The 115343-nt window shown below is 60.3% G+C and carries 86 protein-coding genes, 1 tRNA gene, 1 pseudogene and 2 riboswitches; of the genes and pseudogenes, 42 read left to right on the forward strand and 46 right to left on the reverse strand.

Translation table 11 applies throughout. From position 1 onward, the window contains the following. Positions 1-257 precede the first annotated feature (257 nt). Positions 258-383, reverse strand: a complete 126-nt coding sequence (gene ykgO / locus AAF358_14825; GenBank protein MEM7706830.1) for a type B 50S ribosomal protein L36 — start codon at positions 381-383, stop codon at positions 258-260. A gap of 147 nt (positions 384-530) precedes the next feature. On the opposite strand from ykgO, the gene AAF358_14830 reads away from it, so the two are divergent. Then, complete coding sequence (locus AAF358_14830) at positions 531-1259, forward strand: glycosyltransferase family 2 protein (GenBank protein ID MEM7706831.1); 729 nt, start codon at positions 531-533, stop codon at positions 1257-1259. After that, the gene (locus AAF358_14835) at positions 1252-1602 is read left to right on the forward strand and encodes a lipid-A-disaccharide synthase N-terminal domain-containing protein (protein ID MEM7706832.1); all 351 of its coding nucleotides are present in this window, start codon (positions 1252-1254) and stop codon (positions 1600-1602) included. Before AAF358_14830 ends, AAF358_14835 begins: the two co-directional genes overlap by 8 nt. Here the strand turns inward: AAF358_14835 and AAF358_14840 are convergent. Next, positions 1534-3222, reverse strand: coding sequence for a glycosyltransferase family 39 protein (locus tag AAF358_14840; GenBank protein ID MEM7706833.1), 1689 nt, complete (start codon positions 3220-3222; stop codon positions 1534-1536). The genes AAF358_14835 and AAF358_14840 overlap by 69 nt on opposite strands. Further along, on the reverse strand, positions 3222-3413 hold the full coding sequence (locus tag AAF358_14845; GenBank protein MEM7706834.1) for a hypothetical protein: 192 nt from the start codon (positions 3411-3413) through the stop codon (positions 3222-3224). Before AAF358_14845 ends, AAF358_14840 begins: the two co-directional genes overlap by 1 nt. A gap of 112 nt (positions 3414-3525) precedes the next feature. Here AAF358_14845 and AAF358_14850 point away from each other — a divergent pair, with 112 nt between their 5' ends. Further along, the gene (locus tag AAF358_14850; protein ID MEM7706835.1) at positions 3526-6276 is read left to right on the forward strand and encodes an ATP-binding protein; all 2751 of its coding nucleotides are present in this window, start codon (positions 3526-3528) and stop codon (positions 6274-6276) included. Here AAF358_14850 and AAF358_14855 read toward each other — a convergent pair. Beyond that, positions 6269-7999: a wax ester/triacylglycerol synthase family O-acyltransferase gene (locus AAF358_14855; GenBank protein ID MEM7706836.1), complete on the reverse strand. Its 1731-nt coding sequence runs from the start codon at positions 7997-7999 to the stop codon at positions 6269-6271. The two genes, AAF358_14850 and AAF358_14855, sit on opposite strands and share 8 nt — an antisense overlap. A gap of 97 nt (positions 8000-8096) precedes the next feature. Continuing rightward, positions 8097-9905, reverse strand: coding sequence for a DNA helicase RecQ (gene recQ / locus AAF358_14860; GenBank protein MEM7706837.1), 1809 nt, complete (start codon positions 9903-9905; stop codon positions 8097-8099). Between the two features lie 157 nt (positions 9906-10062). Between recQ and AAF358_14865 the strand changes: the two genes are divergently transcribed. Both AAF358_14865 and AAF358_14870 read left to right on the forward strand, forming a co-directional pair. Beyond that, positions 10063-11832, forward strand: a complete 1770-nt coding sequence (locus AAF358_14865; protein ID MEM7706838.1) for a monovalent cation:proton antiporter-2 (CPA2) family protein — start codon at positions 10063-10065, stop codon at positions 11830-11832. Positions 11833-11895: 63 nt separating this feature from the next. After that, a complete protein-coding gene (locus tag AAF358_14870) occupies positions 11896-15204 on the forward strand; it encodes a hypothetical protein (GenBank protein ID MEM7706839.1) in 3309 nt (1102 codons plus the stop codon). A 34-nt stretch (positions 15205-15238) separates the two neighbouring features. Here the strand turns inward: AAF358_14870 and AAF358_14875 are convergent, their stop codons facing one another. After that, positions 15239-16573 carry a glycoside-pentoside-hexuronide (GPH):cation symporter gene (locus AAF358_14875; GenBank protein ID MEM7706840.1) on the reverse strand — a complete coding sequence of 445 codons (1335 nt, stop codon included), beginning with the start codon at positions 16571-16573 and terminating at the stop codon, positions 15239-15241. A 121-nt stretch (positions 16574-16694) separates the two neighbouring features. Here AAF358_14875 and AAF358_14880 point away from each other — a divergent pair, with 121 nt between their 5' ends. From AAF358_14880 to AAF358_14900, 5 genes are read left to right on the forward strand one after another with little or no spacing between them, the layout of a single operon-like run. After that, the gene (locus tag AAF358_14880) at positions 16695-18239 is read left to right on the forward strand and encodes an aldehyde dehydrogenase family protein (GenBank protein MEM7706841.1); all 1545 of its coding nucleotides are present in this window, start codon (positions 16695-16697) and stop codon (positions 18237-18239) included. Positions 18240-18243: 4 nt separating this feature from the next. Further along, a complete protein-coding gene (locus tag AAF358_14885) occupies positions 18244-19371 on the forward strand; it encodes a methyltransferase domain-containing protein (protein MEM7706842.1) in 1128 nt (375 codons plus the stop codon). Beyond that, positions 19368-19658, forward strand: a complete 291-nt coding sequence (locus AAF358_14890) for a hypothetical protein (GenBank protein ID MEM7706843.1) — start codon at positions 19368-19370, stop codon at positions 19656-19658. Before AAF358_14885 ends, AAF358_14890 begins: the two co-directional genes overlap by 4 nt. 10 nt (positions 19659-19668) lie before the next feature. Next, positions 19669-20511 (forward strand): alpha/beta hydrolase, encoded by an 843-nt coding sequence (locus AAF358_14895; protein ID MEM7706844.1) that lies wholly within the window; start codon positions 19669-19671, stop codon positions 20509-20511. A gap of 30 nt (positions 20512-20541) precedes the next feature. Next, positions 20542-21486, forward strand: coding sequence for a 3-hydroxyacyl-CoA dehydrogenase (locus tag AAF358_14900; GenBank protein MEM7706845.1), 945 nt, complete (start codon positions 20542-20544; stop codon positions 21484-21486). An 80-nt stretch (positions 21487-21566) separates the two neighbouring features. On the opposite strand, the gene AAF358_14905 is transcribed toward AAF358_14900, so the two are convergent. Next, positions 21567-22988 carry a S41 family peptidase gene (locus tag AAF358_14905; protein ID MEM7706846.1) on the reverse strand — a complete coding sequence of 474 codons (1422 nt, stop codon included), beginning with the start codon at positions 22986-22988 and terminating at the stop codon, positions 21567-21569. Between the two features lie 222 nt (positions 22989-23210). On the opposite strand from AAF358_14905, the gene AAF358_14910 reads away from it, so the two are divergent. Continuing rightward, on the forward strand, positions 23211-24404 hold the full coding sequence (locus AAF358_14910) for a hypothetical protein (protein MEM7706847.1): 1194 nt from the start codon (positions 23211-23213) through the stop codon (positions 24402-24404). A gap of 49 nt (positions 24405-24453) precedes the next feature. Further along, a complete protein-coding gene (locus AAF358_14915) occupies positions 24454-25326 on the forward strand; it encodes a hypothetical protein (protein ID MEM7706848.1) in 873 nt (290 codons plus the stop codon). A gap of 116 nt (positions 25327-25442) precedes the next feature. Here AAF358_14915 and AAF358_14920 read toward each other — a convergent pair whose 3' ends face one another. From AAF358_14920 to AAF358_14930, 3 genes are all read right to left on the reverse strand, one after another. Then, positions 25443-26849, reverse strand: coding sequence for a serine hydrolase (locus tag AAF358_14920; protein MEM7706849.1), 1407 nt, complete (start codon positions 26847-26849; stop codon positions 25443-25445). After that, on the reverse strand, positions 26849-27028 hold the full coding sequence (locus AAF358_14925) for a glutathione S-transferase (protein MEM7706850.1): 180 nt from the start codon (positions 27026-27028) through the stop codon (positions 26849-26851). Before AAF358_14925 ends, AAF358_14920 begins: the two co-directional genes overlap by 1 nt. 104 nt (positions 27029-27132) lie before the next feature. Then, complete coding sequence (locus AAF358_14930; GenBank protein MEM7706851.1) at positions 27133-28098, reverse strand: GNAT family N-acetyltransferase; 966 nt, start codon at positions 28096-28098, stop codon at positions 27133-27135. Between the two features lie 118 nt (positions 28099-28216). On the opposite strand from AAF358_14930, the gene AAF358_14935 reads away from it, so the two are divergent. Next, positions 28217-29017: a class I SAM-dependent methyltransferase gene (locus tag AAF358_14935; GenBank protein MEM7706852.1), complete on the forward strand. Its 801-nt coding sequence runs from the start codon at positions 28217-28219 to the stop codon at positions 29015-29017. 32 nt (positions 29018-29049) lie between these two features. Here AAF358_14935 and AAF358_14940 read toward each other — a convergent pair whose 3' ends face one another. Both AAF358_14940 and AAF358_14945 read right to left on the reverse strand, forming a co-directional pair. Beyond that, positions 29050-30036, reverse strand: coding sequence for a zinc-dependent alcohol dehydrogenase family protein (locus tag AAF358_14940; protein MEM7706853.1), 987 nt, complete (start codon positions 30034-30036; stop codon positions 29050-29052). A 117-nt stretch (positions 30037-30153) separates the two neighbouring features. After that, on the reverse strand, positions 30154-31068 hold the full coding sequence (locus AAF358_14945) for a LysR family transcriptional regulator (GenBank protein ID MEM7706854.1): 915 nt from the start codon (positions 31066-31068) through the stop codon (positions 30154-30156). A 190-nt stretch (positions 31069-31258) separates the two neighbouring features. On the opposite strand from AAF358_14945, the gene AAF358_14950 reads away from it, so the two are divergent. Next, positions 31259-31699, forward strand: a complete 441-nt coding sequence (locus AAF358_14950) for a VOC family protein (GenBank protein ID MEM7706855.1) — start codon at positions 31259-31261, stop codon at positions 31697-31699. Here the strand turns inward: AAF358_14950 and AAF358_14955 are convergent. Beyond that, positions 31690-33381, reverse strand: a complete 1692-nt coding sequence (locus tag AAF358_14955; protein MEM7706856.1) for an acyl-CoA dehydrogenase family protein — start codon at positions 33379-33381, stop codon at positions 31690-31692. The genes AAF358_14950 and AAF358_14955 overlap by 10 nt on opposite strands. Positions 33382-33523: 142 nt before the next feature. Here AAF358_14955 and AAF358_14960 point away from each other — a divergent pair, with 142 nt between their 5' ends. Both AAF358_14960 and AAF358_14965 read left to right on the forward strand, forming a co-directional pair. Next, a complete protein-coding gene (locus AAF358_14960; protein MEM7706857.1) occupies positions 33524-34225 on the forward strand; it encodes a response regulator transcription factor in 702 nt (233 codons plus the stop codon). A gap of 260 nt (positions 34226-34485) precedes the next feature. After that, positions 34486-34830 carry an Hpt domain-containing protein gene (locus AAF358_14965; protein ID MEM7706858.1) on the forward strand — a complete coding sequence of 115 codons (345 nt, stop codon included), beginning with the start codon at positions 34486-34488 and terminating at the stop codon, positions 34828-34830. On the opposite strand, the gene AAF358_14970 is transcribed toward AAF358_14965, so the two are convergent. Continuing rightward, the gene (locus AAF358_14970) at positions 34815-35207 is read right to left on the reverse strand and encodes a response regulator (GenBank protein MEM7706859.1); all 393 of its coding nucleotides are present in this window, start codon (positions 35205-35207) and stop codon (positions 34815-34817) included. The genes AAF358_14965 and AAF358_14970 overlap by 16 nt on opposite strands. 229 nt (positions 35208-35436) lie before the next feature. Between AAF358_14970 and AAF358_14975 the strand changes: the two genes are divergently transcribed. Both AAF358_14975 and rocF read left to right on the forward strand, forming a co-directional pair. Next, positions 35437-36786 (forward strand): sigma-54 dependent transcriptional regulator, encoded by a 1350-nt coding sequence (locus AAF358_14975; protein MEM7706860.1) that lies wholly within the window; start codon positions 35437-35439, stop codon positions 36784-36786. A gap of 148 nt (positions 36787-36934) precedes the next feature. Then, a complete protein-coding gene (rocF, locus tag AAF358_14980; protein ID MEM7706861.1) occupies positions 36935-37858 on the forward strand; it encodes an arginase in 924 nt (307 codons plus the stop codon). 327 nt (positions 37859-38185) lie between these two features. On the opposite strand, the gene AAF358_14985 is transcribed toward rocF, so the two are convergent. Beyond that, positions 38186-38743, reverse strand: coding sequence for a DUF3299 domain-containing protein (locus tag AAF358_14985; GenBank protein MEM7706862.1), 558 nt, complete (start codon positions 38741-38743; stop codon positions 38186-38188). Positions 38744-38875: 132 nt separating this feature from the next. Here AAF358_14985 and AAF358_14990 point away from each other — a divergent pair, with 132 nt between their 5' ends. Continuing rightward, the gene (locus AAF358_14990; protein ID MEM7706863.1) at positions 38876-42136 is read left to right on the forward strand and encodes a S41 family peptidase; all 3261 of its coding nucleotides are present in this window, start codon (positions 38876-38878) and stop codon (positions 42134-42136) included. Positions 42137-42183: 47 nt separating this feature from the next. On the opposite strand, the gene AAF358_14995 is transcribed toward AAF358_14990, so the two are convergent. Both AAF358_14995 and AAF358_15000 read right to left on the reverse strand, forming a co-directional pair. Further along, positions 42184-42813 (reverse strand): M28 family peptidase, encoded by a 630-nt coding sequence (locus tag AAF358_14995; GenBank protein ID MEM7706864.1) that lies wholly within the window; start codon positions 42811-42813, stop codon positions 42184-42186. After that, a complete protein-coding gene (locus AAF358_15000) occupies positions 42813-43952 on the reverse strand; it encodes a hypothetical protein (GenBank protein MEM7706865.1) in 1140 nt (379 codons plus the stop codon). Before AAF358_15000 ends, AAF358_14995 begins: the two co-directional genes overlap by 1 nt. 152 nt (positions 43953-44104) lie before the next feature. On the opposite strand from AAF358_15000, the gene AAF358_15005 reads away from it, so the two are divergent. Beyond that, a tRNA-Leu gene (locus tag AAF358_15005) sits at positions 44105-44191 on the forward strand. Positions 44192-44222: 31 nt separating this feature from the next. On the opposite strand, the gene AAF358_15010 is transcribed toward AAF358_15005, so the two are convergent. The 3 genes from AAF358_15010 to AAF358_15020 form a co-directional block, all read right to left on the reverse strand. After that, positions 44223-44612 carry a hypothetical protein gene (locus AAF358_15010; GenBank protein ID MEM7706866.1) on the reverse strand — a complete coding sequence of 130 codons (390 nt, stop codon included), beginning with the start codon at positions 44610-44612 and terminating at the stop codon, positions 44223-44225. A gap of 77 nt (positions 44613-44689) precedes the next feature. Continuing rightward, positions 44690-45031 (reverse strand): glycerophosphodiester phosphodiesterase family protein, encoded by a 342-nt coding sequence (locus tag AAF358_15015; protein ID MEM7706867.1) that lies wholly within the window; start codon positions 45029-45031, stop codon positions 44690-44692. Positions 45032-45270: 239 nt separating this feature from the next. Then, positions 45271-45813: an AAA family ATPase gene (locus tag AAF358_15020; protein ID MEM7706868.1), complete on the reverse strand. Its 543-nt coding sequence runs from the start codon at positions 45811-45813 to the stop codon at positions 45271-45273. A gap of 134 nt (positions 45814-45947) precedes the next feature. On the opposite strand from AAF358_15020, the gene AAF358_15025 reads away from it, so the two are divergent. Next, positions 45948-46631 carry an energy-coupling factor ABC transporter permease gene (locus tag AAF358_15025; protein MEM7706869.1) on the forward strand — a complete coding sequence of 228 codons (684 nt, stop codon included), beginning with the start codon at positions 45948-45950 and terminating at the stop codon, positions 46629-46631. A gap of 735 nt (positions 46632-47366) precedes the next feature. On the opposite strand, the gene AAF358_15030 is transcribed toward AAF358_15025, so the two are convergent. The 13 genes from AAF358_15030 to AAF358_15090 form a co-directional block, all read right to left on the reverse strand. Continuing rightward, on the reverse strand, positions 47367-48530 hold the full coding sequence (locus tag AAF358_15030; protein MEM7706870.1) for an ATP-binding protein: 1164 nt from the start codon (positions 48528-48530) through the stop codon (positions 47367-47369). Positions 48531-48572: 42 nt separating this feature from the next. Further along, positions 48573-52391 carry a cobaltochelatase subunit CobN gene (gene cobN / locus AAF358_15035; GenBank protein ID MEM7706871.1) on the reverse strand — a complete coding sequence of 1273 codons (3819 nt, stop codon included), beginning with the start codon at positions 52389-52391 and terminating at the stop codon, positions 48573-48575. A gap of 3 nt (positions 52392-52394) precedes the next feature. After that, positions 52395-53522, reverse strand: coding sequence for a cobalamin biosynthesis protein CobW (gene cobW, locus AAF358_15040; GenBank protein ID MEM7706872.1), 1128 nt, complete (start codon positions 53520-53522; stop codon positions 52395-52397). After that, on the reverse strand, positions 53519-54016 hold the full coding sequence (locus AAF358_15045) for a DUF1636 domain-containing protein (GenBank protein ID MEM7706873.1): 498 nt from the start codon (positions 54014-54016) through the stop codon (positions 53519-53521). Before AAF358_15045 ends, cobW begins: the two co-directional genes overlap by 4 nt. A 3-nt stretch (positions 54017-54019) precedes the next feature. Then, entirely contained in the window at positions 54020-54952 is a 933-nt protein-coding gene (locus tag AAF358_15050) for an ABC transporter ATP-binding protein (GenBank protein MEM7706874.1), read from the reverse strand. Continuing rightward, a complete protein-coding gene (locus tag AAF358_15055) occupies positions 54949-55989 on the reverse strand; it encodes an iron ABC transporter permease (GenBank protein ID MEM7706875.1) in 1041 nt (346 codons plus the stop codon). The genes AAF358_15050 and AAF358_15055 overlap by 4 nt, the downstream gene beginning before the upstream one ends. Beyond that, positions 55986-56837 carry an ABC transporter substrate-binding protein gene (locus AAF358_15060; protein ID MEM7706876.1) on the reverse strand — a complete coding sequence of 284 codons (852 nt, stop codon included), beginning with the start codon at positions 56835-56837 and terminating at the stop codon, positions 55986-55988. Before AAF358_15060 ends, AAF358_15055 begins: the two co-directional genes overlap by 4 nt. A 65-nt stretch (positions 56838-56902) precedes the next feature. Beyond that, positions 56903-57508, reverse strand: a complete 606-nt coding sequence (gene cobO / locus AAF358_15065; protein ID MEM7706877.1) for a cob(I)yrinic acid a,c-diamide adenosyltransferase — start codon at positions 57506-57508, stop codon at positions 56903-56905. A gap of 28 nt (positions 57509-57536) precedes the next feature. Then, positions 57537-58103, reverse strand: a complete 567-nt coding sequence (locus AAF358_15070; protein MEM7706878.1) for a hypothetical protein — start codon at positions 58101-58103, stop codon at positions 57537-57539. An 8-nt stretch (positions 58104-58111) separates the two neighbouring features. Continuing rightward, entirely contained in the window at positions 58112-58981 is an 870-nt protein-coding gene (locus AAF358_15075; GenBank protein MEM7706879.1) for an ABC transporter ATP-binding protein, read from the reverse strand. Beyond that, positions 58978-60039 carry a hypothetical protein gene (locus AAF358_15080; protein MEM7706880.1) on the reverse strand — a complete coding sequence of 354 codons (1062 nt, stop codon included), beginning with the start codon at positions 60037-60039 and terminating at the stop codon, positions 58978-58980. The genes AAF358_15075 and AAF358_15080 overlap by 4 nt, the downstream gene beginning before the upstream one ends. Beyond that, positions 60036-61115: an iron ABC transporter permease gene (locus AAF358_15085; GenBank protein MEM7706881.1), complete on the reverse strand. Its 1080-nt coding sequence runs from the start codon at positions 61113-61115 to the stop codon at positions 60036-60038. Before AAF358_15085 ends, AAF358_15080 begins: the two co-directional genes overlap by 4 nt. Continuing rightward, on the reverse strand, positions 61112-62116 hold the full coding sequence (locus tag AAF358_15090; protein MEM7706882.1) for an ABC transporter substrate-binding protein: 1005 nt from the start codon (positions 62114-62116) through the stop codon (positions 61112-61114). The genes AAF358_15085 and AAF358_15090 overlap by 4 nt, the downstream gene beginning before the upstream one ends. Positions 62117-62348: 232 nt before the next feature. Next, positions 62349-62571, reverse strand: a riboswitch (cobalamin riboswitch). Between the two features lie 138 nt (positions 62572-62709). Then, positions 62710-62903, forward strand: a riboswitch (cobalamin riboswitch). A 170-nt stretch (positions 62904-63073) separates the two neighbouring features. On the opposite strand from AAF358_15090, the gene AAF358_15095 reads away from it, so the two are divergent. The 4 genes from AAF358_15095 (at position 63074) to cobD (ending at position 68459) form a co-directional block, all read left to right on the forward strand. Next, positions 63074-64936, forward strand: a complete 1863-nt coding sequence (locus AAF358_15095) for a TonB-dependent receptor (GenBank protein MEM7706883.1) — start codon at positions 63074-63076, stop codon at positions 64934-64936. A gap of 114 nt (positions 64937-65050) precedes the next feature. Continuing rightward, a complete protein-coding gene (locus AAF358_15100; protein MEM7706884.1) occupies positions 65051-66520 on the forward strand; it encodes a cobyric acid synthase in 1470 nt (489 codons plus the stop codon). Beyond that, positions 66517-67467 carry an adenosylcobinamide-phosphate synthase CbiB gene (cbiB, locus tag AAF358_15105; protein MEM7706885.1) on the forward strand — a complete coding sequence of 317 codons (951 nt, stop codon included), beginning with the start codon at positions 66517-66519 and terminating at the stop codon, positions 67465-67467. The genes AAF358_15100 and cbiB overlap by 4 nt, the downstream gene beginning before the upstream one ends. Beyond that, positions 67464-68459, forward strand: a complete 996-nt coding sequence (cobD, locus tag AAF358_15110) for a threonine-phosphate decarboxylase CobD (GenBank protein MEM7706886.1) — start codon at positions 67464-67466, stop codon at positions 68457-68459. Before cbiB ends, cobD begins: the two co-directional genes overlap by 4 nt. On the opposite strand, the gene cobU is transcribed toward cobD, so the two are convergent. Both cobU and AAF358_15120 read right to left on the reverse strand, forming a co-directional pair. Beyond that, a complete protein-coding gene (cobU, locus tag AAF358_15115) occupies positions 68445-68948 on the reverse strand; it encodes a bifunctional adenosylcobinamide kinase/adenosylcobinamide-phosphate guanylyltransferase (GenBank protein MEM7706887.1) in 504 nt (167 codons plus the stop codon). The genes cobD and cobU overlap by 15 nt on opposite strands. A 477-nt stretch (positions 68949-69425) precedes the next feature. Next, a pseudogene (locus tag AAF358_15120) lies at positions 69426-69572 on the reverse strand (epoxyalkane--coenzyme M transferase). A 391-nt stretch (positions 69573-69963) separates the two neighbouring features. On the opposite strand from AAF358_15120, the gene AAF358_15125 reads away from it, so the two are divergent. The 6 genes from AAF358_15125 to AAF358_15150 all read left to right on the forward strand — a co-directional run bounded on the left by AAF358_15125 (position 69964) and on the right by AAF358_15150 (position 87272). Then, positions 69964-72657 (forward strand): Ig-like domain-containing protein, encoded by a 2694-nt coding sequence (locus tag AAF358_15125; GenBank protein MEM7706888.1) that lies wholly within the window; start codon positions 69964-69966, stop codon positions 72655-72657. 494 nt (positions 72658-73151) lie between these two features. Beyond that, entirely contained in the window at positions 73152-76367 is a 3216-nt protein-coding gene (locus AAF358_15130; GenBank protein ID MEM7706889.1) for a tetratricopeptide repeat protein, read from the forward strand. Positions 76368-76548: 181 nt separating this feature from the next. Beyond that, positions 76549-82446 (forward strand): RHS repeat-associated core domain-containing protein, encoded by a 5898-nt coding sequence (locus AAF358_15135; protein ID MEM7706890.1) that lies wholly within the window; start codon positions 76549-76551, stop codon positions 82444-82446. A 397-nt stretch (positions 82447-82843) separates the two neighbouring features. Next, on the forward strand, positions 82844-83392 hold the full coding sequence (locus AAF358_15140; protein MEM7706891.1) for a sigma-70 family RNA polymerase sigma factor: 549 nt from the start codon (positions 82844-82846) through the stop codon (positions 83390-83392). Next, positions 83392-84468: a FecR domain-containing protein gene (locus AAF358_15145; protein ID MEM7706892.1), complete on the forward strand. Its 1077-nt coding sequence runs from the start codon at positions 83392-83394 to the stop codon at positions 84466-84468. Before AAF358_15140 ends, AAF358_15145 begins: the two co-directional genes overlap by 1 nt. A 392-nt stretch (positions 84469-84860) precedes the next feature. Further along, positions 84861-87272, forward strand: a complete 2412-nt coding sequence (locus tag AAF358_15150; protein ID MEM7706893.1) for a TonB-dependent receptor — start codon at positions 84861-84863, stop codon at positions 87270-87272. A gap of 52 nt (positions 87273-87324) precedes the next feature. Here the strand turns inward: AAF358_15150 and AAF358_15155 are convergent, their stop codons facing one another. Next, the gene (locus AAF358_15155) at positions 87325-88620 is read right to left on the reverse strand and encodes an aminotransferase class I/II-fold pyridoxal phosphate-dependent enzyme (protein ID MEM7706894.1); all 1296 of its coding nucleotides are present in this window, start codon (positions 88618-88620) and stop codon (positions 87325-87327) included. Between the two features lie 21 nt (positions 88621-88641). Here AAF358_15155 and AAF358_15160 point away from each other — a divergent pair, with 21 nt between their 5' ends. Continuing rightward, complete coding sequence (locus AAF358_15160; protein MEM7706895.1) at positions 88642-89973, forward strand: FAD-binding oxidoreductase; 1332 nt, start codon at positions 88642-88644, stop codon at positions 89971-89973. A gap of 47 nt (positions 89974-90020) precedes the next feature. Here the strand turns inward: AAF358_15160 and AAF358_15165 are convergent, their stop codons facing one another. Together AAF358_15165 and AAF358_15170 are read right to left on the reverse strand one after the other, a co-directional pair. Continuing rightward, complete coding sequence (locus AAF358_15165; protein ID MEM7706896.1) at positions 90021-90929, reverse strand: hypothetical protein; 909 nt, start codon at positions 90927-90929, stop codon at positions 90021-90023. 236 nt (positions 90930-91165) lie between these two features. Next, positions 91166-91456 (reverse strand): DUF4156 domain-containing protein, encoded by a 291-nt coding sequence (locus tag AAF358_15170; GenBank protein ID MEM7706897.1) that lies wholly within the window; start codon positions 91454-91456, stop codon positions 91166-91168. 212 nt (positions 91457-91668) lie between these two features. Here AAF358_15170 and AAF358_15175 point away from each other — a divergent pair, with 212 nt between their 5' ends. Further along, positions 91669-92421 carry a helix-turn-helix transcriptional regulator gene (locus AAF358_15175; protein ID MEM7706898.1) on the forward strand — a complete coding sequence of 251 codons (753 nt, stop codon included), beginning with the start codon at positions 91669-91671 and terminating at the stop codon, positions 92419-92421. Here AAF358_15175 and AAF358_15180 read toward each other — a convergent pair whose 3' ends face one another. After that, positions 92422-92928, reverse strand: a complete 507-nt coding sequence (locus AAF358_15180) for a hypothetical protein (protein MEM7706899.1) — start codon at positions 92926-92928, stop codon at positions 92422-92424. A gap of 314 nt (positions 92929-93242) precedes the next feature. Here AAF358_15180 and AAF358_15185 point away from each other — a divergent pair, with 314 nt between their 5' ends. From AAF358_15185 to cobC, 6 genes are all read left to right on the forward strand, one after another. Further along, positions 93243-94805 (forward strand): amidase, encoded by a 1563-nt coding sequence (locus tag AAF358_15185; GenBank protein ID MEM7706900.1) that lies wholly within the window; start codon positions 93243-93245, stop codon positions 94803-94805. A 158-nt stretch (positions 94806-94963) separates the two neighbouring features. Then, a complete protein-coding gene (locus AAF358_15190; protein ID MEM7706901.1) occupies positions 94964-96190 on the forward strand; it encodes a sialidase family protein in 1227 nt (408 codons plus the stop codon). A gap of 141 nt (positions 96191-96331) precedes the next feature. Continuing rightward, positions 96332-100171, forward strand: coding sequence for a 6-bladed beta-propeller (locus tag AAF358_15195; GenBank protein ID MEM7706902.1), 3840 nt, complete (start codon positions 96332-96334; stop codon positions 100169-100171). 84 nt (positions 100172-100255) lie between these two features. Continuing rightward, a complete protein-coding gene (cobT, locus tag AAF358_15200) occupies positions 100256-101260 on the forward strand; it encodes a nicotinate-nucleotide--dimethylbenzimidazole phosphoribosyltransferase (protein MEM7706903.1) in 1005 nt (334 codons plus the stop codon). After that, positions 101257-102024 (forward strand): adenosylcobinamide-GDP ribazoletransferase, encoded by a 768-nt coding sequence (cobS, locus tag AAF358_15205; GenBank protein ID MEM7706904.1) that lies wholly within the window; start codon positions 101257-101259, stop codon positions 102022-102024. The genes cobT and cobS overlap by 4 nt, the downstream gene beginning before the upstream one ends. Then, positions 102015-102551 (forward strand): alpha-ribazole phosphatase family protein, encoded by a 537-nt coding sequence (cobC, locus tag AAF358_15210; protein ID MEM7706905.1) that lies wholly within the window; start codon positions 102015-102017, stop codon positions 102549-102551. Before cobS ends, cobC begins: the two co-directional genes overlap by 10 nt. Positions 102552-102573: 22 nt before the next feature. On the opposite strand, the gene AAF358_15215 is transcribed toward cobC, so the two are convergent. Then, positions 102574-102801, reverse strand: coding sequence for a cysteine-rich CWC family protein (locus tag AAF358_15215; protein ID MEM7706906.1), 228 nt, complete (start codon positions 102799-102801; stop codon positions 102574-102576). A gap of 5 nt (positions 102802-102806) precedes the next feature. Continuing rightward, positions 102807-104054 carry a P1 family peptidase gene (locus AAF358_15220; GenBank protein MEM7706907.1) on the reverse strand — a complete coding sequence of 416 codons (1248 nt, stop codon included), beginning with the start codon at positions 104052-104054 and terminating at the stop codon, positions 102807-102809. A gap of 251 nt (positions 104055-104305) precedes the next feature. On the opposite strand from AAF358_15220, the gene AAF358_15225 reads away from it, so the two are divergent. After that, positions 104306-104755: a hypothetical protein gene (locus tag AAF358_15225; protein ID MEM7706908.1), complete on the forward strand. Its 450-nt coding sequence runs from the start codon at positions 104306-104308 to the stop codon at positions 104753-104755. Further along, entirely contained in the window at positions 104748-106775 is a 2028-nt protein-coding gene (locus AAF358_15230) for a choice-of-anchor tandem repeat NxxGxxAF-containing protein (protein ID MEM7706909.1), read from the forward strand. Before AAF358_15225 ends, AAF358_15230 begins: the two co-directional genes overlap by 8 nt. Before the next feature lie 22 nt (positions 106776-106797). Here the strand turns inward: AAF358_15230 and AAF358_15235 are convergent, their stop codons facing one another. From AAF358_15235 to AAF358_15250, 4 genes are all read right to left on the reverse strand, one after another. Continuing rightward, the gene (locus AAF358_15235) at positions 106798-107382 is read right to left on the reverse strand and encodes a hypothetical protein (GenBank protein MEM7706910.1); all 585 of its coding nucleotides are present in this window, start codon (positions 107380-107382) and stop codon (positions 106798-106800) included. Between the two features lie 147 nt (positions 107383-107529). After that, a complete protein-coding gene (gene paaK / locus AAF358_15240; protein MEM7706911.1) occupies positions 107530-108828 on the reverse strand; it encodes a phenylacetate--CoA ligase PaaK in 1299 nt (432 codons plus the stop codon). A 111-nt stretch (positions 108829-108939) separates the two neighbouring features. Further along, on the reverse strand, positions 108940-110460 hold the full coding sequence (locus AAF358_15245) for a gamma-glutamyltransferase (GenBank protein ID MEM7706912.1): 1521 nt from the start codon (positions 110458-110460) through the stop codon (positions 108940-108942). Positions 110461-110592: 132 nt separating this feature from the next. Then, positions 110593-111816, reverse strand: coding sequence for a GNAT family N-acetyltransferase (locus AAF358_15250; protein MEM7706913.1), 1224 nt, complete (start codon positions 111814-111816; stop codon positions 110593-110595). 310 nt (positions 111817-112126) lie between these two features. Here AAF358_15250 and AAF358_15255 point away from each other — a divergent pair, with 310 nt between their 5' ends. Continuing rightward, the gene (locus tag AAF358_15255) at positions 112127-114334 is read left to right on the forward strand and encodes a TonB-dependent receptor (protein ID MEM7706914.1); all 2208 of its coding nucleotides are present in this window, start codon (positions 112127-112129) and stop codon (positions 114332-114334) included. A gap of 103 nt (positions 114335-114437) precedes the next feature. Here AAF358_15255 and AAF358_15260 read toward each other — a convergent pair whose 3' ends face one another. Continuing rightward, the gene (locus tag AAF358_15260; protein ID MEM7706915.1) at positions 114438-115313 is read right to left on the reverse strand and encodes a putative capsular polysaccharide synthesis family protein; all 876 of its coding nucleotides are present in this window, start codon (positions 115311-115313) and stop codon (positions 114438-114440) included. Between the last annotated feature and the right edge of the window lie 30 nt (positions 115314-115343).

Here is a 115343-nt window from a genome sequence, read left to right on the forward strand (position 1 = left end):
CAGGCCTTGTGGGACGCGCCCGAAGGGAGCCCCCTTGGGCGCCAATAACGGCGTTGCATCGCTAGCCAAGGGCTACGGCCATGGTTGGCGCGATGCGCCTTGTTCTTGGCGCCCAACGGGGCTCTGAAACGCAACGAACTTTTCAAACAGGACACTGGCACCGCACGGTCCACAAAACCTCAGGCCAAAAAAAATCCTGCCGAGGCAGGATTTCCTACGAACATCTAAGGGCTCTTCACACAGAGCCCGCCGCTGGGTTAGCGCTGGCGCGCCTTAAACCGCGGATTGGATTTGCAGATGACAAACAGCTTGCCGCGACGGCGGACCACCTTGCAGTCGCGGTGGCGCTGTTTGGCTGACTTGAGCGATGACAAGACTTTCATGGCGGCGTTCCGTTAACCAACAAAGCCCACTATTGTAGCAAAAAAATCTCCCGTAAACACTCCCTGTGGACATGTTCGGACATCCAGCGTACTTTGCGCCTCCGAAGGGATCGGGTTGCGCCCGATACATACAGGGTGGAGCAAGACATGGACCTTTCGGTAGTTATTCCGGTCTATAACGAAAGCGATAACCTCGAGCCTCTGGTCAAGCAGGTTTTTTCCGCTTTGCAGGAGCGGGTTGAATTCGAGCTGGTGCTGGTCGACGACGGGAGCAGCGACGACTCCGGGCCCGTCCTGAGTCAGCTCCGTGATGAGTTCGGGATTGTGGTTGTGACCCATCCAAGAAACGCTGGGCAGTCTGCGGCGCTTTGCACCGGGATTGCGGCCGCCAGCGGTTCGCTGATTGCGACCCTCGACGGTGATCTGCAAAACGATCCGGCAGATATTCCGACCCTGCTGGAGGCAGTGCAAGCCGCCAAAGAGCCGGTGCTGGTCGCGGGGAACCGGGTCAACCGAAAAGACACCTTTATTCGTCGCCTTTCTTCGCGGGTCGCCAACGGGATCCGCCAGTGGGCGCTAGGGGACAACTGTCCGGATACCGGTTGCTCGCTGAAACTCTTTCGTCGACAAGACTTCCTGCTGCTGCCGCAGTTCAATCATATGCACCGCTTCCTCCCGGCGCTGTTTGCTGCCCAGGGGGTTGGCATTATCAATTTGCCGGTGAACCACCGACCCCGCCAGGCGGGGATCTCCAAATACGGCGTAGGAAACCGGCTGTGGGTCGGTATCGTCGACATGCTGGGGGTTCGCTGGCTCCGCCGCCGGCGATTTCCTCTTTCGGCAACGCAGCGTGCGGAGATGGCCAGTGATGAATGAGTGTGAGCAGGGAGGGCAGGGCTTTCTCCAGCCGCTGTTGGATCCGCTGGTCGGTAACTGGCTTTATGCGGACTCATTGTGGTGGACGGTCCTGGGGTTTGCCGGCGCAGCCGTTTTCGGGTCCCGCTTTTTACTGCAGTGGCTGAGCTCGGAGAAAGAGAAGTCGCTGGTGGTACCCTGGTATTTCTGGCACCTCAGCTTCTGGGGCAGCACCCTGAATCTGATCTACGCGATGCATCTCGACAAAGCGCCCCTGATTGCCGGTACGATCGCACTACCTATCTTGTATGGCCGTAATCTGGTGCTGCTCAATCGCGGTGGCCGACGCCACCTCAGACAGTGAGCAGCTGACGTTCTCAGGCCCCACCAAGCGCCATTCGCGTCGATGTGCGATGCCTAGATCGACCGATAAACCCTCTTCAAAACAATAAACTATATCTTTTTCCTGAAGCAAAACCTTACCACTGGGATTGGCCGCGAGCCAGTTGACGGCGGCTTTAGCTTGATCCTCAACGGGCACAAGAAAGCCAAAATTGGTGGTTGGCCGGCGCGACTGCAGGATCGTTTGCTCTTTCCAGTCCACCAGCGCCAGTGGCGTATTAGGCCCAAGCGCCTGTTCCACCCTCAGCAGCAGGTCGCGGCCCGACTTCACGTCGTCCAGGCGCGGATAGACCCACAGCCCCATGGTGAGCCACAGCGCGCCCATCATCCCCAGGAACGGGCCGCCGGCGAAACGCCGCAGGAGCCCCACGGCAACGACAACGCTTCCGCCGGCAAGCGCGAGCGTGGCCGGCAGGCTGATGCCATAGCGATCGGCGAGCTCCGCGGCTCGTTCCGGGTCACCGAAGCTAAGCCAGGAGGCCGCAGCGACCAGCAGCACGCCGAGCGCTAAAGGAACCAGCCAAGCGCCGGTTTTCGCCCATCCTTTTTGCAGCAGAGCAGGCAGTACTGGTGCCGCCGCGAGGCAGACCCAGGGCAGGGCGGGGAGGATGTAAACGCCTCGCTTGGCGGGGCTTAAGGAAAAGAACAGCAGCACCAGCGCCGCCCAGCCGAGGAGCAGCACCGTCACAGGCTCGGGCCTGCGCAGCTGTTTCCACCAATAGGGAACCAGGCCAGGGAGCAGCAAGAAAACCGGCAACCACAGGGCAGGAATGACGTTGGTAAGAAAGTACCACGGCGGCTTGAAATGGTGGCTGGGCCGGGCGTAACGCTCGGCCGTCTGCTGCATCAAGATGTTGTCCCGGTAGGCGTCGTAGGCGGGATCAGCCGCACTGTTCACGAGCCAGAGCATCGGCAGCAGCCAGCAGCACGCCGCCAGCAGCATTACGCCGAACCCCGCCAGGCCATAGCCGCCAACCCGTCCGGGCAGCGATTGGCGCCGCAGCGGGAGCAGCAGTAGCAACATCAGCAGCGGCAGGAACCCAACACCTTTTGTGATGGTGCCAAAGCCGCAGGCCGCAAAGCCGACCAGGAGCCAGCCGGGCGCCGGCCCGAGCAGGATATGGCGAAGAAACCCGTAGACGCCTAGCGCGATCCATGCGGTCACCATGGCGTCGACCTGACCGGCCCGTGCCTCGAGCACAAACTGCGGTGACGCCAGCAGGAGCAGAGCCGCGGCCGTTGCCGTTTTCCCGTCCCAGATGCGTCGACCCAGATCGAACACCAGCAGCAGCGTGATCAGCCCATAGAGCAGGCTGGGCAGGGTGTGGGACAGGCGAAGCGAGCCGGTAAGCTTCAGGACAACCGCCTGGCTCCACATATACATTGGTGGTTTGTCGGGATACAGCTCTCCGCCGCGGCGTGGAAAGAACCATTCCCCGCTCTCAACCATCTCCCAGGCAACCAGCGCAAAGCGAGGCTCGTCGGACGGCCAGGGGTCCTTGAGCCCGATGCCGCTGCCGATCAGCACAACCGCCAGCGCCAGCAGCGCCGCGAGCCGCTGGCCGTCGGTGAGGCTAGGCACTAACGCTGGAGCGCGTCGAGCTGGCGCCGAATAGCCTTCAGCTGGCGCTGCTGTTCCTTGAAATCGGCTTCGATGGCGACGGTCAGCTGGTAGACGGCTTTGCTCAGGTTCTGCACCGCCGGGTCACACTTGGCATTGAGGTAAAGCTCGAGGTTCTTGTTGAGTTCCTCAACCGCTGCCTGATAGCTCATGAGAGGTGTCGCCTGCTGTGGTTTCATTGACTGGTATGTAGCTCGCCTGTCTGGGGATTGCAAGACCCAACGCCGAGGCGCATACTTCGGCTAGGGGGAGTGTGGAAATAATGTGATCAAAAACAGCGCGTTAAGCTTTCTGGCGACGTCGCTTGTGCTCCTTTGGCTGCAGCCGGTCATGGCGGCAACCAGCTGGCGCCAGCTCGACCAGCTCACCGCTGAGCAGCTGTTGGTGACCCAGCGGCCGTTTACAGACATCGACGCGGCCAGGGCTAATCTGCTCCTGGCTCACAAGCTTGCGCCGACCCGAGGCAAGGCAGCGCTCGGTCATTTGGAGACCGCGCGGGAGGCGTTTGCCTGGAGCCGCGGATCGGATGAGGCGGTCTTCGCTGAGGCGGTACAGTGCTACAACTGGCTGGTGTGGGGCGATATGGGGCGCGCCCTCAAACACTGCGCCGTAGCGGAGGATCCCGCCAAGATCAGCCCCTTCGTTGCTTCCCATCTTATGAGGGCCCGCGCCATCGCGGCATTTCGCGACGGGCGGCCCGTCGAGGCGATGGAAAATATTGCGCTAGCGATCGGTCATGCACGGCGCAGCGGAAGCGCCGCTCAACTGGGCAACGCGCTGATGAATCGGGGCCTGATGCTTTATGAGCGAGGCTTGATCGACGAAGCGCTGGTGGCCTACGACGAGGCGAGCGAGCTGACGTCGATTGTTGCGCCGGATGATCCCCTGGCCACGCTGCTGTTTTTTAATCTTGGGCTGGTGCATATCGCCGCCGGACAATACCGGCAGGCAACGGTGAACCTGCAGGCAGGGTTGGACTGGGCGATCGAAACCGAGCAGCACCAGCGACAGCTGATTGCACAAACCTATCTAGGGCTGGCTCGACTCGGCCTCGACCAACCGGACAAAGCCATCGAAGGCCTATCCCCGCTGCTCGATAGCCCTCCTGAAACGTTTTCCCCCGATGCGGTGAGCAACGGTCTGCTGGTCCGGGCCAAAGCAAGGCTCGCTACCGGGCAGCTCGATGAGACCCGCCAGGATTTGGAGCGGGGGCTGGCGCTCATCGAGGCGACCGATAGAAACAACCTGCGCCATTGCCAGCTTGAGCTGGTTCAGGCTGACCTCGAAATCCTTGAGGGTCAGGACGTGGTTGCCCAGCAGTTGCTCTTCCGCGTTTTGGAGCACACCTCCGGCGCGGGCGTTTCGGAACATCTCGAAGCGCTGGAAAAACTTCAGGCGATCTACGAAAGGGCTGGCGACTTTCCTCGTGCACTGGAGCTGAGTCGGCGTCTGTTTGAGCGCCGGCAGGAGCAGATCGGCGAGAACTACGAGAGCCGACTCTCCATGCTCCAGGTGGCAACTGATGTTGCCAATCGGGAAAACGAGCTGAGTTTGCTGGAGCAGCGCGGGATCGCCGCGAGCGCGGCTGCCCGCACCGATCGCTACGTGCGCAACGGCGTCCTATTTGGCAGCCTGCTGGTTTGTGCGCTGATCTTCGTGCTCGTCAGCCATCGAAGCTCGCGACTGGTTTCCGACGCGCGTCTGAAGGCGAATCAGGAATTGGAACGGCAGGTGGTCGAGCGCACCGCGGAACTCTCGGCGCAAGCGGAGCAGACCGCCAAACTGCAGTCTCAGCGGGCCAAGCTGGCGCGTGAGTTGGCGCTCGTAGAAAAAGAGCGTGCGGTCGGGCAGTTGACCCAGGGGATCACCCACGACTTTAACAACGTGCTCATGGTGCTGGCGCGCTCCGCTGAAGAGCTGCGCCGCGGGGCGACAGCGCAGCAGTGCGCCTTGCTTGATGAGATTGAGGCTGCCATCGACTCCGGCTCTGGTCTGACGCGCAGCCTGCTGTCTTATGCCCGCATGCAGCCTCTCAATCCGCAGTACCTGCGGCTGGACTTTTTCATCGAGGAGGTTGAGTCTCTGCTTCAGAGAACGCTGGGGCCCAGCATTACCCTGTCGTCGCGACTCTGCCCGGCCGCCGCGGTGGTTGACGCCAGTGCGCTCAGTACAGCGCTGCTGAATCTTGTGATCAACGCGCGCGACGCGATGAACGAGCAGGGTGAGGTGGCGATCGCCGTTTTCCCGGTCGCCGGCGCCAGCCCGCCGCTGGTCAATATTCAGGTCACCGACTCGGGCAGGGGAATGTCCAAAGAAGTGCTGAACCGTGGGACCGAACCGTATTTCACGACGCGCGGCGACTCGGGCGGCACGGGTCTCGGGCTCAGCATGGTGGCGGGTTTCGCCCAGCAGTCGGGTGGCAAGCTGCTGCTCGGCAATGCGCCGAAAGCCGGAGCCAGGATCACGCTTCAGCTCCCCGCGGCTCCAATCAGGGAGCAAAACGTGATCGGCCATAATCCGGCGAGTCAAGCGCTGCCGGAACGACGTTCCGACGCCGCCATGATTCCCGGTTCAGCCGAGGGCCCGAAACTCGATGGTGAAGCAAACTGGTCGATGTCCGAGGACGCTTCGGCTCTTCTGGTCGAAGATCATCCCGGTGTCGCCGCTGTGCTGACCACCGGCCTGGAGCAGTTGGGTTATGACGTCACCCACGTTGAGAGTGCGGAGGCCGCGCTGGAAAACCTGCGAAGCTCAGGTTCGCCTGCACTGCTTGTTGCTGATATCGGCCTTTCGGGGTCGATGGATGGCCTGACCCTGGTTCGTCAGGTTCGCGGGGACCACCCTCACTTGGCCGTCATGGTAACCACAGGTCGAACGCAGTCATGCACCGATGAGTTTGTGGTGCTGACCAAACCGTTTCGGATGGCTCAGCTCAAAACGGCGGTCGAAGAGGCGACCCACGGTGCTGAACTCAAGCGCCTGGCCGGGCCGGCCGATCGAGGCAGCGCTAGCTAGCCCCGCGTCGCTGGCGGAGGCTTTTGAGCGGTCGACCGTCGGCCGTTTGCGCGCTGGGCGTCGGTGCGGCCCGCTTGCGGCTCGCTTTCTTCCGACGTTTCTTTTTGGTGCCGGTACCGTTCACCGATCCAGCTGTCCTGGCCGCCTTACTGTCGGCGCCAGGCTTTGATCCCGCCGAAGCTTTTTTGCGGGCTGCGTTCGACGTCTTTCGAGCGGCCTTTGCCTGGGTCTTCTTGCTGGCTTTCTTGCTGGCCTTCTTGGCGACCTTCTTGGCAGTGCGCGAAGTGGCTTTTCGTTTTCGCCGGGGCTTGGTCTCGCTGGCCTCTGTCGCTGGGTCCTCCGCCACGGGGTTGGCGGCGGCCGCCGCCTTCAGCTCGAGAAACGCCTTTTGCAGCAGTCGGCTGAGCACATCGACGTCCGGCACCGCATCCCGGCAGGCCATCACGCCAAAATCGACGGAGTCGACGTAGCTAAGCACGGTGATATTGAGCGCCTGGCCGTCCACGAGCACCGACAGCGGATACCCGGCTTTGAGCTGGGCGCCGGCAAAGTAGAGAAGCTGTCTGGGGCCGGGCACGTTTGAGATCACCACGTTGGCCGGGGGCGGGACGAGGTCGGTGGCCCCGAGTCGATTGAGCACCGCTACCAGGCCCTGGGCCATCACCGCAAAATTGATTGACGCTGAGGGGAGAACGTTGGCCACCTCTTTCTTGGCCGCCCGGGTTGAACGGCCGATATCGGCGAGCCGGCCCAGCGGCGTTTTGCGGTGGGTGGCTAGCCTGGCGCTGACGTAGGTGATCTGGTTACCGCTGCGATTGATCTGGCGAATCGACACCGGAACGCTGGCGACCAAAGACCTTTTGGGCAGCGCCTTGTGCTCCCTTAGGTACTCGCGAATGGCACCGCTGCAGATGGCCAGCACGATATCGTTGACGGTGGCGCCGGTTGCCTTACCGAGCGCTTTGAGCTCGTGCAGCGGCATGCTGGTAGCGCCAAATTTTCTGGCCCCGGAAACCGGAACGTTGAAGATGGTTTTGGGTGCGGTGAACGGCGCCGGCGAATCATCCGGCTGAAGGCCGACGGCTTTCATGCCGTGACCGACCAGGAGCTTCCCGAGATCGATCCCCATCTGGGCCTGTCCCAGGAGACGGCGGCGAAGCCGAGCCGGAAGTCCCAGCAGGCTGCCGCTGCTGCGCCGGCCACGGCTCTTCGTAGCGAGGCCCGCCCAGGGGGCTTTGAGGGGGGCGTCAGGCTCGGTGCTGAGACAGGCCTCGAGCAGCGCAATGCCGCCCATGCCGTCGATCGCCGCGTGGTGCATCTTCATGTAGATGGCAAAGCGGCCGCCCTCCAGGCCCTCGATGATGTGGAATTCCCACAGCGGTCGTTCACGGTCCATCACCCGGCTGTGCAGCCGCGACACGAGTGAGAGCAGGTCCGCCATCGAGCCGGGCTGCGGGAGCGCCGAATGGCGAACGTGATAGTTGAGATCAAAGTGGTCGTCTTCGACCCAGGATGGGGCGGTGAGGACGCTCGTGCTGCTCAGCCTCAGATTGAACGGCGGTCCTGGTGGCAAAGTCTGAAGATTGGCCAGCAGATCGCGAACGAAATGCCCCGCGTAGTCAGCCGGTGGCTCGAAGATCTGGAGCGAGGCGACGTTCACCGGCGTTTTCTGTGTTTCCAGGCCCAGGAACGCCAGATCCAGGGCATTGAGTCGAGTTGCCATCACGCCAGCATACCTCGACTGGCCGAGTGTGAAAAAACGTGAGAAAGATTCTGTGGTTGGAAGCTCGCGGCAAAAGCGAGTCCGGCCGGCGTTTCCGCTACTCGGCGTACGACTCCAGGACGGCAAGGAACTCGCGACCGTAGCGCTCCAGCTTGGTCTCACCGACCCCGTTGATCTCAAGAAGCGACGCGGCGTCGGTCGGTTTGCTGGTGGCCATCTGACGCAGCGTGGAATCGTGGAAGATCACGTAGGGCGGCAGCTTGAGCTCCTCGGCCAGCCGTCGTCGACAGTCGCGTAGCGCTTCCCACAGCGGTGCGCTGGCAGGATCCAGCACAACTTTTGCGCTGGCTCGGCTGCGGCCGCCAACGCTGGCAACCGGCTTTGGATCCTGGCGCAGCTCAAGCGTGGCCTCGCCCTTCAGCAGATCGCGGCATTGCTCGGTAAGCCTGAGTGCGCCGAACAGTTCGGCGTCAGCCACCAGATAGCCGTGGACGATGAGCTGACGGGCAACCGATCGCCAACGCGCCGTCGAAAGCTCTTGGCCGATGCCGTAGGTGCTCAGCCGATCGTGTCCGTACTGACGAATTTTGGCGGTGTCGCCACCGCGCAGCACATCGATGATGTGGCCCGCGCCAAAGCGCTGGCCGCAACGGTAAACGCAAGAAAGGAATTTCCGCGCAGCGTCGGTCCCGTCAAACGTTGTGGTCGGGTTCAAGCAGTTGTCGCAGTTGCCGCAGCGCTCCATCACGTTCGGATCGTCGAAGTAAGCGAGCAGCGGGGCCCGCCGGCAGCTGCTTACCTCACACCATCCGAGCAGGGCATCGAGCTTGCGCTTCTCCAGCGCTTTGATGTGGTCCGCGGCCTCACTCGCGTCCATCATCTGCTTCAGTCGAACCACGTCCTGCAGACCGTAGACCATCCACGCGGTGGCCGGCTCCCCGTCGCGCCCAGCGCGCCCGGTTTCCTGGTAATACGCTTCCATGCTCTTTGGGAGATCCAGGTGGGCGACAAACCGCACGTCGGGTTTGTCGATGCCCATGCCGAACGCGATCGTGGCCACGATCACGATGCCGTCTTCCGTGGCAAATCGCTGCTGGTGTCGTTCGCGCTGCTCGCCGTCCATCCCTGCGTGGTAGGGCAGGGCGGGCCAGCCTTTCGACGCCAACCACTCGGCGATTGCGTCGACCTTCTTGCGGGCCAGACAGTAGACGATGCCGGACTGGCCGCGAAACGGTTCCAGGAATGCGGCCAGCTGACGACGCTCGTCGGTGCGTGGCTGGACGTGGTACGAAATATTGGGTCGATCAAAGCCGCTGACGAACCGTTGCGGGGTCTGCAGCTTCAGACGTTGGACGATATCTTCGCGAGTCTCGCGATCCGCTGTGGCGGTCAACGCCATCATAGGAACCCCTGGGAAAGTTTCGCGGAGCTCGCCAAGCTGCAGGTAGTCCGGTCGAAAATCATGCCCCCACTGCGATACGCAGTGCGCTTCGTCGATGGCGATCAACGCCAGCGGACAGTTGGCCAGACGTGCTCGGGTGCCTGATTGGTTGAGCCGCTCCGGAGCGACGTAAAGCAGGTCGAGTTTGCCCGTCTGGACAGCCCCCCAGACGGACGCCTGGTCCTCGCTGGTCATCGACGAGTTGAGGCAGGCCGCCGCAATACCCAGTTCTCGCAGCGCTGCCACCTGATCAGCCATCAGCGCAATCAGCGGTGACACCACCAGCGCAACACCCGGACGGATCAGCGCCGGAAGCTGATAACAAAGGGATTTCCCGCCGCCTGTCGGCATGAGCACCAGGACGTCGGAGCCCCCGATCACCGCCTCGATGATGCGCTGCTGCTCGCCGCGAAACGTGTCGAAGCCAAACTTCTGCTGCAGCAGATCTTGAGCGGATTGGGGCATCGGCGGTGAGGGCTCTGGATAGAATCGTGACTGTATACGCGTGTTGCCCGGCCAAGGGCAACCGCCTGGCCGCTTTTTCTACAGGCTCGGGCTTCCCACAAGCCGGCCAGGCCATGACAATAGCAATCGATCGAACCGTTCTAAACAGGATCCGATAGTGGATGAGTCCCATTTTCTGCTGAAGCCGCTGGCGTATCTGGGCGCGGCGATTGTCTTTGTGCCGCTGTTCCGCCGCTCCGGGCTGGGTGCGGTACTCGGCTATCTGGCTGCCGGTGTTTCGCTCGGGCCGTCGGGCTTTGCGCTCGTGGAAAACCCGAGCGACGTGCTGCACTTCGCCGAGGTGGGCGTAATCATGCTGCTCTTTGTCATCGGCCTAGAGCTGGAGCCGGCAAAGCTATGGCAGCTTCGTCGAAACATTGTGTTCACCGGGCTCAGCCAGCTGCTGATCAGCGGCGCGCTGCTGGGCTTGCTCCTCATGCTGCTCGGCCTGGCGTGGGGGCTGGCGTTGTTGCTCGGCTTTGTTTTGGCGCTGTCGTCCACCGCGTTTGCCCTGCAGCTGATGGAAGAGCGCAAGATACTCGGCAGTCAGCTCGGTCGGCGGGGTTTCTCGATCCTGCTGCTGCAGGATATTGCGGTGATACCGCTGGTGCTGGTGGTTGGCGCGACGGCCAAGTCCACCGCGGCGCTGGAGCACCAGCCCAACACGCTGGTCGGTGTCGCTGCGGTGGTCGGTCTGCTGCTGGCGGGTCGGTTCTTGCTCAAACCCCTGCTGAAATTGATTGCTGCCTACGCAAGCCGCGAAATCATGGCCGCCACCGCGCTCTTCATTGTGCTGGGGTACGCCGGCGTCATGCAGATGGTGGGCTTGTCAGCCGGCTTAGGGGCATTCATGGCCGGTATTGTGCTGGCGACGTCCGACTATCGGCACCAGCTTGAGGCCGACATCAATTCATTTAAGGGGCTGCTGCTGGGACTGTTCTTCATGGCCATCGGCATGACGCTCGACCTGAGTCTGCTGGCCCAGCAGCCGGTGCTGATCCTGGGCTTTGCACTGGCACTGATGGCGGTTAAGACCGCGGTCATCGCCGTGGCGCTCAAGGTCCGTGGCGCCACTCTCAGAGAAGGATTGACCATGGGCCTGCTGCTTTCACAGGGTGGTGAATTTGCTTTTGTGCTGCTTACCCAGATGGTGACCGGTGACCACCTCAGCCAGGAGACGGCCAGCCTGGTGACCCTGGTGGTCGGCATGTCGATGGCGCTGACGGCGCCGCTGTTGGTGCTCTTTGAGCGCCTGAGCGGCGGCAAGGATGGCGCCATGGCTGACCCGGATGATCGCTCCGGCATGGAACGCGAGCCGGAGGTGATCATCGCGGGTTTTGGCCGCTACGGCCAGATTGTCGGGCGCATTCTGCAGGCTGGGAATATCCCGTTTACGGCACTCGATAAAGATCCTCGGCAGATCGAATTTGTTAAACGTTTCGGCAATCAGGTCTCTTTTGGTGACGCTTCCCAGCTGGAGCTGCTTTACGCCGCGGGCATCGCGCATGCCCGAGTGTTTGTGGTCGCCATCGACGACCCGGATACGACGCTGCATATCGTTGAGCTGTGCCGAGAGCACTTTCCGAAGCTTCAGGTGCTGGCGCGGGCGCGCAACCGGGTTAACGCACTGCAGCTTCGGGGTGCTGGCTGCTCGCAGGTGGTGCGCGAAACCTGGCACAGCAGCCTCAACACCGCCACCAGCACGCTGGTTGCCCTGGGCTACAGCGAAGGGGCGGCGATGCGCCGTGCCCAGCTGTTTGCGAACCACGACGAGGCTGTCCTGGAGCAAGCGGTTGGGAAAGAGGAAGACATGGAAGCACTGATTGAAATCGGTAAGCGAGGGCGCGCTGAGCTGGAGCAGCTGTTCGAACAGGACCAGTCGATCTAAGCGCATCTGCCGGCCTCAAAAGCCGCTATGATGTACGGCATCTGCCGTAGAAAATGGTGGCCCATGATGCTTGTCCGCACGACGGCGCTGCTGACGTTGCTTGGTCTCTGCTGGCTCTGGTGGCGGCCTGAGCCGTCGGCGCCTGGTCCCAGGATCCCTCGCGAGGCACTCGAACTGCCGAAAGCCCACGCCTATGAGCGCGCCCACTTTCACGTACTGAGGCGCCTTCCGGCGGGCGGTGCGGAACTGCCGGCACAGGGTCTAGACCGCGCTCGGGCGGCAGCGGCAAGGCTGCCGAGCGCCAACGCGGCAAAACGCTACGGTCAGCGGTTCAGCGAGAAGGCGGCCGCGGCCTGGGAGTCGCTGGGGCCTGATCGAAAGGGTGGCCGCACGCGACGGATCGTTTTTGACGATCAGCGGCGCATGTATGCCGCCGGCGTATCGGGTGGGGTCTGGCGTTTCGATAACGGTCGCTGGCGCCCGCTTGGAGACCGGCTGAGTAACACGAATGTTGGGGCTTTGGCGGTCGCGTCAACGCCAGGCGCAGATCCGGGGCTGGTGATGTATGCCGGCACCGGTGAGCTGTACCGACGCACCAACCGGCCTTACGCCAGCATGACCGGTTCGGGCATCTTTAAGTCCACCAACGGCGGCGAAGACTGGGTGCAGCTGTCGGCCACCGTCAACGACAACTTTCTCTACGTCAGCGACCTGGTGATTTCACCCGGCAACCCAAACCGGATCTATGCTGCCACCAACACCGGCGTCTGGCGATCGGATAACGGCGGCGCCACGTTTTCGGTATCCCTGTCAACGATGGATGGCGACACCAATCGCTTTGAGGGGTGCACGGACCTGGAGCTGCTCGACTTCGGCGGTGGTGACCGTCTGCTCGCCACCTGTGCGTCCCGTTCAACAGACGATCGCTATTTTCTACCGGGGCTCCTCCCGGACGGCTGCATGGGTCCGTGTGACGCCCGCATTCTCCTGAACGCGGCGGCCGAACAGTCCGACGCCTGGGACGTGGTGCTCACGGAGCCCGGCATGGGAAGAACCTCACTGGCGGCTTTTGCCGGTGACCCCAACGTCGTCTACGCCCTCAGTGCCAGCACGCAGCCGGGTCCGGACAAAACCGGTGACGGCGTCGGCGACTACGACAACGGCCTGCACGGCGTCTTTCGCAGCAACGACGCCGGCGCTACCTGGGAGGCCACCCTGCGAAACACCAGCAGCGACCCGGTGAGTACGTGGATGCTGTCGTTTGCGTGGCAGGCGCGGACCGATGGCAATACGCCATACGGAGCGGGCTGGTACAACCAGGCGATCGCCGTTGACCCGTTCGACCCCGAGGTGGTGTGGGTTGGCGGCATGCAGCTGTATCGATCGGACGACGGCGGACGAGAGTTTGGGCTGACCTCCAACTATTTCGCCGACCGTGACGTGCCCGCGTCGCAGGGGCCTGAGATGCATCCTGATATCCATGCGCTGGTGTTCGACGAGTCCGGTCAACTTTGGGTGGGGAACGACGGCGGTGTCTGGCGCGCTCGCAATCAATCGGCGCCAACCAACCGAACTCGTGATGGCTACCGGACGGTGCTCACCTCGGGCGTGAACTTCGATGCCGAGGTGCGCGACTACACCACCACGCAGTTCTATCACGGCAGCGTGTCCCCGGATGGCCAGCTGGTGCTTGGTGGTATGCAAGACAACGGAACCGATGTTTTCAATCATCCGGAGTTTCCCGACCAGTGGGTGAATTTTTTTGGCGGAGACGGCAGCTACACGGCCTTTAATCCGATTGATGAGTTTCTCTACGTATCCGCTCAGAATGGGTACATCGCGCGGATCGATCGGAGTCTTCAGTACACCGTCCTGGCGGACCGGCTCCGGGAAGAAGCGCTAGACCGCGATGAGTTCATGTTTATCACGCCGTTTGTGCTGAACCCCGACAACCCCTCGACCGTGTTTGTCGGCGGCAAGCGCCTGTTTCGCGGAAATTTTGACGGTCAGATCTGGAACCGTGCCTCATCAACTTTTGGGAACACGTTTTACGATAAGACCAATGCGCTGGCTGCCGCGAGTGGGGGAACAGCGGTCCTGGTTGGCACGGGCAACGCCATTTATCGCATTGCCTCCGGTGACGCGGCCACGCAGGCAACCGTTCCGAATGAGACGGCGCCCCGGCAGGGCTGGGTGTCGTCGCTGACCTTTGACCCAGGTAATCCCGACGTTGCCTACGCTACCTATTCGAATTTCGGCGGCGACCACGTCTTTCGATCGATCGATGGTGGACTGAGTTTCCAGCCGATCGACGGCAGCGGGGCAGGGCGTCTGCCCGACGTACCGGTCCACTCGCTGGCGGTGCATCCCGAGGAGCCCGATTCCCTGTACGTCGGCACCGATCTGGGGGTCTTCTTCACGGCTGACGGCGGTCAGAACTGGCAGGTCGAAGAGACCGGCTTCGGCGGGGCGATTGTTGAGCGGGTGGTGATCAACGAACCGCAGGCGGCCGGTACCGCCTATCTCTTTGCCTTCACCTACGGCCGAGGAGTCTGGCGAGTGCCGCTGAGCGAGGTGGACGGCGCGCCCGGATATACGCTGACCTCTGCGGTGAACGGCCTGTGGTTTGACCCAACGCAGCCGGGCCACGGCATCCAGGTGCAGCTGATCGACGGCGAGGCCGCGCCCCAGCTGCTGGTGACCTGGTACGTTTACGACAACGGTGAGCCGCGCTGGCTCATCGGGACTGGTGAGATCAATCGCGATCGGGCGGTGGTCGACATGACGGTCACCCGGGGCGGCGAATTTGGTGCTGCCTTTGATCCGGCCAACATCGTAAGAGAGCCGTGGGGACAGCTAGAGCTGGTGTTCCGCGATGAGGACTCGCTCTCGCTGCGTTGGCAGTCAGCCTTTGAGCGCGGCCAAAACGGGACGCTGGCCATGGCGCGCCTGAGTCAGCCGAAAGATATCGCGGTGCCCGGCATGCCGGTGTCGCTCTGTTCCACGTCAGTCTATTTCAACGCGGCACAGGACGGGCACGGCATGGTGCTCGAAACGGTGGAGACCAGCGGCGAGCCTGGCATTGCCTGGTCGTGGTTCCACTATCGCAACGGCCGTCAGCTCTGGCTCGTTGGCAGCGGCACTTTTGCCGATGGGATGGTGGAATCCGAAGCGTTTGCCGGCCGGGCGGGGCAGTTTCCGCCGGCCTTCACGGCGGACGCGGCGCTTGTCGAGCGTTGGGGGACCCTGACCTTCGACTTTACCGATGAGCGCGAGTTTGTGGCGAGCTGGAGTCCCGACGACCCGACGCTAGCCCCGGATTCGCTCCGCTTCAGCCAGCTGACCACCCTGGCGCAAAGCGGCTGCAACTGACGGTCGGCGCCGGGAGCGTCCCCTGACCAGTCGATCAGCGCTCGGCTGCCAGCCTGAGCTCCGCCAGCCGTTCTTTGCTGAGGTTGTACTTGAGCAGTATCGGGATGGTTGCGAGGTTTAGGACCGCTGGCAGCAATGATGCACACCACAGGACCGCGGTAATGGCGGACTCGGGCTGCGCCTCTGCGCCCACATTCCCCTTGATCAGCCCGGCGGCGCTCAGCGCCACCCCTACCACCAGCGGCCCGAGAGCGCCTGCGAGCTTTTCGGTGGTAGTAAAGATACCGCTGTAGGCACCGGCGTTGTCTTTACCGCTGGCCAGTCGTCCGTACTCCATGGTGTCAGGCAGCAGGGCCTGGCCGCAAAGCAGGCCGCCCGTGGAACCGACGCCGATCAGCACGGCCCGCGCATAGATCAGCCAGCCGGGCTCCGTCGCGGTCCAAAGCACCCAGGTGGCGATGGCCAGCGCATACAGCGTGACGCAAATGATGTAGGTGTTTCGTTTGCCGATCCGGTCGATCACCGGGCGCCAGAGTGGAATGGAGACCAGTCCTGCGAGCGTAAAAACCAGCAGGTAGTTGCCGATATCGGCGGTGCTGAGCTGCAGCACGAAGCGAAACAGATAGGGGGCGCTGGCGAGCACGCTGGCCAGCGCAGCGAGCTGCAGCAGCTTGACGCCCACCAGCAGGAGGAAAGGGCGATTGCGGAGCAGCAGCTTTAGCCCGTCCGCAAAGCCCGCGGTCTGTTCAGCCGCCGTTGTACCGCCCACGGTGAGCCGGGTGTGGCTGGCCGTTGAGAAAAAAGCGAGGCATCCGGCACCGGCGGCAACCGCCGCGAACACCAGCGCCATGAGCTGATAGCCGGCCTGGCCCTCCCCGCCGAGCGCTACGAGCTTCGGCCCGCCGACCGAGCCGAGCATCACGCCCAGCATCAGAAACAGGACCCGGTACGACATCATTTTTGTTCGCTCGTCGTAATCGCGGGTCATCTCCGCGGGAATCGCCAGGTAGGGCACCGAAAACACGGTGTAGGCGGTGGCGTGAAACAGGAGCGCCAGCACGACAATCGTGACCGTCACGGCTGTGGTGGACAAGGGTTCAATCAGAAAAATCAGCCAAAAGGACAAACCTAGCAAGACACCGCCCGCGAGCAGGTAGGGGCGACGTTTGCCGAGCCGGTGCCGGGTTCGGTCGCTGATCATGCCCATCAGCGGGTCCGAGACCGCGTCGTACAGTTTGGTGATAAAAAACAGCGATCCGGCCAGCGCGGGCTCGAGCCCGACAACCGTGGTGAGATAGAACAGGCCGAACAAGGCCAGCGCGTTGTACACGGTGCCGGTCCCAAAAGATCCCGCACCCCATCCGATCATGCCCCAGTTCAAGCGCGTTTCCCGTCAACCAAGTGGGCGGAACATAGCAGATTTTCACCTCACCTGTATGTGGGTGGATTAAACTATTAACTTATTCAGGAAGCGCGTTCGGGAGTAAGTCATGAATCGGGCACCCGGGAAGCAGGTTCGGTCCGTCGAAGCGGTCAAACAGGAGTACAAGCTGACGTTGCCGAAAGTTGTCACAGGGTTCGTTGACGGCGAGAGCCTGCCTGCCCATGGCGACTTTCAACTGACGGCCATTTGCCCGGCGACCGAAACCCCGCTCTACGAGCTGGATGAGAGCAGCGCAGCGGATGTCGACAGGGCCGTTCGGGCTGCCCGAGCGGCCTTTGATGGCACCGCCTGGCCGACGCTCCCGCACAGCCAGCGCAAGGGAGTGCTGCGGCGGATCTGTGACGTCATCGAAAAGCACCAGGAAGAGCTTGCCGTGATCCAGGCCCTGGAAGTCGGCCTGCCGCTGAGCGGTATCCACGCCATGCACATGCCCCGCACGATCGAAAACTTCGATTTTTTCTCCGAGGTGGCGGGAACTCTGGCCGGGGAAAGCTTCACACAGACCGGCAACTATCTCTCGGTCGTCACTCACGAACCGGCGGGCGTGGCTGCGCTGCTGACGCCCTGGAATGCCCCGCTGGTCCTGGTGTCGATGAAGCTGGCGGCGGCACTCAGCCTCGGTAATACCGTGGTGCTCAAACCTTCCGAATACTGCCCGTACTCACTCCGTCGGTTTGTCGAGGTGCTGCACGAGGCCGACCTGCCGCCCGGCGTTGTCAACCTGGTGAACGGCCGAGGGCCCGTCACTGGCGATGCGCTGGTACGCCACCCCGGCGTCGACGTCGTCGGTTTTGTGGGCGGCACCGAAACAGGCAAGGTCATCATGGCCAGTGCTGCACAAAGCCTCAAAAAGGTCGGCATGGAGCTGGGCGGAAAGTCCGCCAACATCGTGACCGACTCGGCAAACCTCGAGACGGCCATCGACGGCTCGCTGCTGGCGATCCTGGCCGGCAACGGATCACAGTGTCTGGCCGGTTCCCGAATCCTACTCCAGCGAGGGATCGCTAATGAGTTTGTCGAAAAATTCACCGGCCGCCTGGCTAATATCCGCGTCGGCGACCCGTTTGATCCGCAGACCGAAGTCGGAGCGATGGCGTTTGCCGCGCACTACCAGCGTGTCCTGTCGTACGTCGACGTGGCGCGGGAGGAAGGTGGCGAAGTGCTGGTCGGCGGTAAACCCGCCCCCGGCTTCGAAGCCGGGTATTTTATGGAGCCCACCGCGGTCATGGCGAGCAGCAATCAGACCCGGGTTTGTCAGGAAGAGATCTTTGGCCCCTTTGCGTCACTGCTGACATTCGACACGTTGGATGAGGCGGTGGCGATGGCTAATGAGTCAGACTTCGGGCTTGTCAGCTACCTGTGGTCAGACGACCTGCCGACAGTGATGCGCGCAAGCCGGCAGATTAAGGCCGGGACCGTATGGGTCAACACGCCGCTGACTCGAGATCTGCGCGCCCCCTTCGGCGGCTACAAGCAGTCGGGTGTCGGTCGCGACGGCCTTCGCGCTTCCGTGGAGCTGCTGACGGAAGAAAAAACCATGATGATCCCCAACGAGCCGCTGTCGCTGCCGAAGCTGGGGCAGGGAGATTGAGTACATGAGCGACAACTTCACGCAAATCTACCAACCGAATCAGGATGAGGCCGCACGGCAGGCGTTCGTTGGCGCGCTAAAGCGGCAGATCAACGCCAATCTTGAGCGGCGGCTTACCCAGCGCTACGACGAGGTGTGCGCGCCAAGCTTCGAGCAGCACCATGGGCATACACCCACGAACCGCGACGAGGCGACGCAGGCATTGAAGAGCGACCCGCTTTTTCAGATGTGGGGTTCGTTGACCTATACCTCGCAGGACCTGATGTGGGAGACCGTCGGCGATACCGTCGATCGGACGGTCGCCCGCCTGGAAACCCGGGCTGCGGAGCTGGAGCAGGGTGAGTCAGTCGGCACGCTGGCACTAAACCCCGAACTGGAAATGCCCGAGCCGATCGGCAGTACGGAAATCCATCGCCAGCCCGGGGGCTACTTTTTCGCTGGCGGCAATCTGACGGCCGCCGCTCTCTATGCCGGCACGCTGATGCTTTACACGTCAGCGAAGGGCTTCTCCAGCAGCGCCGACTCACCGTTTTCTTTTGTCGGTCAGGGCGTGGCCAAAATGGTTGAGCCGATGCTGGAGGGCAAGAAGCCGCTCCGTATTCTCGACATGGGGTGCGGGCCTGGGACGGTGACGTTTGGCCTGAAGCAGTACTTCCCCGAGGCGGAAGTTTACGGCGTCGACCTTTCTGCGTCGTTCGTGCGGTTTGCCCATCTCTGGGCTGAGGAAGCTCGCGTGCCGATTCACTACCGGCAGGCGGACGCCGCCGAAACGGGCCTGGAAGCAGGGACGTTCGACCTGATTGTTTCCCAGATCATGTTTCATGAAACGTGGCACGACAAGGCGCCCGCGATCTTTGCTGAAGCCAAGCGACTTTTGGCGCCTGGCGGCATGATGGTCAATATCGATGTTCCCTACCAGCCCGAGCGTATCAGCCTGGTCGAGCAGGTGACCAACAGCTGGCAGGTCGAAAATAACGGCGAGCCCTTCTGGACCGGTTTTGCAGACAGCAGCGTCATAAAGATGATGCAAAAAGGCGGTTTTGCGGAGGAGGAGTGTTTCGCCCGCTATGTCGCTGCGGGTCCATCGCGCGACTACTACGTGTTTGGCGCACGCCCGGGGGCAGCGGCATGAGCGACTCGGCTTCCGTCAGCGAGCTTTTGCTGAAACCCCAGCGCGGCAAACCTGGCTTTGTCAGCGAGGTCGGCGCTGATCAACTCGTCGATGTGGTGATGCGCCTGGCCATGGAAATCTCCGCGCTTCGCGATCGGCTAGACGTTCATGAGGCGCTGGCGGAAAAGCACGGCTTTGGCGGACCGCAAGTCATCGACAGCTTTGAGCTCGATGACGCCACCCGTGACCGCCAGGCGGCCCGTCGAGAACGGTGGGTTCAGCGCGTTATCCATGACCTGACCACCTGAGCACGTCGACGTGACCACGCATTCCCCCTCAAACCCCGGCCGGCGCCAGGCCCTGGCGGTCGGTAGTGCAGCGCTGGCCGGCGCGGGCCTGCCGGCGGTCCATGCGACGGGTAAGTCCTACACCTTTGTTCTGGTGCCGGGGACGTGGCACGGCGGCTGGGTCTGGCAGCCGACAGCACGCGAGCTGCGGCGCCGTGGCCATCGAGCCTATGCGGTCACATGCACCGGGGTTGGCGAGCGAAGCCATCTGATGAGCCCCGATATCGGTCTCGAAACGCATGTGCAGGACGTCGCCAACGTTCTGCGTTTTGAGGAGCTCGAGAACGTGGTTCTCGTCGGCCATTCGTTTGCCGGCCTTACCGTGACTGGCGTGGCAGACGCCATGGGTGATCGTATCGCCCGAATCGTTTTCTACGACGCGTTTGTGCCGACTCGAGAGCGTCCGGCCTGGGTCATGCGGGACGAGGCGGGCAACTGGCCGGAATGGTGGGTCGACCGCCAGTCGCGTTTTGTCGACGGTTATCAAATGGCCTTCGACAAAGAATATCCCATCGAAATGCTGCTGGATCCCAAGACTCACCCGCAGCTGGCTCAAAGCGTCGCGTCGCGACTGACCAACCATCCCTCGCGCCAGTGGACCGAGCCGGTGTCGTTCAGCAACGGAGGCTGGGAGTCGTTCCCATGCGCCTACATCCACTGCGTCGGCCAGAAGTACCGGCAGTCGAGTGCCGCCATGTGGCAGCCCGCGAGAGATCAGCAGTGGCCGTTTATTGAGCTGGACGGTCCGCGACTCGCCATGCTGACCCAGTCTGCGCAGGTTTCTGACGTACTCGAAAACCTTGCGGCAGGCTGATCCTTCACTCTTGAGGCTGACGACAAGGCCATGACTGACTCCGCCTCCACCCGTTTTGCGTGCGTTGGTGGCGGCAATGTCGGGCGCGCCTGGGCCATTGTGTTTGCCCGCGCGGGCTTCCAGGTGTCGCTCTACGATGCTGACGAGGAAGGGCTATCGGTCCGATCCATGCCGGCGATTCAACGCAGCCTTCGGGACCTCGAGGAAGCAGGCCTCCTGTCAGACGCCGAGGCGGTTCTGACGCGGATTCACGTTGAGCCGTCCCTCGCCGAGGCGGTGGCCAACGCCAGCTACGTTCAGGAAAGCATCTCGGAAAACCTGACGGCCAAGCGGGCGCTGTTTCGCGAGCTCGGTGAGCTTGCGCCATGGGACGCAATCCTGGCGAGCTCCACCTCAGCGATTCCCGGATCCCGGTTCATGGAGACGTTGCGCGAACCGGGGCGCTGTCTAATTGTTCACCCGGTCAATCCGCCGTACCTGATTCCGCTGGTCGAGCTTTGTCCGACACCGTGGACCGATCCTGAGATTCTTGATCGGTGCCGCGAGCTCATGACCACCCTGGGCCAGCGGCCCATTACAGTTCAGCGAGAGATTCCCGGCTTTGTGCTCAATCGACTCCAGTTTACGCTGCTCACCGAAGCGCTCCACCTGGTGGGGGAGGGGTATTGCACCCCCGAAGACCTGGACCACGTGCTCACCGACGGCCTCGCCATGCGGTGGGCGTTTCTCGGGCCTTTTGGGGTAGGGCACCTCAACGCAACCCAGGGCTTTCAAGGCTACATGGACAACCTGGGCCCCATGATGCGCGAGCTGGCGGCAGACGCTCGAATGGACTATCCGTGGGACGAAACGCTGGTGGCTAAGATCCACGACTCGCTGGGTGACCATTGCCCGGTGGATGAAGTGCCAGAGCGTCAGGCGTGGCGCGACCGAGAGATTATGGCGTTGCGTCGACATCGCAAATCACGCGAGTAGAGTGAGGGAGTCGGTCAGCGTTACCCAGACTTTGTCTGCGGACTTTGCGTGAAAATGATTTTGCGGAAATTAGCGCTCCGTCACTCTGACTGGTCCGCGGCAAGTTTGGCGATTGCGTCCCGATAGCTGCCAAACAGATCCTGATCAGAGAAAAGCTCAACGGAGCGCTGCGGCGGAACGCCGATGCCCTCGTAGAGCTGTCCTTCAGCATCCTTTACGGTCTGGTAGGAGATTGTCACGCGAAAACCTCGCGGCAAAGGTTTGGGTAGCAGTCCAGACAGGGCGCCGCGGGTTGAGCTGCCAACGTGCTCGACCTTGGGTAGAGCTCTCATCATCAACACAAATGCTTCCGCCGCGCTCGCGGTGATTTCGCTTGTCACAAGAACAATCTTCTGCTGGTCAAACACACTGGCCGGAGAGAGTCGTATGATCCGGGGTTTCGATCCGGGCGCGCTGTATTCCATCACGTCGCGGGGATCGTTCATGAAGGCGGCGACTGCGGTCATAGCCGCCGCATCATTGCCGCCGCCGTTGTGGGACACATCGACAATCATCCGGCGAGTGCTCTGCAGACTGTCGCCTGCCCGCGTGAGCGCGCCGCGGAACGTCGCGAGCTGGTTTTGACGAGACTCTGGGTCTACCGTAAAGCTCGAGAACCGATTGATGCGAACGTAGCCCATGTCTTTTCCGATGATGCCCCATTCAAGGGCACCGTTGGCGCCGCTGGCATAGGTGCCAGGGTCAATCAGCTCGACAATGGACCGCTGGACCGAGCTGGCCCAATTCCCCACAAACGCACCCTCCGAGAGCTGCTGGTCGCCGCGCTCCCAGATCTGCCGTAGCCGTGTCCTGAGTCGCGGGCGGCCGGCGTTAAAGTGTTTATCGCGCCACGTCAGATTGACGTGGCTATCATTGAGCTCGCCGAGCATCTCAACAAGAAGATCAAAAAGCTCGCTGTCGGTCTTAAGCTGGGCCGCCCGCGGACGGTAGCGTGCTCGGGCGGCCGCCCAGTCGACTCCGCGCTCGTCAAAGAAGCCGTAGTACCGGTCGAACAGCAACCAGGCGGTATCGAAAACGTCTAGCAACTCTGCGCTTTCTACCTCCGACAAACGCTGGCAGGGCTCGGGGAGATCGGCTAAGCGAACGTATTCGAGGTGGTTCTGTAGCAGCGCCGGATGATTGCGGTAGTCGTAGTAAGAAAACTGTGTTTTGTCAGCTGCAGCGGCGTGCCGGTAGATCGAGAATGGCGGGATCACGCCGGTATCTGCGATGCAATACTGATCAAGCTGGTGGAAAAGCGTTACCTCATCATTGGCGAATACGGCAACGTGACCCAGCACGTTATTGCGCCAAATTCCGGTAAGGTGCTGCTTTGCCTCCTTTGAGGTAACGCTCTGCCATTCTCGAAACTGCTCGAGATTTTCTTCGCCGCTGCAGCTCACGAGGAGGCCTAGAGTGAACGTTAGGGCGGCCTGGCTGACTTTCTGCTTCGTTGCTAGCACTTTGGTGGATCTCTCCATGTAACCCGTATTTGAGATTTTGAGTCGAAATATCTCGAGCCTTACTGCTAATTCCATGCTCTTTTGATGTAACGACGTGCGAGAAGAGGTTTTGTCACTCGCTGATTATCGAGCCCGAGTTTTTCTTCTTGACCGGCGACGAAAGGCTTTGCACGGCATGGCGGTATGATATCGAGGGTACCGCGCTAACGAGGAACCGACGGAATGAATGCTTTTCAGCGCTGCTCGCAGCTCGCACTGTTCGGCGTCTTAGCGGTGGTTGGAGGTTGCGGAACGGGTTTCGGTGACAATTCAGAGGCCACCATCAACCTGCTGCGACAACACTTTGGCGCGGACACGGCGCTTGAGGAAACCGGCTGGAAGCTGCGGGACATCAGCGGCGCTGGTGACCGCTTCGTGGTGGTGCTGGACTTCCCGCCGGCCGGCAGCGGGTCGCGAAGCGCCCCCGTGTTCACCGAACTGGTTGCGCTGTGCCCGGTCACTTCCTCGGACGCCTACTGGACGAACAAGCATGCTCAACCCTTTTCGCTCTTTATCTCGAGATCTGGGAAGAAGGGCGCCGAGGCGATGGCGTTTTGCACACGAAGTTTCGACTATGACGCCTACCGGCGATTGACCGACCCCCGTTCAATCGCCCGGGAACCGCTGACGAATCTCCCGCCCGCTGACGCCGACCCTGAATCACTGAATCGAATGGTCGAGCAGGGCAGCCCAAGCTTTGCTGAAGCTCAGCGTGCGCTAATGGACGACGATACGGGCCGCCTGCAGGACATCCTTTTTGCGCGGCAGGAGCTGGTTGAGGCGTATACGGGAGGAGGGCGGACGCTCCTGTTCGACGCGGACTCGGCGTCTGAGGTTAAGGTGCTGATCGCCTTCGGCGCGAACCCGAATGTTGCCGACAGCGACGGTGTCCCGCTGCTCGAATGGCATGCCCAGCTCGGCGAGAATCGGCTGGCCGTCCTGCGCCAGCTGATTGAGATGGGTGCTGCGGCCAGGCACGTCAGGCCGGAATATGCGGGTACACCTGAGGTTGCGCTGCTGTTGCTGGACAATGGCGCGGAAGCCACGGGGGATTCGTTACTCGAAGCCATTCGCGCCGGTATGCCGGGTGTGCCGCAGGTGCTTTATGATCGCGGTGCCCGCCTCGACCAGGCACCCAATCAGGCAGACGTGCTCCATTCGCTGGTGCGTTCGTCCAATCTTTACACCGAGGCGCAGCTGCCCGGATGGTTGAATCGGCTTGAACGTTTTGTCGCGTTAGGGGGTGATATCAATCTGCCGGATGGGAGTGGTGTGGGCGTGCTTTCGGTTGCCACGCAAACGGAACCCTGGCACGGAAAGGATGCCTTGATCGAGCGTCTGGTTGAGCTCGGCGCCGAAGCGCAGCTTGAACGATGAAGACCGGCCAGCGAGAAATGATCAAGCTGACTTTTCCAAAGGACACCCTATGATTCGTCGCGGCGTTATCGTGGCATCGCTGCTGGGTGCAGCGATAGCTGCCGCTTGGGGGTTACCAGACTTTGCTGAAGCGGCGGACCGCCCAAAGACGGTCCTGGGCCAAAAACCCCCTGGGTTGATACCCGTTCAGTTTGCCCCGGGCCATGTTGGGACGGACCACCTGGAGGTGATGGGCGCGTTGCATCCGGACATGACGGAATTTTTCTTCGTCAGGCAGGTGCTGGGCGAACCGTCCAAACACTGGTCGATTCGTCTCAAGGAAGGCCGTTGGCAGGATCCCGTGGAGCAAACACATGATGAGGCTGTCTTTGTTTCGCGTGACGGTCAGACAATGTTCCTGGGCAATCGGGTTCGACAGCAAACGGCCAACGGCTGGTCTGCACCCAAAAGCCTGGGGCCGATGTTTGAGCCATATTCCATCATGCGGCTGACGTCGTCGGCGTCCCAAACCTACGTGTTTGATGAGGCTGACGACGTGGGCACCATCAGGTTCTCGCGGATTGTGAACGGCCAGCGGCAAAGACCGGAAGTTTTTGGATCGCACATCAACAGCGGTAGGTTCACGGCGCACCCATTTATTGCGCCCGATGAGAGCTACCTGATCTGGGACAGCGAACGCGCTGTTGGCTACGGCGGTTCGGATCTTTACGTGAGCTTTCGTGAACCTGACGGCTCCTGGGGTGATGCCATCAATCTTGGCGGTGACGTCAACTCGTCGGATGAAGACGCCTTTGGAAGCGTCACGTCTGATGGGCGGTTCTTCTTTTTCCATCGGGTAAAGCTTGATCGTGAAAACCCCGAGAACAGCACTGCCAATATCTTTTGGGTCGACGCACGGGTGATTCACGCGCTGAGGCCTTAACAGGTCTATCACTCTGTTACCCTCCAATGTACAGATCTATGCGCATAATGTATATTATGTTAAATAGCGTAACTGCCGGTTAGAGCGGGACCCGAGAAAAACCCAGAAAACATGACTTAGTGAGCGCCCTCTGCTCCTGCAGGCGTGGCTTGGATCTTCTCAATCATGGCGGTGGCATGAACGTTGCCCGGGTCGAGCTCCAGGACTTTACGGTATTGCGCCAATGCTCCAGCGACGTCTCCCGAGGCCAGCAGCGCCTCGCCCAGGCTATCGTGAGTGTTTGGCGAGCTCGGAAACAGCTCCACGTTCAGTGAAAACACCGCAATCGCATCGCTCATGTCGTCGCGCTCTGTGAGCGCATAGCCAATCGTGTTCAGGAGCACTTCGCTTTCCGACAGGTCGAAGCGTTCTCCTTGCCTTGCTGCATAACGATAGTTGGCCACCACCTCAGCGCCGGTAGCCGTCTCATAATCGGCCAGCGCCACCAGAAGCGGTGTTTTGGGCGTTTTACCCGTATAAATCTCCTCAATGAGCATGCGGGCGAGCGTAATCGTCAGCTCGTTATTCTGCGTATCGTCGGTGCACACCATCACCCCAATCTTCTGATCGGGCGCATAGCGGATATTCGCGCGAGCGCCGCCGCCACGATGACCCAATGTCAGCACACCGTTTCGGCGATCGATGATATTCCCCAGGCTGTAGTTGCCAAATGCGTGGCGCTCATCGAGCAGCAACATCTTCCAATAGCCTGCACCGATAACGGTCGCGCTGTTGATTCCCAAGAATAAGCGGGCCATATCGTCGGCGGTGGTTTGATAGCCGCCTGCGCTGAGGATCAGCCTTGGCTGGGATTCATCAGACAGTGCAGGGTGGGTGGTCTTTGTCATGCCAGCTGGATCGGTCACGTAGCGTTTAATGAGGACATCAAATCCCTCCCCTAGCCGCTGGCTCAAAATCCATTCGCCCACCGCATAACCCGATTGTCGGTAACGAGAAAACTCGCCCGGCTGATAGTCCAGCGGCGCACCTTTGACCAGCCGATAGATCGTTTCATTGCTGGCGTTCGGGTCAGAAAGGAGATCCCCAAAGGCTGGCTTGTTAACCACCATCGTGATGCCAGAGGTATGGTTCAACAGTCTATAGAACGGTATGTCGCTCCAGTCGGCAGGGGCATCTTCCAGCAGGTCGTCCAGCGGGGCATCCAGATCGAGACGCCCTGCCCTGGCAAGGTTGGCATAAGTGAGCGAAGCCAGCACTTTGGTGGCGGAGTAAAGGCCGCAGGAAGAACTAGACGTGTATGGGTCACCATTGGACATTTCGCCGAAGCCTCTGGCGACGAGGATGTGGTCCCTGGACACTGCCGACACGGCCAGGCCGTCCACCCGGAAGGATTCCATGAGGCTGGGTATCTGCTTGACCGTCGCCAGCTCCGACGCGACGGATTCACCGCTGAGGAGGATGGCAATCGTCAGCCAGAGGCCCGCCAAGACGGCCGCGTGCGGTCTTGTTCCGATCGGCGACATCACGACTCTTCGCGGCACTGCTCGAAGTGTTTGATGGCTTTCTCGAACTTGTCGCGACAGCCGGGATTGCAAAAGCCCACCACGTCGCCGTGGAGTAGTGTCAGCGAATCCGCTGAGACGGGATCGCCAGACCAGGGGCAAACCTGATTAACGCAGTCTTTGAGCTTGAGCTTTTCCATTCAGAGACTCCTTTGAAGCCGGGGTGGTTGGCCTCGGTTAAAACGGCACTGCCGTCGTTCCATGAGGTGAGCGACGCAGATTGAGGCCTTTTGTTACGTTGTTCTTATTTCGACTGGTGTCCGCGATACCTCATCGCGACGTTACAGCGCTCATAGCGCGATCCAAATTGCTGCATGATGTGGGCGTCGTGTTCAAAGCCGAGCTTTTCGTAAAGTTTGACCGCGGCGCTATTTTTTTTGTTGCTGACGAGAAACAGTCTGTCTTGCCAGCCCATCTCGCGTACACGCTCCAGCACGAAACGCAGCAAAAACTCACCGGCACCCTTACCTCTCGCCGCTGAGCGAACGCCCATTTTGGTCACTTCCACAAATCCCTCGTCGGCTTGCTCCAGTGCACACGTTCCGACGATTCCGTCCTCGTCGCTGCGCACAAAATAGATCGCCCCGCCTTGATCGATAATGTTCTCCCTGGGGTTCATCAAGACATTCTGGTCATGGGGTTCGATCGTAAACATGTCTTTGATCCACTCCACGTTGATGTCGTGAAAATCCCGCGCGTGGTGGTCAGCGTATGGCTCGATGGTCAGCGTGTTGGCTTGCACCCGATCGAGCATCGAATTCTCGTCAAGGCGCCGTTCGATCTCCGCCACGCTGTTTAGAAAGTCTCCGGACAATCCGGTGGTCAGACTCCGCGCGGCGGCGTCCACGCGCAGCCACATCGACTGTTTCATCCGCGAAACGCTGCCCCGCCCCAGCTCGGTGAGCGAGAGCTGGCGGAATCGTTTGTCATGCTCTCCGGGAGCGGAGGCCACCAGGCCGCTTTTGGTCGCTTCAGCGACGGCGCGGGTGGTGGCGGGTTGGCTGATGCCGAGCACCTCAGCGGCGTCATTGACACTCATGGGCCCATAGCGATCCAGGGCCGCAACCAGCGGAAACTGGCCGGGCTGAAGGGGCTCCCCGCTGGCTGAGTGGATCTTGGCTGCGTCCGCCAATAGCGTATCGGCTAAACGTTTGAGACGACTCGCCAGCGCCAGCGGCCCGAGATCACGAAGGATGTCATGCTTTCTCATATAACCAGATATATAGCGGACTATATTTAATCTTGCAACCCGAAAAAATAAGTTCCCACTAGACTCGTGGCCCTGGCTCGGCCCCATTTTGCGCGCTAAGGTCCCGCCGGAACTCGCCATGGAGACCGATATTTCCAGCTCAAACCCCAACCCATCAGAAACGCAGCGCGAGAACCCTTTTGAGTCTGGGGGTAAACGTTATGCCAGCTACCGCCCGTCATACCCGCCAGCGCTGGCGGACGCCCTGGCAGGATGTCTTCAGAATCGGCGGCTGGCGTTAGACGTCGGCTGCGGCAGCGGGCAGCTGACCCAACTGCTGTCTCCGCTGTTTGATCAGGTGCTGGGCATTGACCCTAGCGAGGACCAGCTGGCGCAGGCCCGACTGAAGGCGCAGCACCTATCCAATCTGACGTTTAGGCAGAGCCCCGCCGAGCACACCGGGGTTGCCGACGGATCGGTGGATCTGGTAGTTGCGGCTCAGGCGGCGCATTGGTTTGACCTGCCTGCCTTTTATGAAGAATCGCGTCGTATCGCGTCACCGCGGGCAGCGATTGCGCTGGTCACCTACGGTGTGCCCTACATCAATCACTGGGTGAACACGATCTTCCAGCAGGGATACTGGCAGCGCGTCCACGAGTTCTGGCCCCCGGAACGCGCGCAGGTGGAGTCGGGCTATGCTGACCTCGACTTCCCCTTTGCCGCCATCGACTTTCCATCGTTCCAGGAGAGCCAAGCCATGACCTGCGATGAGTTCACTGGCTATATCACCACTTGGTCAGCGTATAAGAACGCCGTTGCACGCGGTTGCCGTGACCGGTTCGACGACTTTTTTGCGCGTTTGGAGCGTGCCTGGCCAGGTTCAGCAACCTGCGAGGTGGTGTGGCCGATTGTCGTCCGGGCAGGCCACGTGCGGGCCTGACCCGGTATGCTGATCGCTGTCTGCTCGTAGTTTTACGATTCGATCACCACCTTCCCGACGGCCTGACCGCTTGCCAAACGGCCATAAGCTTCACCCGCCTGAGCCAGGCGAAACTGCGGCCCGTCTAACAGCGGCTTGAGCTCTCCGGCGTCAGCGATGGCAGCCAGCTTCTCCAGAATGGATCCATGCTCGGCACGGCCAACGTTGTGCAGCATCGGAATCAGCATAAAGACAACGTGCAGCGACAGGCCCTTAAAGTGAGCCTCGGTCAGATCGATTTCGACCAGCGATACCGTGGAGACTACGTGGGCGTTCAAGGCCGCTGCGGAAAAGGAGTTCAGCATGTTCATGCCGCCCACCGAGTCGTACACCACGTCAAAACCCGCGCCGCCCGTATGCGTCTGGACGTAGTCTTCAACCGACTGGCTTTTATAGTTGATGGCGGTGGCGCCATAACCCTCGACGACAGCGGCCTGCGCGTCGCTCGACACGGTGGTGTAAACGTCAGCCCCCATATGCTTCGCCAGCTGCACCGCAACATGCCCAACGCCGCCGGTCCCGCCGTGAACGAGCACCTTTTGCCCCTTGCCCGTCGCTGCGCGGACCAGCCCCTCATAGGCGGTGATGCCCACCAGCGGCAGCGCAGCCGCTTCGCGCATGCTCAACGATTGCGGTTTGAGAGCCAGCAGCTGGGCATCAGCGGCGATGTACTCAGCAAGGGCGCCGGGGAGGTCGGTCAGACCTCCGGCGCATCCGTAAACCTCATCACCCGGTGCAAACCGATCAACCCCGTCGCCGACTGCCTCAACGACACCGGCGAAGTCCATGCCCAGCAATGCTGGAAGCTTCGGCGAGAGCGGCAGGGCTTCGCCGGCAGACCGAATCATCGTGTCTACGGTATTGACGCTGCTTGCGGCAATCCGAACTAACACCTGGCCCGGCGCCGCCTCGGGCGTCGGCAGCTCGGTGGACTGGAACTCGGCTTGGTCGCCGTACTCATTGAGAATCATGGCCTGCATGGGTGGGCTCTCCGATTGAAATACCAATCAGGTGAGCTTAGGGGCTACCCTTCTGACAGAACACCCACCGTCCGGATATTCAGTATTCGGGAAACGTTGGTAAAGGCGTTCGATCCCTCAGGGCTTCCGCAGCCATACCGGTGGATTGCCAATTTTTTCTAGCAGGAAATCGATGAGTGCTCTCACCTTGGCCGTGAGCACGTTGGACTTGGGATACACCAGCCAGATGGCCGAGCTGTCGGCGATTTCGTAATCGGGAAGCACGCGCACCAGCGATCCGTCAGCAATATCCTGGCCGACACTCCAGTAGGAGTTCATGGAGATTCCCGCTCCCGCAAGCGTGGCGATCCGCATGCTGGTGCCGTCGTCACAGACCACTCGTCGCGCTGACACTGTGGGCGGGAAAATCCCGTCCGGGCCGTCGGTGGACGAGGCGAGTCTTCTCGGGCTGGCGTCGCCGAACGTCAGTAGCTGGTGCTGGGCAAGATCATCGGGGGTTACCGGTGTCCCGAACTTTGCGAGGTACTGAGGGGCGGCACAGAGCAGTCGAAGGTCGTCGGCCAGCTTCCGGGCCCGCAGGCTGCTTTCCTCAATTGGGTAATTGCGAAGCGCCAGGTCAAATCCCCCTTCGATCAGATCTTGCGGCAGGTCTGACAGCCGCAGCTCCAGGTTGATTTTCGGGAAGCGATCGAGAAACTCGGGCAGGAGCGGCGCAACGTATAGCTGGGCAAACGAGCTCGACGCGGCAAACCGCAGCGTCCCCGTGACCTCCGGGGTGCCCTGCCCCAGCGCCGCAAAGGCCGCATCCTCCTGGGCGAGCAGCTCCCGCGCAAACGGCAAAAACTCGGCGCCCTCCCGGGAAAGTGAGATTTTTCGCGTCGAACGGTGCAGCAGGTCGGCACCGAGCTGCTTCTCGAGCTTGGCCAAACGAGCGCTGGCGACCGCCGGCGCCAGCCCCAGCTGGCGCCCCGCCGCGCTGATATTCAGCCGTTCAGCGGCCAAGACAAATAGACGCACGCCCTCGGTGTCCAAGCAATTATCTCCAAAAGCCAAAGAAGCATGATTGTCTGGCCGACTTTATTTCTATTTTCTGATAAATGCCACGCTCAAGCGCGGGAAAGGCTATCGCTAGCGCGCGTCAAACGCCCCCGCAGAAAACACTCCCCTTGGCGCGGGAAAGCTGTTAGAAACGCAGCATGGAACACTCAGGAAAAAGCTCGCTATGAATTATCTGCACACGATGGTGCGCGTCAGCGATCTGGAAAAATCGCTTGCGTTCTACTGCAACGCGCTGGGGCTGGTCGAAGTGAATCGATTCGACAACGAAGGCGGTCGGTTTACGCTGGTTTTTCTTGCCGCTCCGGACGACGTGGCGGCCGCCAGTGAGAGCAAGGCGCCGCTGGTGGAGCTAACGTACAACTGGGACCCCGAGGACTACCAGGGCGGGCGAAACTTTGGCCATCTCGCCTATCGGGTCGACGATATCTACGCGCTGTGCCAGCAGCTATCGGATGCTGGCGTTACGATCAACCGTCCCCCGCGGGACGGCCACATGGCATTCGTTCGGTCCCCAGACGGGATCTCGATTGAGCTGCTGCAGCGGGGAGAGGCGTTGCCAGCACAGGAGCCCTGGGCCTCAATGCCCAACTCCGGTCAGTGGTAGGCTGGCACGACTGCTGCGAGGATCTGCTCTGGGTCAACGCCCGCCGGCAGGGTCCCGTAACTCGGCAGCCCCACGCTTGCACGACCGAGCCGGAATTGGCACCAGGCCTCCGCTATCTCGGACTGGTCGCTGCGCAGTAGCATTAAGGCCTGCAGCGTGACAATCAACTGATGGGTCATGCGTCTGGCCTGCGACGGATCCGGTGTTTCCAGTCCGGCTACTGCGAGATCGGCCGCCTGATCAAAAGCGGCGATGCCGCCCCGGCCACTGTCGAGCTGCCGGGAAAGCTCCGCTAGCGCTGTCGGTTCGGCTGCAATTGATCGAATCACGTCGAGGCACATGATGTTGCCGGAACCTTCCCAGATCGACAGTAGGGGCATCTCCCGGTAAAGGCGTGCAAGCTCCCAGTCTTCGACGTATCCGTTGCCGCCCAGCACCTCCATAGTCTCTGCCACAAAGCCGGCGCCGCCCTTGCACACGTGGTACTTGGTCGCAGCGACCAAGAGGCGCCCCAGGGAGCGATCTTCGGGGCTGGCGGAGGGTTCAAACAGGGTGGCGAGCCATAGGGCAAGCGCGGTGGTTGCGTGGGATTCCAACGCTAGACTGGCAAGGACGTTGGTCATTAAAGGCTGTTTTATCAGCTGTTTACCAAACACTTTTCGATCATTTGAGTGATTCATCGCGATACAGAGGGCGCGACGCTGAATGCCGGCGGTTGCTAGCACACAGTCCATGCGAGTGTGGGTGGCCATCTCGATGATTTCAGCTACGCCGCGACCTTCGTCGCCGAGCAGCCAGCCCTCGGCTTTGACAATATCCACCTCCGAACTGGCATTCGAGCGATTGCCAAGCTTGTCTTTGAGCCGACGTGGATGAATTCCATTGGGGGAGCCGTCAGACTTTAGACGCGGCACGAGAAAGCAGCCTGCGCCGTGGTCCGCGACAGCGGTAACCAAAAAACCGTCGCACTGTGGGGCCGAAAAAAACCACTTGTGCCCATTGAGCAGATAACGCTGACCCGCGCCGCCCTGCCCGATGGGCTCCGCGGCTGTGCGGTTTGAACGGATGTCGGAACCGCCCTGTTTTTCGGTCATACCCATCCCTAGCAAAAGCCCCTGTTTGGCGTCTGCGGGCGCATCGCTAGGGTCGTATTGCTGGCTCAACATCCGCGGCAGCCAGATCTCCCCGATCTCGGGAACGTTGTCCTGATGCCGACGTAGAACCGGAATGGCGCCGTGAGACATGGAGATCGGACACTGGTGGCCCGCCTCAGTTTGTGCGGTCAGGTACATCTGTGCGGCCCGCGCCGTATAGCTGCCGTGCCCCTCAGCGTGCCAGGATCGGGATATGGCGCCCGCTTCGATGTTCATCGCCATCAGTTCATGCCAAGCCGGGTGGAACGCGAGCTTCGTCTCAGGCTGGCCCCGGCGATCAAGCGTTGAGAGTTGGGGCGGAAAACTATTTGCATCGACGGCTAATTGTTGCGCTCGGGCGCTGGCAAACCGGGTGCCAATCGATTCCAGCTCGGCCTGGTGGTCTGGAGCATTGTTCTTAATCGCTGCCTGGAGCGCGGGATCGCCTTCGAAACGATCTTCATCGAGCAGCAGCTCAGTTTGATCGTTTTCTACTTCCGATGCCGGTAATACGGAGTCAGTGGCGGGCTTTTGGGTGAGATCTCGCATGATGTTTGAGCCGTAGCTATTTCAGTATTCGCATCTTTTATTGAGTCTGTGACAAACCTCGCTACAGAGCCAATTGTTACACGTGTTTACATTGTGTGGCTGAATTGGGACAATGCTTGCGGGGGAGTTCGGGAGTTTTTTCATGCAAATCGCCTTGCTAGAAGACGATAACGACCAAGTTGCCCTTATCAGCTTGTGGTTGTCCCGTATGGACGCCAAAGTCTCCAGCTTCACCACCGGCCAGGCTCTGAAGTCCGCCCTCAAGAAAGCCCATTTTGATTTATTCCTGCTCGACTGGGAACTGCCGGACACCACGGGGCTGGAGGTTCTCGACTGGATTCGCAATCAGATGGATTGGCGGGTGCCGGTCGTTTTTCTCACGCTGCGGGACGCGGAAACCGACATTGTGCGGGCGCTGGATGGCGGCGCGGACGACTATATCGTTAAGCCGCTAAACGCCGAGGTGACGCTCGCGCGGATTCGTAACGTACTGCGTCGCACCAGCCCCAACACCACCAAAGGCATCATCGACGCTGAACCCTATCGGATCGATCTGGAGCAGCGCAGCATCATGGTCAACGGCGAACCCATAGCCGTCACCCAGCGCGAATTCAATCTGGCAAGCTACCTGTTCCAGCATCCGTCTCAGGTGTTGTCTCGCGAAACGCTGCTCCGCGAGGTCTGGGGCATCGACGCTGAGCTCAACACGCGTACCGTCGATACCCATATCTCCCGCGTGCGCTCAAAGCTTGGCATCAACGTCGACAACGGATGGTTGCTGCACAGCATCTATCAGTATGGCTACCGGCTGGAACCGCTCTCCCAGGGCTCTGCCCCCACCTAAAAGGCACCTTTACGTCCGAAGACCGGTGGTTGAAAAGGGATGTAAACAGTTGTGTGCAGATGCTTGCGATCTTCAGGAAAAGCTCGCAAAGTGTTTAGAACAAAGGGCTGAGCGTGTTTGTAACGCCAGTTTACATTTGAGCTGCAGCTTTTTTCTCCGTTTTGTTGTGAAATGACGTTGGGGGAACTTCCGGCAAAGACATGAAGTCACGCGGGAAGGTCCAGGAAAATATAGTTACAGCTTGTTTGCGAGGGTTTGTAATGGCGGCCTCAACTCTACAATATGAGTCAGAACTCGTCCGTATTCGGCGCGAGTACCTCGACTCTCTTCCGAAGAAAATAAACGCCTTGGAAAATGCCCTCAGCGGCTTAAGCGGTTCGGAGCGTCCACAGCATGAGCTTAATGAGCTCAACCGGCTGGCGCATCAGCTAGCGGCTTCCGCTGGATCGCATGGCTTCTTGGAGGTATCGAACGCCGCGCGAGAGCTCGATCTTGCGTTCGACGACATCGAGCCACCGGATGCTGCGCTGGATCACACTGTGGCTGAGGCGGTGCAGGAGATGGGCGACGCGCTCGTTGACCTGCTGCGTCAGGTCCCTTCCTGATCCTTCGCTTCCCACAGGGCTAACAATTGGTCCCCTATGCCTCGGGGACTAAACGGTTTATCGATTACGCCTAAACACCCGGGCAGCTGGTCACAAGGTTCCCGGCGACCCGTCAGAAACACCACCGGTACATCGCAGGCGGGCGAGCTGAGTTGGCGGAGCCGCGTAAACGTCTCTCGACCGTCCATCTCCGGCATATTCATATCCAAGACCACCAGATCCGGTTTATCCTCGGTCACACGGTCAAGCGCCCCGGCGCCGCTGCCGGCTGTGTCGATTCTGAGGTCCGGGCAGGCCATGCTGATGCCCAATTTCGCCAGTTTCAGAATCTGCGGGTCGTCGTCGACCATCAGAATGTGATTGAGCGGCGTTTCCATTCGAGCGGTACAATTTCCCGAAATTGAATTGTTATCGGTCAGGATACAGTTGTTACAGCTTGTATCGGCAACGACTTACAAGCCATTTCTCCTGAAGTTATTTGCTATGTTAACTCCGCGGGAGTTACTCCCGCCAGTCCATAGGGGGACCGAAGTAAGAAAAGTGCTTCAGACGCATCGAGAGCAAACGAATGAACGTCTGAAATACTGACACCTACCGGGAGGTGCTATGAATCTGGCTCAGGACAGCCTATATATCTGCGACGACCACGCAGAACGTGCGGAGGCATTTGCGAGATCAGCGGACGCGTTAGGATACGCGACGGTGATCGTTGATGGTCGAGAGTCGACGGAAAAGTCGTCTCCTAAACTCATTCTGCTGGGATGCGACACCCGCAATCCCGAATGGTCTTCAAAAAAAGCGGATCTGGCGACGCGCTATCCGGAAGCCCGGATTGTTCACATTGACGAAGAATCGGAGAAGCTCACCGACCCCAAGCAGCTTCGCCGTCTCCTCAAGCCGAACGAAGAAGAGCCCCGATCTCTGGCCCTTGGCCGCAGCCGCTCCATGCGCGAGCTGTGGGCAGCCGTTGAGCGCGTGGCCAAGTTCAACGTCACGGTGCTGATCACCGGCGAGACGGGTACCGGCAAAGAGGTGGTTGCACGTCGGATCCATCAGCTCTCAGCAAGATCCAACAAGCCTTTTGTCGCCGTCAACTGCGCCGCTATCCCGTCCGAACTACTCGAAAGTGAGCTGTTTGGACATGAGAAAGGCGCATTTACGGGCGCCACCAAGCGACGACCCGGCCGCTTTGAGCGAGCCCAGGGCGGTACGCTATTTCTCGATGAGATCGGTGACATGCCGCTAGCGATGCAGGCCAAGCTTCTACGGGCACTCCAGGAGCGGAGCATCGAACGCGTCGGTGGCGATCAGGAAATTCCGATCGACGTGCGGGTGGTGGCAGCGACCCACCAGAACCTGCACCACGCGATTCAGGAAGGTGACTTTCGCGAGGACCTCTATTACCGCCTGAACGTATTTCCGGTCAAGGTTCCTGCGCTGCGAGACCGCGCTGAAGATCTTCGCGACCTCATCGAGTTTTTCTGCGAAAACCTGCAGCGTGAAGGGCGCCCCACCCCGCTGATCTCCGGCGAGGCGATGGCTCGGTTACATCAGTATCCGTGGCCGGGTAATGTCCGCGAGCTGTCAAACCTGGTTGATCATCTGTCGGTGATGTATCCGGACGAGCGCGTCTTCGAAGCTGATCTGCCGGAAAACGTCCGCGGTCCTGTGAAGAAGCAGGCTGAGGAAACACCGCCGACACGCGATCGCCTGCCGAACGAGCTGCTCACCGATCGCAGCCCCGAGGAGACTGCCCCGGTTCTCCCGCGTTGTGGCGTCGATCTGGCGGATTACCTCAAAACCCAAGAACAGTCGTTGATTCTCCAATCGCTCTCTCAGGCAGGAGGCGTTGTGGCGAAGGCCGCTAAACTCCTGGGACTTCGGAGAACAACGCTGGTAGAAAAGATGCGGAAGTACGGCATCGAAAAAGAAGACGGTCTGTCCATGGCGGGCTAGGCCGCGACACATCCGGGAGACTAAAGCCGCCTTCGGGCGGCTTTTTTTTTGATCCATCCCAACCGCCATAACTGCGCCAGCGGAGCAGCGAAACGAGAGAGGTTTTGCGATAATCCGCGCCTTTGCCGCCACAACCTGGACAACCTCCATGAGCAACATCATCAGCGATACGGTTCGAATCATTGGCGTTCCCATGGATCTGGGTGCAAGCCGCCGTGGCACCGATATGGGGCCTTCAGCGCTTCGCGTTGCCGGCCTGGGTCGCTCGCTGCGCGAACTCGGGCATACGGTGGCCATTGAGGAAGATATTCCTGTTCCTGCCATGGAGACCCGCGGCGCCGAGTCGGCGACCGCACGATTCAAGTCCGAGATACTGAGCGTCTGTGAGACGCTTTGTGCCCGCGTGAAGCGGTGTCTAGACGAAGGCGAGAAGCCGCTGGTGCTGGGTGGCGATCACTCGATCGCGATGGGCACCGTCTCGGGTGTTGCGGCCCACTACCGCGAACAAAAAAAATCACTCGGGCTCATCTGGTTCGACGCCCATGGAGACATGAATACGCCGGGTTCGTCGCCTACCGGCAACATTCACGGCATGCCGCTGGCACACCTCCTGGGAAAGGGAGACCCGGACCTCAGCGCCATCGGTGGCTATGTCGGCAAGCTTGACCCGTCTTGTGTCGCGCTGGTGGGGATCCGGGATATCGACGACGACGAGCGCCGCATCATCCGCGAATCCGGAATCCACGCCTACACAATGCGTGACATCGACGAAAAAGGGATGGCTCGGGTGGCCAGTGAAATTATCAACGTGGTGGCGGAACACACCGACGGATTCCACGTGAGTTTCGACGTGGACGGCTGTGATCCGGCCGTGATTCCAGGCTCTGGAACGCTGGTTCCGGGCGGCGTGAACTTTCGCGAGGCGCACCTTTTGCTGGAGATGTGTGCCGATACACACCGGATGACGTCGATGGAAGTGGTGGAGCTAAACCCTTTTCTTGACTCGGGAAATGTGAGCGCCGAACGAGCCATGGGTATGATTCTCAGTGCGTTTGGTAAGAGAATACTTTAATAAAAATCAATAAAATATTGATTTAAAAGATTTTTTAATGATCCTGCAACTGTTCAAAATATGTGCAAACCAATGTCACAAGCTCTGTTACAGCATTGATCGAAAACCTCGTTCGCGGTCCAATAAACCTGCTCTCGATGTGTGTGTAACGCAAAGTCTTCAGGACGAAGCAGGGGGAATCGGCAGGGATGTCGACACAGCGCACGCGGCGGCTGTTGAGTGGAATTAATTGCCGTCGCAGTGCCCAAGCCCGGTTTGTTGAAGCCAAACCGGGCTTTTTTATGCCCGCGTTTTCTTAGCCGCGGTCAGCGCAATGCAGGCGGCGCCCTATTCTGGCCATTCGTAGGGACTGATTTCGCCGGCTTCCATCGTGTAGCCAGCAGATCCCATATAACTTTCGTAGCTTTTTGTTCTGAGGGTCCCCTCAATCCAGAACGGATCCCACAGCGACTTCAGCTCAAACGGCTCTTTGAGCTTGACGTAAACCAGCTGATTGGGTGGTGGCGGCGGCACGTGGATGCAGGCGCCGAAATAAGGCACGAGGAAAAACTCGGACATCATGCCAACCTCGTCGGATTCGAGCGGCACCACAAAACCCGGCAGCTTGACCTTCTGTTTGTCTAACTCGGGTACGAGGGCGCCGAACATCGAGGCTGGGGAGGCCTGCTCCAGCAAATCATCGAGTGCTTCCTCACGGCTGGTAGTCCAGGCGGCCTTCTCTGACTCCGGGATCAGATCGTCCCAGTTGAGCTCGCGGTATTCCTCATCAGCGTAGGCAACGCCGACCGCGCAAAGGCAAGTGAGCACCACTAGCTGGCGCAAGATCTTCCAGGCTTTCTGGTTCAGTATCGCTGGTGCCGCCACGTTGACGTCCTTTTTCTGCATTGTGAGATCTGACCAAAGACCGTTCACCTAGTTCATTGGTCACTTGCTTTGCCCGTTTTCGAGAGGCACTCTTGCGGGCTTGCTGTGGTTGTACTCGACCACCGCCACCCGTACTTTCAACAAGGATTACCCATGAAGTCAACCGTTGACCCAAAGCGGCGCCAGGCGGGCGTCCTGCTGGCGTTGCTGCTTGCCCTGGGCGCCGTTGCGCCGGTCCTCGCAGGCACGCGTATGCTGCGTTATCCAGACGTTCACGCTGAGCAGGTCGTATTCAGCTACGCTGGCGACCTGTGGCTGGCACCTATCAGTGGTGACACGCCCGCTCGTCGCCTGACCTCCCATCCCGGTCTTGAGTTGTTTCCTCGCTTTTCACCAGACGGTACTCAGGTCGCGTTTACGGGACAATACCGGGGTGATGATCAGGTTTATGTGATCGACATAGCCGGCGGCGAGCCGCGGCAGCTGACATGGTATCCCACCGACGGTCCCCTGCCCGCCCGCTGGGGTGTCGAGCATCAGGTCTACGGCTGGAAGCCGGATGGGTCCGCGGTGCTATTTCGATCGCAGCGTGAGGATTTTAACGACCGACGCCTTTACACCGTCGACCTCGCTGGTGGCTTGCCCCAGGTGTTGCCCATGCCGCGAGCTGGCTCTGGCGATTTCTCGCCAGACGGCACCCAGATTGTTTACTCGCCGCTGTTTCGCGACTTCCGGACGTGGAAACGTTATCAGGGCGGCTGGGCACAGAATCTCTACGTGTACAACCTAAACGAGACCAGCTCGAGCCAGCTCACCAGCCATATCCGCACCGAGCGCGATCCGGTCTGGCTGAGCAGCGGCATCTACTTTGTCTCCGATCGGAATGGAAAGCTTGAGCTTTACGGTCCTGGCGCCAACGGCGCTAGTCAGGCCAAGCTCACTGACAGCGACGGCTGGGACATCAAGTGGGCCAGCGGTGACGGAGATCAGCAGATTGTCTATGAAGCCGCCGGCACCATCGGTCATTTCGACGCTGCGACCGGCCGGCAGCAGCTGCTGGACATCACCGTACCGGACGACCGGGTACGTCGCACGTTGCGCCGCATCGACGCGTCCAAGCAAATCGAAGGGTACGACCTTTCAAGCGACGGAAAGCGGGTCCTTTTTACTGCCCGCGGTGACGTGTTCAGCGCGCCGGTCGAGCACGGCATCACCCGCAACCTGACGCAACGCGGCAACGCCCACGATCGCGAGGCCACCTGGTCTCCGGACGGATCACTGGTGGCCTTCGTCAGCGACCGTAGCGGCGAGGAACAGATTTACGTGGTGCCGCACGACGGCGGCGAAGCCAGAGCACTGACGCCCTCGCGGGCCGCCCGGATCTATGGCTTGAGCTGGGCGCCGGATGGCGAGTCGCTCGCTTTCCGAGACCATACCGGCCGAGTTCGGGTAGTGGACTTGGAAGGACAGGAGACCGACGTGGTTTACACCACGCTGGATGGCGTCAATGACTACGTCTGGTCGCCAGATTCTCGCTACCTGGCGTTCAGCCAGGAAATGGAAAGCGGTATGAACGCGGTCTTTGTGTGGTCTGCGAACAGCGGTGACACCCGGATGGTGACCGACGGTTTCTTCCAGGCGTTCGGGCCAGCCTTCGGCGCTGACGGGGAGCACCTGTTTTTTGTCGGTGACCGCGAGTATGCCCCGCAGATTGGCTCGTTTGAGTGGAACTACGTTGTTGATCGCGAGAGCCGCGTGTACGCACTTGCCCTCAACACCGACTCACCCAACCCCTTTGGTCCGCGTAACGACGAAACCGGGAAGTCTGACGACGACGAATCCAAAGACAAAGAGGAAGATGATGAGGACGAAGAAATGCGGGTGGAGATCGACTTTGACGGCATCGCGCGACGCGTGATTCGTCTGCCGATCGACGCGTCCAACATCTTCGGCGTTCAGTCGGTTGACGGTGGGCTGATTTACCTCACCGGGAGCCCCTTTGTTTACGGCCGTCAGGGCCCAACGCCAAATAAACTCTTCCGCTTCGACTTCGAGAAGCGAGAGAGCAAAGAGCTGGCCACCAGTTTCCGCGGGCTTTCCGTGCCCAGCAGCGGCAAGTACCTGCTGCTCCGCACGGGCGATGGCTTCTCGCGGATAGAGGTGAGCGACGGTGACAAGAAGACCCAGGTGAGTACGGCTAACCTGATTGTCCACCGCGCACCCGCCGAGGAGTGGCCAGTGGTCTTTGACGAGGTTTGGCGCCGCTTCCGCGACTACTTCTACGTCGCCAATCTGCACGGCTACGACTGGGAAGCGCTCCGCGAGCAGTATCGACCGCTGGTTGCGGACGTCTCGACCCGCGAGGACCTCAACACCCTCATGGGTGAGATGATCGCGGAGCTGAACGCAGGGCATGCCTATGTGTCCGGCGGTGACCTGCAGGCCGGTGATCGGTCGTCGGTAGGACTCCTGGGAGCCCGGTTTGAGCTCGACGGAGACCACTATCGGTTTACCCACATCTATGACGGCGACAACGCCGAGCCGAAGTATCGAGCGCCGCTGAACGAAGTGGGCGTCAATATCAGCGAAGGCGATTACCTGCTGGCCGTGAATGGCCGAACGCTAACCGCCGCCGACAACCCCTATTCGCTGCTGACCGACCTCGGATCGCAGCCGGTTGAGCTGCTGGTGAACGACAAGCCGACCGAAAAGGATGCTCGGCGTGTGCTGGTGGATCCGATCTCTGGCGAGAGCAACCTGATCTACCTGGAGTGGGTGGAGAAAAACCGCCGCTACGTGGCGGAGAAGACCGACGGCAAGGTCGGCTACCTGCACATTCCCGATATGGGCTCAGCCGGCATCTACGAATTCATCAAGTGGTACTACCCACAGCGACGTATGCAGGGACTGGTGGTCGACGTGCGGGGTAATGGCGGTGGCAACGTATCGCAGATGATTCTGCGGCGGCTGATGCTCAAGCCGCTGGGTTACGGCTATCAGGCGCACCGCACGGCGGTGCAAAGCTATCCGGGGCCGGCGTTCAACGGCCACATGGTGGCGCTGATCAGCGAAGACTCAGCCTCGGACGGCGACATCTTCCCGCACTATTTCCGCAAGGCGGGGCTTGGGCCACTGATCGGCAAACGCTCCTGGGGCGGTGTGGTCGGTATCACCAACCACGGCCCGCTGATCGATGGCGGCAGCGTCAACGTTCCGGAATTCGGGATTGGCGACGCGGAAAACGGCTGGATTGTTGAGGGTGAGGGTGTGCCGCCAGACATCGAGGTGGCTAACGACCCGGCCACCGGCGCGGACGCCCAGCTCGATCGGGGTATCGCAGAGGTGATGGCCAAGATCGAAGCGGATCCGCCGCAGTGGCCGGCCAAGCCGGCTGATCCGGTGAAGCTGGACTAACCCAAGAGAAACACCCGGAGCCGGTCTTGACCGGCTCCGGTTTTAGCTTAAGGCTGCCCTGCCCCCTCGGCGGGGTCTGCAACCTCCGCCAGCGCCGCTTTTCTCGCGGCCTCAAACTCGTCACCGGGTTTCCACTGCTGCATCTCGTCAGCGTTGGCGGCGATCATGCCGCAGTAAAACCCGAAGCGCGCGTCGTTGACCATCCCGTCGAAATTCCAATCCGCGGTGAGTTCGTCGCTGGGCTGGTGATAGTTGCGGGTGGTGTATTCACCCATCTTCCGTGCACCCCAGCCCTCTGGCTGCCCGATAAAGTCGGTGCCGCCGCTGAGGTATAGGGCGGGCACGCCGATCTTCGCCAGGCTGAACTGGTCAGAGCGGTAGAAAAAGCCTTTGTCGGGGAACTGGTCTCCCAGCACGACCCGGCCCTCCATTTTGGCCACCATGGCGGTCACCTCATCCAGGCTGGACTTGCCCTTCCCGATAAAGGTGATGTCGCGCGTGGCGCCCCAGATATTGCCGCTGTCGAAATTGACGTTGGCGGCGATCTTACCGGGGTGGAAGGTGGGTTCGCGGGCCAGAAACTTGGATCCCAGAAGGCCCTGCTCTTCGGCGCCGACAAACGCCATTAATATGGATCGCCGCGGCTTGCTTTGGGCAATCGCGTCCGCAATCGCCATCACCATGCCGGTGCCGCTGGGTTGTCTCGGGCGCCGTTGTAGATGCGGTCGCCCGGGTCACCGGCAAAGTTTGGCAAGCCGATACCCAGATGGTCGTGGTGGGCGGTAAAAACCACCACTTCGTCCGCCAGGGCCGGGTCGCTGCCCGGCAACAGTCCGAGTACGTTGGCGGACTGCACGCGGTTGATTTGATTGTTTAGCGTAATCGACGTGTTCAGATTCAAATCGACCGGCTCAAACTCCCGGGTTTTGGCCGCTTCGATCAGCTGATTGAGATCCTGGCCACCAAAGCGCACCAGCTTCTCGGCGGCATCGCTGGTAAGCCAGGCGGCGGCCTGGATCCGGGACTCATCTCCGGCCGGCAACTCAAACTGTTCGCCGGTCCAGGATGTCTGCACCACCTGCCAGGGATAGCCTGCTGACGGATCCGTGTGGATGATGATCGCGCCGGCAGCACCCTGCTTCGCGGCGCTTTCATATTTATAGTCCCAGCGGCCGTAATAGAGGCGCCGGTTGCCGGCAAACAGATTGTCATCCCAGTCCGGGTCATTGTTCAGCATCACCAGCGTTTTGCCGGTGAGGTCCTGGCCCTTGTAGTCGTCCCACTCATACTCCGGCGCCTGGATGCCATACCCGACAAACACCAGGTCGGACTCGGTGATGATCGACCGTTGGGCCTGGATGCCGCTCCCGACAATAAATTCTGTGCTCTGGATCAGATCGAGCTTTTCGCCGCCGGAGCTGAATGACCAAGTCGGCGGCTGGTCCGCGTTGATCCCAACCAGGTCGAACGCCTGCTCCCAGCTGCCGTCCGCGGCGCCAGGCTGATAGCCCATCGCCTCCAGTCCCTCAGCAATGTATTCGCGAGCTCTGACGTCGCCGTCACTCCCGGGACCCCTGCCCTCATAGGCATCGCTGCCGATTTCCGCAACAACGGTCCGAATCGCGTCGCCGGTGATTTTCTCAGCCGCAGCTTTGATGGCTGCGCTGACCGGCCCGGCTTCAACGGGCGTTGCTTCTACCGGCGCGGGTTCGGCTTGGGCGCTGGGTGCGCTGGGGTTGTCGGATTCAGAGGAACACGCTGCGATTAGCAGCAATAAAAGAGAAAGCGGCGCGGCCGCTCGGGGGAACTGTTTCATAAAAACACTCTCAGAAATGGTCAGAATGCGCCTCGGCGGCTTTGAGCCGGCCTCGTTTAGCGTTGCGCAATCCTACCTGCCGACGCACGAGCTGGCCAAGAGGGACATCGGCCCGAATGTTGGCTCCGATTGCGGTACACTGGCGCCGGCCTGCCCGGGTGGCGAAATTGGTAGACGCAAGGGACTTAAAATCCCTCGGAGGAAACTCCGTGCCGGTTCGAGCCCGGCCCCGGGCACCATTCCGCTGATCCTTTCTTGCCAGTCTCCGATTCAAGGCTGTTGAGATCTGACATCCACGGATGGCTGTTGATTGCATTCTTTGACCGCGGCTTCGACGTCTTGTGCCCGCATAACAGCGTCATAGGCAATCATTGGCAAATCGGTTGACAGCACGTCGAGAGGGCCTTTTGCCAGGCGGACAAATTCAATTGGATTACCCCCTTCCCGAAGGTCCTCGTCCAGCAACCAGAAAGAGCCCCAGGCTGTACTGACTCCCCGTCTGTTGAGGGCCCGCCACAGATCGGGGCGCCTGGCTTCAACGCCGGTCCACGCCATAAAGCGATCCCCCCTGATACCGGTTGCCGTGAGTTTGTCCAGCTGCTGCGTATCAACGATCTCAGCCGAAATTGTGAGGTTCTTATCAACAGCTGCGACCGTCATGGCGTCGGCTGAAGAATACGCTATAACCGCGGTAAAACTCTGCGCCTGAGCCGTTGCAACCTCTGCTGCGACTCGTCCTATCTCAACACCCGGCTAACATCCAGCTGGAGGATTGCGCGTCCGCGTGCCCAAGCTAAGGCCTGTGTCAGCGTTGGAATTCGAAACGACGTTTCCTTTCCGTTGTTGTCGATGAGCTTGAGAGCCTTGATCTGCGCAAGCGTTTTTTCGGCAACCGGCCCGTTGCCGGTTGTGGTTCGATCGAGCGTCTCGTCATGAAGGAGAACCAGCTGGCCGTCACTCGTTTTGCGTACATCGGTTTCGATGAGCATCGGTCCGTGTGCTAGCAGGTATGCAAAGGTCTCAATCGCATTTTCCGGATAACCTGGCCCTGGCCCACCCCGATGTCCGGTTATCAGCATGACGTCGGAATCCCGAAGACACGCAAGATAATCAGCAACGCTTTCGCCTGGGTTATTGATTGCCACCCTGGGTTCCGATTGGGCGATGCCGTCAGCAGACGCAAAATCCGCCGCTGCGGCGCAAAAGAAAGCGACGAGTAAGGCGGTTGCCGCAGGCCAGTCGAAAAATTTTGTGGGTGTCATACCACTCGGCCAAGGGAGTCTGAGCGGGGCGCGGCAAGCATTCTCTGCTAGTTGTTTCAAGTTGAGCATAGTTGTTCCAAAACGAAGTCAGCGCGCTGATCGACGCGGATCTTGGGTACTTCAATCAGTTCATATCCCAGCTGTTCGTAGGCGCGCGAAATCTCCGCGTGCAGTGCCCTCGATTCGTCCAACGTTTGTGGTCGCTCGTCGTCGTTGACGTAAATCTCTGGCCAGGGCGGCAGGATGAAGACCTGCTGGGCATAGGTGCAGTGATCGTGCGCTCTTTTCCAATGATCCGGTATTTCCAGGCCGCTATTGCGCAGATAGCCAAAGACATCGGGGAGTCCGCGATCAAAGAACACAATGCCGGCCTGAGGCTCAACCAAATCATGGTCGCGCAGCATCGCTTCAACGGCGAGGGCGGCAAACGCCGGTAGTGATTGCCAGGGCAGCACGCCGTCCTCGATTGCCATCTGCTCGCGGATAAGCCGCCGCGACACCTCCGGCGAGTGCGCGTAGCCCCGTAAAGTGAGCGCCTCGATGAGCGACGTTTTCCCGCTTCCGGGCCCTCCGGTGATGATGCATTTCTGGGTCGCCATCAGGCCGAAGCCAACGCGATTAGGTTCAGTTGATACCTCCGGAGAACCGTGCACCAAGATGCCGACCGGCGTAGACTTAACGTCTTGGGTACGGACTGACAGATCGTGCCTCTAAAGTACCTCAGGAGATTGGAATGCACATCGAACCGGGCGTCGTCGACGGCACCAAAATTTTGCTCTCGTATGCGACCGCGGCCGGTGCGGGAGGCCTCGCTGTTGCCATGGCCAGGGAAACCATCAAGAGCGACGGTGGTTTCGGGGCACTGATCACACGAAGCGTGCTGGCGACGGCATGCGTGTTTTGTTTTTTCGAGGTGCTGTTCAAATATCCTGTCGGCGTATCGGAGGTACATCTCATCCTGGGCGCTACGCTGTACCTGATTCTTGGTGCTGGCCCCACCGCCATCGGGCTTGCGCTGGGACTGCTGGCGCAGGGGCTGATATTTGCGCCTTTGGATCTGCCCCAATATTTTATGAACGTTACAACGCTGATCGTGCCGCTCTGGGCCGTTTCGCGTTTGTCCAGGCGCATCGTGCCTGTGGGCACCGCGTACGTTGATCTCCGATACCGACAGGTCTTGGCCCTTTCCGGAGTCTACCAGGGTGGCATCATCGCCTGGGTCGCGTTCTGGGCCTTCTACGGCCAAGGTTTCGGCGCGGAAAACCTCGCCAATATCGCAGCGTTTGGTGGCGCTTACCTGACGGTGATCGTGCTCGAGCCACTGATCGAACTCGCTGCGCTGGCTGCGGTAAAGCGCTTCGGGGATCTTTCGATCCCGCCGACGCTGCACACCCGTCGGCTTCGCCACGCCGGCTGAACTCAAATCACGCAGCAAACGTGAATGACTTGCTCTGAGTAGGTCGGCCGTCATCTCAGACCGTCGGCCACACCAGGTCACGAGCTCGAAGATGTGTAGCGCCCCAACGCTGAGCCAGTGCATGGCTGCGTCCAGCCGGGACAACGCTTTCTTCGCAGTCGACTAAGACACACCAGTCCGACTCCGGGGGCACTGGCGGGAGGCTTGAAAAACGGCCGTCACTCAGCAACCAGCAATGGATCCTTAACGCCGGGGAGCGGCTCCTAAGGCGCCGCATCGTCCTGTCTACCAGTTGAATTCCTGAGGACAGCGGCGTTCCGCCTCCGCCAGGGATGCGATCAATCCACTCTCGTATCCGAGCACCTGTCCCTGGCGCCTTCAAAAGCTGCGCACCGTCGCCGCCAAAGCTGATGACAACGAGCGGGTCGGCGCGTCGGTTGAGCTGGTCACACCAACCCGCCAGCAGCGCTTTGGCTAGCGCAAGCCCACCGTGGCGAAGCATCGACGCTGAGCAGTCGATCAAAAAAGCGTGGAGGGTTTGCTCCCGCCCCGACCGCTCACGATATTGCAGGTGGTCTTCCTCAAGCGGCTGCGGGCCTTTTTCGGCCAGTGTTCCAGGCCAATTAATAGATTCCTGAGAGCCGACTCGAGTTATTTGCAGCGGGCCCGGAACCCGCTTTGCTGACTGTTTGCTGTTCCTGGCAGCGGGCTCTGTCCGGGTGCCCCGTTGCCAGGTCAGGGCTTTTTTGGCGGTACCGGAATCGGCCGTACGCCCTTCACCGCGGCCCTGGGCGGGCTGCGGGGAGCGCGAAGCTCACCCCAATCGACGTCCGACGACCGATTGCTCGTTTCGCGTGTCGGTCCGTCAGCTGAATCGCCGGCCGATTCACCTGCGGATTGTTGCGGTGGCTCACCCGGTGTCGCCATGTCGGCCTCTGCAGGCTGCCCCGCCGACTTCGCTTGCGGGTGTTGCGTATGAATATCGCCCTCGTCTCTGTTCGTCGCCGCCTCGCGATTCGCTGGCAACCCGTCACGTCGACGGTGGGCCAACACCCAGGGCTCTACGCGGTTAAAGTCCATTTCCGTGATGTTTGTGCGGCCCTCAAGCGCGGCATGAGCGCGCGCGGCTCGCAAAAGCGTCAGGTCCGCCCGCACGCCTTCCACCTGGGCCTGGCTGCAACGCTCGCTCACCCGGGCGATCTGCGAGCTTGTGAAGTCCATGAGTTGCAGTTTTTTTCTCGCCGTGGACACCTGCTCGCGCAGCGCTGCCTCCTGTGATGCCTGAGCTTCGACGAAGGCCTTCGGGTTTTGATCGAAGGCGAGCCGGGTAGTCACGATGCGCTCTCGAGTGGCAAGGTCAGGTGCGTCTTCAAGCGCCACGAACAGCCCAAAGCGGTCGAGGAGCTGCGGTCGAAGCTCGCCCTCTTCGGGATTCATAGTCCCGATCAGCACTACGCGTGCCTCGTGAGAATGGGAGATACCGTCGCGTTCAATAATGTTGACGCCGCTGGCACTCACGTCCAGCAGCAGGTCAACCAGATGGTCAGCTAGCAGGTTGACCTCATCAACGTAGAGTACGCCGCCATGAGCCTGCGCCAGCAGCCCTGGCTGGAACTGCACCCCCGCACCCTTGAGCGCGGCGTCGATGTCCAGCGAACCGACCAGCTTTTCCTCGCTAGCGGCGAGCGGCAGATTCACAAAACGCCCGGCTGGCAGCAGCGCAGCGAGAGCGCGAGCGCTCGTGGACTTTGCGGTGCCGCGAGGTCCCTGGATCAGCAGGCCGCCGATCATCGGGTCAATGGCACAGAGCAGCAGCGCGCACTGAAGATCGGCCTGCCCCTGAAGAGCTGAGAATGGGAAGCTGACCCGCACCTCCGGGGCCTGTTTGTCGGCCGTCATTACTGGACTCCTCTCATGGCCTGCTCGATCCACGCACCTTGCCTACCCTTCCACCAGCTGTTCGGTTTCCAGCAGGTGCTGCTGGAGCGCCTGTTCGTAGGATCCAGGCTCTTGCCACAGGCCGCGCTGGATGGCTTCCAGCAGGCGCTCGCAGATGTCATGGAGTGCGTCTGGATTATGCGCCCTTAGAAAACCTCGGCTTTTGTCATCGATCACGTAGGCGTCGGTAACGGCTTCATACTGGTCGTCGCGCACCACGCGTGCCGTTGCGTCATAGGCAAAGAGATAGTCGACCGTCGCCGCCATCTCGAAAGCACCTTTGTAGCCGTGACGCTGCACGCCGGTAATCCACTTTGGATTCGTCACTCGCGCACGCATCACCCGACTGATTTCCTGCTCGAGCGACCTCACGCGCGGGGTTGCCGGATTGCTATGATCGCCAAAATATATCCGCGGCTGCTCGCCTCGGTAGTGGCGCACGGCGGCGGTCATGCCGCCCTGAAACTGATAATAGTCGTCCGAGTCCAGCAGGTCGTGTTCTCGGTTATCCTGGTTTTGCAATACCAGATCGATCTGAGCCAGGCGCGCAACAAACTGGTCGCGAGCGTCAGCGCCATAATCCTGCTGGCCATAGGCAAAGCCTCCCCAATTTCGGAAAGCACTTGCCAGATCTCCGTCGTCCTGCCAGTTGCGGCTATCGATCAACCCCTGCAGTCCTGCGCCATACGCGCCGGGTTTCGCGCCATAGACTCGAAAGCCGGCGATTCGCCGCGCGTCGTCTTCAGCAACCCCGTTGGCTCTGAGGGCCTGAGTCTCGGCAGCAATTCGCGCTCGGATCGGGTTATCTTCCGGGGCTTCGTTCAAGTCAGCAACGGCCTGAATGGCCGCATCAAAAAGACGGACGACGTTGGCGAAGGCATCACGGAAAAAACCCGACACGCGCAGCGTTACGTCAACGCGTGGGCGGTCGATCAGGTCCAGCGGCAAAATCTCAAAGTCGGTGACCCGATTGCTGCCGCTCGCCCACTTCGGGCGTGCTCCGATCAGTGCAAAAGCCTGTGCAATATCGTCTCCCCCCGTCCGCATCGTGGAGGTACCCCAGACAGAAAGGCCAATGGCACGCGGGTAGTCACCTTCTTCCTGCTGATACTTTTCCAGCAGCTGAGCGGCTGATTTCCAGCCGAGCAGCCAGCTGGTAGCCGTGGGGATGGCGCGCGTATCGACGGAGTAAAAATTGCGGCCCGTCGGCAAAACATCGGGTCGGCCCCTCGACGGCGCGCCGCTAGGTCCGGGCGGAACGAAGCGGCCGGACAGTCCGTTGATCAGCTGCGCAAGCTCCTGCTCCCCACAGGCGTCCAGCCGTGGAGCCAGATCCGACCAAAGACGTTTGAGCACCTTAGCGGTGGCGTACCAGCCGCGTTTCTCGGCTGAGTCTGGTGGGGCTTTCTCATCGATCAGGCTTTGCGCCAGGAGTTCCAGCCGCTCACGGGTGTGCCCACCGTTACGCCACCGGGTTCTTGTGTCCAGCGCCTTGAGTGCGACGGGCTGCGGCCCGGTCCAGGGCGCATCCCAGGTCGCGTCGAGCGGGTCGAAGTCGGTTGACTCAAGCAGGTCATCGGCAAGCGCTCGGATGAGGCTCGCGTTTTCTTCGGTGCCGCTGCCCGCCGGATAACGGGCCAGCGCGAGCAGCGTATCGCGCGACAGGCGGCCAGCGGGGGACTGGCCGAACACGTGCAGGCCGTCGCGGATCTGGCTTTCTTTGAGTTCGCAAAGGTAGGCGTCGGTGCTGTTGAGCAATGCCTGCTCGTCGTCGCTGCTGGCGGGTGCCGGTAGCCCGAGATCAGCGTGTAGATTTTGACCTAGCACGTGCTCCAGGATCTGCCGGCGAAGCAGCGTTGCGCGGCGTGGATCCATAGTGATTGCGTCATAGTATTCATCTAGAAGACGCTCGAGATCCTGCAGCGGCCCGTAGTTCTCCGCCCGCGTCAGTGGCGGCATCAGATGATCAATGATCACGGCCTGGGCGCGTCGCTTCGCCTGAGTGCCCTCACCGGGGTCGTTTACGATAAACGGATACAGGTGCGGTGTGGGTCCAAGCGCCAGGTCGGGCCAGCAGGTGTCGCCGAGGGCCACACTCTTTCCCGGCAGCCACTCGAGGTTGCCGTGTTTACCCACGTGGACGACAGCATCGCAGGCGAACACCTCCCGCAGCCAGCAGTAGAAGGCCAGGTAGGCGTGTGGCGGAACGAGGTCCGGGTCGTGATAGTTTGCCATCGCATCCAGGTGATAGCCGCGCGCGGGCTGGATGCCGACAAAAACCTGCCCGCAACGGAGTCCGGCGATCATGAACCGACCGTCACGCACCATCGGGTCATCCTCAGGGCGGCCCCAGCGGGCCACAATGGCCTCGCGATTGTCTGCCGGCAGGCCGGCAAAAAAGTTTTCGTAAGCCTCCATGGCGAGGCTCTGCAACGCTGGTCGCATGGGCCAGTTGCCGGGATCGTTTGTGACGCCGGATTTCAGGCGTTGCATCAGTGCGTCCCCGCTTTCGGGGATGGCGTCGACGGCATAGCCTTGGTTGAGAAGCCTGCGAAGGATCCCAACGACGGACGCCGGCGTATCCAGACCCACGCCGTTGCCCATGCGCCCTTCGCGGGTGGGATAGTTCGCGAGGATGAGCGCGATGCGCTTGTCCTCGTTCGGCTTGCGGCGCAGCACGCACCATGCCTCGGCTAGTCGCGCCACAAAAGCCAGCCGTTCCGCGTGCGGCTGATAGCGCACGACGTCAGACTCCGTGTGCTCGCAGTGGTAGGCCAGGCCTTTAAAGCTGACGGCTCGCGTAATGATTCTTCCGTCCACCTCTGGCATCGCCACGTGCATTGCGATATCTCTGGCCCGCAGCCCCTGTGCATCTTCCTCCCACGTATCTCGATTGTCGCCACTCATGATGAGCTGAAGCACAGGCAGGTCAGCAACCAACGAAGCTGGCGAGTCACTGTCCATTGTGCTCACCGCAAAGGCCGTACTGTTCAGCACAAGCTCGGCTTCTGCCAGCCCACATAATTCGCGCAGCGTGGATTGGCACAGTGGATCTTTCAGCGATACCAACGCAATCGGCAGAGGGTTAAGCCCTCTCTCCAGGAGCGATTCGCAGAGCGCCTCGAAGACCTGTGTATTTCCAGCCTGCAGGTGCGAGCGATAGAAAATGATCGCAACCACCGGTGCATCAGCGTGCCAGTGTTCGCGCCAGCTATCGATCGAAGCAAGCGGCACCGCCGGATGAAAAACCGAAATTGCCGGCAGCGGCTTAGCGGGTAAAATCGGAGCGTCGAGCTGAAAGAACTCACGCCCGATACAGGCATAAAACTGTCGCGCGTTGTCGGCACCACCCTCGCGAAGGTAGCGCCAAAGCTGGCGACAAAGCTCAGCGGGCGCTGTGCTCTTGGCGATCAGGTTGTCGTCTTCGCTGCCGTCACCGGAAAACATCACCAGCTGGATGCCGCGATCGCGGCAAAGGCGCACCAGACATTCCGTTCCGTAGGGCCAATAGCTTTCCCCGCCGAGATGATCGACCACAATAAGCTTGGCGTGCTGAAGCACCTCATCGATGTACAGGTCGATAGACGCGTGCTGTCGAAGATGCAGTAGGTTGGCGAGCCGAACTTCCGGATAGGCAGCCATCCAGGGCGCTGGTTCGCGATCCGACTCAATAGAATCACGCGCGGGATGCATGGCCGCTAGCAGCCCGAGCGTGGTGTCGGCGGCGCTTAGGATCACTACCTCTGCGGGTGTTTGCCCCAGGCTCGTGGTCACCGTCTCGTCGTCGACGTACCCTCCGGGTTTTGCGGCCAGCAGGTGCAAAAATCAGCGCTCCTGCTGCGCTGCGGCTGGCGCCAACGCGGCTTCAAGCGCGCCACGGTCCAGGTGGCGGCCAATGAAAACAAGACTACTGTACGGCGTCTCGTCGTCTCTCCAGCGCCGGTCGAAATAGTTTTCAAACCGCCGCCCCACCCCGTGAACAACCAGACGCATCGGCTTGTTGGCGAGCGCGACGAAACCCTTCACTCGATAGATGGTGTGTGTTTCGACGAGTGTCTGCAAAGCTGCCTGCAGACGATCTCGGTCCATCACCGGCAATCCAATCACCAGCGAGTCAAAGTGGTCATGGCCATGATCATGATCATGATCGTGGTCATGGTCATGGTCGTGGTCGTGGTGGTGATCGTGATGGCTGGGGCGCAAATGGATCTGCGTCTCAGCCTCGCAGTTAAGGCCAAGCATCAGGCCGAGGTCCACGCCGCCAGCATCGCTGTGCACCACCTTCACCGGCGCCGGCACCTCCTTTCGCACCATCGCTTCGACCTGCTCACTGGTTCCGGCGTCGACGATGTCCGTCTTACTGAGGATCACCAGGTCTGCGGCGCTGAGCTGATCCTCAAACAGCTCGTGCAGTGCGGGATCGTGGTCAAGGTTTGGATCGGCGGAACGCTGAAGCTCGACCGCGCCCGGATCAGCGGCAAACCGCCCCTCGGCTACCGCGGGCGTATCCACGACGGTGACCACCGCATCCACGGTGCAGGCGTTGCGGATTTCGGGCCAGTTGAAGGCCTGAACTAGCGGTTTGGGTAAGGCAAGGCCGGAGGTTTCGATCAGGATATGATCGATCTCGTCGCGGCGCTCAACAAGTTCACGCATGACGGGGAAGAACTCCTCCTGCACCGTGCAGCACAGGCAGCCGTTTGCCAGCTCGTAAAGCTGACCACCCTGCTCTCCGCCAGCGTCACTGTCGTCTTCACAGCCGAGCCCGCAGCCGCGCAGGATGTCACCGTCGATACCGAGTTCACCGAATTCGTTCACAATTACGGCAACCCGCAAGCCGTCGTTGTTGTTCAGCAGATTTCGCAGCAGCGTCGTTTTACCGCTTCCGAGAAAGCCGGTCACAATCGTTGCGGGAATCCTCTGGTGTGTCTTGCTCCCGAGGGTGCTGGTCATGGTTCCTGGTTCTCCTGGTTGAGCGTTGGCAGCACCGGAAAACGGGCGACAAATTTGCCTCGCACGCCATCCGGCCATTGTTTGAACGGAACTTCACCGGTGTGTGAGGCCCGGTAAAGCAACGCGTAGTCGATCAGGGTTTGTACGCTGGCCGAGTCGGGCTTGAGGTCACCCACCGTGTAGCCGATTTTGCCGAGGCCGCGCACCTGTGCAGTGCAGCCACGCTTGCAGGCCATCAGACAGCGAAAGGGATGTACCTCAAGGTCAGCCAGCGCCGCGGCGCGCTGCATTTCGACGTTGTCTGTCGCTGCCTGGGTTTCGCGGCTCAATGCTCGCGTGAGCGACTCTCCGAGCCGCTTGCCTGGCCGAACCGCATCCGGGTTTTCGGCGTCGTAGCCGCACGTCTCGCAGACAAAGATGACGGTCGGCGTGCCGCTTGCCGCGTCGTTTACGCCCTCTTCGGAGTTGGCGGCTGCGGATTCATTTGATGCCAAGGCTCAGGTCTCCTGCCAGTTGAGTGAAAGGTGTTGATCGTCTGGGCTCTGCTGTTCCTCGCCAGCCGGTCGATTGCAGGACCAGGGCACGATATAGGGTTGTTGGCCGTGCTCACCAACGACGGCCTCGACCTGATAGACACGCTGCAGATGGGCGGGCGTAAGCACCCGCCGCGGTACATCGCAGGCCACCGCCTCGCCCTCATGCAGGAGGAGCAGGCGATCGCAGAAGCGGCTGGCCAGCGTCAGGTCGTGGAGCACCACAATCGCGCTTTTGCCCTGTTCACACTGCACCCGCAGCAGGTCCATCAGCCGAAGCTGATGGTAGGGATCCAGCGCGGCTACCGGTTCATCGGCCAGCAGTAGCGGTGCCTGGACGGCAAGGGCTCGGGCCAGGCGCACGCGGGCAAATTCCCCTCCTGACAGCGAACCTACAGGCCGCGCGGCAAGCGCCTCAAGCTCTGTGTGTGCGAGCGCGGCCGACACCGCATCACGATCAGCGTCGGGACCGGTCAGCGTTCCTGCTGAAACTGAACGGCGTCGCCATCCTGCACGCTGATGAGGAATGCGCCCGAGCATCACAAAGTCCCTTACGCTGAGAGGCCAGGCGCTCTGTCCGCCTTGGGCCAGATAAGCGATCTGACGAGCTCGACTGTGCGCGTCCAATTCGTTTAAGTGCCGTCCGCGAAATCGGACGCTACCTCGATAGGCGATCAGCTGCGCAATCGTTTTCAGGAGTGTGCTTTTGCCGGCGCCATTGGGTCCTATCAACCCAAAGAGTTCGCCGGGCTCAATCGCCAGGGACACGTCTGAAAGTCGGTGCTCGCGGCGGCGACCCGCTGGAGCGGACGGCGGATTATCCGTTCCGCCTGGAACCGACACCCGTTCCAGCCGCAGGCCGCGGTCGGCGCTGTCTGGCACTTTGTGCTCGGTCATGACGAAACCCCGTGTCGGCGCCGCAGGACGAGAATGAAGAAAAAGGGTGCGCCGATCAGGGCCGTGACCACGCCGAGCATGATTTCCCGGGGGCCACTAACGGCACGCAGCAGCAGATCAGCGGCCAGCAGCAACACGGCTCCGCCGAGCGCGCTCGCCAAAAGCAGGCGGGAGGGTTGCTGGGCGACGAAGGGTCGCAGTAGGTGTGGCACCACAAGCCCGACAAATCCGATAGCGCCGGTGATTGCGACGCAAGCACCGACACACAGGGCCGTACCGACAATCACCTGCTTCCGGAGCCGGACAACGTTTATCCCGAGACTCTGCGCTTCTTCCTCACCGAGCGACAGTGCATCGAGAGCCCTTCCACAGCCCAGCAACAGAAAAGCGCCAATGACCACAAACGGCAGGCAAAGCTGCACGTCGTCAAAGCTTCGCTGGCTCAGGGAGCCGAGGAGCCACAGCACGATGTCCTGAACGTCCGTGGGATTGGGCGCCAGATTCAGAGCCAGAGAAGTGAGTGCGCTGGCGAGTGACGACAGCGCGATGCCGGCGAGAATCAACGTCAGCGAATCGCTGCGCCGGCCGATCACGTAAAGCACGACGGTGGCCAACGCGGCAAAACCCATCGCCAACGCCGGCAGCAGCCAGGGGCTGAGGGCCGCCAGGCCGAAGTACAACGACAGCACGGCACCCAGGCTTGCGCTCGAACTGATGCCGAGCAGCCCGGGTTCGGCGAGCGGGTTACGCAGCAGCCCCTGCAGCGCTGCACCGGCAAGTCCCAGGGACCCACCGGTGAGGATGGCGAGTACCGTGCGAGGAAGGCGCACGTCTTGGATGATGAGCTGCTGGCGCAGGGCCTCTTCTCCGTCGCCGGCACCGAGGAGTCCGGTAATCACGTCACCAAGGGGGAGATCGACAGGACCGAACGTGAGAGACAGCAAGGCAAGGACAAGCAGCGTGACGGAAAGTCCCACCGTCACGATCGCGCGCCCGCTGACCAAAGGCGCCGACGCCAGGGTGATGGTGCTATTCAAGTGCCCACGTCCTGCGCCATAAGCGGAGACGCCAGCTGACCTGCTAGAAATTCGGCGGTGTTGATCAGATGCCAGGTTGCGCAACTGCCCTGGTTCGACGGAAGCCGAAGAACGGGACGATCAGCCAGGATCGCCCGCATGGCAGGATGCCTCAGAAGCTGTCCCTCCGCGTGACCGCGGTCGCGCGTGTAATCGCTGAGTAGGAAAAGGTCGGGCGGGCTAAGCAGGAGCTGTTCGAGATCCAGCCGTCCCCAGCCCTGAAGTCCGAGCTTCGTGGCGTGGTTGCCAAGGCCCGCACCGGTCAGCAGCGTGTCGATATAGGAGCCAGCGCCGGCGCTACCGCCGCTGGGACGCAGGTAAAGCACGCTGCGTTGGGGCTTTGCTCTGGCGGCTGCTTCGAGTTTGTCCAGGCGACGCTGCGTCTCCTTCACCAACGTGCGGCCGCGTTCCTCTCGACCGAGCTTCTCTGCGACCCACTGGGTTACGCTGAGGATATCGGGCCAGGTCCTCGCCAGAGGGACCACCACAATGCGAATACCGAGCGCTTCGAAATTGGCAGCCTGAGGATGTCGCCGCCAGGCGCGCGAGGCCAGCACGATGTCGGGCTTAAGCGCAATGATTTCCTCAGCGTCAGCGGCGTTAGCGTGATACTTCGCGGCTTCCGCCGCCATCGATGAGCGCGTTGGATCTTGGCTTTTCCACGATACGGAAAGCAGCTGTTCGGGTGAGGTCAGGCTCAGCGCGAGCAGGTCAGCACACAGGTTGGTGGAGACCACCGTTGGGGGAGTCAGCGAAGCAGCTTGCAGACTCCTGGGCCCAGGTAGACCCAGCAGCAAAACTGACGCCACAGCTAAGGCGCCAAACGCGGTTCTGTGCCTGCGTTTAGTGATTTGGCTGCCCATACGCCTCATCATCAAAAGTCGATACCCGCCTGAGCTTTAACGCCCGCTTTGAAGGCATGTTTAACGTTGCCGATCTCGCTGACCGTGTCCGCCATCTCCACCAAAGCTGGTTTGGCTCCGCGGCCGGTCAGGATAACGGTCTGCATAGGTGGGCGAGCGCGTATCACGCTGATGACTTCCTCGGTGTCGAGATATCCGTACTTGAGCATGTACGTGATCTCGTCAAGCAGCACCAGGTTGAGCGTATCGTTCTCCAGCATTCTCCGAGCCGCGCTCCAAGCCTCCTGCGCCGCGGCGTTATCCGCCTCCCAGTTCTGCGTATCCCAGCTGAAGCCGGTCGCCATCGCAAAGTAGTCCACGGTGGGTACACATTGCTTCAAGAACGTGACCTCCCCGCTTGCCTGAGTGCCTTTCACAAACTGAACGACGCCCACCCGATGCCCATGGCCGAGCGCTCGATAGAGCGTGCCAAATGCTGAGGTGGTTTTCCCCTTCCCCACGCCGGTGACAAAGATCACGAGGCCGCGCTCTTCCTGCGCATCAGCGATCTGCTTATCGATCACCGTCTTCTTTCGCTGCATGGTTCGGTTGTGTCGTTCTTTTTTGCTCTGTTCCATCACGGATTCTCCGTTGCGGTGCACACGCTCAGCCACACACCTGTCGGCTGGGTTCACGATCCAGAGGATCGGGCGGCAAGTTGAGATAGGTTTGACGCAGGTGATCCCAAAGCTCCAGATGGCTGAAGTTGGGGGTTTTCAGCACCTTCTGGTCGAAGCTGAGATACGGGTTTGGCAAAAATACCGTCATCTGTTGCTCGCCCGCCCCGTTAAACAGCCGCAGCCCCCAGGACCCAGGGCGCTGATCGGCGCGAAGCCCTCGATAGAGCTGCGCTGTTGCCGTACGTCGCCTCGCAGCGAGAGTGTCGGAGGTCGGGTTGCCACGGGCACCTTCGTTTTGGCCAATACAAATATGGAAATGCCATGCGCCGAAGTCGACTGTCAGGTAACCATCAAACAGGCTGATTTTCTGGGGCGCGTTGGGCGCTCTTACCTCCCAGACCCCACCCTGAACGCAGGTGCCAAAATGGATGCGATCCCAGTAGTTGGCGTAAACGTCCGTGAGCAGGCGCTCCAGCGTTTCGGTATCGGTGGGCAGGTCGAAAAGCTCTAGCGTTCCGTCACCTTCCTCTTCGACGATTCTTCCTCGGTGCATAGGGTCCTCTACTGGATGTGCTGGCGGCCGGTGTCGGAGATACCTACCCCGCCCTCTTTGTTCTGATTTGCGGCGCCCGAGGTCAGCGTGGCCGGTTCCAGGCCGGTCAGCGTGACCCCTCGCCGATCGCCATCGAGCGAAGGGGTCACCTGAGCGTGAAGCTTGAAGTAACGCAGTAGGTTGGCCGGCGTGAGCACCGCCTCGGGTGGTGCGTCAGCCTGCAGGGCGCCGTCACCGAGCAGCAGTAGCCGGTCGCAGTAGCGCGACGCGAGCGCCAGGTCATGAATCGCTGCAATGACCAAATGTCCCTCTTCGGCCATTTTCTGGGCAAACTGCAGCACCTCGAGCTGGTGGCACAGATCAAGATTGGCCGTCGGCTCATCCAACAGCACGACGGGCGTCTCCTGGGCAATGGTGCGCGCCAGCAGCACCCGCTGGCGCTCGCCACCGGACAACTGCGTCACTGGCCGTGCCGCCAACGACAGCACGTCGGCGCGCTGCATGGCCTGGCGAATGAGCTCGACGTCTCGAACGCCGGGCGGCTGGAACCGTCCCAGCCAGGGGTTGCGGCCCATGGCCACAACCTCCTCAACGCTAAAAGCGTAGTTGATCTCGGCGTCCTGCGGCACCAGGCTCACCTGGCGCGCCAGCTTCCGCCGGCTGATGGCGGTGAGCGGACGACCAAACAGCGAGATGGTGCCCGCGGTCGGTTTCGCAATTCCGAGCAGCAGCTTCAGCAGCGTCGATTTGCCCGCGCCGTTCGGCCCGATTAAGCCGACGAGCTGGCCCGTGGATAGCGCCAGATCGATCTGCCCGAGCACCGAATGCTCACCGTACGAAAACGCCAAGCTGCGGAGCTGGAGACTGGCTTCACTCATGACGCCACCTCCGGAGTTGGGGATTGTTCGGACGAGCGGTTTGCTGCGCCGTGGACTGAATCGGCAGGCTGATCCCGATGGTGCCGGTCTGCTGCCGTTCGACCTCCGTCGAAGGCGGCTTGCCAGCGGTCCAGGAGCGGGGCCCGGGTATTGGAAAAATGGCCGCATTGACGCAGCGCTACGCGGGTTGCGGTTCGAGCCATTCGGGTGGAACCCGGGTCGAAGTCGGCCGGATCGACCGCTGCGGCCAGCGTCGACCAAGTGGCTCGTTTCTGTTCAAGAAAACCGGTTGGGCCCGCCAGGGCCAGCCATTGCTGAAAGTCGTCAAATACCGTCAACTCAAAGGGCTTCGGCTTGCCCAGCGGGCTGCGGCAGGGATGAGCGGGGTGGAGCGATAGAACGGGAAGCCAACCGGTTGGCACGGGAATATTGGCCGAGTGTGCCCGCCCCTTCGCGAGAAGCTTCGGCAGCACGTGGGTATGAGGGCCGTCCGGCGACCGCTCGATGCCAATCGGCTGAAAGACCTCCAGCCGCCCGATCACGGAGGTAAAGACCCGATGAGGCCCGGCTTTGATAATTGTTGGGAGCACCGGATTACCCGGCTCCAGCAGCTGACTCCCGGCGGCCGCGCGGAGTTTTTTCAGTAAATGGTGGTCAGCGGTGCGCACGCCGACGTTCACAAAACCCTGGTTAAGCCCAAGATCGAACAATATGTCTTCACGATCTCCAGTGCGCAACGCCTCGCGATCGGGACCGAGCTCGGTGATGCCTGCTGCCTGCGGAAGCCGCGCTGCCGCGCGCGGCAGGCAAAAGACCACACCGTGCTGCCAGTGGTCGCGAGCCTTGCTTAAGCTTTCCCACGCAACGGGGCGAAGGTCGTTGCGCCAGCCAAAAGCCAGTCCGCCTCGGGCGGTAACCCGACCCAGCCGGCCATCCTCAGGCTCCCAGCTCGTCTCTCCAGCGTCACGGGTGAATTCCCCAATCGCCCCAAAGCTGCCGACGCTAAAGCCATGAGTGGGTGAGTCAACAGACTCTCGAAGTCGTTCGTAGGCTGTCATAGCTGCATCAGCCGTCTTTGCCTGAGGAGCAGAAACAAGAAAAAAGGTGCACCCATGGCTGCCGTAACCACGCCGAGCGGGATCACGGCACGACTCGCGTCGCCGCGGATCAGCAGGTCGGCGCTAACCAGTACCAGGGCGCCAAGCAGACAGGTCACGGGCAGTAGCCGGCGATGTTGCGGGCCGACCAGCAGTCTCGTGATGTGCGGGACCACAAGGCCCACAAAACCAATGCCACCGGCGACGGAAACCGCCACCCCCGTCAGTGCCGCCGTAACCAGCAGGAGATTGCGCCGGACCCGAACCACATCCACGCCAACTGAATTGGCGTGGATTTCTCCCACCAGCAGGATATCCAGATCGCGCTGGTAAAACACAATTGCCGCAACGCTTGCCAGGAAAACGGGGAGCAGTAGCAGTACGTGATGCCACCCGCGTCCATCCAGCCCGCCCATGGTCCAGTACACAATCGATTTACCCACTTCCCAGTGCTGCAGCGCGAGCGCCAACACCAGCGAAATCATGGCAACGTTAAACGCACCGACCGCGATGCCTGCCAGCAGGAGTGTCCCCATTGGAACGTGGCCACGCGCTGTCGCGATCCGGTAGACCACGGCAATGGTGAGCCCCGCTCCGAGAAACGAGAAAAGCGGTAAGGCCCAGACGTTGATCGCCGCCAGGCCAAAGAAAATGGCGATGACGGCGCCCAGTGATGCACCGGACGACACGCCCAGGATGGAAGGCGACGCCAGTGGATTCCGGAACAGGCTTTGCAGCACCGCGCCGCTGACCGCCAGCGAGGCTCCGACCAGCAACGCGGTAGCGACCCTGGGCGATCTCAGTTCCCAGAGAACCTTTACCTGCCAGGCCTCCACCTCTGTCAGCCAACCATCAAGGCGTCCGCCGGTGAGCGCACTCGCTAGCAGCTGGATGGTGGTGCGCAGGTTGACCTCGGTCGGCCCGATGACCACCGCTGCCAGCGTGACGCAAAGCAGCAGCAATCCCAACAGCACCCACAGCGTCCGGCCGGCAAATACACCGGACGCTTTTCTCCTCGTTGCGAGAGCAAGACTCACCGTTTCACCACCGAAGCCGGAAACGCGCCCGGGTGCAACAGCCGAGCGACTTCCTCAACGCCCCGCACACGGTGCGGTGAGATCGAGGTGAGCCAAGCACCCTCGATGCTGTAGACGCGACCGCTGCGGACTGCCGGCACGCCTTCCCAGGCCGGGTTCTTGAGAAGAATGTCGCTCGCAGATGCTCCGTCGGCCCCGGACCAGCCGTTGAGAAGCACAATCTCCGGCTGCAGGGACACCGCCAGCTCAGGAGAGATTCTAGGCAGCGACCCTAGCCCGGTTTCGGCAATAACGTTTTTGCCGCCAGCCAGCGTAATGGTCTCGTGCATCAGGCTGCCGGGTCCCGCCGTTGACCCGCTCATGCCGTAGAAAAGCACGCGCGGCCGCTCTCGACCCGCCACCCGGTTACGCACCGCATCGATCCGCTCATCCATCTCAGCAAGCCACGCTTCTCCCCGACCCTCTTCCCCGACCGCCAGGGCGAGCGTGCGAACATTGCTGCGGATATCGTCGTGGGAGTCGAAGCGGGTAAAACGCAGCAGCGCGATGCCTGCATCGAGCAGCATCGAAGCGGTGACCGCATTGGTGTACGCCGCCAGCAGCACCAAGTCGGGCTGCGCGGCGATGACTTCCTCAACGTCGCCGTAGTTGCGTCTAATGCTGGGTGGGTAGATCCCGGAAACGTTGCTGATACCTGGATCGTCCGCCAGGTACGTCACGCTGCTCACGCGTTCCGGGTCGACGAGCCGAGCAAGCATTTCGTCACCGCCAAGAATGACCGACACGATGGCCGATGGCTGTTCTTCCAGGACGACGGTTTTGCCGGCGGGATCGACAAAGGCCCGCCGAAATGTACCGCTTTTGCCAAGGTCCAGAACCTGGCTGTCGCCGAGGCTGGCCCCGGGGAGAAGTACGGCCCGGTCGGCCAGCTGAAAAACCGCATAAACGGTCGCTAACAGCGCCAACGCCGCCGTGATGACCGCCCACGTACCCGGTGTCATAGATTTGTTGGCTGTTAAATTTCTTTGCCTAGTCGTAGGCATGACGTTCGCATACCGATAGGGCTGACGGGACCCACAGACGAAAACCGTTGGTCGGGCTCGCAGAGTCCCGATACGCACCGATATGCAGCAGCTGGAGCACAACGTTTCGCACAGTGAGCGCCTGAATGCGGCCGAACCAAGTACGCCACTGCAACTGGTACTGGTCCGTCAAGAAGCCTCGCTTCACGGCGCAGCAGCGATTGACGACAGCAGGTCTCCTGGCTTACGCCTCGAACGCTTACCCCCTCCTTCCCGCATCACAAGGTGCGTCACCGATTGGTTCAGCTCTGGACACAGTGGCATGTGGGAGGCTCGCTTGGCGTTTACAGTTGCGAGGACAGCCGTGGATTTGCACCACGTTCCCTTTTTCACTTAGAGCATGATGCTCTAAGGCTTGCCGCTGGTTCGAGTCTAGCCGAATCTTTCGACGATAAGCAAAGGTTGTTTGACCAACGCTGGCTGCGACCGGAAAAAACTGGCGCTAAAGCGCTGCGGTTAAGCGTTTTTTGGCATCGCGACGATGGGGTCGTTGACATCGCTCTGTGTCCACGTCAGCATCTTAGGCTGATGGTGCTGCATCCGTGCGGCCAAAAGTGAATACGGTAAGAAGCCGTAGCTGTACCCGCAACTGTATGCCGGGAGCGAAGGGCCCCGACGCCACTGGAGCAAACCTAGAAGCTCCGGGAAGGCGGCCCCTAGCGTCGATCGGCGAGCCAGGAGACCTGCCATCGCGTCGTTCGTCCGGAGGCCGGGATAGCCTCAGCGGGCAGTGAGGTCCGGCGTTCTGCGCAGCACTTTCTCTCAGCAACGACACTCCAAATCGGTCGGCCGCCCCATGGGATTATCCATGCAGGCCCACGTAGTCGTTGACTGAGCACCCAAACACGGGCGGACGGGTGCCGGTGGAGAGATTTCATGCGTTACCTGACCACAACAACAGTTCGGCGGGTCCTTTCCCTTTCTTTGGTTTCATCCCTGGCTGGCACCGCGCTTGCGCAGGAAGATCCGGCAACAGAAAACGGCATCGATATGATTGTTGTGAGTGCCACCCGCCTCGGACAAACGACAACGGAAACCGGGTCCAGCCTTTCAATCATCACCGCGGAGGATCTCGAAGACCTCGGCGTTATTTACGTGCTGGATGCGATCGCTCAGGCTCCCGGGGTCACCATCAACCAAAATGGCGCCTTCGGCGGCAACGCCAGTGTGCGTATTCGTGGCGCCAGCAGCGAGCAGACCGTTGTATTAATCGACGGCGTTCCGGTGAATGACCCCACCTCACCCGGCGGTGGATTTAATTTTGCCCGCCTGGACACGGAGAACATTGAGCGCATCGAGGTTCTCAAAGGACCCCAGTCGACACTATGGGGTACGGACGCCATCGGCGGCGTCGTTTCTATTGCCACCAAATCGCCCAGCGAGGGTCTTGGCGGCGAGGCCTTTGCTGAATTTGGATCATTCAACACCCTGCGCGGTGGCGCCTCCGTGTCTAATGCGAGCGACGTCGGCGACTTCCGGATCGCTGCCGTGACCGTCTCGAGTGACGGAATCTCCAAGGCAGACGAGGCTAACGGGAACGACGAGGATGACGCGTTTGATTCGCTGACGCTTTCCATCAAAGGTGGGTTGAATCTGGCGGGCAACGCGCGGCTCAGCGCGGACGTCCTGTGGACCGATGCTGAAACCGAGTTCGACAGCTTTTCGATCGGATCTCAGGGCCGAGTTGCTGATGGGGATGAGGTCAGCGAAACCGAGGAGATCGCAGCAAACCTCTCGCTCAACGTTCCGTTGCTGAGGGGGCGCCTCGATAACCTGTTTCTCCTGGGTTACTCCGACATAAGGCGAGAGAACTTCAGCGATGGCTTGCAAAGCTTCGAGGCAGACGGTGAGCGACTGATCTACCGCTACCAGGGAACGCTGGCTGTCGATGAACGCAACCGCTTGGCCTTTGGGGCGGAGCGCGAAGAGACGACAGCCAACGACGACGATACGTCGATCAATGGCCTGTTTGCGCTTTATGAGCTTAAGCCGACCGATGATCTGACGCTCTCGGCTGGGGTGCGCTACGACGATCATGAACGATTCGGTTCAGAGACGACGACGCGTATCGCGGGTGCATGGGACGTGGGAACTCAATGGACGGTCCGTGCGAGCTGGGGCGAAGGCTTTAAGGCGCCAACGATCTTCCAGTCGACGTTTTTCTGCTGTGGTGTCACGGAGCCCAATCCTGACCTTGAGCCCGAAACGTCGGACGCTTTCGACGCCGGTATCGAGTGGCGTTCCGCAGAAGGACAAGTGCAACTGAGCGGCGGTATTTTTCGTCAAAACACGCAGAACCTGATCGATTTTGACTTTGCCGCCGGTGGCTATCTCAATGTTGATGAGGTGGAATCGGTTGGTGTCGAACTTGCCGGCGACCTGACGCTGACCGACAGCATCAGGCTGTCGCTCGACTACGCGTATATCGATGCCGAAGACGGTGAAGGCAATGCGCTCGCACGTCTTCCGGAGCACTCCGGCGACCTGACCCTTTCCTACGATGCGGGTGGCCCTTTCTCGGGTGCCTTGCTCGTACGGTATAACGGCAGCGAGCCGAACACCGATGCCACGTCCCTCGATAGCTGGCTCCGGGTCGATGTGACCGCTCGCTACGCGGTCTCTGAGCAGGTCGAGTTTTACGGACGTATCGAGAACCTGCTCGACGAGGAATACCAGCAAATCCTCGGTTACGGCACGCCTGAGCTTTCAGGTTCGTTGGGTTTCCGGATCCGGTTCTGACCGACATCTAGCCATGCAAATGAGGCCCCGCCACGTTGTCGTTACCCCCGCATCAGTGCGGGCCGATCGACGACGCTGGCTCCTTGAGGACAAGCAGTGACGGCCCGAGCCTTGATGCTGCAAGGCACGGGCTCGGACGTGGGCAAGTCTGTCCTCACCGCCGCAATTGTCCGTCTTGCTCGCCGACGCGGCATTTCGGTCGCGCCGTTTAAGCCGCAGAATATGTCCAACAACGCGGCAGCCTGTCCTGACGGTGGTGAGATTGGCCGGGCCCAGGCCCTTCAGGCTCGTGCCGCAGGCCTGCCGCCGCGCGTCGATTTCAATCCCGTGTTGCTCAAGCCGCAAACCGATCGGACATCGCAGGTGGTCGTCCACGGTCGCGTTGCGTCAACGCAAGCGGCTGCAGACTACATCCGTCAACGAGGCTCGTTGCTTGAACCGGTTCTGGAGAGTTTTGGGCGTCTGACCGACGAGTTCGAGTTGATGATTGTTGAAGGGGCCGGCAGCCCGGCCGAGATCAACCTGCGACGCGGCGACATTGCCAACATGGGTTTTGCGAGGCGAGCTGATGTGCCGGTGTGCCTGATTGCTGATATCGAACGAGGCGGTGTGATTGCAAGCCTGGTGGGGACCCAGGCTGTCCTGGACCCAGCGGATGCCGCGATGATCGTCGGCTTCCTCGTAAACAAATTTCGCGGCGATCCCCGATTGTTTGATGCCGGCGTCGAGGCGATTACTGAGCGGACGGGCTGGCGTTCCTTCGGCGTGATTCCGTGGTTGACCGTGGCGGCCCGGCTACCCGCTGAAGACGCGGTGGGTATCACCTCAGAAAAGGCACCGGCGGACGCGACGTTGAGGATTGCCGCGCCGATGCTTTCGCGCATGGCGAATTTCGATGACGCCGACCCGCTTCGCCAGCAGGCCGGTGTAAGCTTCGAGTGGATACCGCCGGGCCGCCCTATCCCGCGTGATTGTGACGTTGTGCTGCTGTTCGGCAGCAAGTCGACGCTGGGAGAGCTGAAGTTCCTGCGAGATCAGGGGTGGGATCACGACATCCATGCACATGTCCGAAACGGTGGGCGGGTACTCGGCATCTGCGGCGGCTATCAGCTGCTCGGACGCCGTATTCATGATCCAGACGGCAGCGATGGCAAGGCCTGCAGCGCTGAGGCCCTCGGGCTGCTGGATGTTGAGACAACCATGGGCTCGGATAAATCAGTCCGCCCCGTTGACGGCACCTGTGCACTCAGCGGCAGCCTCATATCCGGCTACGAGATCCACGTCGGAGAAACGCTCGGGCCAGACTGTGGGCGGCATGTCTTCGTCGTCGATGGGCGACACGAAGGGGCAGCCAGTCAAGACGGCCGAGTTGCCGGCACCTACCTGCACGGTATCTTTGCCAACAATGACTATCGAAACGAATGGCTGCGCAGAGCCGGGGCTGGTCGTTTACAGGCCTACGACTACGATGCCTCGGTTGAGGCTGCCCTCGACGCACTGGCCGACCAGGTGGAAAGTGCGGTGGACGTAGAAGGACTGCTTGCCCAGGCGCGCGTGCCGACGATCTCAGCCAGCCAAAGATGAGCGCCGTTGCCATGCTCATCGCCTGGGTCACTGAGGCTGCAGTGGGATGGCCTGAGACCCTGTATCGCCGAATCCGGCATCCTGTCGTCTGGATCGGCTCGCTAATCACGTGGTTCGACCGACAGCTGAATCAAGAGCGGATTGGTGATAGCTGGCGGATCGTTGCGGGAGCCCTCGTTGCGTTCCTGGTTATCCTGATCACCTGGCTCATCGCCGCGATGGTTCTGGCAATGTTGCCAGCAAACGTTTTAGCCGTTGTTGTCGCGGGTTTCGTAGGCTCAAGTTTGCTGGCTTCGAGAAGCCTTTATGAGCACGTGCAGGCAGTGGCCGAACCGCTTGCCGCCGGGTCTATCGTTGAGGCACGAGAGGCCGTCTCGCACATCGTAGGCCGCGACCCTAGCCAGCTGGACGAGGCAGGGATCGCCCGGGCGGCTATCGAGAGCCTCGCCGAGAATGCCTCAGACGGCGTGGTGGCACCCCTATTCTGGGGCGTGTTGCTGGGTTTGCCGGGTATTGCAGCGTATAAGGCAGTCAACACGCTCGATTCGATGATCGGCCATCGAAATGAGCGCTACGAAAAATTTGGGAAATTTGCGGCTCGCGTCGACGATGCCGCGAACTGGATTCCGGCTCGTCTCTCGGGCGCTCTTTTTGCGTTGGCCGCCGGTGGGGAACCCCGGGTGTGGCGGACTATTTGGCGTGATGCGGGTCAGCATCGATCTCCCAACGCTGGCTGGCCCGAAAGCGCCGTGGCGGCAGGTCTGGGAGTGAGACTGTCGGGGCCGCGCAGCTATGGCGACGCGGCAACCGACGAACCGTGGCTCAACGCAGGTGCACCTGACCCAGACGGAACCACTATGAAGGCGGGCCTTCGCCTGTACGTCCGAGCCATGGCATTGGCGGCTTTGCTCCTGGCCTTGCTAGCGACCTTGCAGATCCTGCTGTGAGTGACGACCTCCGACACGGCGGCGCGCTCGACCGAGTCGCCAGTCAATTTCCGACAGCGCCCCTGCCCTGGATCGATTTGTCAACGGGTATCAACCCCTGGCCATGGCCCGCTGAACAGGCTGATCCGGAGACGTTTTTCCGCTTGCCAACACAGAGCGATATCGACCGTTGCCGGGTGGCTATGGCGGACGCATTTTCCGGACCGGTCTCCGGGGTCACGCTGGTACCCGGCACCGAGATTGCTATCCGTCTGCTCCCGAAAGTCCTGAATCCTAAAACCGTCGCGGTCCTCTCACCAACCTACGGCGACCACGCGGAGTCCTGGCGCGTCGCTGGTGTGAAGCTGATCGAAACAACCGATCCTCTTAAACATGCCGACATCGCGGACGTTGTTGTCGTTTGTAATCCGAACAATCCCGATGGACAGTGTTTCGATACCGATCGCTTGATGGACGCACGCAATCGATTGGCGCAGCGTGGCGGCTGGCTGATTGTCGACGAGGCGTACGCCGAGCTCAGTCCCGGGCGAAGTCTCGGTGCGCATGCTGGCTCCGAGGGTCTGATTGTGCTGCGTTCGACGGGCAAATTCTTTGGATTGCCCGGCCTGCGCCTCGGTGCAGCGCTAGTGCCATCGAATCTCGCAGATGCACTGGAACAACTCCTTGGAGTATGGCGAATCTCCGGGCCTGCTCTGGAGATCGGCACACAGGCGTACTCGGACGTTCGGTGGCAGCAGGCAACGCGTCGCCGCCTGGTGTCAGCGCGACAGCGCCTCGATGCGATTCTCAACGAATGTCACGAGGTGACGGGAGGCACGGATCTGTTCCGCTACGTTTCTGTAGGAAACGCTCACGAAAAGTGGTATCAGCTTTGTAAGCATGGCATCTATACGCGCCGATTTGAGTGGTCGCGTTCGCATTTGCGAATAGGCTTGCCGGCTACCCCCGAGGCCGAGGCGCGGCTGAGGCTGGCAATGTCACTTGAGCGTTAGCGGCAGTCCGGCGGCCACAAACTCAACGCGATCACTCGCTGCTGCGACAGCCTGGTTGAGCCACCCTTGCTGATCGCGAAACTCCCGTCCGAGAGCCGTCTCGGGCACCAATCCCAGACCGATTTCGTTAGACACCAAGATGATATCTCCTGGGAGGGTCAGACCATTGATGAACCGTTTTACTTCGGTTTTGAGGTCCCGCTCGCGATAGACGAGGTTAGAAAGCCACAGGGTCAGGCAGTCCACCAGCACTACGTGTCCCGGCTTGACCGTTTGTTCCAGCGCTTCGACCAGAGCAAGCGGCGCCTCAAGCGTACTCCATCCCGATCCGCGGTCAGCCTGATGTTTCGCGATCCTTGCCGTCATTTCGTCATCGAACGGTTCGGCGGTTGCAACGAACGTCCGCGTGGGTGCTGCCGACTCGGCCAAGGTTTGGGCCCGGCGGCTCTTGCCCGACCGGGCGCCGCCCAGAATGAGTGTTACTGACATCCTGGCATCATGCGGCAATCGACCCTAAACAAAAAGCGCTGTTGAGTATCGGGCGTTTGCGTGAACACGATCTGTCGTTCGGCGGTTTAACGCCCTGTGCCAATTTTGTGTCAAACGCTGAGTATTCGACAGTCGTTTTGTGCCATTTTCTGTAGCGAATCGGCGAGCGGGCGCCGCTAAGTGATTGAATTTATTGGGGTGGCTTGGGTCCAGGACCGCCTTAAAATCCCTCGGAGGAAACTCCGTGCCGGTTCGAGCCCGGCCCCGGGCACCAAAATAATTCGCTAAAACATGGCTTTACAGCCATGCCGATTTTTCCTCATTTATCTGACTTAGGCGTTTGTCGCTGATTTTGTGCCTCAGGTGTCTTCGACCCAGTTAAGTCGCCATCGCGCCCTCTGACATCGCACCGAGTTTGGCATAGGAAATCTTCGAGGCTTCTCCGTCGCTCACGATGTTAACGCCAGCAGCCACCTAGCGGCGAACGTTTTCTTCGGCGGCCTCTGTCATCGTGGCATCGAGCTGATCCTGGTCTTAGACTTCGCCCCGCTCGCGGGTAAACAGAAAATCGACCACTTCTTGGGTCCGAGGCAGTGACCCGACATGTGTAGTTAGCACTGGCATTGCGTAGTTTCCTGATTAACTTTTTGACCAGTCCGACAAAGTACTGGGTTGTGGCCCATGACGCCCGTGAGCGGAGTGATCTGCCCTACCGCCCGAGACCGAGGTTTGCGATCTCGGCTGAGCGTCCCGGTGAACGCTTAATTGGCTGATCGCTCGCCGATTTCCAGCGACAAGCGGCCTAGCCGCTGGCGCGGACCCTCGCTCCTTGTTCTTCTAAGCTACTGAATTTAAGTACTTTTTCGTTTCTCCGAAAATGATCAGGGTTTCATCAGGAAATGCGGCTCTGTTTTCTGGACGCTATGTCCATTTCACGATGGCACCGCGGCGCCGTGCTTGCACGGTCCTAACGGCGTGATGGTGATCCAAATTGTGCACCGGAGGGCGCATGCCTGTGAAAAGACGATCACTGTGTTGCACCATTGCCTGTATTCTCAGCACCGGCTCGGCCACCGCTCAGGAGTCTCTGCGGCTGCAGGACCTGAACGGGGTTCTGGGTGTCAGGATTACCGGCGTCGCTGCCGGTGACCGGGCGGGCCAATCGGTCAGCGCGGCTGGGGATGTGAACGGCGACGGGCTCGATGATGTGATCATCGGGGCCCCCTTTGCGGATCCGGACGGCAACAGCGGCGCTGGCGAAAGCTACCTCGTATTTGGCACCGATCAGGGGTTTGCTAGCCCGCTCAGCTTGGCGGAGCTCGACGGCAGCAACGGGCTGGTGATCACCGGCATTGATGCCGGTGACCGTTCAGGTTTTTCGGTCAGCGCGGCCGGGGATGTAAATGGGGACAGTATTGATGATCTGATTATCGGGGCCTATCGCGCGAATCCGGACGGCATCCTATTTGCTGGCGAAAGTTACCTGGTGTTCGGCTCTGATCAAGGGTTCGTAAGCCCGATAACTTTGGCGGATCTCAATGGCACCAACGGGCTGGTGATCAACGGTATAGATGCCAGCGATTTTTCAGGCGGGTCGGTTAGCGCTGTCGGAGACGTGAACGGCGACGGTATTGATGACGTGATCATCGGGGCTAGCAGTGCGGATCCGGATGGCCAGCTTAGCGCCGGCGAGAGTTACCTGGTCTTTGGTACCGATCAGGGGTTTACCAACCCGTTGGCCCTGGCGGGCCTCAACGGCAGCAGCGGCCTGGTGATTACCGGCATTGATGCCGGAGACCGTTCAGGCTTCTCGGTCAGCGCGGCTGGCGATGCAAATGGTGATGGCATTGATGACGTAATTATCGGAGCCTATCGCGCAGATCCGAACGGCAAAAGCAGTGCCGGCGAGAGCTACCTGGTGTTCGGCACCAATCAGGGATTCGTCAGCCCGATGACTCTGGCGGATCTCAATGGCAGCAACGGCCTGGCGATTAATGGCGTTGATGACGATGATCTCTCGGGCCGATCAGTGAGCGCGGTTGGGGACGTGAACGGCGACGGTGTGGACGATTTGATCATCGGGGCCCAATTTGCGGATCCAGGCGGCAACAGCTACGCCGGCGAAAGCTACCTGTTGTTTGGCACTGACCAGGAGCTTGTAAGCCCTCTGCCACTGTCGGACCTCAACGGCAGCGACGGCGTCGTTCTCTCCGGCATTGGTGCCAATGATCAATCAGGGAGATCGGTCAGTGCTGCCGGAGATATGAACGGCGACGGTATTGGTGATCTGATCATCGGGGCCTATCGCGCGAATCCTGACGGCAATACCTACGCCGGTGAGAGCTACCTGGTGTTTGGCACCGATCAGAGTTTTATCAACCCGCTGGACCTTTCGACTCTCAACGGCAGGAACGGCCTGGTAATTACCGGCATCAATTCCGATGACCAATCAGGCATATCGGTAAGCTCAGCCGGGGACGTGAACGGCGACGGAATCGATGACCTGATCATCGGGGCCAACAACGCGGGTCCCGATGGGAATAGCGGCGCCGGAGAGAGCTACCTGGTGTTTGGCAACGCCGCCCCGCTGTCTTTGGGCTCCTCGCTGCTGCTTGGGGCGCAGACAGAAGATAACCTCGCTCCCCTGGGCAGCAGACTGGATTTTTCTATTGCAGAACGCTACCTGGACGAAGACTCTTTTGGCGGGGTTGCGGTTATTAACGATGCCTCCACACTCGGCGAAGGACTGTGGCAGCACAGTAGCGACGGCCTTGAATGGACCGACCTGCCCGGCGCGCTCAGCGACACTAGCGCCCTGGTCCTGGGTGCGCAGTCGCTGCTGCGGTTTGTGCCTGCGGCCGACTTCCACGGTCAGCCTGGTCCCCTGACGGTGCGCCTATGGGACGGGCGCTGGCGCGACACCGGCGAAAACGTGGACATCACCAGCGCCGTTGACGCACTCGGCGGTTTTGCTGACGACGACAACCTCCTCAGCGTGACCCTCACCGTCAATCCAGTGAACGACTCGCCCAGCTTCAGCGCCATCAACCCTCCTACCGTTAACGAAGATCCCGGCGGCGCAACCGTAGCGGATTGGTCCACCTTCGACCCCGGGCCCTTCGAGTCTGAGCAATTTGCCTTGACTTATCAGGTGGACAACATTTCCAATCCTGGGCTCTTTTCCGTGCTGCCCACCATCGGTACGCTGGGAAACTTGGTCTACAACCCGGCACCCGACGTCAGCGGCTCCAGCACGTTTGATGTCCGGGTGGTCGACTCCGGTGGCATGGACAACGGCGGCGTCAATGTGTCGGGCTTTCAGACTTTCACCGTCACCGTCAATCCGGTCAACGACCCACCGCGGATCGTCGCTGACGATCCGCCCCCAGTGCTCCTTAACAGCGGCCCACAAACCGTCCCTCAGTGGGCCAGCGTGGATGCCGGTGCACCGGACGAACAGGACCAGCAGGTGACCCTGACCGTATCGGACGTATCCAACGGGGCGCTGTTTGCTAAGCCTCCGGCCGTTGATGCGGTCGGCAACCTCACATACACACCGGCCGAAGGTGCCATCGGCGTGTCGACCTACACGGTCATTGCCAGCGACGATGGAGGCACAGCCAATGGTGGTCAGAACACCACAGGACCTGCCGGGTTTACGATTCAGGTCCGCAGTGAGCTCCTGTTCAGCGACAGCTTTGAGGAGTGATCACCCCGGTCTAATTCCATCGACCTAATGCCACCCACGTAACGCCTGCACGCCACCGGGTCAGGGCGTGATTATCTGACCACCTGTCAGGTGGGAGCTGAAATACTCGGCACCAACAGAGACTCCGCTGCGTTCAGCCTGCGCTGGCTGGCGTTCTAATCCCGGACTTTCATCCTTACCTCCGCGTGTCGCTTCGCGGCATCCAGATATTCGAGTGCTTTTGTCACGACCGTTGCGACTGCCCTCGCCGACTTTGCGACCAGGCGCCAGGGTACCGCGTTCGGTGAAATCTCTAAGTCATGGACTGTCTACGAACGCGACCCTCTCGCGCGTGCCGCCAACGCCAATAGCGTTATGATGGAGAGGCCTGTTGCGCCAAGTTACGTTATGGAGCACAACCGCAAGTGAACGATTGCATCGCTGGGTACCGAATCGGGGACCTGGAAGTGAACCTGGACCGCCGAGAACTGGTTTCTCCGGCAGGCCCGATTGCGATGGAACCACGCGCGTATTCCGTTTTGATTTACCTGCTTGCAAATCGCAGGCGCACCATCTCTCAGGATGAACTGGTCGAACAGGTGTGGCCTGGCAGAGTTGTTGGTAATGATGCGCTATATCGTGCCATCAAGCTTGTTCGTGAGGCGCTGCGACAAGGGGGAATCGAAGACGCGGTCAAGACGGTGCATCGGGTTGGCTATGGCTTTGTTGCTGATGTCGAGGAGTTGGGCGCAGCGACGGTGAGCCCGGGCTTTGTGACCTTGCTCGCCGTCAGCTCTACCTCGAAGCTAAAACTCCAGGATCCTGGCGTGGGGCAGATTCTCATGCTCGACGGCACCATCATGCTGTTGTCGTTCCAAACTTCTGCCGGCGCACTTGCCTATGCGCTTGCTGCCAATCCGGACCCGCCGGTTTCAATGGGTTTACATGTCAGTGTCGGGTCTCAACAGGAAAGTATGGATAGCGACGACCCGTCCTGGAATTTGACGACGGAACTTAGCCGTCTCGCGGCTCCGGGACAGGTGCTCTTGTCGGCGGCGGCCTACGAGCTGTGTCGTGCGCAGCGGGAGCTCTTGGCCGCAAAGAAGTTGTCCTGGTTTGCCCACGGAACCTACCGCTTCAAGCATGAGCAGGAAGATCTCACAGTGTTTGAAGTGCGCTCTGAGGAGCTAGAGCCCTTGCCGGCACCGGAGAATGCTGCCGTTGCAGTAAGGTCGAACACGCAAGACACCGTCTTGGGTTGGCGGGCCGCAGTTGAACAGTCGGTCCCGGGACGCCCGCAGTGGGTCCTTCTGGACTGCCTTGGCAGTGGCGGATTTGGCGAAGCGTGGTTGGCGGAACATGTCGGTTCGAAAGAACGGCGTGTGTTCAAGTTCTGCTACCACCGGGACAAATTGCGTTCGCTGATGCGCGAAGTCACGTTGTTTCGACTGTTGCGACAGACGCTGGGAACAAGGCCGGATATTGCACGAATTCTGGACTGGAATTTTACCGACGCACCGTATTTCATTGAGTCCGAGTTGACGCCGGCAGGTGACCTCACACAGTGGGCTCAGGCCCAGGGAGGCGCGACGCAGGTTCCGCTAGAAACGCGATGTGGCATCGTTGCCCAGATAGCCCACGCACTGGCTGCCGCTCATGCCGTTGGTGTGCTGCACAAAGACGTCAAGCCGGCGAATGTGTTGATTAAGGAGGGCGCAAACGGTGAAGTACAGGCGGTGCTCGCAGACTTCGGTATTGGAACCATCACCGACCCGGAGCCTCTTGCTGCCCATGGGATCACGGCGCAGGGCATCACTGAAGCGCTACGGGGAAATCTAACCAGTTCGCGCAGCGGCACTCGACGTTACCAGGCTCCGGAAATATTGGAGGGGCAGCCGGCAACCATCCGAGCTGATATTTACTCGCTGGGTGTGATGGCATACCAGCTGCTTGTGGGAGACCTTGAGCGGGTGCTGGCGCCGGGTTGGGAGCGTGAAATCGACGACCCGCTGTTGTGCGCAGATGTCGCCAGCATGGTCGATGGCGACCCGAACCGGCGGCCTGCTGACGCGAACGTCATTGCTCAGCAATGGCAAAGCGTTCCGGAACGCCGAAACGCCATTGCTGTGCGAGAGGCAAAAGCAAGACGGGATGCACGTGATCGTCGAATCCGTCGGTTGCTAGTGCCTAGTACCGCTGTCCTGCTGATATTTGCGCTGACCATGGTCTGGCAAAACAGCCGCGTCAATCGCGCGCTGGCATCAGCAAACGCGGAGGCCGATCGTGCGAATGCCACTACGGCCTTTATGACCAGGCTGTTTGACGCCGCAAACCCACTTTTTCGTGGTCCGGAGCCGCCCGCATTGATTGCGCTTCTGGAGGAAGGGGAGCGGCAGATCAACAGAGAGCTAAGTAACGAGCCTGACGTTCAGGCACGCTTGTGGACCACCATTGGAAGGGCGTTCGCTGCGGTTGGCGAACATGAAAAATCCATTGAGCTGTTGGAGAACAGCCGGGCATTCGCTCAAACCACCGAACAGCAGCACGCACAGTTTGTTGCTGAGTTGGAATTAGCGAATGTTCTCAATCGCGTCGGCCAACCAGAGCGGGCTGAGGCATTGCTAGAGCCTGCGATTGAGGCGTTAGGCGCAGATCAGAACGATGCTTCCACCGCTATATTGCGCGCGTACATGCTCGCGCGGCTGGCTCGTTCGGAATACCTCCAAGGCAGGGTCGATCGCGCCATTGAGCACGCGGCCGCGGCTGCGCAAATCCAGGAACAATATGCACCTGACAACGACCCTGACTTGCTATTTACGCAGCTGATGGCTGCCAGTTACCACGTCGATACGGACGACGGTGGCGGGCAGGCGGTTGATGAGGCGTTTCGAAAGATCATTGCCAGCTATAAGGAACACCATCCGGATCACTACGGACATGAGTTTGCACTGCAAAATTACGCGCAATACCTTCAGCATCAGGGCCGACTAGTTGAAAGCATGAACGTTGCTGAGGACTCCGTAGCGCTGATGCAGACCCGATTTGGCGCCAAGCACCCGTTTACGGCGCGGGCGCTATATCACCTCGGCTTAATATACGGACAGCTGGAGCGTTACGACGACGGTGAAGCAGCTATGCGGGAGTCCCTCGGCATTCGTCGGGATGTGCTCGGTGAGCATATGGATACCTACAGCAGCCTAATGGATTTGGGCGACCTGTATCGAGTTCAGGGGCAAAGCCAGCAAGCCCTTCCCTACTTCGAGGAGGGTTTGGAAATGGGGCTGCAGGTGCTTGGAGAAAATCACATAGCAATTCCCGGCTCCCGCCATCAGAAGGCGAAGTTGCTGTCGGATCTGAGTCAGCTCGCTGAAGCCCTCAATCTTATGATTCGTGCCTGCATCCAATCTGCTGAACTGCTGGGTGAGAGCCATTGGCGGACAGGCTATTGTGAAAGCGATCGAGCGGCCTTGAGTTCGCGGCTGGTAAGCGATGAGGATCATGAAGCGCTAGCCCGCTCTGCTGCCGCTACACTGGCCAATGCACTGCCCGAAACACATTGGATACGAGCCAACGCAAGCCTTAACCTCGCGCTAGTGCTTTATGCTGCTGGAAACTATGAGGAAGCGGAACGTCTATATCTCGCGAACTTTGAGAAGATCAGCGCATCACCTCAAGAGCTTGCGGCCTGGAAGGCTGCTCGTGAGTCCGCATTAGCGAATCGTGGGAAGTAGTTACCCCTATCGATCTTAAGAGGGGCCGCGGCTTACGTCGACACCCGTTGAGCGGTCGCGCCAGCTGGGCAGGGATAAGCCTCTGATTTATTTCTATTAACTAATTTCATCAGGATTCCATCAAGACTCCGAAAGCGAACTGCACCTAGCATCAGTCCATCACTTCGACCTTGGATTAGACATGATGGAACGCTGGGTCTTGCTCACGGCTTTATTAATCGCATCGGCCGCTTCCTACGGTCAGCCTGTCAGTGTTTTTCAAGATGGCTTTGAGGGTACCTCGGGCCTTCTTAATGCGCCTGGGCTACCTCAGGGTGTTGGCTACACCTTGTACGACGCAAGCCGGTTCCTGTACACCGGGCCCGACCCAATCCAAACCGGAATGGACCCTGCGTTGATCCAACCGGACAAGGTGGCGGTGATTCGCGGCCGCATCTTGGGTCGCGACGGTGGCCCCCGATCTGGCGTGATCGTCAAAATCCGCAGCGCAGCCGAATTTGGCGAAACCAGATCGCGCGGTGATGGTTGGTTTGACCTGGTTGTCAACGGCGGCGGACCCATGACGGTCTCCTTTTCAGGGGAAGGCGTGCTCCCTTTGCAGCGCAGTATCGAGGTTCCATGGGACGAATACGTCGTTCTGGATGACTGTGTCGTCACACCACTGGCCAGCAAAGTCGACACCATCGACCTTGCATCCAATACGGAGATGCAGGTGGCTGAGGGTCCGGTATCGGAGGATGGTGCGGGCCAGCGGAAACCTGCCCTCCTGTTCCCGGCTGGTGTGGCTGCCGAGATGGTCATGCCTGACGGCAGCCGAAGCCCCTTAAACGAAATTAACGTCCGTGCAACCGAATATACCGTGGGTCCCACGGGGCCTGCCGCTATGCCAGGTTCGCTGCCGAGCACGTCGGCCTACACCTACGCCGTTGAACTCAGCGTCGACGAGGCAATGGCGGAAGGCGCACGAACCGTGGCGTTCGATCAGCCCATACCGCTTTACGTTGAAAATTACATTGGTGTTCCTGTGGGCGCCGCGGTGCCGGTGGCGTATTACGATAGTGATCGCTCAGCCTGGGTCGCCGAACCCGATGGTCTGGCCCTTGAAATCTTGGCAACGGACAACGGCCTCGCCACCCTGGATCTCGATGGCGACGGTCTTGCTGATGATGACAGCAGCCTGGCTGATTTGGGCATAACCCCGACTGAACGAGAGTACCTGGCGGGCAAATACCAGCCTGGCCAAACCTTATGGCGCGTCGCCATAGATCACTTTACTCCGTTTGACCTGAATCACCCCGACTTACCCGATCTCCCCTCACCACCCCCACCAGACCCGGGTGGTGGCGGCCTTGGGCGATCCGCCCGCCCGGAAAACAGAAAGATCGACAACCCCTGCGAGGATCAAGGCTCGGTGATCGAGTGCGAAAACCGGGTTCTGGGAAAACAGGTTGCCGTTCAAGGCACAGAATTTTCGCTCAACTACCGCAGTGACCGGGTACTCGGTCGCAATGAAGGCCAGCTGATGGAGATCAACTTGGGTAACTCCATCAACCCCCTGCTCAGTCGCATCTCGTTGCGTATCGAGGTTGCCGGTCAGGTGTTCGAGCGCGACTTTGATCCCCCGGGCGGAACCTTTGTTTACGAGTGGGATGGTCTTGATGCTTACGGGCGATCGGTCGACGGTACGGTAGAAGCGCTGGTCGAGATTTCATATTTCAATCGAGTGAGCTACTGCACGCGACGTTTTGTTAACGGCAGACCATCGTTCGGCCGGCTGTTCTTTACCGATGAGTGTATGGCCACCGATCCTTCGCTAAACGTTGCAGAGCTGGCCACAACCAATCGGCGGCGCATTCGGCTGCGCGCCAGAGACTACCGTACTCTGGGTCTGGGTGGTTGGACCCTCAATCAACACCATCGTTTTGATACCGCAACGCAAACCCTGTTCTACGGTGATGGCCGAGAAGACAGCACCCCTACCGTCGACTCCGGCATCGTTGTCACCATCGCCGGCGGTGGAGATCAATCCGGGGAAGAAGTACCGGCACTCGACGCTGATTTACGAACAAACGGTGCCAGAATCAGCGGACTGGCTACTGCCCCCGATGGCCGTATCTATTTTTCGCTGGATCAGCAGCAGGTGGTGCGAGTCGTGGACACCGATGGGCTGATCCGAACAATTGCCGGTTCACCCGGGGTCGCGGGCTTCAGTGGCGACGGCGGCCCGGCGATCTCCGCCCTGTTGTCAGATCCCGGCGCGCTTTCCCTGGCCCCTGACGGTGACCTGCTGGTAGTGGATCGGGGCAACGGCCGCATCCGGGCTATCGAACGCGATGGCTCAATTCGGACCGTCGCCGGCGGTGGAAGCGACGTGCCGGTTGACGAAGGCATCGCGCTGGCGACTGATTTGTCAGGGATCAATGAACTGGCTGTCAGATCGGACGGTGCTTTTTTCGTCACCATTTTGGAGAATCCCCCGAGTCGATTTGGCAGCACCTGGTCGATAGAAACCGACGGCCGCCTCAGTGATCTCGATGACAGCAGCGAATTTCTTCAATTGGACGATAGCGGTCGATTGCTGTTGGCACAAAGTGATTCGGTACGCTACCTGCTGCCCGCCGGAAAACTGAATGTGATTTTCGGCTCGTTCGATGTTTTTACGGCGGCCCGGAAAGGGAACTTTCTGGACAACACCCTCGTGCGCTCTCTGGTGGTAAACCCCGAGGGTGAGCTGCTCTTCAGCAACAACAACCGGTGCATCACGCTGATCGCGTCCCCGGCCAAACAAGGCCCCGTTGACCTCAGCGATGGCTTTGCTACCCGACTCTACGCTGGACCGAGGCTGACGCTTGCGGGTTACGACAACAATGCCTTTAACTGCACCAACGAGCAGGCCGGTGCTGGCGAACCGCACACCACCAATGCGCTGCAGGCCCGTTTCGGGGGCGATCTGATTTTAGATCTGATGCCCGATGGCGATCTTCTGATTGCCGACGGACTGCTCGGTCGGATAAGGCTCCTGACCGGGCGCGCAGGATCAGGAACCAGCGGCGATATCGTTGTCGCCGATCGGGACACACCGCAGATCTACCAATTCGACAGACAAGGCCGTCACCTTGCCACGCTAAACGTTCTCACCGGAGAGACGCTTTACCGATTCACCTACACCGAAGACGGCCAGCTCGCGAGCGTAACCGATACCTTCGGCCTGGAAACCACCATAGAGCGGGACGCCGAAGGCCATCCGACAACGGTTGTTGCCCCCTTTGGTCAACGAACGTCATTGACTGTCGATACCGAGGGCTATCTCGCATCGATTGCCAATGCTGCGGGCAATACGCAGCGCATTGAATCCGACAGCTTGGGCCTGATAACGCGCTTTACGAACGCGAATGGACACGTCACCGACTACCAGTTCAACGGCCGAGGCTTGCTCAACGGTTTCGCCGCCAGCGATGGGTATGGGCTCACCTATACCCAGAAAACGATCAACAACTCGACGGGCCGTGGCCGGGAAGTAACGACCACGACAGCGTTGGGCGCAGCAAGCGTGAGCCGGGCAATCCGGGATCGCGATGGCAACACCGTTCTCACGAGCATCGATCGGGATGGCGCAGAGACTCGAACTGCCGAGGAAAGGGATGGCTCCCTGGAAACCACCTTCCCCTCCGGCACCATTGATCGCAGTTCCATTGATACCCGGTTGCAATTGGGCGCACAGGTGCCCGCCAATGAGGTCTTTGTCCGCCAGACTCCGCAAGGCAAGAGTCTAATGGTCGTAACTGATCGGGTGCTTGCAGCCGATCCATCTGATCCTTTGCGTCTCGCAGCGCTGACCGACACCCGTCAGATTGGCGAAAGGGTGCAAACCGTCACGTTTGACGCGCAGACCAGGACCATCACGAGCACATCACCGGTTGGACGGTCTGAGATCACGGTCATCGACGACTTGGGAAGGCCCATTTCATACCAGCTAGCGGACGCTTCGAGCCCCGTTTTAACCGAATTTGATGCTCTCGGACGGGCGACGCGGAACACGTTTGGGTCACGCTTTGTGGACTTCGTTTACAACGACCTTGGCCTGCTCGAGAGTCAAACCAATGCCGCCGGCAGCCAGCGGCGCTATGCCTACGATGCGGCCGATCGTCCGATCAGCATCACTTCCCCCGAAGGCCGAGAAACCCGTTTGTCGTATGACCAGAACGGCAATTTGACGGAGGTCACCATGCCCGGCGGACAGGTTCATCGCATGACCTATACGGAATTTGACGAGATGGCGACCTATCAGGCGCCAAGCAGCGGGCAGCTCGTGCAGTCTTTTGATATTGACCGACGACGAACCTCCGTGACCGCGCCCGATGGCTCTGCGCAGGAATTTGCACTGTCTCCCGGTGGTCGAACGCTGTCGATGGGCTACCCTGAGGCCGATGTCACCTTTCAATACCAGGGCAATACCAAGTTCATGACTCAAATGACCTGGGAGCTGGCTGGTGGCGCGCGAACCAACACCACATCGATGACCTTTGACGGCGATCTGCCGACAAGCATCCAGATTGATGGCGATATGTTTACCTATCGCTATGACGACGCCATGCGTCTGGCGGGCGTCACCATCAACAGCCAGCCTGAACTGAGTCGATCCCATGACGATGACGATCTTGTCATCGCCTATGGCGACTATGCGGTCAGCCGGAACAACCCGGGAGGAGCACCCGATCGATATTTCGACGGAACCGCAGAGATCACCTTCGAGTTTGACGGCGCGCAACGCATCGTTCGCCGAACGCACACCGTGGCAGGCAACGTGATTTACGATCTGACGCAGAGCTTCGACTCCGTGAGTGGACGTCTGAGCGAAAAGACCGAAACGGTCAACGGGGTCGAACAGACGCGCAGTTATCAGTTCAATCGCGACGGTGAGTTGACCACCGTGACCGAAAATGCGATTCAGTCTGAAATCTACACGTATGACTTCAACGCCAACCGCACCGGCGCCAATGGACTTGAGGCAACCTTCGATGACGCCGACCGATTACAGTCCCAGGGTTCTCGCAGCTACAGCTACGACGTCAACGGTCGACTGTCCCAGCGGGACAATGTTCAGTTCAGCTACAGTTCCCGCGGAGAATTGCTGGACGTCACGCTGTCGGGTGGACAGAGCATTGAGTACAGCTATGACGGTATGGGACGACAGGTTGCTCGTAGCGATGCCGACGGGACCACGATCTATCTTTATGGTGATGCAGACAACCCGTTTCAGCTTTCTGCGAGCCGAAATCCGGGTGGTCTGCTAACCGAGTACTGGTATGACGAGGCGGACCTGCTGATCGGACTGCGCCAGGGAACGGAGGTGTTTTATGTGGCTTCCGATCCAGTCGGAAGCCCGCGCGTGATCGTGGACAGCACGGGTACCTTGGTTCGGGACATCAGCTACGACAGCTTCGGGCGTATCGTATCTGACAGTAATCCGGCTTTCCCCATGGTCCTGGGATTTGCCGGAGGCGTTGCCGATCCGGCAACGGGCCTGGTTCGATTCGGATTCAGGGATTACGATCCGGAGATCGGGCGCTGGACTTCTGCAGATCCGCTTCTGTTCGCCGGCGGTCAGTTCAATCTGTACGCGTACGTCAACAACAATCCGCTGGAATTCCGAGATCCGACAGGCATGTTCTGTACCGGATTCTCCCAGTACGACAAATGGGGCGGGGGCGCAAAATTCTGTTTTATTGAGGGGCGTTGGTCACTGTGTGCGGATGTGGGTTTTGGCTTTGGCGGCGGACCGTTTGTAGACCCCTTCGGCAACCCCACTGATTCCTATGCCGATTCGCGTTACGTCTCCGGCAGCGTCGGCCTTGCATGCGGGCCCGTTGGTCTTGGGTTTGAGGTCAAGCTGGATCGTTGCGGCCGTGCCAAGAAATCGTTCGCTTGCCGCATTGGACCCATTGATCTCTGTAACCTTCGAAATAGTCTCGCCAGTTTTGTGAAGAGGGATGACGCTCTCTTTACCGTTAAAAACGTCAAGTGCAAAGTGGAAGGTGCGGTGAAAGGTGGGGCCTGTATCGGGACTAATACATTCTAAGCCTGTACATTGAATTAGCTTGGATCCGATAGCGTCTCAACAACCTACGGAAGAAACTCCGTGCCGGGTCGAGCGCGGCTTCGGACATCAAAGACCCGACTTAAATCATGGTCTTACGGCCAAGCGGTTTGCCTCTCAAACGGGTGAGAGAGCTCCGCGGCAATTTTGTCTCACAGATGTCGGCAGGCACCGAAATGGGTTTGAGGAGCTTTCGTCGAGATTCGCTGAGAACGCTACCAAAAGGCGTGGTCCGGCTGCTTTTCCTCGTCGCGGGGTCTCTTTGCTTTGGGGGGAAATCCTCTATCATGACTCTTCAAATACCAAAGATAAGCCGTTTCATCGGACCCAGCCCATCACTAGCAAACCCGACAAAGCGCCAATAGACGCCGACGAAACAGTGGAAGCGGCTTACGCGCACCATCGACCGGTGCTGGCGGCATTTCTGGCGCAGCGCCTCGCTCGCCAGGAAGACGTGGAGGAAATTCTGCAGGAAGCTTTTGCCCGCGCGCTCGACCAGGAAAAACGTCAAGAGGTTCACTCTCCGCGCGCTTATCTGTTTATCGTCGCCCGCAATCTGCTTTCCCGCAAGCTCCGGCGCCAGTCGCGGACGGTCGATTCGGAGGTCAGTCAAGCCTGTCTGAAGCAGGCGCCCTGCGGGGAGCGGCCGCCGGAAGACCAGGCCCATCAGCGCCTGAAGCTCGAAGCTCTCCAGCAGGCTGTCGACGGGTTGCCGACCCAGTGCCGACGGGTATTCTTGCTGCGCAAGGTCAACGGTGCCAGCCAGAAGCAGATTGCCCGGCGTCTGAATATTTCCGTGAGCACCGTCGAACGCCATATCACTAACGCTATGACTCGCCTCCGAGCTGCGCTTAGCGCTCAGGGCTACAACCCTCGATCCGGTTTGGTTAACAACGGGCGCTCGGTGCCCAAAAGGAAAGACCGCTGATGAGTCCGGTTTCGCCACTTACTCCGGACACCTTGGCCGGCAACGCCATAGCCGCCGAGGCCGCGTCTTGGCTCGCCCAACTCGACCAGGGAGAGTTGAGCAACGCCGACCGGCTGGCCCTGGCTGAGTGGGTCAATCGCAGCCCCCGTCATGCCGAAGAGCTGCGTCTGTTGGCGCAGCTGTGGAGCGACGTCGATGGGTGCTTGGACGATCTGCTTTTGACGGCCGAAAAACCCTCACTGTGGAGGGTGCTGCGGCACGGTTTCGTTATTCGACCACTGCAGCTAGCGTCGGCGGCTGCCGCAGGTGTCGCTCTGCTGGCGCTCGGCTCTGCGCTTTGGCTGGGGCAAGTAAGCCTTGACCCGGCGGCAGTGCCGCCGGCTGTGCACCAGACCCTTCGGGGCGAATCGCGTTCGCTTACCCTGTCCGACGGATCCCGGGTTCTGCTCAACACCGATAGCGTGGCGGAAATCCGTGAAACGGCGACCGCCCGAATCGTTCGACTGATTCGGGGCGAGGCCATTTTTGAGGTGGAGCCAGACCCCCAAAGGCCGTTTCAGGTAGTGGCGGGAGACGGACTCGTAGAAGCCGTCGGGACGCGCTTTGTCGTGCGCGTTCTTGAAAACAAAATCAATTTATTGGTTACCAGCGGCCGGGTAAAGCTGGCCGCCTTTGATGCATTGCCGCTCGCGCCCCGAGGGGATGGTCCGATTTCTTTAGACAACCGGCCCACGGAACTGGTTGATGCCGGCCACCGCGCCCGCCTTGACCGCAGGCAGGCCACGGTCGAACCGGTGGCCCAGAAAATTATGGATCGACAGACCGCGTGGCGTGACGGTCGTCTGATATTTGAGGGAGAGCCGCTGGAGTACGTGGTGTCGGAAATCGGTCGCTACACTGAGACGCGCATTGTGATATCGGACGCCGACCTGCGAGAAACGCCCATGGGCGGCGTCTTTCAAACGGGGGAAGTCGAGGCGCTGCTGACCGCGCTGGAGAGCTCAATGAATATCGAAGTTGACCGCATTCGCGATGACCTGGTGTATCTGAAAAGGAAACCTGACCCGACTCCATGAGAGTTTTTTGGGGGATTTGGCGAGCACGCGACTCTTTATGGGGGACGTATGGAATATATCCGTCGGCAACCAGCCTGATCACGCGAGTTGCTGCGGGGCTGCTGTTGCCGTTGAGCATCTGCGCTGAACCGGATAGCCGGGAATTCAACTTTGAACTTCCGGCAGCAGCGGCCAGCGAATCGATTACCGCGCTGGCTGAGCAAGCTGACGCAACGGCTATTTTTCCATACGTGCCTGCCAGGGAGCGGGAGGCAAGACCCTTAAAGGGTCGATACACGCTGGCAGTTGCGCTGGACCGGATTCTGGAAGGCACCGGTTTATCAGGCACAGTGACCTCCGATGGGGTAATCACGGTAGGGCTGCCGGTCCAATCAAAATCTGGAGGCAGTCCTATGCAAAGCAAGCAACCCAAAGCAGGTGTTGTCGGCGCGCTCACAGCGTTTCTCGCGTCGGTATTCACCCCGGCGATCAGCACAGCGCAAACCGAAACTGACGATGAGGCCGCCAGCGGCGTCATCGAAGAAATCATATCGATCGGCACCCGCTCCACCCGACCGCGAACGGCTACCAACTCGCCCGTTCCGGTTGACGTCATTTCCGGCGCTGATTTTAACGCCATGGGCAACACGGCTGACCTGACCGATAACCTGAAGGCCTTCGTCCCCTCCTACACCGCCACGCCGGCCACTGGGGATGGCAGTGCCTTTGTCCGACCGACGTCGCTGCGAGGCATGGCGTCGGATCAGACCCTTGTGCTGATCAACGGCAAGCGTCGACACCGTTCAGCATTGGTGCAGTTTTTTGCGCCAGCCGCCGGCAACGGCGCCCATGGGGTCGATATCGGTATGATTCCGGGCATCGCCATCCAAAGCGTGGAGGTGCTGCGTGACGGCGCCGCCGCCCAATATGGGTCGGATGCCATCGCCGGGGTGATCAACTTTGTCACCAAGCGCAACAACGAGGGCGGCGACCTGCTGCTGCAGTATGGCGAGCACTTCGATGGCGAGTCTAACCTGCGGGCCGCCGGCAATATCGGGTTTGGCGCGGACAGCAACGGTTTTTTCAACTTGTCGTTTGAATACTCCGACAATGACGCGCTGTCCCGAGGCATCCAGTCACCCAGCGCCCAGGCCCTCCTGGACTCGGGCATTGCAAGCGTCGGCTCTGACGCCCCATTTGGCGATGCGCCGCTCGTGCAGACCTGGGGTCGACCGGAATACTCCGGTAGCCGGCTCTTTATCAACTCCGGCTTTGAGCTGGACAACGGATCTGAGCTTTACTTCTTCGGCAACTACGCGCAAACGGAAGGTCGCTACCGGTTTTTCTATCGCCCGCCGACCCATCCCAGCCTGGTCCCGCTGCGAGAGCAGGGTTTTACCGGCCTGCCCGGCGGCTATACGCCGTTTCTGGATGGTGATCAGGACGACTACAGCCTGGTCGGCGGCTGGACTGGCGAGTTTGCCAGCGGCATGACCTACGACTTCAGTATCGGGTTTGGCGGCAACGAACTCGACTATTTTCTGAATAACACCATCAACCAGGATCTGGGGCTGGTCAACGGCCAGCCAGCCCAGCGAGACTTTGACGTGGGCGGCTACGAGCAAGAAGAGATCAACCTCAACGCAGATTTCTCCAAGGCGTTGAGCGACCGCCTCAATCTGGCTTTTGGCCTCGAGTGGCGCGAGGAAACGTACACCGCTATCGCTGGGGAGCCCAACTCTTTTCTCGGCGCAGGCTCAAACGGCTTTGGCGGAATCCGTCCCCAGGATGCCGGCGAGTTTGATCGAGACAACGTCGCGGTCTACGGCGATCTGGAGCACGACATCAGCGACACCTGGCTCATGCAGTACGCGCTGCGTTATGAAGATTTTTCGGACTTTGGCAGCACCGTTAACGGCAAGGTTGCCACACGGGTGAACGTGAGCGACAACACGGCCATCCGCGGCGCGATCTCCACCGGTTTTCACGCGCCAACCCCGGGCCAGGCCAACGTCCGTACCACCATCACCACCTTCGACGGCGCCACGGGTCTGCAGGTTGAAGAAGGGCTTGTGCCTTCGACCAGCCCCCTGGTAGCCGCCGTCGGCGGCACTGCCCTCAAGGAAGAAGAATCGCTGAACCTGAGTGCTGGTTTTACCACCCTGATTGGGGACGCCACCACCCTGACCGTCGACTTTTACAACGTCGAGGTGGACGATCGAATTTACCGGACTGGCGATATCACCGTGCCGGGTCAGGATGGCACCATCTCTTTTTACACCAACGCGCTCGACGTGGAGCACCAGGGAGTCGACGTGGTGGTCACAAGCGATATCGATTGGGGCGACGTGATCAGCACGCGCTTAATCCTCGCCTATAACTACAATGAGATTGATGTAACTGGACAGACCCAGGTTGCTGGCGTCAATCCGGTCAGCGATTCGCTGATCGAGGACATTGAAAACAACTACCCCGAACACCGCTGGTCGCTCACCACCAACACATCCCTGAACGACCAGTGGAACCTGCTCCTGCGTGGCAATTTTTACGGTGAGCATTTCGACGAGCGCGGCACCATTGGTGGCCCGGACGGCAACCGCAGTGCGGAGATCGGGAGCACCTTCTACGTCGACATGGAGCTCGGCTATGATGTCAACGAAAGCCTGCGCCTGGTGCTTGGCGCGTCCAATCTGTTTGATGAATTCATCGACGAAGTTGGTCCGCCGAACGCCAACCGGCTCAGCGTTGGCCTTCAGTATCCCCGCCGCAGTGTAGCCAACTACGAGGGTGGATCCTGGTATCTGCGAGGCGAATGGCGCTTCTGAGGTGTGCGCCATAAGTTAGACCAAGAGCCCGCGCCATGCGGGCTCTTTTTTGTCAGGTCAGGGAGTCTACAAACCGGCGAAAAGCGGCGATACACCCGTGCATCTGCGGGTGGTGTTCGGCGCTCAGAAAGGTCTCCCGGAAACAACCGGTTTGATAAAGGCTTAGCAGCCTTTGGGCAGCCTGGTCGTCTTCCATGTCGAGAAAGCTAGACGCCAGCCGCAGCGACAAAACCTCTGGCGCGAGGCCAAAGTCGGCGCAGGGAAGCGTTGCCAGTTGATGCGCATCCAGCAGGTGATTAGCCAGCTCAACCGAAGTCGTCACGCCTCTGGCTGCCAGCGGCGCGCGCCAGTGGTCAAAGTTGACCGTCAGGTAAAACGCGCCCATAGGTTGGGTCGAGCGAACGCCAAGCGCCCTAAGCTGTTCGTAAAGGCAAACAGTGCGCCACTCGTGAATCTGAGCGCAGTCGGAAATATAGCTCTCAAGTTCCGGTGAATTGGCGTAGGCAGCGCAGGCGGCGTGTTGTACCGGGCTGGCAACGCAGGACCAGGTTTCGCTAGCGATCACGGTCATGGCCTCTAGACAGGAAACTGCGAAAGGCGTATCCGGCGCCAGCATCACTCCAAGTCGCCACCCGCCCAGGGACAAGTGTTTGGACAGACCGCCGAAAACAAAAGTGCCATCCGGGAAGTGTGCTGCCGGAGATACGTGTTCTTGGGCCCGCCCCGATAGACGAAAATAAATCTCGTCCGACGCTAGAATCAAGTTGTGGCGCCGCGCCAGCTCGGCGAGCCTCGCGACCGCTGCCTTTTCGAGCATACGACCGGTAGGATTTCCCGGGGAATTGACGATCAACAGCTTGGTTGGAGCCTGATCGGCCGCCAGCGCGGCATCCAGCGCCTCGAGATCAAGCGCGTAGTCGTCCTCCACCCGTCCAGCCACATAACGCACGGGGAGCCCAAGCAGCGCCGCCTGAGGGCCGTAGCTCACCCAGGAAGGTGCTGGCAGGTATAGCGGCGCTCCAAGGGTCATTTGCAGCGCGTAGAGCAGCAGCTTGCTCCCCGGCCCGATCATCACTTGCTCCGCCTTAAATGGAAGACCTAGATGCTGCTCGTAATAGTCCGCCACTGCCTCGCGCAGCGACAGAAGCCCTGCTCCCGGCAGGTAGCTTTTCTCTCTGGCCGCGTCTGCCAAAGCCTGTGCCAGCTGCGGATGAACTGGAAAACGAGACTCGCCAAAGCCCAGATGAAACACGCTTTCACCCCGAGCCCAGCGCGCCTTGACGGCCTCATTGATGGCGAGCGTTGCAGAGGGTTGGATATTGGCAACCCGGGGGTTAAGTGGTTTCATAGAACGCACGCGTAAAACTGAATGATGAACCGAAACCTACCAGAAGCGCAGACCGTTGTGGTGGGCGCAGGCATTGCGGGCCTGGCCTGCGCCTACGCTTTGTCGCGCCGATCAAAAGCTCCCGACAGCATCGTGCTGCTGGACTCAAGAGCCCCCATGAGTCTGACCAGCGCCCAGTCCGGGGAAAACTACCGGGACTGGTGGCCCCATCCGGTGATGGCGCAGTTTGCACGCCGGAGCGTCGAGCGGATGCGGGCGATCGCCGAAGAAAGTCCGCAGCCCATTCGGATGACCAAAAACGGCTACCTGCTCGCTACGCGGCATGACCCGGAAAGTCTCGCCGATGAATGGGTGAGCGGACTCGAGCAGCCCGGCGATTTGCGGTTCCATTCCCGTGCCAACACAGCCTACAGACGCGGCGGTTTCTCCGGCCTTGATGTGCTGTCAGGAGCGGCCCTGGACGCATTGGATCTCCGGCAGATTGATCCCACTATCCGATCCATTATTCATGTCCGGTGTGGCGGGCAGATCGACAGCCAGCAGCTCGGTCAGTACATGCTCGAGGCCTTTCGCGGGGCAGGAGGGACTCGAGTGAAGAACAAGGTCGAAGAGCTTACAGGTCCCTCGCCGTTTCGCTTGCGCCTCGCTGACGGCAAACAGATTAGATGTCAAACCCTAGTGCTGGCTCCCGGACCGTTCCTGAATCAATTGGTTGCGCAGCTGGAACCCCCGCTTCCTGTCAGCCACGTGCTGCAGCAGAAGCTGGCGTTTGCCGACGTGCACGGCGTAGTGCCAAGGGGCCAGCCGTTTTTGATCGACCTGGATCGCCAGATTCTCGGCTTTGACGCTGAGGAACAGGCGGCGTTGCGAGAAGATCCCGCCTTGGCCTGGCTTTGTGACGAGTTGCCAGGTGGCGTCCACTGCCGACCTGACGGATCGGGCAACTGGATCAAAATGGGCTGGGCCTACAACCAGACGCCTTCGGAGCCGATGGCGGCCCCCCCACTGGATGACCACTTTGCAGAAGTGGTGCTACGCGGTGCTTCGCGCCTGCAGCCTGGCCTCAAGGTTTACACAGAGCGACTACCCAGACAGACCAGCCATTACGGTGGCTATTACTCCATGACGACGGAAAATTGGCCGCTGATCGGGCCCCTAAAGACCGACGGCGCATTTGTCGTGGGCGCTTTGTCGGGTTTTGGCACGATGGCTGCCTGTGAAGCCGGAGCCCTGATCGCAGCTTGGATCCACGGAGACCCCCTGCCCCAGCACGCTGCGCCGCTGGCCCCATCACGGTACGGCAACCGCGACCTGATGGCGCAGATTCAGTCTGCGCCTCGCGGTATTTTATGACTCGACGGGCGGGTCCGCAGCGGCGACCAGCATAGGTGTTCTTGACGCTACGAGTAAAACCGGACGATCTGCTCCGCTGCGCGTAGGAATCGGACATCCCCACTTTCGGCAAATGCCAGCAGGATCCCCTCCACCACGTGTGAGACGTCGACGCCTTTTTCCTGGCCGAGAAACTGTTCGCCGCCCGGATAAACCCGCGTATTTCCCTCGGTGGCGATTTCGCCGGTGGGCAAGATCCGGGCGAGCTGCCACTGGGCAGCGCGGCGAAGCGCAGTTCGCAGCGACTCAAGTTCTGGATTTTGTAGCAGCAGCCGATACCCCACCGCCAGTGCCACCCCGTTGTAGCTTGAATCAAATCCGCCCGCTTCGACGAAGTATCCGTCGCAATGCTGCTGAGCGAGAGCAAGTGCTAAAAAACGCTCAGCGGTGGAATCCAGACCCGGGTCCGCGAGCACGCGGCCCGGCGAGATCATCGCCAGGGCGTCGATGAGCAGCCGGTTAGGCGCCAGCGCGTCGTAGGCGAGCAGCGTTTCCTCGTTGCGCACCAGGTAATCCGCGCCTGCGCGAAGCCGTCTCGAGATTTCAGCTGCAGCCGCCTCGTTGGGTGCCAGGCGTCCGGTCTCGCGTTGGTAGGCGCGAAGTCCGCTGGCGGCAGAAGCCAGGAAAAACGCGGTACCGCTGGCGAGATCACCCGCCCCTGGCTGCTGCCCCGATAACCGGGAGGGCACCTGCAACCGAAAGTCGCCACCCGGCTGCTGCTGGTTGAAGCTATACCGCAAGGCCTGAAAGAAAGCGTCTGCGTAGCGCTCCTGGCCTGTGTGGACCGCGTAGTCCATAAGGTGGTGCATGCGGTACTGGAACCGCACATGAAAGTAGCGGTCCCGGTTGCGTCCCAGCGCCCCGTCCGCCGCAGGCTGCTGTGCGTTTGCGAGGCGCTCCAGATAAGGAAGCGGCACCGGACCAACGAATCCTGCCCTGGTGCTGCTGAAGTCTGCGGCTGCACCCGCTGTCAGCAGCGTAACGAGGCAAGCAAAAAGGAGTCGAGTGTATCGAGGCATCGAGTGAGCAATAGAGCTAATGATAGCCGTATAACGAACACGGACGAAATGCCGTTGACATACCTTTCCCAATAAAGAAATTGGCAAAACCAGTCTGATTCAAACGCTACTGCCGAGAACTCAATATCGAACAATCAGCCTCCGACGTCGGTAAGCCTCCCCTCCGGACATCGGTACGCGTTTCCGACGAGTACGGCCGCGTGGGTGCCGCCAATGGAGTCTTCGCTGGTTTCACTGTAGTTCTCGCTCTCGATCACCACGTAGTTGGCGCCGAGTACGGCGGCCTGGTTTCGTAAATCATTACGCGCCCCTTCGATAAGTGCGCGGTCCGAAGTAAACACGGTGCTGACAAAATTACCCTGGTTTCCGATGACCTCGCCGGCAAATCGACACGCTGAGGATGCGGGTTGCCGGCTGACGACCACCTGACCCGCACCGGCATGGGTTCAATCGCTTAACAGCCGACAAACGCCAGCATTGCCGGCAATAGGAAGACTTTCTGCATGGTCTGAGAACTCCTCGATTAACGTCAATGGCGAAGCTAGAGCAGCGCCAACCAGCAAGCAATACCAGAATGAGACGTATCGTTTTTTGATACTATCGGGTATGCGTTTCGTATCCTGTCGAGGGAATCGCCGTGCAGGAAGTCCGACAACTTGTGGCAGGTCTCAAGCGAATCATGAAATCGCGAGGCATCACTTACGCCAGCCTCGCTGAGGCGCTCGGTATCAGCGAAGCCAGCGTCAAAAGGACGTTCTCGCAGCAGACTTTTACCTTGGAGCGGTTGGCCAAAATCTGCGAGGTCCTCGACCTTTCACTCTACGAGCTGACGCGAACGGCAAGACTGGCTGAAGATAGCCTGCCGGCCCAGCTAACAGACGAGCAAGAGTCGGCGCTCGCCGAGAATCCCCAGCTACTGTGCTACTTCTATCTGCTGCTCAATGGGTGGCGCCCAGCCCGCCTCAAGGGGCACTTCGGCGTGAGCACGCCCCGGCACACGAAACTTCTGCTGGAGTTGGGTCGTCTGGGTCTGATTCGGGTGTTGCAGGGTAATCAGGTTGTGCTGGTGACCAGTCGCAACATCGAGTGGCAACCCGGCGGGCCGGTACGCAGACTCTATGAATCGATTGTGTTGCGAGAGTTTCTCAATTTCCGATTCCAAGGCGCCAGCGACCGATATCGCTTTGCATCTGCGGAACTCAGCGGCGCATCAGCCCAGCTCCTGGCTCGGAAGGTCGATCGTCTGGTGCGCGAGTTCGACGAAATGGCGGAGCTGGACATGACCTTGCCTGCCGGCAAGAAGTCGGGTGTGGGGCTGCTGATTGCTCAGCGGCCCTGGGCGTTTTGGTCTATTCTGGCCGAGGTTGGCGCTGACTGGGACGACGGATAGTCAGCGTCCCATGTTCGCCGGTGGTCCGTCGTACTCGCAGTAGCTGTTCACGCTGTTCACGAAGCGTCCTTCGCCGTACCGACGTACCGCGCGATGCATCTGTCCCGCCAGTGCCTTGCAGGAGACGGGATTGGTTGACCAGCTGATTTTTTCGAGGACAGGCTGATCGCGGCATGCCTGTTCCATCAGCTGCTTGAACTCCCGATCACAGTCCTCTCGCTGGTGTCCGTAGGTGGCAGCACCGTGGCGATAACAATAATCGTGCTGCGTACAGGCCGGTTCGAACAGGTCTTTGGCCTCGTCCAGGCGCTCGGTAAGCAAATCGACGGCCACGGGAATTGAACATCCCAGGGGTTGGCCATTGCCGCAGGCTGGCGTCGGTTTCGTCCAGCCGCGTCGAGCGATGTTGGTGATCTCCGTCATGGCGATGTCACCCGCTTCCGTGGCTAGATGGGTTTTCTCAAGGCTTAAGACGCGGGTAGTGACCTCCGCACCATCTTTCTTCACGATTCGCACCCTGTCCCCGGGCGCAACCCCTGTGCGGATAAAGTTTTCGTAGGGCCGCACAGGCTGGTAAGGCGCACAGCCCCATAGGCAGAGGCAGCTCGTCAGCAGGAGCGCCGTTCGATTCGCCAGTGAATTCACGACGGGCGATGTTATCAGCGCCCTAACAGCTTCGGCTAGTCGGCATGTAAACGAAATGAGAGAGGAGGACGTCCAAACGCTATCACCCTCTTCCAAAGGCCCAAGCGATGCCGCACCTGCGCGCGAGATCAATCGCGCTCTTAACCATGATGGTTTTGGGGTTGACGACTTCGCCCATGACGAGCCGGGCGAACGAAAGAGTTCTTGCAACGTCCGCAACGGAATTGGCAAGGGATATCAAGGCTGGTCGTATCACCGCCGAAGCGGCTGTGCGTACCGCGCTCACCCGAATCGACCAGCTTGATCGCTCCGGGCCTCAGCTCCAAAGCATCATCACCACCAACGGTCAATCGATAGCCGTCGCCAGGGCGATCGACGAGGCGATACAGATGAATCGGGGACAAGGAGGCTTGCTCCAGGGTGTGCCGGTGCTTGTGAAAGACAATATCGAGACGCGAGAGATGCCAACCACCGCCGGTTCACTGGCGCTGATCGACAACAACACCGGCCGCGATGCGACGATCGTCGCTCGCCTGCGAAGTGCAGGAGCCGTGATACTGGGGAAGACCAACCTGTCCGAGTGGGCAAACTATCGCTCCCAAAATGGCGTAGCAGGGTGGAGTGGCGTTGGCGGTCTCACCCGTAATCCGTTTGACCTCAACCGGAGCGCCGGCGGCTCTTCATCGGGTTCTGCGGTGGCGGTGGCGGCAGGGTTTGCGCCGGTTGCATTGGGTACCGAAACCAGCGGTTCTATCGTCTCTCCCGCTGCCTCGATGGGCCTGGTCGGCTTCAAGCCGACGGTCGGGCTGGTCCCTCGCTCGCACATTGTGCCGCTGTCACCGCGGCAGGACGGACCGGGGGTGATCGCCCACACCGTTGAGGATGCCGCACTCCTTACAACCGTCATGGCAGGAACAGACGCCCAGGATCCGGCCACAGCCGAAGCTGACGCCCGGCGAGAGGATTATGTTGCCGCCACCAGGCAAGGTATCGCGTCAATGCGCATCGGCGTTTTCCGATGGGCAGAGGGAGACAACCCCGCGGTATCAGAGGCGTTCAACGCCGCCCTTGAGGTTCTAAAGAGCTTGGGTGTCGAGCTCGTCGAGATTCCGGAGTTCTCGCCTAAACCGGTGTTGTGGCAAAGCGGGGATCGTGTCCTCCAGGCGGAGTTTAAGGCCGGGTTGGAAGCCTACCTCGCCTCAGCCGCGCCCGCCGTACAAACGCGCACGCTTGCTGCGCTGATCAAGTTTAACGAGGAACACGCGGACCGAGAGCTAGCGCTGTTCGACCAAGGGATCCTCATCGAGGCTCAGCAAGCACCTGCAGTGGAAAGCGATGCGCACCAACAGGTGGTTGCCGAGCTGGTCTCGGCGGCACGCGAGCACGGTGTCGATATGCTCCTGAAGACCAATGATGTTCGACTGCTCGTCATGCCAACCGCCAAACCCGCGGCACCAGTCGATCTGGCGGGAGCTTCTCAGCCTTCCGGCGCTCCGCTGGGTGCTCCCTGGCTACCGGGTATGGCCGGGTATCCTTTACTCACAGTGCCAATGGGGGAGCATCTTGGTCTGCCGCTGGGCATCACGTTCGTAGGCACCGCCTGGGACGATGCCGCGGTGCTTCAGGCCGGTGCGGCGTATCAACGCGCAGCGCTCCATCGCTACAACCCCACGTTTACCGCTGGCGACTTTGAGCGCCTGGGGGAAGCCAAGCCTCTGCGGAGCTTCTCGACTCACTAGTATTGCCTGCGACCTGTGCAACGCGAAGCCAATACCTGCACCTGTCGCTGGCTTGGAGTTGCGGCCTGATGTAATCGACGGCAGCCAAGTTCTTCTAGCCGGTCGACGAGGACCCTATACTCCAGCTTGAGCCTCCTCCCGCAGGACTAGAACTCACCATGTGTCATTGGAAAATGCTGGCGTTTACGCTGTTCCTGGTCTTGCACGCTTTACAGCTCTGCGCTGAACCGTCAGACGCTCCGCTGGTGCTCAAAAGCGCGGTCCACTTCGAAGATTTCCAGAATCGCGAGCCGATGGTGCTCGAGCTCAGCAACGGGGATCTTCTGGTTTCCGGCTTTCCCCGTGCCCCACACGAGCCCGCGCGCCCACCCAGCCTCTGGCGCAGCAGCGACGGCGGCAATTCCTGGGCGCGGGTTAACGTCGGCACGCCGGCCGATGGCGCCGTTGGGAACTCGGACGTGGACCTGGCGCTTGGTCCAGACGGCACCATCTACTTCGTCACCATGGGATTCAACCGGACTACGAGTCGAGGCACCCACGTTGCTGTTGGCGTGAGCAATGACGACGGGGCGAGCTGGGCATGGACGCAGCTGACCGACCGTGAGCTAGCGGATAGGCCCTGGGTTGTGGTCTCGGGCGACGGCACGGCGCACGTCGTCTGGAATGACGGCGATGGCGTACATCACACGCTCAGTCGGGACGGCGGCAAGACCTGGCAGTCGCGGCCTCAAGTTCACTCATCTGGAGGGTCAAGCCACCTGGCAGTGGGGCCGCAGGGCGAACTCGCAGTGCGGCTAACGCCGCTGTATGCGTCGGGCAACCGCTTCGACGCCCAGGTCGACATGATCGCCGTGAGCACTGACGGTGGTGATACCTGGTCGAAACGTGCCCTGCCCGGTAGTCGCGTTTGGCTTCCAGGCGGCGTACCCCGGTGGGTTGAGCCGATAGCCTGGGATGGCGACGGCGCGCTGTACTACCTGTGGAGCGAAGGCCGAAGCATGCACCTGGGACGATCAACCGACCGCGGCGCCGCCTGGGAAAGCTGGCAGATCGCCACCGATTCTGACGTGATGTTTTATCCCTATTTGATTGCGACGGCCGACAGAGAACTGGCGGCAACCTGGTTTTCCGCAGCGGACGGTAGAGGGCTTCGAGTGGCCAAAGTATCCCTAAAGGAAGGTGAGCCACAAGTATCGTCTTCTGAGCTGTTGCGTTTTGAATCGTGGGCCGAAACGGAAGACGGCCGGCAACGCGACTCCAACGGTGAGTATGCCCCAATCGTCCGACTCGCTGACGGCGACCTTGCCGTGGTCACGCCGCTCCAGGACGCCCGCCTCGAACGTCTCGGATTTTCTTTTTGGCGCCTAGAGACTTCGCCCCGGTAGCATCCTAGTCCTGACGTTTCCAACAGATCCCACTGCCCCAGAGACTGCGTGCGCCCGCATTGCTTGGGGCTGAATCTCTCCACCGATAGGCATTTTTCCGTCCGTTGCTACACTAAAACGGATCTCTGAGGGAGCGACTGCATGCGATGGGCCTTTTTGCTGAGCGCGTTGATTGCGCTCGAGGCGGCTGCCGGTGGCAGCATCGCCTTTCGATTTGAACGGCTGCTGCCTGCACTCCAGCAACCCTGGTACTTTGCGCCTTTCGGTGACCTGGCGGTTGATTCAGACAACTTTGTCTACGTGGTCGAGCAGCAGAACAACCGGGTACGGAAGTTCACGCGCGCCGGCCAGCTCGTCACCACCTTTGGACAACCGACCAGCGGCGGCCTGCTGAACCCCCGCGACGTTGCCATCGACGAAGCGGGTTTTCTTTACGTTACCGACGGCTTCAATCATCGCGTGGTGGTCTACACAAAGAACGGCGAATTTCTAAGGGCCTTCGGGGAGTTTGGGTCGGGGCCGGGGCAATTCGACGTCCCCTTCGGAATCGCCTTTTTTGGCGAGCGCCTCTACGTGGCGGATTCGCTAAATCACCGGATACAGATTTTGGAAACTGATGGATCGGTCATGAATACGCTCGGCGGCTCAGGCCCCGGATCTGCCACCGGCCAGTTTGACTCTCCGGTGGACGTCAGTATTGCCCCCGATGGCCGCATCTACATTGCCGACACGAATAACAACCGCATCCAGTTTTTTGACCAGAGCGGCACGTTCCTGGGAGCGTTCGGCAGCACCGGTTCGGGGCCTGGACAGTTTGAGGAAATCCGCGGCGTGGAGGTTGACACGTTCGGCATCGTCTACGTCATCGACGCAGGCGGCCGTGTGCAGCGCTTCGACCCAACTGGCCTGTTTCTGGCCGAGATCACCATGCCCGCCGAGGAACTGCCGTTCAACCAGCCCCGGGGCATTGCCAAAGCCGGCAACGGACGCATTTACGTTCGTGACCTGTATCGTGTTTCTCAATTTGCGCCCAACGGCGATTTTGTGGACGGCTGGGCGAGCTCCGGCGATCAGCTTGGCCAGTTCAACTTTCCCCTGGGTATTGATGCCAATAGTGACGGCCAGTTGTTTGTGGCCGACCAGTTCAATCACCGTATTGTGCAGCTGGATGCAACCGGAAGCCCGGTGCAGGCGTTTGGCACTCGCGGCGCCGGGCCCTTGCAGTTCAACCGACCGATTGACATCACGTTGAACGGATTGAATCAGCTTGTGGTCTCCGATAGCGACAACCACCGGGTCCAAGTTATCGGAACAGACTTCGCGCCCGTTCGTGAGTTCGGCAGCTTCGGCACAGCTCCAGGACAGTTCAACTTCCCTTTCGGCGTGGCGGTCGACGACCAGAACAATATCTATGTTTCCGACACCTTCAATCATCGCATTCAACAGTTTCAGCCCGACGGCACCTTCATTCGTGAATGGGGGAGCGAAGGAAGTGCAGACGGCCAATTTCGCGAACCGGGTCCTCTGGCCATCGATGGCGAGGGGAACTTGTTTGTCGCGGACCGGTTGAACGACCGAATTCAAAAGTTCGAAGCCGATGGCACTCACCTCCTGAGCTTCGGGACCTTTGGCGAAGCCAACGGGCAGTTCGATATTCCCGAGGCGCTTGGCTTCGATAGCAACGGGTTTCTATTTGTGGCCGATACGGGCAATAACCGATATCAGGCGTTTACGATCACCGGCGAATATGTCGGAAAATTTGATCAGTCCGGTATCGAACCAGGTCAGATAACTCGTCCCGGCGGCATCTATTTTGACGACAACCAAAACGTATTTATGGTGGACGCTCGCAACAACCGGCTCCAGCGATTCAACCGCCTGGAGCAGCTGCCCGATACGAAAGTGGTGATAGTCGCCGGCGGAGGCCCCTACGCCGGCAACCCGCTTTGGGACGCAACGCAGGTCAACGCCAACTTTGCGTACCGGACGCTGGTCGTGAGAGGTTTCGGCAAGGACACCATTCAGTACCTCTCACCGGACGTCAATCTGGATATTGATCAGAACGGACTCGCTGACGATGTGGACGAGGCTCCGACCGCAGGCGCGCTTGAGCGTGCGATTGATGAGTTCGCCGATGATGCAGGCAATTTGCTGCTTTACCTGGTCGATCATGGCGGGGAGAACACGTTTCGTTTGACCGAATCCGAGGTGCTCGGTGCTACAACGCTGGCTCAGTGGATAGATGCCTGGCAGGCCGCTCGGCCCGGTTCCCGCGTCACGGTCATCTACGACGCCTGCCAGTCGGGCTCGTTTATGGACGAGCTGCGCAATCCCGCATTCGATCGGGTGCTGATCACATCATCGGATGCCGAGGAAAACGCTTATTTTGTTTCCCAGGGGGCGCTGTCGTTTTCCAATCGATTCTGGACGGGCATTTTCAACGGCGCGACCGTTGGCGAAGCGTTTGATGCATCTGCCACCGCCACCGGTGCCTCTTTTCCGCTGCAGACTCCCCTGCTGGATGCTAACGGCGATGGCGTGTTCAACAGCCCCCAAGACCGTACCGCGGTGATGTCAGCGCTGATCGGTACCGGTGGGTCCGATACATCGGATGCGCCATTGCTGGGTTCGGTTTCCCCGCCGCAGACGATTGCCTCCGGCACCGTCGCCACCGTCACGGCTGAAGGTGTGGTCGATGCCGACGGAATCGCACGTGTCTGGGGCGTGCTTCGTCCGCCTGGATTTGTCCCGGCATCGCCGGATAATCCGGTGCAGGACCTACCTACGATTGATCTCGTTAATCAAGCCGGCACGGATGACTATGCGCTGGAGTTCTCTGGCTTTACCGACGTCGGGACCTACCAGCTGGCCGTTCATGCCCAGGACAGGCTCGGGAACATTTCTGCGCCGGCGCTAACGACCGTGACCGTCGACAATCCGCTGCGACGTCGTGCGATCGTGGTTCATGGTGGTGATGAGTCGGACGAGGCATTTGCCGCCCGTCAGGGCAATGCGGCATTGGCCGTCGCGGCCCTATCCATCCAAGGCTACGGCGCCGACGGCGTGTCCTGTTCGGATGCAAGCTGCGATGACATTTTCTATCTCAGTAACGCCGCCGTCCCAGGCACCGACGGTACGTCTACACGATCCAACCTGGAGTTTGCACTGACCACCTGGGGCGTTGACGACGTCCAAGACCTGACGGTGTATTTCGTTGGGCCACGCTCCGGAAATGCGTTGGTGCTAAGCGACACAGACTCAGTCTCGTTGATCGACCTTGATAGCTTGCTTGATGTCGTCCAAACCACGGTCCCTGGCGTCCTGACCGTGGTGGTTGACGCTGACAGCAGCGAGGATATTGTGACGGCGCTGACGCCCGACACCTCTCAGACTCGTTACCTGATCTCGAGCACGGAAGATGGAGACGAAGCGATTAACCTGTCGGGAGGCGAGGTTTCTTTTTCTCAGTTCTTCTGGACGCAGGTCCTCAACGGGGCACGCTTGCGTGCGGCGTTTGTCCTGGCCCGCAACGCCGTTCTGTTCAACCAAAGCGCTCAGCTTGACAGCAACGGCAATGGCGTCAGCAACGATTTCACCGACGGCGTCGGGCCTCAGGACTATTTCATCGGTTCAGGGGTTGCGCTGGCGGGCGATGATCCGTTTGTCGGCGGGCTTGCGGTCAATAACGCGCTGACATCAGACTTTGAGACCGTCACGGTGTCGCAGGTCACCAGCACCGGCAAGGTGGATCGGGTTGTGCTGCTTGCTGCCACGCCGGATGGAAGTATCGTCAGCCAGCCCCTGCCGAAGAGCGGTGGCACGTTCGAGGACAGAAGTTATGGGCTGTGTGGGCCGGCTGGAGACTACACCGTAGCGGCTTTTGCCGTGGACATGGACGGCAACGTGTCGCTTCCCAATTCGACAGTCGTGAGTCGGGCTGCCGCCTGCGACGACTTTTTCTTCTTCGCTGGCTTCGAATAAACGACGCGGGGAGTTGTATCGGCGACGTTAGACACCACCTGTGAGCTAACGGTCTCGCAACACCGGACAGTCACCGGCAATTTCATGAGCACATCCTTCGAAACCCGACTGCAGACCATCATTGATGGCAAAACGAAGCCCGTTGGCTCGCTGGGCCGAATCGAAGCGCTGGCGATGCAGATCGCTAAGCTGCAGGAAAGTGATCAACCCGATACTTCGTCCTGCGGCCTGACGCTGTTCGCCGGCGATCACGGAATGGCGCTCGCGGGCGTTTCCGCGTATCCCCAGGCGGTGACCCGCCAGATGCTGCTGAACTTTCTCTCCGGCGGCGCTGCTGCCAATGTATTCGCCGACGTGCTGGGTGTATCGATGCAGGTCGTGGACGCGGGGGTTGCCGGTAATCCGGTAAGCCATCCGGAGCTGCTTTCCCGGCGGATAAGGGGCGGCACGACCAACGCCATCGAAGGCCCCGCCATGACGCCCGATGAATTTGATCGGGCGCTTGCGGCAGGACGATTGCTCGGGGAGCAGGCTGACCATCCGGTGGTCGCGTTTGGAGACATGGGCATCGGCAATACCGCAGCATCAAGCCTCTTGACGGCAAAACTCACCGGCGCCGACGTGGGTGATCTGACCGGCCGGGGCACCGGACTCGACGACGAGGGGCTTGAACGAAAACGCTCCCTGCTGCAGCGCGCTGCCGCTCGAACGGAAACACAGCTCACTGCGCAGGAAGCGCTCCAGGAGTACGCGGGCTTTGAGATGGTGATGATCGTGGGGGCGATGCTGGGGGCCGCTCGGGCGCGCCGCCTGGTGCTGGTTGACGGGTTCATCTGCTCAGCGGCGGCGTTGGCTGCACTGGGCATCGAACCCGGTATTAAAGACGCGCTGGTATTTGCCCATCGTTCGGCGGAGAGCGGCCATGCGCCCCTGCTTGCGGCCCTCGACGGCGATCCGCTGCTCGACCTGGGTCTGAGGCTGGGGGAAGGCACAGGAGCGCTGCTGGTCTGGCCGCTCGTCCGGGCCGCTGGAGCGTTCCTGAAGGATATGGCCAGCTTTGATTCAGCGGGGATTTCTGGTCCAGCGTGAACGCTCGTGTAGGCAATGAGCTGGCGATTTTTGCCCTGGCGGTGCAGTTCTTGACCCGAATTCCGGTGCCGGTTGGTAACGCCTATACCCCGGCGCGGCTTGCCGCCGCGCCTCGCTATTTCCCGCTGGTGGGTGCCATGGTCGGTGGACTTTGCGCGGCGGTTTTTCTGCTGGCTCAGCCGCTGCTCGGTTCCACCGTCAGCACGCTACTTGTGTTGGCCGCCGGCATGTTGCTGACCGGCGCGTTTCATGAAGACGGGCTGGCAGACACCTTCGATGGTCTTGGTGCAGTTTCGCGCGAGCAGATGCTGACCGTGATGCGCGATAGCCGGCTTGGGACGTTTGGGGCCGCCGCCTTGGGGCTTGTCATAGCACTCAAGGCCGGCGTTCTGATCGAACTCCCGTTAGGCACCGTGGCAACGGCGTTGGCGGTGGGACACGGTTTGTCTCGGCTGTCAGCCGTGCTGGTAATTGCCACCAGCCGCTATGTCCGCGACGAGGGCACCGGCAAACCCACAGCTGACGGCATCGACAGCGGGAGCCTGAGAGTGGCGTTGCTGACCGGCGTTGTCATGCTCGCATGGGTCGCGGCGACAATCGGCTTTTCGAATGCGCTGAGTGTCCTCGCGGGCCTGCTGTTGGGCCACGCGGGAATGCGAGCGCTGTTTGAGCGTCGGCTCGGTGGCTACACAGGCGATACGCTGGGCGCGGTGCAGCAAACCAGCGAGCTGGGCGTGTACCTCGGATTGCTCCTTTGGCTGTAATCCTGCTGCGCCATACGCGGCCGGTGCTCGGGTCAGAGTATTGCTACGGCAATCTGGATATCGATCTTGCCGATTCGTTTGAAGCTGACGCGGAACTGGCGATCGCCCAACTGCCGACGTTTTCGAGAGTAGTCTCCAGTCCGTTGAGCCGAGCTCGTCTGCTTGCCGAGCGTATCGCAGCCGGGTGCAGCCTCATCTTCTGCATTGACGAGCGGGTTCGGGAAATGGACTTTGCTGCTTGGGAGGGTCGCCGCTGGTCTGAAATACCGCGTGCCGAGCTCGATGCCTGGGCGACGGACTTTATGGACGAACGACCCCACGGCGGTGAAAGCGTAAGAGAGTTTAGTACTCGTTGCCGAGAAGCCGTCGCGGCCTATGAGCGCGAGGACGGTGACACGTTGGTCGTTTGCCACGCTGGGGTGATTCGTGCCGCGTTTGCCGGCGGCGATGGCGTCGATGATTTCAGCACCACGGTTGGCTATGGCGAATCACGCCGCTGGCTCAAGCCTGAGGTCCTACCGAGCTAGCAATGGCAAAATTTTTGGGGCGTCACGAGCCCTGGATCACCCTGACAGTCGTGAGGACGCTCGGGTTGTCGCGGATTTCCCTTAGGCAATTGATGCACAGGCAGTCGTCGTAGTGATAAGTGAGCTCCTCGGCGAGATCTTTTGACAACGTCACCTGAGAACATTGGCAGTGCACCGGATTGTTGGCTTTACACTCGAACGTGGCGCCGCATCTCGGGCATGCCACGACCTCATGTTTGCTGCGCAGCATGGTGGTCACGGCGACGCCTCCTCGAGCAGCTGATGGCTGCGGAGAACCCGGATAAGCTCTTCGTGAGGCAATCGAGGCACACGGTAGCGGTCAGCGCCTACCATGGTTTCGGCCGCCACCATCGCGTTGACTACCGCCTCCTCGGTGGCTTCTACGGTTGCGACAAACGCTGGGGTCAAACCTGGATTGGCGAGGGTCCGCACCAGCGACGGCTTTTCATCAAAGGACACTTTGTTGGCAGTGGAGAACGCGATAAAGATGTCGCCCGAGGAATCGCTGGCGCTGCTCCCCAGTCGACCCAGTCCCAGCGTGACCCGGTGGGCAACTCTTTTCAGCTGGTGCGGAAGGAGCGGCGCATCGGTTGCCACCACAACGATGATGGACCCAAGTTCGGGTCGGCTGGATCCTTCTCCATCAGCACCGCAGAGTGATTCGGTCCGGCCTTCCGGTACCGCCGTTTCATAGCAGATCTCTGCGCCACTGATCTTGCGACCCACGGGCACCCCCGCGATTCGTAGCCAGTCTCGTCGGCCGTAGTTGCACTGCACAAGCACCCCAAGCGTGTAGCGTTCTGCGCCGACGGTGAACTGACGAGAGGAAGTACCGATTCCCCCTTTGAACTCATTGCAGATCATGCCGGTGCCGCCACCGACGTTGCCTTCAGCAACAGCCCCACCTTTGGCGCCGTCGAGAGCCGCGAAGGCGTGCGCCTTTTTCACGTGAAAGCCGTTGATGTCGTTTAAACCGCCGTAGGGAGGCCAGGGGCCGTCCCAGGTTTCCGCAACCACCGGCAGTGACCAGGCCAGCAGTCCGCCAGTCTTTTGGAGCGACCACTCGGTCACCGCGTCTCTGACCACGCCGACGCTGTGGGTATTGGTGATCATGATCGGCCCAGCAAGCGTTCCGCTTTCCTCGATCCAGATCGTACCGGTCATCTCGCCGTTGCCGTTGAGCGCGTGATAGGCCGCGTAGGCAACGGCCGCGGGATCGTCTCCAAACGGCAAAATTGCTGTCACCCCGGTTCGAACTGGTCCCTCGCCGGCTATCCACGCTCCCTCGCCCCGCATGATCGTCTCATGCCCTACACTGACGCCCGCAACGTCGGTGATCGCATTCAATGGCCCAGGCTGGCCGTCAAAGGGAATGCCCAGATCTCGAGCTCTGGGTGGGCTGTCCGCGCCTTGGGTGAAGCTGAGACCGCTTGCGGTAAGGAGGCCGATTCCAATCGTCAGCAGCACGATGGCACGTTTCATAGAGAAGCTTTTGGTCACCGGCAAGGAGATCCATGACCGTACCACCAACCTTCTACCCCCTCAATGCGTCGGCGGTTTTGTGCCCCAAACTCGGAGGGCAGGTCCCTTCGCTGGTTTGGCGGGCAGTTATCGCTGCTCAAGCCTGCCATGACAGTTTTCCGAAATACTCGATTAGAATTCCGTCATCTGTCGCATTTGGCCATGAATTGCGTAAGTAGGAAGCAAGAATGTTTTGCATGCGGGAAAACTTTATGAAACGAACCTTCGCTTACCAGCGGGCCTGCCACCGCGGTGTTGGGATTTTGCTGGGCCTCTCCTGCGTCCTTGCCGCATATGCCGCGCCAGGGCAGTTGGTGATTCAGGCGGACGCCGTGCTCGAAGAGACCGCTTTTCTCGAAATTGAAATCGCCGGTGAGACCGCGGGGACTCAGTTTGATCAGCTCGACGTCGCGGGCGACCTTTCTCTCGACGGTGAGCTTCGGATCGTGCTCTCCAACAACTACTTTCCCGACCCCCAAGACACGTTTGTTGTGGTTTCGGCCCAAACGCTCTCAGGAACGTTCACCAACGAGCAGGCCGGCCGCGTGGAGCTGGCGGACGGAAGCGGAAGCATGATGATTACCTACGGTGCGACGACCGTCACGCTCAGTGATTTTGTCAGCCTGACGCTGCTGTTCCGAAATGGCTTTGAAAATGAATAAGCCGCTGCTTTTTTCGCTGGTGCTTTGGCATGGCTTCGCCAGTTTTGAATTGGCGTTTGCCGCCCCCGCGGCGGTCGAAATTGTCCGCAGCGGCGAGATGCCCCCCGGCGGAAACGGGCGCTACGAGAATTTCTCCAGCCCGACCATTAATCTCGGGGGCACGCTGATTTTCAGCGCCCGCTTATTTGAGACCGAGAACGATAACCTGGACGACAGCGGCATCTATCGAACCTTTCGACCGCAGACGTTGGGGCCACTCATCACAACGCTGCAGGAGGTGTTTCGTGAAGGTGAGAGCTACTTCATCGGCGATACGCAATATTCGCTAGGCGATAACTATCTGACCAATTTTCTTCTGCAGGACACGCCCATTTCGTCTTTTGTTGTGCCCGCAGTCGGACAGTTCAACGCCATGACGATTCGTCTGAACGTGACCGACGGCAACCCCAACGGCAACTCGCTTTTGGCGGTGGAGGACGACCAGGGCACATGGCAGCTGGTGGCGGCGGCCGGTGACGACGTGCCTGCCGGAAACGGAACCTTTCGGGAAATCAGCAACTTTGCCCCGGAAGGCATCTCCCAGAACCTCGGCGTCAGCTTCGGGGCGAGTTTGGACGGTACACCGAATGGCAGTGACGACAACGTGGCGCTGTTTCGTTACTTTGCTGACGGATCATTGCAGGAAGTGGTGCGCAAAGGGACGCCGTCCAATGCCGGCATCCTCTCACTGGTCGGGAGCATCAGGCCAAATTCGTTCGGTGGTTTTGCGTTGATTGGTGTGGACGACTCTGGCGATGCCGCTAACGACACCGCCATCTTTCGCGTCAGTCCGTTCTCGCCTGCCCTTATCCGGGTTGTCGGTGAAGGCGATAGCGCGCCGACCGATGACCCCGACGCCCGGGTCTTCTCCGCGGTCACGGAACACCGTCTTAACAACAACGACAGCGTCGGGTTTGCCGGCAGACTTCGGGATCCTGCAACCGGATTCTCTATCCAGAACGGCAGCGGCCTTTACCGCGCAAACAGCGGTGGAGTCGTGACCGAAGTCGTTCGAGAGGGGCAGCTGATTCCGGACGGCAGCGCTCGCTATCAGCGGTTTGCCAGCAGCTCCAGTGGCGATGTTCCCCGCTCGCCGTTTAACGATCTTGAACAGTTTGCTTTTGTCGTCCGCACCAACGTCGAGGGCGGCGGCGGGCAGTCTAGCGGCCTTTTTCGGGCGTCTGATAGCGAGGTTGTGCAGATTGCCCTGGAGGGAGATCCCTATGAAGGCGGAACATTTCTAGGATTTCGATGCGATCCAGCCCTAAACAACCAGGGGCTGGTTGTCTTTGACGTTGAGCTGAACATCGGTACGGAAATGGGCGACGAAGGCGAGTTTATTGTTACCAACCAGCTTCTGGTGCTGACCAACGGGGAGGACTTCGCCACGATTGCTCGTGAGGGAGAGCAGATCGGGTCCAGTACGGTCAGGGAGATCTTTTTCAACAACAACCCGCGCGGCCCGGCAAACGGGCTCAACGATCACGGAGCCGTGAGCTTTGAGGTTCAGTATGAGGACGGATCGCGAGGAATTGTCCTGTGGCGTCCTGAACTCGGCTGGCAGTCGGCGTCAGAAGACGGCCAGTGGGATGATCCGGCCAACTGGTTTTTCAACATCCCGCCGAATCTAAATGCCAACGTGTCCATCGATACGGACACCAACAGCAACGTGGCGGGGCCAGCCGTGGATACCACGGTGAACGCCCTCTCGCTGGGGAACGGGTCGGGTCAGGTCGCGCTAAATTTGAGCGCTGGCAGCGTCGGGACGAGCGAGGGGACCGCGATTGGCGCCAACGGCACAGTGACGGTGTCAGGCAATATGACCCTCACCGTTGCCGGGCCCGTTGAGAACCAGGGTGTCATCGAGCTGGGTGTAAATAGCGGCCTGACCCTTGAGGGTCCCTATTCCGGGTCCGGATCGATCATCGGCGCTGACGGTGTGGTGGTGTTTCAGGCAGGGGTTTCTCCCGGTTCTGACTAAAAAGCGTTTCGCTTCGCTGCCCTCACAATTTTTTGGTCGACTGACGACCCAGGCCCGCCGCTTCGGAGGCTAACCTGCGGCGCAGGTTAGCTACTGTCAGATAAAGTCCAAAAAGTATCTCAACCAGCGCCACGGACCAGATCAGGCCCACAAACAGTTTGCCTGGGGCGATCGCGTCCAGGACACCCATGGCGGTGATGACCGCGCCGAGCACCCAGAAATCCTTTTTTCCGTACACCGAGCTAAAGGCAAAGTAGTGAGTGCCGACGGCGATGGCGGCGACGGGAAACGCCAGCGTGGGTTCCAGCCTGAGCAGCAGGAACGCCGGAAAGAACCCGCCGATCATGGCGATGGTGCTTTCCAACGCTATCGTCCCGAGGCGATTGTCCGGCGAAGGCCCAGGCCGACGCATCAGCCCTCGTACGATGATCGCGCCGATCGGAAAGATGAACATGCCGCCGAAAAAGAGCACAACAAACGCTTTTTCAATCGTGGCCGACTGCAACGTGAGCGCAGCAGCGGCCCATACAAAACCGGATACAACAGCCCCAGGGCCGCCGTTAACAAAAGACTGCCGCATTTCGGCCTGGGCGACTGCAAGTTCCATAACCTTTCCCTCGAGTTTCGACGGAAATATGTTGCTTGCAGGGTGCTAATGGCGCCATTGACAGATGTCACCAGGAGAGTATGAAACTCGCATACCCCGAGGCAGCCGGATCGGCTCATCTCCTTGAGCGACCCATTGGCGAATCGTTTAGCGCTCGTCGATGACCCGCTGCGCTTTGCCCTCCGAACGAGGTACCGAACCAGGCTCGCCAACGACAATTTTGGCCGTGATGCCGATGTAGTCTTTGATGGCTTGACCTAGATGAACGGTGATCTCTTCCGGGTTTCGGGCGCGGCCTGAAGCGGAACGTTCGACGTGAATGGCAATGCTGTCCATGCGGCCGTCGCGGGTAAGATGGATCTGATAGTGCGGAGCCAGATCCCGGACCCTCAGGACCTGCTCTTCAATCTGCGAGGGAAAGACGTTCACGCCACGGATGATCATCAGGTCGTCGCTGCGACCGGTGATCCTTTCCATCCGGCGCATCGTGCGCGCGGTGCCCGGCAGCAGCCGGCTCAGGTCGCGTGTCCGATAGCGAATGATCGGCAACGCCTGTTTGGTGAGCGAGGTGAACACCAGCTCGCCGAGCTCGCCGTCCGGCAGAACCTCACCGGTTTCTGGATGAATGATCTCGGGATAAAAGTGATCTTCCCAGATCACGGCGCCATCTTTGGTTTCGATGCACTCGCTGGCGACGCCAGGCCCCATCACCTCCGACAGCCCGTAGATGTCCACCGCGTCCAGGCCGCACCGTTTTTCGATGTCCTGACGCATCGATTCACCCCACGGCTCCGCGCCGAAGATGCCCACCTTGAGTGACGAGCCGGCTGGATTCATGCCCTGGCGCTCAAACTCGTCCGCGATGTTCAGCATGTAGGAAGGTGTGCACATGATGACGTCGGGCTGAAAGTCTTCGATCAGCTGAACCTGCTTCGGCGTCTGCCCGCCGGACATCGGGATGACCGTCCCGCCCAGGCGCTCCGCGCCGTAGTGTGCGCCCAGTCCGCCGGTAAATAGGCCGTAGCCATAGGCCACGTGGATCATGTCACCCGGCTGTCCGCCGGCGGCCCGGATCGAGCGAGCACCCAGATCAGCCCAGTTGCTGATGTCGTCCTTCGTATAGCCGACAACCGTCGGCTTGCCCGTTGTGCCGCTGGAAGCGTGGATACGAACCACCTCGCTGCGGGGCACGGCAAACAGGCCAAAGGGATAAGCCTGACGCAGATCGTCTTTAACGGTGAAGGGAAACCGCGCCAGATCTTCCAGCTGATTGAGGTCGCTTGGCGAGACGCCGGCCGCCTCACACTTGGCGCGAAACGGCGCTACGTTGTCCCAGGTGTGCTGGATCGTGGTCTTCAGTCGCTCAAGCTGCAGCGCGCGAAGCTCGTCGACGCTCGCGGTTTCGATCGGGTCAAGAGATGCCGGGTCGGCTGCTTTGCGCACCATGGATTTTTCTCGTTGTTGGTCCAGCGCACTGGAATACCACAACCATTCGGGCTTTTCACGTTCAGCAGTGCAAAAGACAGGCGCCCTGCCCTCGAGCGCTCGTTTCGAGCGCTAGTCGCTGACCGCGGTACCGCCGTTACGCCTAACGTCGGCAGCCAGCTCGAAGCGGTCCGGGCTCGCAAAAGTGACTGCCCCCGCACCGCCAAAAAACATATCCAGGTGATCGAAGGTGCGCTGCGGCCCGTCCCAGTCCCTCAGCGGCAAACCCGGCTCCCAGGCGACCTGTGGCGTCTGATCGTCAGGCCATTCCACATGAAGCCTCGGGTGATTGATGGCGTCCTGGATTGGCATTCCCAGGTGCACGTGGTTGATCAGCGTTTGAAAAATGGCCGTTGTGATGCGGTCGGCGCCCGGCGACCCAATCGCAAGGACCTTGTCGGGCCCCATCCCGACTGTCGGGGCCATGTTGGACGGAAGCCGGGCGCCTGGACGCAGCGCGTGAAAGCCGTGCCGGGTCAGCTCGGCTTCACCCAGCGAGTTGTTCATCCAGATGCCAGTGCCCGGCGGCATGACGCCCGACCCGTAGCCTGCCGAGGCGGTGATGGCGCAGGTCAGCCGTTCGCTGTCAGCGCTGGACACGTGAACGGTCGAGGGTGAGGCCAGCGCTCCCGGATTGCCTTTGGCGGTCTCCAGCAGCGTCTCAATATCTCGACCTAGCTCCATCGAACGATCCAGGTTTTGCTGGCGGTACCGCATCACCGCGCTTTGCACCCGAACGATCTCGGAGGCCAGGTCCCGGGTCCAGGTGTTGTGCGCAGCGCCGTTTGTCATCATGAGCATGGCCGCGAGCGCAGCGCCGCCAAGGCTGGGGGCCGCTGCCGTCGCCAGGTGCCAGTCATCAAGCTGCACCGTCAGCGCAGGAACACAGGTTGCCTCATAGGCAGCCAGGTCTGCTGCGCCGAGCAGGCCACCATGGGCCGCCATGTCCGAGGCGATTTTCTCGGCGATTTCGCCCTCGTAAAAGTCTCGTGCCCCGTTTTGGGCAAGTACCGACAGGCTCTCGGCCAACGCCGGTAGCGTCACCGTCTCACCCGCCTGCAGAAGCTGGCCCTCGGCGTTGCTGAGGGGCTCGAATGCGGGTGGGTTCCAGCCGAAAAGCGCCTCGTGCGTGGTCGAAAGGTACTGAACCGATGCGCGCGGCATCGGAAAGCCCTCCCGAGCCGCCCGGATCGCCGGCTGCACCAGAACGCGCCAAGGCAAGCGGCCGTAGCGTGCCGCCGCAAGCTCGTAAGCCGCGATGGCCCCAGGGGTAGCAACCGAACCATAGCCGAGTTTGGTCGGGGTGCCGCCGCCGTAGGGCAATACTCGATCGATGCCGCCGCTGCCAAATTGTGCGGGTTCAGCCTCCCGGCCGGGCATCTCGGCCGCCCCATCGATCATGATCGGCTCGCCCCCTGGTGGCCAGATCACGATGTAGGCTGCCGCCCCGAGCGAGACAACGCCAGGCTCAGTGACCACCTGCACGAGACTCGACGCAACGGCCGCATCGACCGCGTTGCCGCCGGCCGTCGCCATCTCAACCCCGGCGTCAGCGGCCAGCTGAGAGCTTGCGGCAACGCCAACGCGCGTCACGCGCCACCCCAATCAAGATGGCATGCCAGCGGAGATTCAGGCTTCGCGAAGTTGGAAAAAGGCGTCATTTGGCGTGCCTTTGGAGCAGGGATTCTCAATTGTTGCTGAGTCTTGACGAAGACGGCTGGCCGATCAATCGGCAAGGAGTGGGCTGATATCACGATCCCCGGCAAGTTCCGGCCATGTCGCGGCGGCCTGTTTGGCTGCCGTGCTGGCCTCTACGTTGCGACCGTTTGCGGTTAGTTGCTGGATGAGCTGCAACACGTCGTCACGGCTGCTTGGATCGAGCTTGTCGGTGCTGTTCCTTCCGGAGTGAGTCGTTAACTCGGCGGACACGATATGGCGGTCAACACCACCCAGGCTGTACTTGTAGGGCTCATTGCCGACGGTGAAATCGTAGCGCTTCAGCCCATGGGCAATGGACCAGCGAATACAGTGCGCCTGAAGCATGAGGCCAGCGGACAGGTCGCGAACGGAGTCATCGCGGCCCGCGACGTGGAACAGTGCCTCGCGCTTCACCCAGTCGATGTAGTTGGCCTGCGCTGCGATCGGCTTGCCGTCGCGCCAGAGAATAGCCAGGTAGACCATCCCATTTGCGAGGCCAAGCATGGCAACATCTTTGAACAGCTCGGCGAGGCGCCTGGCGCGCTTCTGTCCTTTCTGCTCAGCGTGCTTGAGGTACCAGAGCTTGGACAGGATCGTGACATCCTGCGTGAAGGTCTCGGGCCGAGACTTCTTTACCTTCAGGCTTGGGTCGCTGTCGAGCGTTCGAAGCAGGCGCCGCAGCTTTTGTCTTGAGTTGGCGCTTAGGGCCGCGAGGTAATCTGAAAACTGGTCTGGAAGCTCGACATACGGGCAGATCAGGTTGTTGGTCTGACCATCGTTGATCAGGTGCGTGTTGGCCTTTCGGTCGAAGTTCTGCGAGTCAAAGGCCTCAGCAAAGGCATCCAGCCGACTGGCCGGCCCACTGAAATAATTGAGGAGAATCCGCGAAAGAGGCATCCCTGAGACCTCGTCGGCCAACGCGCGACATACCTCGGCCTCACACTTCGGATCGCACAAGATACCGGTGTAATCGGCGTCAAAGACGTGTCCCAGCATATCGAACACGTTGACCAGACAGCCGTTTGGCTTGCTCCAGCGGGTTGTCACAATCAGCGGCAGCAGTCCGACGAGGCGCTGGTCGTCCGACCAGGCCGCCAGGATGCGAAATTTACCGGCGACTCGTATGGCGACGGAGCAGAGAAAATCGGAAGAAAGATAAACGTGAGCGTGAGGATCGGCTTCGTAGAGTTCGTCCCAGACCAGTTCTAGCTCGAACAACCGCTCGATCGTTTCGATACTCTCAATGCGCATGTTGTCGTCCTGAAAGCGAGCCGTCTGTTGCGATCAGACGGTCTTGCGTGCGGTTCTTCGGGCATTTTCAGCTTGAGTAAGTGTCCGAAACGCCACAATGGCTAAGCGATCCAACTTGGTGCTAAGCAGTTTACCCGAGCCTCGCGCTGACGCTCCAGGCAGGGCTGAGCCCTCAATCGACGACGAATGTCACCGGTCATCAGTCTGGTTAACAACGGGATTGTTATAGTGTAACATTCCGGCTCTTTTATTCGGCGGCCAGCTAGCTTCAGGCCGTCTGACCAATCCAAACCTGTAGGGAATAAAGATCATGGGCACGATTCGTAGTCTGTCGTCTTCCGGTTTGTTGTTGCTGGGCACCTCGATCGCGGCAGCACAAACCAACGATTCTGAAAACACCGAGCAACTCGAAGAAATTGTCGTCCGCTCCTCACCGCTGCGGACCGCGATCTCCGAGGCTGTGCTGGGCACGACTGTCGTCGAACGCCAAGAGCTGCTGCGCGACATGAACAGCACCATCGGCGAGACGCTGGCAACTCGGCCCGGCGTGAGCTCCACCTTTTTTGGACCCGGCGCCTCTCGCCCGATCATTCGCGGCTTGGGTGGCGATCGTATTCGAATCCTGACCAACGACATCTCTTCGTTCGACGTTTCGACCGCCAGTAATGACCACCTGGTTGCCACCGAAATGGCCAATGCGGAGCGAGTCGAGATCCTTCGAGGCGCCTCAACACTGCGTTACGGACAGAATGCGATCGGCGGCGTCGTAAACGTCTTTGACCGGCGTATTCCGCGCAGTCTCGCATCGGATGAATACAACCTGGAAATCAACGCCGGCTATTCCAGCGTCGACGATGGTTATACGGTTGGTGGCGCGGCCGACGTCAACCTCAGCGACAACTGGGTACTGCACGTCGACGTCAACGACCGGGACGCGGAAGAGTACGAAATTCCGGGCTTTGCCAATGAAGAGGCCGAGGAAGAAGGCGTCAAGGGCATTGTAGAAAACAGCCAATCAGAAGCGACCTCTGGAACCGCCGGCCTCTCCTGGATCGGCGACAAGGGGTACATCGGATTCGCCTTTGGCGTTCAGGAAGGTCGTTACGGTCTGCCTGGCGGCAAGAAGGAGGAAGAAGAGGAAGAGGACGAGGGCTTGGGCATATTAGTCAAGACCGGCGACGACGAAGAAGAAGGCCCGATCAGCATCGATTTCGAGCAGGTTCGCTTCGACCTCGACAGTGAATACAACTTCGACAGTGGCCTCGTCCGGCTCGCGAAGTTTCGCTTCGGCCTGTCTGACTACGAGCACACCGAGTTCGCAGGCGACGAGCCCGAGACGCTTTTCACCAATGACGAGTGGGAGCTTCGCGCTGAGAGCTTCTTCAACGAGTACGCCATGGGAAATGGCACGGTCACCGGCACGGTGGGCTTGAACATCGCAGATCGCGAATTCGAAGCAGCAGGGGACGAGGCATTCGTGCCGCTCAATGAGCAGTTCCGCTGGGGTATCTTCGGTCTTGGACGCTATACCCAAAACGCCTTCATCGGCGAGGCGAGCCTCCGAGTCGACAGCCAGAAGAACGAAACGAGCAACCTCAGCTTTGCTGGCGGTCGCTTCAGTGACACCCGCACCACGTTCTCGGCCGCGTTCACCGGTATCTATGAGCTCTCCGAGACGACCAATATTGGCGTTAACCTCGCTCGGTCCGAGCGGGCGCCTACCGCTGAAGAATTGTTCTCAAACGGTTTCCACCCCGCGACGAATACGGTCGAAATCGGCGACGTGAATCTAGATGACGAAGTGGCTTACTCGCTGGAGTTTTCGTTTAAGCGGAACCTTGGCGACCTGAGCTTCGGCGCAAACGTCTATTTCACTGACTACAGCGATTTCATCTTCCTCAATGCCACGGGTGACTTCTTCGAAGAAGGCGACCCCTTCCCCGCTGACGAAGGCTTTCCGGTTTTTGCTTACCAGCAGGCGGATGCAGAGCTTTACGGTTTCGAGGTTGAGGCGGACTATCTGGCGATGGATACCGACACCGTTGCGCTTTCCTTCGATGGCCAGATCGACCTCGCCCGCGGCGAAACAACCCAGGACACGGCCTTTGGCGGAATCGACAACGTGCGCGACGAGTTCACGCCGCTGGGTAGCGCTGCCGGTACCGTTCCGGCTGGCGACCTGCCGTTTTTCCCGCCGGTCCGACTTCTGGCCGGCATGAATCTTGACTACCGTCCGCTCAACTCGCGGCTCCGCCTTGAGGTGCAGCACGTTGATGACCAGGACCGCGTAGGCCAGGTGCCGGACGGCAGCGAAGTGGATATCGCGGGAACCATTCCCACGGATAGCTACACGTTCCTGAACGCCTATCTGAGCGTACAGGTTTCGCCCAATATCTCGCTGTCTCTGCGAGCGCGAAACTTGACCGACGAATTTGCTCGTTCAGCGACGTCCTTCTTGGCCCAGTCAGCGCCGCTGCCGGGTCGGGATATTCGCTTTGGCATCAACTGGCGCTTCTAACGATGCGCCAGGCACCAACGCCTCGTTGGTGCGGCTTAGCTAGACAGAGCCGGGTAAGTTTCGACTTACCCGGTTTTTTTTGACCTCACAGTTCTGCGTCCCACTAGCGAGTCCGGTACCCGAAATGTCGGCAATACGGGGTCCGGTAGAGCGCCGCCCTTCCCTTCTCGTCGGGCTCAAATTCTTGGGCGAAGCCCGTAAGATCAAACGGCAGTTCTTTCGCCGCCGTCTGGTTGGTGACGGGCAACGTGAGCTCGTCCAGTTGTAAGAATTCCCTCACGGTGCCCAAGGCATTCTCGAGATCTTCGTAGCGGATCAGCAGCACCTCCGCGTAATCATTTTTGTAGCGCGCGACCCCGTCGCGGATCGGGCGCTGAAAAATATCGATGCCGAGCACGGGCTTAAAGAACAGGTCGAACCACACGGTCGGCAGGCGAACCTTCATCATCTGCTCAGCAAGAAAGCGAACCGAGACACCATTGACCCGCTGCTGTACCGCTCCGTCGGGAAACGCGGGGTCGATAACGTCGACGTCGATCCGCCCAAAACACTCGAACATCGCCTGATGAAAGGCTTGATTAGCCCCGCCCATATCCTGGGGCGCCTGCTGAAACGTCTGTTGATACCACTGCTGAATACAAGGCCCGTATAGGTCAAAGTTCTCAGCCAGATGTCCCCAATACCAGCTGAGCGGGTCTCGTCCTAGCGTGATGATTTTGAGCCGCTGCCCATGGCGCTGGCGGTGTTTCTGATACCAAAGCAGCGTGCGGGTGTTCCGGAGGTTCTGCAGCCACTCCTGCTCGCCGCGGAAGGCAATCTCGTCTTCCAGTTCGACGTTCAGGAGCGAGTGCTCCAGCGACTCATACAGGGTTTCCTTACCGAGCCAGTGGGTTTGAACGGCGTTCAGGCCGCGCTCGCGTAGCGCCACCGTCATCGCTGAAGACCCCACCTTCCCCATCTGAAAAACGAATACGTCCATGGATCCACAATCGCTTGGTCGAGGGGCTTA

The sequence above is a fragment of the Pseudomonadota bacterium genome (genome assembly GCA_039033415.1).
Taxonomy (GTDB): domain Bacteria; phylum Pseudomonadota; class Gammaproteobacteria; order Xanthomonadales; family SZUA-38; genus JANQOZ01.

Bases quoted from the DNA above. Each gene is read 5' to 3' on its own strand.
- ykgO (MEM7706830.1), bottom strand. From the start codon at position 383: ATGAAAGTCTTGTCATCGCTCAAGTCAGCCAAACAGCGCCACCGCGAC.
- AAF358_14830 (MEM7706831.1), top strand. From the start codon at position 531: ATGGACCTTTCGGTAGTTATTCCGGTCTATAACGAAAGCGATAACCTC.
- AAF358_14835 (MEM7706832.1), top strand. From the start codon at position 1,252: ATGAATGAGTGTGAGCAGGGAGGGCAGGGCTTTCTCCAGCCGCTGTTG.
- AAF358_14845 (MEM7706834.1), bottom strand. From the start codon at position 3,413: ATGAGCTATCAGGCAGCGGTTGAGGAACTCAACAAGAACCTCGAGCTT.
- AAF358_14855 (MEM7706836.1), bottom strand. From the start codon at position 7,999: ATGGCAACTCGACTCAATGCCCTGGATCTGGCGTTCCTGGGCCTGGAA.
- recQ (MEM7706837.1), bottom strand. From the start codon at position 9,905: ATGCCCCAATCCGCTCAAGATCTGCTGCAGCAGAAGTTTGGCTTCGAC.
- AAF358_14870 (MEM7706839.1), top strand. From the start codon at position 11,896: ATGATGCTTGTCCGCACGACGGCGCTGCTGACGTTGCTTGGTCTCTGC.
- AAF358_14875 (MEM7706840.1), bottom strand. From the start codon at position 16,573: ATGATCGGATGGGGTGCGGGATCTTTTGGGACCGGCACCGTGTACAAC.
- AAF358_14880 (MEM7706841.1), top strand. From the start codon at position 16,695: ATGAATCGGGCACCCGGGAAGCAGGTTCGGTCCGTCGAAGCGGTCAAA.
- AAF358_14885 (MEM7706842.1), top strand. From the start codon at position 18,244: ATGAGCGACAACTTCACGCAAATCTACCAACCGAATCAGGATGAGGCC.
- AAF358_14890 (MEM7706843.1), top strand. From the start codon at position 19,368: ATGAGCGACTCGGCTTCCGTCAGCGAGCTTTTGCTGAAACCCCAGCGC.
- AAF358_14900 (MEM7706845.1), top strand. From the start codon at position 20,542: ATGACTGACTCCGCCTCCACCCGTTTTGCGTGCGTTGGTGGCGGCAAT.
- AAF358_14910 (MEM7706847.1), top strand. From the start codon at position 23,211: ATGAATGCTTTTCAGCGCTGCTCGCAGCTCGCACTGTTCGGCGTCTTA.
- AAF358_14915 (MEM7706848.1), top strand. From the start codon at position 24,454: ATGATTCGTCGCGGCGTTATCGTGGCATCGCTGCTGGGTGCAGCGATA.
- AAF358_14920 (MEM7706849.1), bottom strand. From the start codon at position 26,849: ATGTCGCCGATCGGAACAAGACCGCACGCGGCCGTCTTGGCGGGCCTC.
- AAF358_14925 (MEM7706850.1), bottom strand. From the start codon at position 27,028: ATGGAAAAGCTCAAGCTCAAAGACTGCGTTAATCAGGTTTGCCCCTGG.
- AAF358_14930 (MEM7706851.1), bottom strand. From the start codon at position 28,098: ATGAGAAAGCATGACATCCTTCGTGATCTCGGGCCGCTGGCGCTGGCG.
- AAF358_14935 (MEM7706852.1), top strand. From the start codon at position 28,217: ATGGAGACCGATATTTCCAGCTCAAACCCCAACCCATCAGAAACGCAG.
- AAF358_14940 (MEM7706853.1), bottom strand. From the start codon at position 30,036: ATGCAGGCCATGATTCTCAATGAGTACGGCGACCAAGCCGAGTTCCAG.
- AAF358_14950 (MEM7706855.1), top strand. From the start codon at position 31,259: ATGAATTATCTGCACACGATGGTGCGCGTCAGCGATCTGGAAAAATCG.
- AAF358_14955 (MEM7706856.1), bottom strand. From the start codon at position 33,381: ATGCGAGATCTCACCCAAAAGCCCGCCACTGACTCCGTATTACCGGCA.
- AAF358_14960 (MEM7706857.1), top strand. From the start codon at position 33,524: ATGCAAATCGCCTTGCTAGAAGACGATAACGACCAAGTTGCCCTTATC.
- AAF358_14965 (MEM7706858.1), top strand. From the start codon at position 34,486: ATGGCGGCCTCAACTCTACAATATGAGTCAGAACTCGTCCGTATTCGG.
- AAF358_14970 (MEM7706859.1), bottom strand. From the start codon at position 35,207: ATGGAAACGCCGCTCAATCACATTCTGATGGTCGACGACGACCCGCAG.
- AAF358_14975 (MEM7706860.1), top strand. From the start codon at position 35,437: ATGAATCTGGCTCAGGACAGCCTATATATCTGCGACGACCACGCAGAA.
- rocF (MEM7706861.1), top strand. From the start codon at position 36,935: ATGAGCAACATCATCAGCGATACGGTTCGAATCATTGGCGTTCCCATG.
- AAF358_14985 (MEM7706862.1), bottom strand. From the start codon at position 38,743: ATGCAGAAAAAGGACGTCAACGTGGCGGCACCAGCGATACTGAACCAG.
- AAF358_14990 (MEM7706863.1), top strand. From the start codon at position 38,876: ATGAAGTCAACCGTTGACCCAAAGCGGCGCCAGGCGGGCGTCCTGCTG.
- AAF358_14995 (MEM7706864.1), bottom strand. From the start codon at position 42,813: ATGGCGATTGCGGACGCGATTGCCCAAAGCAAGCCGCGGCGATCCATA.
- AAF358_15000 (MEM7706865.1), bottom strand. From the start codon at position 43,952: ATGAAACAGTTCCCCCGAGCGGCCGCGCCGCTTTCTCTTTTATTGCTG.
- AAF358_15010 (MEM7706866.1), bottom strand. From the start codon at position 44,612: ATGACGGTCGCAGCTGTTGATAAGAACCTCACAATTTCGGCTGAGATC.
- AAF358_15015 (MEM7706867.1), bottom strand. From the start codon at position 45,031: ATGCTGATAACCGGACATCGGGGTGGGCCAGGGCCAGGTTATCCGGAA.
- AAF358_15020 (MEM7706868.1), bottom strand. From the start codon at position 45,813: ATGGCGACCCAGAAATGCATCATCACCGGAGGGCCCGGAAGCGGGAAA.
- AAF358_15025 (MEM7706869.1), top strand. From the start codon at position 45,948: ATGCACATCGAACCGGGCGTCGTCGACGGCACCAAAATTTTGCTCTCG.
- AAF358_15030 (MEM7706870.1), bottom strand. From the start codon at position 48,530: ATGACGGCCGACAAACAGGCCCCGGAGGTGCGGGTCAGCTTCCCATTC.
- cobW (MEM7706872.1), bottom strand. From the start codon at position 53,522: ATGACCAGCACCCTCGGGAGCAAGACACACCAGAGGATTCCCGCAACG.
- AAF358_15050 (MEM7706874.1), bottom strand. From the start codon at position 54,952: ATGACCGAGCACAAAGTGCCAGACAGCGCCGACCGCGGCCTGCGGCTG.
- cobO (MEM7706877.1), bottom strand. From the start codon at position 57,508: ATGGAACAGAGCAAAAAAGAACGACACAACCGAACCATGCAGCGAAAG.
- AAF358_15070 (MEM7706878.1), bottom strand. From the start codon at position 58,103: ATGCACCGAGGAAGAATCGTCGAAGAGGAAGGTGACGGAACGCTAGAG.
- AAF358_15075 (MEM7706879.1), bottom strand. From the start codon at position 58,981: ATGAGTGAAGCCAGTCTCCAGCTCCGCAGCTTGGCGTTTTCGTACGGT.
- AAF358_15080 (MEM7706880.1), bottom strand. From the start codon at position 60,039: ATGACAGCCTACGAACGACTTCGAGAGTCTGTTGACTCACCCACTCAT.
- AAF358_15090 (MEM7706882.1), bottom strand. From the start codon at position 62,116: ATGACACCGGGTACGTGGGCGGTCATCACGGCGGCGTTGGCGCTGTTA.
- AAF358_15095 (MEM7706883.1), top strand. From the start codon at position 63,074: ATGCGTTACCTGACCACAACAACAGTTCGGCGGGTCCTTTCCCTTTCT.
- AAF358_15100 (MEM7706884.1), top strand. From the start codon at position 65,051: ATGCTGCAAGGCACGGGCTCGGACGTGGGCAAGTCTGTCCTCACCGCC.
- cbiB (MEM7706885.1), top strand. From the start codon at position 66,517: ATGAGCGCCGTTGCCATGCTCATCGCCTGGGTCACTGAGGCTGCAGTG.
- cobU (MEM7706887.1), bottom strand. From the start codon at position 68,948: ATGTCAGTAACACTCATTCTGGGCGGCGCCCGGTCGGGCAAGAGCCGC.
- AAF358_15130 (MEM7706889.1), top strand. From the start codon at position 73,152: ATGGAACCACGCGCGTATTCCGTTTTGATTTACCTGCTTGCAAATCGC.
- AAF358_15135 (MEM7706890.1), top strand. From the start codon at position 76,549: ATGATGGAACGCTGGGTCTTGCTCACGGCTTTATTAATCGCATCGGCC.
- AAF358_15145 (MEM7706892.1), top strand. From the start codon at position 83,392: ATGAGTCCGGTTTCGCCACTTACTCCGGACACCTTGGCCGGCAACGCC.
- AAF358_15150 (MEM7706893.1), top strand. From the start codon at position 84,861: ATGCAAAGCAAGCAACCCAAAGCAGGTGTTGTCGGCGCGCTCACAGCG.
- AAF358_15155 (MEM7706894.1), bottom strand. From the start codon at position 88,620: ATGAAACCACTTAACCCCCGGGTTGCCAATATCCAACCCTCTGCAACG.
- AAF358_15160 (MEM7706895.1), top strand. From the start codon at position 88,642: ATGATGAACCGAAACCTACCAGAAGCGCAGACCGTTGTGGTGGGCGCA.
- AAF358_15185 (MEM7706900.1), top strand. From the start codon at position 93,243: ATGACGAGCCGGGCGAACGAAAGAGTTCTTGCAACGTCCGCAACGGAA.
- AAF358_15190 (MEM7706901.1), top strand. From the start codon at position 94,964: ATGTGTCATTGGAAAATGCTGGCGTTTACGCTGTTCCTGGTCTTGCAC.
- AAF358_15195 (MEM7706902.1), top strand. From the start codon at position 96,332: ATGCGATGGGCCTTTTTGCTGAGCGCGTTGATTGCGCTCGAGGCGGCT.
- cobT (MEM7706903.1), top strand. From the start codon at position 100,256: ATGAGCACATCCTTCGAAACCCGACTGCAGACCATCATTGATGGCAAA.
- AAF358_15215 (MEM7706906.1), bottom strand. From the start codon at position 102,801: ATGCTGCGCAGCAAACATGAGGTCGTGGCATGCCCGAGATGCGGCGCC.
- AAF358_15220 (MEM7706907.1), bottom strand. From the start codon at position 104,054: ATGAAACGTGCCATCGTGCTGCTGACGATTGGAATCGGCCTCCTTACC.
- AAF358_15225 (MEM7706908.1), top strand. From the start codon at position 104,306: ATGAAACGAACCTTCGCTTACCAGCGGGCCTGCCACCGCGGTGTTGGG.
- AAF358_15230 (MEM7706909.1), top strand. From the start codon at position 104,748: ATGAATAAGCCGCTGCTTTTTTCGCTGGTGCTTTGGCATGGCTTCGCC.
- AAF358_15235 (MEM7706910.1), bottom strand. From the start codon at position 107,382: ATGGAACTTGCAGTCGCCCAGGCCGAAATGCGGCAGTCTTTTGTTAAC.
- paaK (MEM7706911.1), bottom strand. From the start codon at position 108,828: ATGGTGCGCAAAGCAGCCGACCCGGCATCTCTTGACCCGATCGAAACC.
- AAF358_15250 (MEM7706913.1), bottom strand. From the start codon at position 111,816: ATGCGCATTGAGAGTATCGAAACGATCGAGCGGTTGTTCGAGCTAGAA.
- AAF358_15255 (MEM7706914.1), top strand. From the start codon at position 112,127: ATGGGCACGATTCGTAGTCTGTCGTCTTCCGGTTTGTTGTTGCTGGGC.
- AAF358_15260 (MEM7706915.1), bottom strand. From the start codon at position 115,313: ATGGACGTATTCGTTTTTCAGATGGGGAAGGTGGGGTCTTCAGCGATG.